Raw genomic sequence first — 109872 nt, forward strand, 5'->3', positions numbered from 1 at the left:
CCCGCCGCCCGCGCCCGAGACTCCGGCTCGCAAGCTTCGCAAGGGCGTTGCCCGGACCATGATGTCCATCGGGATCGCGCTCGGGCTCTTCGTCATCCTCTACGCCATCGACCTCCTCGTCAGCGCCGGCGATGTCCCCCGCGGGGTCACCGTGGCCGGCATCGATGTCGGGGGCCTCACCCATGCCGAAGCCGAAGCCAAGCTGCGGAAGGAACTCGAACCGCGGCTGACCAAGCCCGTCGTCATCCACGCCGGTGATGTCCAAGCCCAGCTCGTGCCCGCCCGGTCCGGGCTCGGACTCGACTGGCCGAACACCCTCGGGCTCGCCGGGCACCAGCCGCTCAGTCCGATCACGCGGATCATGTCCTTCTTCAGCAGCCGCGAGGTCGGCGTCGCCACGCGGACCGATCCGAACCAGATCAGCCAGGCCGTGCGGGCGCTCGCCGACGGCAAGCTGAACCACCCCGCCACCGAAGGCGCGGTCGGGTTCGTCGCGGTCGAGGGCAACGATGGCGGCGTCACCCCCTACCCGATCCTGCCGCGGCAAGGCCAGCAGCTGACCGACCTCGACGGTGCCGTGCACACCGTCACCGACCACTGGCTCGACCCCGGGGGCGTCAAGCTCGGCATGGCGATCCAGCCCGTGAAGGCGACCGCCGCCGGGGTGCAGGCCGCCTACCAGCAGATCGTCGTGCCCGCCGTCGCCAAGCCCGTCGTCGTGCACGGGCAGGGCAAGGACGTTCCGCTCAGGCCCGCCACCATCGCGTCGTCGTTCCAGTTCGCCGCCGTCGAGGGCGGGGCCGTCGAGGTCCGCATCGACCAGGGCAAGCTGCAGGCCGCGCTCAAGGACCCTCTCGCGAGCACCGAGACCGACGGCAAGGACGCCCAGATCGTCTTCACCGGCGACCAGCCCGCCGTCGAGCCGTCCGAGGATGCCCGGAAGGTCAACTGGGAGAAGACCTTCCTGCCGCTCATCGACGTCCTCAAGAAAACCGACGGCCGCGACCTCCCCGTCGTCTACAGCGCGTCGAGCCCCAGCGTGAACACCGAGGCCGCCGGTGCGCTCGGCATCAAGGAGGTCATCGGCGAGTTCACCACCGGCGGCCTGGCCGGCCCGGCCGCGACGAACAACCGGACGCTCGCCGCCCGCGTGTCCGGCACGATCGTCAAGCCCGGCGAGACCTTCAGCCTCGGCGCTCGTTCCGGCCCACGCACCGCCGACGCCGGCTACGTGCCCGCTCCGGCCGACGAAGACGGCACCGGCGCCGAAGTCGTCGGTGGTGGCGTCTCCCAGCTCGCGTCCACTTTGTACAACGCGGGCTACCTCGCCGGCCTGACCGACGGCGGTCACCTCGAGCACGACCACTACCTCGACCGCTACCCCGCCGGCCGCGACGCCAAGGCCGTCAACGCCGACGGCAGCGCGGTCGAGCTCAAGCTGACCAACGACTCGCCGACCGGGATCGCCGTCCAGGCCACCGTTTCCGGCGACTCCGTGACCGTCCGGATCTGGGGCACCCGCCACTACCGCGTCGAGAGCCAGACCAGCGCGCAAATCCCCGGGGACTCGCCACCCGTCCAGTTCGGCGGCACCGAACCGTGCCTGCCTTCGATCGGCACGCCCGGCTTCAGCGTCACCGACACGCGCGTGCTCTACGACCTCACGAACGGCGCCGAGGTCCGCCGGACGTCGCACACGGCGACCTACGGTCCGCGCCCGACCATCCTCTGTTGAGTTGTCAGCGAAGGACCATGCAACCCGCCTCCTCGAAGTCGCGCAGCCACGCCGGCTCCCGGAAGTGCTTGTTCCACCGCAGATCCAGTTTGTCCAATTTGGACAAGCCGGCCACCGACGCCGGAAGGGAAACCAGCAGATTCTCCCGCAGGTCGAGCTGGCGCAGCTCGCTCAGCGAGCCGATCGACGACGGCAGCGACGTCAACCGGTTGCCCCGCAGGTGCAGCTCCCGCAGGGCGCCGAGCGCACCGATTGACTCCGGCAACGCGGTCAACCCGTTGCGGTAGAGCCGGAGTTCGCGCAGCGCGGCGAAACCGGAGAGATCCGCGGGAAGCGAGGAAATCCGGTTGTCCGTGCACCCCAGGTACCGCAACCGATCCAGCCGGCACCACGCCGGCGGGAACGACGTCAGCCGGTTGTCGCTGACGTACAGGTACTCGGTGAGCCCGGCCAGGTCGCCCAGCTCGTCCGGCAGCGTGTCGAACTCGTTGTGCCCCAGATCCAGCGTGTGCAACGACTTCAGCGCCGAAATGCCCGGTGGCAGAGACGAAAGCCGGTTCGCCGCCAGGTTGAGCACCTCCAGCCGAGTGTGCGTCCACAGCGAAGAGGGCACCGCGGCAAGCGAGTTCTTGTACAGATCGAGCCGCTTCACCTCAGGAGGCAGCGAAGGCACCGAAGTGAGCCCCTGGCCGCTCAGCTCCACCGACGTCATGACGGCCTCCGGGTCCGGGGCAGCAACGCCCAGCTGCGAGCGTCGTCCGGAGTGGACACCTGGATCCGCAGCCCCGGTGCCTCGGACACCGCCAGCTCGGTCAGCCGGAGGTCCATCCGGCCGGCCTGCGGGTGGTTGATCCGCCGCAGCCGGGCCTGGGGTTCGGCGACCTCGTGCCGGGCCCACAGCTCGGCGAACTCCGGGCTCAGCGCCGAAAGCCGGCGGAGGTCCTCCTCCCAGGACGGGTCGCCGACGTGCCTGCCGTACTCGGCGCGCATCCGCGCGACCATGTAGGGGACCTCCTCGTCGTAGTTCACGAAGAACGCCCGCGCGTTCGGCTCGGTCACGCAGCACCACAGCAGGTTCTTGTGCAGGCACGGCAAGCTGTGCCACTCCCAGAACAGCTCCTCCTGGGCCGCGTTCGACGCCAGGATGTCGAACCGGCCGTTGACCAGCGTCGCGGGCAGCGGGTCGAGCGCGCGCAGCACCTCGCGCACCGGGTCCGGCACCGTTTCCACCGTCGACGGCAGCCGCGACGGCGTCAGCTCCGCCAGCCGGTACAGGTGCTCCCGCTCCGGCGGTTCCATCCGCAGCGTGCGCGCCACGGCGTCGAGCACCTGCGAGCTCGCGTTGATCGGCCGCCCCTGCTCCAGCCACGTGTACCAAGTGACGCCGACGCCCGCGAGCAGCGCCACCTCCTCGCGGCGCAACCCGCTGAGCCGGCGGCGCGGGCCGGGCGCGAGGCCGACCTGCTCCGGGCCGATCCGCGCCCGGCACGCCTTGAGGAACTGGCCGAGTTCCTCTCGGCGGCTGGTGTGGACCGGTGTCCGGGTCATGCGGACATGGTGCCCGAGGGGTACGACAATTTTGAGGGAAGCGGGTGCTGGCAGTACCAGCATCGCCAGGCTCTCTCCGGAAACAACCGCGGAACCCCAAGGTCGGAGCCATGACTCTGACCACCCCTGCCCCGGCCACCGACCGGGCCGCCCGGCCGGACCGGCGGCCGTGGTTCATGCTGGCCGTCCTGCTGCTCGGCCAGTTCATGGCGCTGCTCGACGTCACCGTCGTGAACGTCGCCATGACCGACATCCGCACCGATCTGCACGCGTCCGGCGCCGCGCTGCAGCTCGTCGTTTCCGGCTACACCGTGGGCTACGCGATGCTGCTCATCACCGGCGCCCGCCTCGGCGAGCTCTACGGCCGGCGACGGCTGTTCGTCACCGGCACGATCGCCTTCACCGTCTGCTCCGCGCTCTGCGGCCTGGCGCCGGACGACAAGTTCCTCATCGCCGCGCGGATCGCCCAGGGCGCCGGCGCCGCGCTGATGATGCCGCAGGTCATCAGCCTGATCCAGGCGCAGTTCACCGGCGCCGCGCGGGCCAAGGCGCTCAGCGCGTACACCGCGGTCATCTCGGTCGCGTTCGTGGCCGGTCAGGTGCTCGGCGGCGTGCTCGTCGGCGCGGACCTGTTCGGGACGGGCTGGCGGCCGATCTTCCTGGTCAACGTGCCGCTCGGCGTGGTCGTGGCCGTCCTCGCCGCCAAGCTGGTGCCCGGTGGCGTGGCGAAGGCCGGCCGTCGCCTCGACCTCGCCGGGCTCGCGATCGCCGTGCCGGCGGTGGTGCTCGTCGTGCTGCCGCTGGTGCTCGGGCACGAGACCGGCTGGCCCGCCTGGACGTTCGTCTCGATCGCGGTGGGCGCGCTGCTGGCCGTGCTGTTCGTGGTCGTCGAACGCCGGGTGGCCGACCCGCTCGTCGACCTCGCCGTCCTCAGGATCCGCGGGGTCACCCCGGGCCTGGCGACGCTCGCGGCCGGCGTCGCGTCCTACGGCGGGTTCCTCTTCTGCGTCTCGCTGCACCTGCAGACGGGCCTCGGCAAGACGGCGATGGCCGCCGGGCTGGCGATGGCGCCGGGTGGCGTCGTCTTCGGCCTGTGCGGGTTCTTCTGGAACCGGCTGCCGAAGCGGGTGCACGCCTGGCTGACCCCGTGCGGGTACGTGGGATCCGCTGCCGCCTACGCGCTGCTCGGGCTGGGCCGGGACGGCGGGACGCTGTTCTTCGTGGCCCTGCTGCTGTTCGGGCTGTCGATGGGACCCGCGTTCGGCTCCCTGATGGTGAACGCGCTGACGCACGTCCCGCTCGAGCGCGCGGCGGACGTCAGCGGCCTGCTGACCACCACGCTGCAGCTGGGTCAGGTCGTCGGCGTGGCCACGTTCGGCAGCCTGTTCCTGACCCTGGCCGTGACGTCGTCCGCGACCGCGTTGACCACGGCGATGACCTGCGCCGCCGCGCTGCTGCTCGTCGGCGCAGGCCTGTCGCTCAAGCGCTGGTGCGGTGGCCGCCCTTGACCCGGGCGTAGATCGCCGAAGCCGCGATGACGCCGACGACGGCGGCCACGATCTGGAAGATGTGCCGGATCCAGTCGATGCCGGAGGTGTCGCGGACGCCGAACACCCCGGCGAGCCAGTTGCCGATGAACGCGGCCACGATGCCGACGACGATCGTCAGCCAGATGGGGATCTTCTGGTCGCCGGGCGCGAACAGCCGGCCCAGCACGCCCAGGATCAGGCCCACGATGATGGTCGAGATGATGCCCCAAAGTCCGCCGAGCACAGCTGCCTCCTCGGATAGCGCAATAAGCGCCACGGTGGCACCGATCCCGCCGTCCCGCGCGCGCTGACCCCCGATGAGGTGACACGAAAAGACCCGGCCCGGTCCGCCCCCGACAGCGGACCGGACCGGGCCGGGTCTTTCGCAAGTACTACCTGGTTACGCCCCGGCGCCCGTACGCGCCGGCGGCGATGCTCACGCCGATGGCGGCGAGCACGACCTGGGTCAGGATCTCCAGCCAGTCGATGCCGTTCGTGTCGGCGTAGCCGAGGCCGCGCGCGATGGCCGTGCCGATGAAGGCGGCGATGATACCGATCACGATGGTCAGCCAGATCGGGATGCTCTGCTTGCCGGGTGCGACCAGCCGGCCCAGAACACCGATGATCAGCCCGACGATGAGTGCGCTGACGATGCCGGCGACAGTCATCACTTTCTCCTCTCAAGGATCCGCGAACCCGGCCACTCGGGTCCGTCGGACTCGGTGAGCGGAATGCCCCCGCCGCAGGACCCTGAAACACGAAACGGGCCCTCCTCACACGAGGAGAGCCCGTTTCGTGACCATCAGAACGCGGCTTCGTCGAGCTCCATCAGCGCGTTGTCGGCGGCCTCCACGATGGCGCGGCGGGCGGTCAGCTCCGGCAGCACCTGCTTCGCGAAGAACGACGCCACGGCGATCTTGCCCTCGTAGAACGGGACGTCCTTGGCGGTCGCGCCCGCGTCGAGCTTGCCGATGGCGACCTCGGCGTGCTTGAGCAGCTGCCAGCCGATGAGCAGGTCGCCGACCGACATCAGCAGGCGGACCGTGTGCTGGCCGACCTTGTTGATGTTCTGCGGGTCCTCCTGCGACGTCGTCAGGTAGCCGATCAGCGAGCCCAGCATGCCCTGGGTGTCCTCGAGGGCCTGCTTGAGCAGCCCGCGCTCGTTCTTGAGCCGGCCGTTGCCCGCCTCGGACTCGATGAACTTCGAGATCTCGCCGGCGACGAAGGCGAGGGACGCGCCCTTGTCGCGGACGATCTTGCGGAAGAAAAAGTCCAGCGACTGGATCGCCGTGGTGCCCTCGTAGAGGGAGTCGATCTTGGCGTCGCGGATGTACTGCTCGATCGGGTAGTCCTGCAGGAAGCCGGAACCGCCCAGCGTCTGCAGCGACTGCACGAGCTGCTCGGTGGCGCGCTCGGAGCCGACGCCCTTGACGATCGGCAGCAGCAGGTCGTTCACGCCGTGCGCGACCTTCTGGTCACCCTCGCCGGTCCACAGCTGGTCCTGGAAGGACGCCGTGTAGAGGTACACCGCGCGCAGGCCCTCGGCGTACGCCTTCTGGAGCATCAGCGAGCGGCGGACGTCCGGGTGGTGCGTGATGGTGACGCGCGGGGCGGCCTTGTTCAGCATGTTCGGCAGGTCGGCGCCCTGGACGCGCTCCTTGGCGTACTCGAGCGCGTTGAGGTAACCCGTCGACAGCGTCGCGATGGCCTTCGTGCCGACCATCATCCGGGCGTACTCGATGACCTGGAACATCTGCGCGATGCCGTCGTGGACCTCGCCGAGCAGCCAGCCCTTGGCCGGGGTGCCGTGCTGGCCGAAGGTCAGCTCGCACGTCGTCGAGGCCTTGATGCCCATCTTGTGCTCGACGTTCGTGACGTAGGCGCCGTTGCGCTCGCCCAGCTCGCCGGTCTTCGAGTCGAAGTGGAACTTCGGCACGAGGAACAGCGAGAGGCCCTTGGTGCCCGGCTTGGTCTCGATGCCGGGACCCTCGGGGCGCGCCAGCACGAGGTGCATGATGTTTTCGCTCATGTCGTGCTCGGCCGAGGTGATGAACCGCTTCACGCCGTCGATGTGCCAGGAGCCGTCCTCCTGCGGCACGGCCTTGGTGCGGCCCGCGCCGACGTCGGAACCGGCGTCCGGCTCGGTCAGCACCATCGTCGCGCCCCAGGCGCGGTCGATCATCAGCTGCGCCCAGTGCTTCTGCTCTTCGGTGCCGTTCTTGTCGACGATCATCGCGAAGTTCGGGCCCGCCATGTACATGAACAGCGGGGCGTTCGCGCCGAGGATCAGCTCGGAGGCGGCCCACTGCACGGTCGGGGGGAGGCCGAAGCCGCCGAGGTCGTTGGTCAGGCCGAGGCGCCACCACTCGCCCTCGATGAGCTGCTGGTAGCTCTTCTTGAACGACTCGGGGATCTTGACGCTGAAGGTCTTCGGGTCGTACACGGGCGGGTTGCGGTCGGCGTCGGCGAAGGACTCGGCGAGCGGGCCGGTCGCGAGCTTGTTCAGCTCGGCCAGCACCCCGCGGGCGGTCTCCTCGTCGGACTCGGCGAGCACACCCTTGCCCAGGCGCTCCTGCACGCCCAGGACCTCGAAGAGGTTGAACTCCAGGTCTCGGACGTTGCTCTTGTAGTGGCCCATGTCGTCACTCCAATGTGTTCGGCTCCCCGGCCGGGCACATGTTCGCCTTACTCGCCGGTAACTTCAGGATATTACCTGCGGGTAACTGGAGCAAGCAGATCCGCACTTCCGGGTAAGGAAATCCGGGTGGTATGAGGGGTCAGCGCTGGCCTGGGAGCGCCGTTGTGTCGGCAGTCACCGGCACGTGGCCGTCCTCCGCGCGGGCGACCAGTATCCCGCCGCGGAAGGCGATGGTGACGGCGTGCGTGCGGTCCCGCGCGGACAGCTTGCGCAGGATGCTCTTGACGTGGGTCCGCACCGTTTCGACGGACAGGAACAGCAGCTTCGCGATCGCCGAGTTCTCGAGACCCTCGGCGACCAGCTGGAGCACCTGGTACTCGCGCCGGGACAGCGGCATCCCGCCGCGCGGCGCGGGTGGGCTGTCGTGGGCGAGGTCGCCCTTGGGCACGGTCGACCGCTTCGGCCGGGCGGTGAGCGCGGCGAGCGCCGGATCGATGTACCGGCGCTCGGTGTGCGCGCGCCGGATCGCTTCGGCGAGCCGCCGTGAATCGATCGACCGCGGCACGATCGCGTGCGTGCCCGCGGCGATCGCGGCCGCGAGGTACTGCTGCGTGCGGTTCGCGTCCCGGATCAGCGTGACGAGGATCAGCGCCGGGTCGCCGGCGTTGAGCAGCTTCGTCAGGTGGCAGTTCGGGTCGAGCGCCGAATCGAGCACGACGACGTCCGGCTTGACCTGCTCACACAGCTGCAGCGCGGCGTGGTGGCTGGCCGCCTGGCCCGCCCAGTGCAGCCCCTGGCTGCGGTGGACGAGCGCGGCGAGGCCGTCGCGGAAGATCGGGACCGGATCGACGACCGCCACGCCGAGACTGCGCCCGCCGGGTCCGATCGGCCCGGTGGGCCTGCGGGTGGGCTCGATGCCGTGCATCGCGGGCCTCCGTCTCTGCGCCGTCGCTCCTGGGCGTCCGGTCCCCCCTGCCGGGACCGGCCAAAAGTGACTCCTCCTGCTTGATACGAGTCGCGATTGCGCAGCTCATGACGCCAATTACCCCTCATGGCCCAATCCGCCGGTCACAGCAAACTTTGAGTAGAAGACGATCTTGAAGGCGCGGTTCGGCTGGGCTGGAGCGGACCCGATGGGGCGGTTGGCGCTACTGAGGGTGGCTCGCTTCCTGGTCAACTCGTATTCAACGATTTCGACGGGTTTCGGATGCGGCCCGCAGCTCGGCGAACTCGGCGGCGAGCCCGGCCGGCGTCCAGTGCGCGTTGAGCCCGCTCGGGTTGGGCAGCACCCACACGCGGGTGTCGCCGATCCGGTGTTCTTGCCGCCCGACACCCGCCTTCGGAAAGCCGAAGGCGGTCCGGTAGGCGGTGATCCCGACGACGGCGAGCCACCGCGGCCGGTACTCCTCGACTTTGGCTTGGAGGAGCTTGCCGCCTTCGCGGAACTCGTCGGCGGTGAGCTCGTCGGCGCGGGCGGTGGTCCGCGCGACGACGTTGGTGATGCCGAGCTTGAGGTCGAGCAGCCGGTCTTGTTCTTCCGGTAGGTATCGCCTGGGCGTGAAGCCGCTTTGGTGCAGGGCGGGCCAGAAGCGGTTGCCGGGCCGGGCGAAGTGCTGCTTCAGCGCGCCGGAGTAGAGGCCGGGGTTGATGCCGCAGAAGAGGACGTCGAGACCGGGCGCGATGACGTCCGGGATGGTGGTGTTGTGCGCGGTGGCAAGCTGGTCCTTGGTGGGTCTCACGTGCCCAGTTTCCGGCATGCTCGGCGGGTGGTCCGGGGCTCGGGCACCAAGAGTTCACCGCCGATCGGACCTCCCCGGCCACCGGGGGTAGCGAATTCACCACGTACCTGCGTAACCTGTGTGATCTCCCGCACAGCGTCGTACCGAGGAGGATCCGTGCAGCTTCCGCTCATCCTCGGCCTCGTCGCGCTGGTCATCGCCATAGCCGCCCTCGTCGTCGTCCTCGAGGATCGCCGCGCCGTCAAGCGGGCCGCTCTGCAGCGGAAAGCCCGGTTAGCGCGTCTCGGCGAAGTGGACCCGCTCGCGCCGGGCCGGCTGCACGCCGATCGGTGAACGCAGGACCGTCAGCAGCAGTGCTCCGAACACCCAGCCGACCCCCGCGCCGGACGCGTTGTTCATGAGGTCGTCCACGTCGAAGATGCGGTAGGCGTACGGCGCCGTCCCGAAGTTGGCCGTGAGCTGCGTGATCTCGATCAGCAGCGAGGCCGTGAAGCCGATCAGGAGCGTCCCGATCAGGCCGCGGCGCCACAGCACCCGCGCGAACACCCCCAGCGGGACGAACAGCAGCACGTTCAGGCACGCCTGCTGGAACGTCTGCGTCGCGAACCACTGCGACCCGTGCTTGAGCATCTCCGTGTGGATGTCGGTGATCCACTGGAACGGGTGCAGCTGCACGGTCTGGCTCAGCCGGCGCGTGCCCGGCCCGGGCAGCGGCAGGAAGACGACCGCCAGGGTCATGCAGCCGTACAGCAGCACCGCGCCGGTCGTCGCGAGGCCGCGGACGCGCAGGCCGCCGTAGCGCGCGAGCTGCGTGATCAGCTGCGGCACCAGCACCACGGTCCACAGTGCCAGGAAGCCGATGAACCCGTACTGCAGGGCGGTGACCTGTGCGTTCGTCATGCCACCGACGTTATGGATCTTGCCGCGCGGGTACTTCGGTCGAAGAGCCCGATCCCATCGGCCACTCGGCCGACCGGTGCCGGGCCGATCGGTCAGTCGTCTTCGCGTTCCTCGGAGCGTTCGGATCGCCACGCGCTGAACACCGTGCCGCCGATCAGCAGCACGACGACGGCCAGCACCACGAGTACGACCTCGATGCCCATGCGTCCCCCACACGTCGTAGTGCCCGGCTCATCGCGCGCGCGTTAATGGCTGTTACCGGACCCCTCGCGCGTGCGAATCTGCGCGCATGGTCCACGTGCGACGGCTGACTCCCGACGACGCCCGCGTGCTGCGCGAGATCCGGCTCCGCGCCCTCACGGAGACGCCCGAGAACTTCGGCTCGCTCGCCGCCGTCGAACGCGCCAAGCCGGACGACGAGTGGCGAGACTGGCTTCGCGACCGAGCCTGGTTCGCGGCTTTCGACGACGAGGACGTCGCCGTCGCGCTCGTCTGCGGCTGGCCCGCCGAACGGGAGTGGCTCGTCTTCTCGATGTGGGTTGCGCCACAAGCGCGCGGCCGCGGGGTCGCCGTCCGGCTCATGGACGCCGTTCGCGAAGCGGCCGAAGAAGCCGGCGCGGAAGCGATCGGTCTGCACGTCTTCGAGGGGAACGACCGCGCGCGGCGCGTCTACGAACGACTCGGGTTCGTCCACACCGGCGAGTCCGAAGTCATAGCCGGAAAAGGCAGACGTAACCGGATGCGGCTTGCGCTCACCCGGGAATGACCACGACGCTCGGCACGTCGAAGTCTTGTGCAGGGCAACGAAAGGGAAACGCTCATGGCACCGGTCCGGGTCGGCATCGTCGGGCTCAGCGCGAACGGCGGCTGGGCCGCCACCGCGCACGTGCCCGCGCTGGCCGCGGTGGAGGGCTACGAGCTCCGCGCGCTCAGCGGGAGCAGCGCCGACTCGGCGCGGGTGGCCGGCGAGAAGTACGGCGTCCCGCTGACCTTCGGTGACGCCGCCGAGCTGGCCGCGCACCCGGAGGTCGACCTGGTCGTCGTCGCCGTGAAGGTGTCCGAGCACCGGGCGCTGATCGAACCCGCGCTGGCCGCGGGCAAGCAGGTGCTCAGCGAGTGGCCGCTCGGCGCGAGCCTCGCCGACACCGAGGCGCTGGTCGAAGCCGCTCGCGGCAAGCAGACCGCGGTGGGCCTGCAGGGCCGGTCCGCGCCCGCGCTGCGCTACCTGCGCGACCTCATCAAGGACGGCTACGTCGGCCGCGTGCTCTCGACGTCGCTGATCGGTTCGGGCGGCAACTGGGGGCCGTCGGTCCGCGCTGGGCGCGACTACCAGCTGCACCCCGAAGGCGGGGCGACCATGCTGACGATCCCCTTCGCGCACACCGTCGACGCCTTCGACATGGTGCTCGGCCGCTTCGCCGAGCTGTCGGCGACGATGGCGACCGTCCGGTCGCGCGTGCGTGACGAGGTCACCGGTGACTCGGTCCCGATGACCGCGCCGGACCAGATCGCCGTCAACGGCGTGCTGAACGGCGGAGCGGTCGCTTCCCTGCACCTGCGCGGCGGGTCGTCGCCCGCCACGGACTTCCACTGGGAGATCAACGGCACCGAGGGCACCCTGGTCGTCACCGCCGCGGACCCGCTGTTCTGGATCGCGAAGCTGACCTTGCGCGGCAGCCGGACCGGCACGCTCGAGAAGCTCACCGTGCCCGCCCGGTACGAGCTCCCGCAGCTGGCCGGGCGCAGCGCCGAGCCGTCGTACAACGTCGCGCACGCGTACGCGCGGCACCTCAAGGGTGACCTGCCGGACTTCGCGCACGCCCTGCGCGTGCACCGCGTTCTCGACGCCGTCCAGCGGTCGGCCGACACGGGGACCCGGCTTCACCCGGACGCAGAGTAACTGTTACCGGCGGTTGTAGATTTTCGCCCGGCGCGGACCTACTCTCGGGTAATGGACGACGTTGTCTTCGACCGCGCGGGCCGGGGCGAGCCGCTGGTGCTGATCCACGGCATCGGGCACCGCCGGCAAGCGTGGGCGCCGGTGTTCCCGCTGCTCACGCCGCATCGCGACGTCATCGCCGTGGACCTGCCGGGCTTCGGCGAGTCGCCCGAACCGTCGGGCGGATACGGCGTCGAGCCGGCGCTCGTGATGTTCAAGGAGCTGTTCACCGAGCTGGGTCTCGACCGGCCGCACGTCGCCGGCAACTCGCTCGGCGGCCTGCTGTCGCTCGCGCTCGGGCAGGCCGGGCTCGTCCGCAGCGTCACGGCGTTGTCGCCGGCCGGGCTGTGGAACCGCACGCAGAAGATGTACGCGATCGCCACGCTCAAAGCCCACCGCGCGCTCGCGCAACGCACGCCACCGCACGTCGTGCGCCGGATCGCCGCGACCCCGGCCGGGCGCAAGGCGCTGACCGGGATGATCGTCGGGAGGCCGGCGCTGCTGACCCCGGACGACGTCGTCGCGGACGCCCACGCGCTCGCGACCGCGCCCGGCTTCGAGCCGACGGCCGCGCAGTCACGCGGCGACTTCCGCTTCACCGGCCCGGTCACCGGCGTCCCGGTGACGATCGCGTGGGCCCAGCACGACCGGATCCTGGCCCGCCCCCGCGTCGCCGACCTGCGGAAGGTCGCTCCGAACGGGACGTTCCGGCTGTTGCCCGGCTGCGGGCACGTGCCGATGAACGACGACCCGGCGCTCGTCGCCGACGTGCTGCTCGCAGGAAGCCGTTAGGTGACATTCGCTTTACGTCCGTCTTTTGACCCTGGTAGGTGACTGCTCCGCGAGGCAGAATCCTCCGCCGTGCGCCCGTTGGGGACCTTGGGCGCGAATCGGAGGAAACACGCATGAGGCTTTCAACCCGGCTCGCGGTGCTCGCCGCGGCCGCGCTGGCGACGACCGCGGTGACCACCGCGCCCGCGTCCGCGGGCCAGCGCCCGGACCCCACCACCGACGTCCGGATCATCGGGTTCAACGACCTGCACGGAAACCTGGAGCCGCCGACCGGTTCCAGCGGCCGCGTCACGCAGTCCGACGGGACCACTGTGGACGCCGGCGGCGCCGCTTACCTGGCGACGCACGTGAAGCAGCTTCGCGCGCAGGTGCGCAACTCGTTCGTCGTCTCCGCCGGTGACAACGTCGGCGCGTCGCCGCTGACCTCGGCGCTGTTCCACGACGAGCCGACCATCGACTTCCTGAACATGCTGGGCGTCAACGGCTCCGTCGTCGGCAACCACGAGTTCGACGAGGGCTACAAGGAACTGCAGCGCATGCAGTTCGGCGGCTGCCACCCGACGGACGGTTGCCAGTTCGACAAGACGTTCAAGGGTGCGAACTTCCCGTTCCTCGGGTCCAATGTGTACTTCACCAACGGCCTGCCCGCGTTGTTGCCGTTCACCGTCAAGTTCGAGGGTGGCGTGCCGGTCGGCGTCATCGGCGCCACGCTGAAGGACCTGCCGTCGGTCGTCACGCCGGAGGCGATCAAGGGCCTCAAGTTCGGCGACGAGGTCGAAGCGATCAACCGCACCGCGAACCTGCTCGACTTCTTCGGCGTCAAGTCCCAGATCGTGCTGCTGCACCAGGGTGACAGCACCGAGCTCGAAGGCCCGAACGACTGCAAGGTGCTGCCGGGCCCGGCCACCGCGATCGCGAAGGCGGTGACCCCGAAGGTCGACGCGATCTTCACCGGGCACAGCCACCAGCAGTACAACTGCGTGATCAACGACCCGGCCGGCCAGCCGCGCACGGTGATCCAGGGCTCGTCGTTCGGCCGGCTGCTGTCGGTCGTCGACCTCAAGATCAGCCTGAAGACGCGCGACGTCGTGCGGTCGCAGACGAAGGCGTTCAACGAGATCGTGACGCGGACGGTCACGCCGGACCCGGCGGTGGCGGCGCTCGTCGCCGACGCCGTCGCGAAGTCCGGCCCGATCGCGAACAAGCAGGTCGGCACCATCACCGCGGACCTGCCGGCGGCGGGCAACGCGGCCGGCGAGTCGCCGCTCGGCGACGTCATCGCCGACGCGCAGCTCGCGGGCACGCAGTCGAACAACGCGGTCATCGCGATGACCAACCCGGGCGGCATCCGCGCCGACCTGACGTACGCGTCGTCGCCGGCCGGTGAAGGCGACGGCGTGGTCACCTACGGCGAAGCGTTCAAGGTCCAGCCGTTCTCGAACATCATGCAGACGATCACGCTGACCGGCGCGAACCTGAAGAACGTGCTGGAGCAGCAGTGGGCGCCGGGTGTGAACCCGAAGTTCCTGCAGATCTCGAGCTCGCTGCACTACAGCTACTCGGCGTCCGCGCCGCAGGGCTCGCGGGTCTCGAACATCATGGTGAACGGCACGCCGGTCGACCCGGCGGCGACGTTCCGCGTGTCGGTGAACAACTTCCTCGCCGCCGGCGGGGACGGCTTCACCGAGTTCACCAAGGGCACGAACCTGGCCGGCGGACCGGTGGACCTGGACGCGCTCGTCGCGTACCTGGGCACCCACCCGAACCAGGCCCCGCCCGCGGCGGACCGGATCACCCGCCTGCCGTAGTTCCCGTTTTTGCAAGACGCCGGGTCGACAATGGATCCATGACGACCTGGGAAGACGTCGTACGCCTGGCCTCGGGACTCCCCGAGGTCGAGGCGTCGACCTGGTACCGCACGCCCGCGCTGAAGGTGGCGGGCAAGGGGTTCGCGCGGCTGCGCACCGAGGCCGAGGGCGGCCTGGTCGTGATGTGCGGGCTCGACGAGAAGGCCGCGTTGCTGGACTCCGGCGACGCGGCCTTCTTCACGACCCCGCACTACGACGGGCACGGCTCGATCATCGTCGACCTGGCTCGCGTGGAGATCGATCAGCTGCGCGAGCTGCTCGAAGAGGCGTGGCGGCGGAAGGCGCCGCCCCGGCTCACCAGGTGAGTTCGCCCTTGAGCATGCTCATCAGGATCATGTCGTGGCGCTCGCCGTTCTCGCCGACGAAGGACTCGCGGTGCCGGCCCTCTTCCACGAACCCGATCTTGCGGTAGACGTGCCGGGCGACCTCGTTTTCGGCGACGACCCAGAGCGACACCTGGTGCAGGCGCATGTTGTTGAAGCCGTAGCGGCACATCAGGCGCAGCGCTTCGGTGCCGTAGCCGCCGCCCGCGCGATACTCGGCGTCGCCGATGTAGACGTCCAGGTAGGCCTCGCCGACCTCGGGCTCGGCGTCGCGCAGGTCGATGACGCCGATGAGCTTCCGCTCGGCTTTGGCCTCGATGCCGAGGACGACCTTTTCGTACGTGTTGACCGCTCGCTCCTCGCAGCGCTTGCGCACCTGGGCCAGCGAAAGCGGGTGGTCGTTCTCCATCCAGCGGCCGACCTCGGGGTCGGTGACGAACGCGTGGATCCGCTCGGCGTCCTCCGGTTCGAGCGCACGCAGCCGGACGAGCTCCCCCTCGAGCAGCATTTCTCCCCCTAGTCCCGCTTCAGCAGCAGGAAGTCGTGGACGTTCAGCAGGCCGAGGAACTGGCGCACGGGCGTCGGCATCGCTCGGCGTGATTCATCATGCACGAGCTCGGGCGAGTGCACGCGGTAATTTCTCCGCTGGGTGATGATGGTGCAACTCTCCGCGGCCATGACGTTCTTCACCCAGTCGGTGTCCGGGCCGTAGGTGAGCGCGACGACGAAGCCGTCTCCGGTGCGGAAGACGTTCAGCGGCGTGCGGTACTCCTTGCCGGACTTTCGTCCTTTGTGGACGAGCAGGCCGAAGCCCGGCGCCCAGTTCACGAAGTACTTGTTGATCCGGTTGGTCACCACGCGGTTGAAGCGGGCGAGTCCCTTGGGCAGCACCATGAGGCCGATAATATCAACGTGCGATGAATTTATCGAACGGGTGACCCCGGCTCGTGGGGTGTGCCGCCGCGATGGTGGGATATGGCGCATGTCGACCGAATGGCCGCTGCGCCAGGACCCGGAAGGGCCGGTCATCATCGCACTGGCCCTGGTGAACGACCCGGACGCGCTGGGCTTCGTCGTGCTGGACGACGAGGACGACTGGTTCATCAGCGACGGCACCGAGCTGTCCGACGACGTGCTGGTCAACCGCGAGAGCTTCCGGAAGATGTCGCTGCGAGAGGCGGTGGAGCTGTTGCCGCAGCTGACCGCGCTCGCCGGCTTGCCGACGGGAATGGCCGCGGACTGGGACCCCGAGCGCCGCACGTGGCTGCTGTCGTCGGTGACCGGTTCCGACGACGAGGACGAGGACATCCGCCTGCTGAACCAGCGCCGCGCGGCGTGGAAGTTCGAAGGTTCGCCGGACGACGAGGCGCAGATCAGCACGGGTCTGACGGAGATCCCGACGGGCCCTGACGCCCCGTCCCGCGCGGTCCGCCAAGTGGTCCGCGAGCAGGACGGAACGTGGCTGTTCGTCGGCTTCGAGGTCCCCGAGGCGGAGGACTTCGAGGTCGAGGGGCTGGAACTGGAGCACGTCGCGGGGCTGTACCCGGACGTCCGCACGGTGCTGAAGGCCGCACCGGGCCAGGTGTACGACCGGGCGACGCCGGACGCCGAGTGGGAGCTCGTCGAGGGTTAGACCTCGACCGGCAGGTGGAAGGAGCCCACGCGTGATCGGGCTCGGCCACCAGCGGAGTTCCCGTTCCGGTGCAGCGAGCCGAGCGGCCGGCAGCCGGCGGAGCACGGTTTCGAAGGCGACGTCGGCCTGCAACCGGGCCAGCGCGGCGCCGATGCAGAGGTGCGGCCCGGCGCCGAACGCGAGGTGCCGACGGTCGGAGCCGCGTTGCCCCGACTGTAACGCGTCGGGCTTTTCGAATGCCGCGGGATCGCGGTTGGCGGCCAGCACCGAGACCAGGATCGGGTCGCCGGGCCGCATGAGCTGCCCGCCGATTTCGACGTCTTCGGTGGGAAACCGCCAGGTCGCGTTCTGCAGTGGCGAGTGCAGCCGAAGCGTCTCCTCGATGACGGCGGCGCGGTGGGCCGGTGTGTCAGCAGCGTGAGCGTGCCGGTCGAAATCAGCCCGACCGTCGTTTCGTGGCCGCCAATCACGATCGGGAAGGCAGTCGACGTCACCTCGTCCGCGGAGAGCGAGTCAGCCGCTTCGTGGGCGACGAGGTCAGCCCCGGCGTCGCACGCTTGGTTTTGACACCTCGGTGACCAGTAGTTCCGGCACGGCGGTGGCTTCACGGACCTTCGAGCCGTCGGTGTCGTCGGCCGAGTCGATGACGAGCGACCACTCGCGGACGTTCTCGCGGTACCGCCCAGGCACACCGAGCAGATCGCAGATGATCGCGATCGACAGCGGGCAGACGAGGTCGCCGTGCCGTGTGCCTCGATTCGCGCCGACCAGCTCGTCGGTCATCCGCTGGGCGCGCTCAGGCAGGTTCTCCATCCGGCGCGGACCGAACGCGCCGGCGCACGCTCGGCGCAACCGTGAGTCGTCGGGCGGATCGGTGTTGATCGCGTTCGACGCGAGCCCATACCGAGCGCTGCCACTCCTCGTTGTCGGCAAGGGAGCTCTTGACCAGGGCAGGGTGGTTGAGCGCCACCGCGTCGGCATATCGCGTGACCGGCCAAGCCCAGGTTCCGGTCGGGAAGGCGAGCCGGTGCGGCGGTCGTTCGCTAAGCCACGCGTACCCGGTCCGGACCGAACAGCGCGGGCTCTCCCATGCGTCCCACCCTGCCCGCGAAACTTTCCCGGCGACAAGTGTCCATGCCCGCGTTCGCCCGTTCGTCCTTACAGTGAGAGCCGGCGATCGGCGCCGGTCAGGATCTGCGAGGAGCCCCTCATGCCCAAGTACGCCGCGATCATCTACGCCACCGACATCGACCCGACCGCGCCCGAGGCCGCGGACATGATGAAGGACTACGACGAGTTCGGCGCGGGCGCGGCAGCGGTCATCCGCGGCGGCGCGGCGCTGTACCCGACCGCCACCGCCACGACGGTCCGCGTCACCGGCGGCAAGGGCGGCGACCTCGTCACCAGCGACGGCCCGTACGCCGAGACGAAGGAAGCCTTGACCGGCTTCTACCTGATCGAGTGCGCCGACCTCGACGAAGCCGTCAAGGTCGCCTCGCGCATCCCGGGCGCCTGGGACGGGGCGATCGAGGTCCGGCCGGTCGTCGACTTCGGCAAGTGACCCACGCCGGGGACGCGGTCGCGCGGCTGGTCCGGGACGAGGGCACCCGGGTACTGGCCACGCTGGTCCGCGTCACCGGCAGCGTCGACCTGGCCGAGGACGCGGTCCAGGACGCCGTCGTGCGCGCGCTCGAGACGTGGCCGCGCGACGGCGTCCCGGACAACCCGCGCGGCTGGCTCCTGGTGGCGGCCCGCCGCCGCGCGGTCGACGTCGTCCGCCGCGAAGCGAAGCGGCTCGGGAAGGAGGCGGACGCGATGCCCGCCTTCGACCCGTTCCCCGACCCGGTATCCGTCCGCGACGACCTGCTGCGGCTGGTCTTCACGTGCTGTCACCCGGCGTTGTCGCTGGACGCGCAGGTGGCGTTGGCGCTCCGGACACTGGGCGGCTTGTCGACGTTGGAGGTCGCGCGGGCGCTGCTGGTCCCCGAGGCGACGATGGCGAAGCGCCTTACACGGGCGAAGCAGAAGATCGCTACCGCGCACATCCCTTATCGCGTGCCTTCTTCGGAGGAGCTGCCGTCGCGGCTGGCCGGCGTGGCATCGACGGTGTACCTGATCTTCAACGAGGGCTACACGGGCCGCGAGTCGCTGCTGGTCGAGGGCGTCCGCCTGGCCCGTTTGCTGGCGTCGCTGATGCCGGACGAGCCGACGGCGCTGGGGTTGCTGGCGCTGGTGTTGCTGCAGGACGCCCGCCGCGCGGCCCGGTTCTCGTCGGGTGAACCGGTGTTGCTGGCCGACCAGGACCGGTCGGCGTGGGACTTCGCGCTGATCAAGGAGGGCGTCGAGCTGGTGGGCACGGGGTTGCGCCGCACCCCGTCGACGCCGAACGCGTACGTGGTCCAGGCGGCGATCGCGGCCTGCCACGACCTGTCACCGTCGTATTCGGAGACGAACTGGGACGCGGTGATTTCCTGGTACGACGTGCTGTTGTCGATCCAGGACACACCGGTGGTGCGCCTCAACCGCGCGGCGGCGGTGGCGGAACGGGATGGACCCGCGGCGGGGTTGGCTTTGGTGGACGCGTTGCCCGGGTTGGACGATTACCCGTGGTGGCACGCGTCGCGGGCGGAGTTGTTGCACCGCTTGGGTTCGCCGGCGGCGTTCGAGGCTTTGGAACGGGCGGTGGAAACGGGATTGCCCGGCCCGCACGCCACGCGGTTGCGGGCGCGGGTGAACTCGCCGTCCTCGCGTTGAGCGCTAGCGTTCATCGTCTTCCGAGCCGCCCGGCTTGGTGCTGAGGGCGTTCTTGATCCCGTCCAGCATGGTCTGCTCACCGATGCGCCCGCCGGACCGGAGCACGAACAGGCCCACCACGACGATGACCAGCAGTGCGGCGCCGGCGATCGCCAGCGCGGCTGCCGTGTCGAGCAGCAAGCTGACGCCTACGTACGTGGCTGCCACCAAGATCAGTGCGACGACCAGGAAACCGCCCAGCTTCAGCGAATTCCCCAGGGTCCAGGGCGCGGCTTCGGCCGCGGGCACGGGATCGGTGCCGCCGACCGAAAGAGTTCCGGCTGACTTGCTGGAAACCAACGCTCTGTTGGCCGACTCTTCGACCCCGCTCAAGAGTACGGAAATCGAGAACTCGTCCGTCAAACCCTCCGGGATCACGCTCGCCCGCCCCGCCTCTTCCAGCCTCAGCAGGTGGTCGTAGGGCACCCACACGTCCCCGTGGCCGGGAACGGGGACCAGTTCCGAGCCGGTCAGCCCCGGGATGGTCGCCTCGATCGCCCGCAGCTCGGCGCGGATCGCCGTCAAGAGCCCGCGGCGTCCCTTGTGCGGTCCGCCGACCAAGATGGCGAGAACACTGTCCTCGCGGTCCGCTTTGAGCAACGCGCGGTTCTGGTCCATGCGAAGAACGACGCCGGTGCGCCACACGGTGCCTTTGCTGACCAGCCGGTTCATGCGGACGATCAGGCGGCTCATCACGCTGAGAGGCAGCACTTCATACCTGATCGAAAACCGGAGCGTGTCGGCCCAATCGCCGGTGTCCGGTTCTTCCTTGGTGAGGAGATCGGGAACCAGGAACCTGCCTTCCGACTCGAAGCACAACTCGAACTTCTTCATCATCTCGACGATGAAGATCCGTGAACTCGGCGGGTACTCGTCGCCGGAGAGGATCGTGTCGATGTTCCGCCACTCGAGCAGGCCTTTCAGCTGGCCGGCGAGGTTCGAGTTCAGTATCCGGTAAACGCCGCCGGTCACCCATCTCGGACTCAGGATGTTGGTGTCGCGGAGGCGGGGGTCATCGCGAAAGCACAAAACCGTTCCCAGGTCGTGCAGGAAGCCGATCAGCAGCTCGCGTGATTGAGCTGTCGTGATGCCGAAACGGCCGCATGTCGCTTCGTATTCGTTGTACGGCAGGTAGGCTGCCTCGAGCTGTTCGAGGTACTCCTTCACCCGGAAGAAAGAAACCGGAAGCAGGTCCCAGACGTGCGGGAGATCGTCGACGGTGTCCACGATCACGTCGGCGAGCTCTCTGATGCCGGCGACTTCGGCGCACGAGGTTTCGCAGATCGCGACGATGTTGGGGTATTTGATCCGGAGTCCGCGTCGGTCGATGTCGAGGTTGATCCCCTCGCACTTGTTGCCGACGATGATGACCGGGGAGCCGGCGGAGAAGCCCTGGATGATCTTCAGCCAGTACTCCACGCGGTTCTGGTCCTCGCTTTGCCGGGCGTCCAGCACGAGCAGGTAGACGCTGCGTTTCGTCAAGAAGAACTGGTGCGTGGCGTGCATGATCTCCTGGCCGCCGAAGTCCCACGCGTTGACGGTGACTGCGCTGTCCCCGGCCGTTGCCGGCTGCCAGCGGGTGATCTCGATGCCCTCGGTCTTGCGCTCGTCCGAGTCGAACTGGTCGGACACCAGCCGCCTGATCAGCGAAGTCTTCCCCACCGAGCCTTCTCCGACCACGAGCAGCTTGGCCTCGCCGAGTGGTCGTGCGTCGGAGGAGTCCTGGGAGTAGCTCCAGATCGCCGTCGGCGACAGGTACAGGTCGATGATCTCGGGTGGGACGGGGAGGGGGTTGCCGCCGAGGCACAGTGCTTTGAGGGTGGCCGGGAGGGGCGAGGTCGTCGGCAGGGTGTCGATCAGGTTCGAGGCGAGGTCGATGACCTCGATCTCGTCTAATCCGAGGAGTCCGCGCGGAAATTCGGTGAGCAAATTTCCGGTGAATACAGCGCCTTTCAGGTTGCGCAGGTTTCGAATATTCTGAGGGATGTAGTCCAGATGGTTGTCCGCCAAGTCGATCCACTGCAAGTCGGGGCAAGATTCGAACAGCCATTCCGGAATTTGGTCAATTCCCTGGATGCCTGAGCTCACGCCGATGAGGAGGGACAACGATGATGGGAAATCGGGGTTGGCGTAGGGCCATCGACTCTCGGATTTGGGACGGGCATTCTTGGCCGGCAATGTTCCCTTAGTTCCGCTTGCGCTCAGGCTGAGTACCTTCAAGTTCGCAAGCTTTTGCAGGCGTGGAGGGATTTCGGTTAGTTCATTGGCCCAGAGTAGCAGGTATTCCAGTGATGGAGGAAGTGGAAATTCGCTGGTTCGCGCTTGCTCTTGTAGGCGGTTGTTAGCCAGGTGCAAGGCTCTCAATTTTTTCAATTGTCCCAGCTCGTGAGGCAAGGAGGTCAGCCTGCATCCGGCGGTCATGAGTACTTCAAGTTTCTCGAGCTGCCCGATCGACGAGGGTAATTCGTTGATAGGGTTGTTCGACAGGCTCAGTTCTTGCAGGTTTGAGAGCTTCAAGATTCTTGGGGGAAATCCGTTGAGGCCGCAGGCGTCAAGCTCCAAGGTGCGAAGCTTCGGAAATCTTTCGCTGATCAGATTGAACGGTATGTTGATATCATTCAGGCGTCGGAGGTGAATAGAGTCCAGCTCGTCAATCGAATTGAGGGCGTAGCGGAGTTCCGCCGCGGAGACGAGAAACTCGGACAGATTCAGTTTCCCGGTCTTCTTGGCTTGCTGCAGCGCAAGGTCGAGGGCTTCCGATGAAGAAGAGACCGTCATGGCACCTCCGGGCGACGGGTCACCTGTGCGTAGACCGAGGTCGGGCGAAGGTTGCGGAACGTTACAGGTCGCGGGGTGCGCAGTGGATAACGAAGAAGGCCCGAGGAGAATCCCTCGGGCCTTCTTTGGAGCGGATGACGGGAATCGAACCCGCGTATTCAGCTTGGGAAGCTGATGTTCTACCATTGAACTACATCCGCAGTGCGTCGCAAGCATACACGGCGCCGTGATCCCCATGTCCAGGCCCCTCCCTCCTTGACTCCTCCGCCTCAAGTGACAACACTTGTTGTCGACCTCGGAGGTGAGCGCCATGGATGAGCCCGAGCTGTTCCGTGAAGGTGGGTTTCGGCTGGCTCAGCGGCTGTTCATCGATGGGGACATCCGGGGTGACGAGCGGCAGGTCGCGCGCATCCGGGAGTTCGCTCAGGTTCAGGACCAGCGGGCTGATGACGTTGTCGCCTGGATGGCGCGGCAGCCCAAAGGCGTGGGGCGGAGGCTCTTCGAAGAGGCGCTGAAGACCGGCGCCACCGGCGAAGGGCCGCTCAAGGACTTCTTCGACGACGTCGATGCCAAGCCCTACTGGGTCGACGACGAGCGGCTCGAGCGCGGTGCCAAAGCCATCACGCGGGCCGGGTTGCTCGGGCTCTTCCCGCTGGGGGACATGTCGCTGATGGGCGGCTACCTCGCGTCGCGGGCCACGAAAGCCCTGGTCGGGACCGGGGAGATCGAATACCAGGCCACGCGGCGGCTCGTCGAGACCGCCACCTGGTGGATCGACGTCACCACCCCCGGCGCCCTCAAGCACGGTGGAAAGGGCTACGCCTCCGCCCTGCGGATCCGGCTCGTGCACGCCCACGTGCGCGCCGCCATGAATCGGCGGGACGACTGGGACTACGCCGCCTGGGATCGGCCCGTCAACCAGGTTCAGACCGCCGGGACCCTCCTCCTCTTTTCGCTCGTCTACGTCTTCGGTACTCAGTTGCTCGGCCTGCGCTACTCCGCGCGCGAACGCGGCGACATCCTGCACCTCTGGCGGTACATCGGCTGGCTCATGGGTGTCGACGACGAGTTGCTCCCCACCTCCGAAGAAGACGCCTGGCGCCTGCTCTGGCTGCTCGCCGCCACCGAATTCATCCCGGACGACGACTCGAAGCGGCTCGCGAAGGCGCTGATCGAGGCCAACGCCGCCGTCGGTGAGGGGCGCGGCGCTGTCGGGAAGGTGCTTTCGCACGTCTCCGTTGCCGTGCACTCGTCGATCAGCCGGCTCGTGCTCGGGAAGACCAACGCCGACTTCCTCGGGTTGCCGAACGATCCCGTCGCGCAGGCCGCGATCGTCGCCGTCGCCGGGGTCAACTTCGCCGCCGAGACCGTGCGGCGGCTCATCCCCGGGGCCACCGCGCTGCAGGAGCGGATCGGTGAGGCCGGGCGGCGCGGGTACGTGAAGCGGCTCGAGAAGATCTTCGCGCCCGATACCTCCTACGCGCAGCACATGCGGGTCGCCTGAACCAGGCGTTCTCAGGTGTTGCGTTAACACCGGATAGGCTGCCGGGCGTGCTGCTCAGTGACCGTGACCTCCGCAAAGAGCTCGACGCCGGCCGGCTCGGCATCGACCCCTTCGATGCCGGCATGGTCCAGCCGTCGAGCATCGACGTCCGGCTCGACCGGTTCTTCCGGGTCTTCGACAACAGCAAGTACACCCACATCGACCCGCAGCTGCAGCAGGACGAGCTGACCTCGCTCGTCGAGAAGGAGGGCGACGAGCCCTTCGTGCTGCACCCGGGCGAGTTCGTCCTCGGCTCGACGTTCGAGCTCGTCACCCTGGCCGACGACCTCGCCGGCCGCCTCGAGGGCAAGTCGTCGCTCGGGCGCCTCGGGCTGCTCACGCACTCGACCGCCGGCTTCATCGACCCGGGCTTCTCCGGGCACATCACCCTGGAACTGTCGAACGTCGCCAACCTGCCGATCACGCTCTGGCCCGGCATGAAGATCGGCCAGCTCTGCATCTTCCGGCTCTCCAGCTCGGCCGAGTTCCCGTACGGCTCGAGCGAGGCCGGGTCCCGCTACCAGGGGCAGCGCGGCCCGACCCCGAGCCGGGCGTACAAGAACTTCCACCGCGTCGACACCTGGCGCTAAACCGCCGCGATCTTCTCGTCCCAGTCGATGTGGTGGCTCCACATGAACTCGTTCGGGTCCTCGTCGAACGGCTTCGAGAACACCCGCTTGATGAAGAAGTCGCGGACGACGCGTCCGACCGGGCCGATCACCTTTTGCTCGCCGTTGCGCTTCCCGGCCGCGACCACGGCCTCGACGCGCTCGCGGCGGAGGCCCTCGTAGGTGGCGAGCGCGCGCTCGACGTCCGGTACGTCGCGCAGGCATTTGCCCAGCGTGACGGCGTCTTCGATGGCCATCGACGCGCCTTGGCCCGCCGCCGGTGACGTCGCGTGCGCCGCGTCGCCGATGATCACCATGCGGCCGCGGTGCCAGACCGGGACCGACGGGAAGTCGAACGTCGGCCACGCCGGGTAGACCTCGCGGGTCGCGCGGATGATCTCCGTCGCCGGCGTCCGGTCGGGGGCGACCAGGTGCAGCAGTTCGGCGCGCAGCTTCTCGCCGGCCAGGGTCGCCAGCTCGGACGCGGTCGGCTCGGACTTGCGCGCGGGGTTCGCGAACCACCAGACGCGGCCGTCCGGGCTGACGACGCGGCAGAAGAACACCCGCTTGCCGAACACCATGTTCAGCACGCCGGGTTCGTCCGGCAGGGACAGGCCTTCGGCGAACCCGCCGGTGTTGAGCAGCGGCACGTACCGCGGCGCCGGCGCGTCCGGGTCGATGATCGTGCGGACGCGTGAACGGAGTCCGTCGGCGCCGATCAGCAGGTCGCCGGTTTCGTGCGAGCCGTCCGCGAACTCGGCTCTGACCTGGCCGGACGTCTGGCTCGCGCCGATCAGGCGCTTGCCGTACTCGGCGTGGATTCCGCGCCGGGCGGCCTCGTCGCGCAGGGCGACGTAGAGGTCGGAGCGCAGGACGGTCTGGCTCACCGTGCCGTCCGGCAGCGTGCCGCCCAGGGGGAACTCGGCCAGCCGGGTGCCGTTGCCGAGCGCGATCGACATCCGGGGCGAGTCGAAACCCGTGCTCTTGACGACGTCCCTGAGCCCCAGCGGGAGCAGCGCGTCGAGGCCGTTCACCGCCAGCGTGAGGAACGCGCCGACGCCCTCGGCGCTCCGGTCGTACGCCTCGAACAACACCGGTTCGTGCCCGGCTTCGTGCAGGGCGATGGCCGTGATCGTGCCCGCGATGCCGCCCCCGATGATCAGCGCCTTGGTCATCTCGTTCGTCCCCTCGAATCTCTTAGAAACTAATTCGTTCTGTCGAACTAAAGAGTGGGCTAGGCTGGCGGCTGTGTCAAGCGAGCGAGCTCAGCTGGTCGAAGAAGTCCTGTTCAGGTCGCGGGAGCTGTCGACCGAGACGGTCATGTTCCACACCGCGATCGCCGAGACGCGCGGACTCTCGGCGGTCGACGCCAAGGTCCTGGACTACCTCGCGCGGTTCGGGCCGCAGACGCCGAAGGACCTGGCCCGGCTGTCCGGCCTGGCGCCGGCGTCGGTGACGGCGATGATCGACCGGCTGGAGCGCAAGGGCATCGTCGGGCGACGTCCGCACCCGGACGATCGCCGCCGCGTCTTCATCGAGCTGGACGAGCAGGCCATCGCGAGCGGCGTGCACCTGTGGGACAACCTGGTCAAGCGCATGTACGAGCTGTGCGACCGCTACACCGACGACGAGCTCCGCACGGTGATCGGGTTCGTCGAGGCGGCCACGGAGATCACCCACGAGTCGACGGCGAAGCTGACCGGCGCCACGGACGGGTGAGAATCGGCCCGTAAACCGCTCTTTCGTGCCAGGCTCCGAAAGGTCGTCCCGGCCCCCGGAGGTAGCGAGGAATGCGGTTGCCGAATAGGCCGCTTCGCTTGGTTCTCGTTCTGGCAATGATCATTTCGGTCTCGGCGTTGACGCCGTCGGCCGGCGCGGCGGTCGCTCCACCGTTCGCCGTGGGCTACGACGGCGTCGTCTACGGCGACTTCCTGTACGCGGGCAACGGCGTCTTGCGCTGTCCGCTCGCCGCCGACCACGCGCCCACCTCCGGCGCGGTCAACACGCCCACGGCCTGCGCGAACACCGCGGACCGCAAGGACACCCTGGTCAACGACGACTTCTTCATGCAGTGGGCGGACGTCGACCCCGACCCGGGCACGTTCGACTCGGCGAGCGCGTCCGTCCGCGTCCCGCCCGGCGCCCGGATCGTCTTCGCCCGGCTCAACTGGGCGGGCAACACGACCGGCACGACGTGCGGCTCCCGCGAGGGCGCCCCGGCGATTCCGCCACCCGGGAACCCCGCCACGCAGGACGTCCGGCTTTCGGTGGGCAGCGCGAAGCCCGTCGACGTCGCGCCGGCCGCGTTCGCCGAAGACGGCCCGTACTACTCCGCGCACGCCGACGTGACCAGCCGGTTCGCGGGCGCGCCGACCGGCACCCCGCTCGACGTGACCGTCGGCAACGTCTGGGCCCCCAAGGGCTTCGACTGCGTCGGCGGCTGGTCGATGGCCCTGGTCTACGCGTACCCGGAACGCAACCCGGACTTCGCGCCCGACAAGCGCAAGGTCGTCGTCGACGACGGGCACGTCCGCCAAAGCGTCGGCGACCCCACCGAAACGACGATCACCGGCTTCCGCGCGGCGGCCGCCGACGCGCACATCGGCGTCACCGCCTACGACGGCGACTGGGGTGGCTCCGGCGACCAGTTCCTCGTCGACGGCACCCCGGCCGCCGAGCCCGCGACCGGCGGGACGTCGAACTTCTTCATCTCCAACGCGGACAGCGCCGCCGCGCCGGGTGTGAAGAACAACTTCAGCGTGGACGCCAAGTCGTTCGACGTCGACACCATCCCCGCCGGCGCGACGAGCGCGAAGCTCGGCTTCGTCACCAGCGGCGACACCTACCTCGCGCAGAACCTGGCGTTTTCCGTGCCGGTGCCCGAACTCCACGTCGCCGTGCGCCCGGCCCGGCCGAAGGCGCACGCCGGCGAGCCGGTGACGTTCGCCGTCGCCGTGACGAACCCGGGCAGCGTCCCGGCGACCGGCGTGCAGGCTGCCGACGAGGTGATTCCCGCCTGCGCCAAGGCGCTCGGCACGCTCGCCCCGCACCAGACCGTCACCTACGACTGCACCGGCCCGTCCCCGGCCGACGACTTCACGAACACCGTGAAGGCGACGGGCACGAGCGCCCTCGGCGACGCGCTCGACGGCGCTGCAAGCGCGGCCGTCGACGTCGTGCACCCGGCTTTGGGCATGACGAAGACAGCCGACAAGCCCGCCTACCGCGCCGGCGACACCGCGACCTTCACGATCAAGGTCACGAACACCGGCGACACCGGGCTTTCCGGCCTGCGGGTCAGCGACCCGAAGGCGCCGGCGTGCGCGCTCGCCGGTGCCCTCGCACCCGGCGAGAGCCGCACGACGACGTGCACGGCCCAGGCCCCGATCGCCGACGGCGTCAACACCGCGACGGCGACCGCCACCGACGGCGTCGGCGTCGGCAAGGACGACCTCGGCAAGCAGGTCACGGCCACCGCGGACGCACCCGCGCCGACGATCGCGCCCGCGGTCGAGGTCACCAAGACCGCGGACCCGTCGGTGATCCACGCGGGCGACGCCGTCACGTTCACCGTCGCGGTCAAGAACACCGGCGACAGCCCGCTCGCGCCGGTGCGGGTCACCGACGACACGACGGCGTCGTGCTCGCGCACGTTCGACGGCCTAGCCCCGGGCGCGACGCAGACGTCGACGTGCACGGCGAACCCGTCCACGACGCAGACGTCGCAGGTCACCGCGACCGGCACCGATCTCTCGGGGCAGCCGGTGACCGCCACCGCGGCGGCGACCGTCACGGTGATCACGCCAGCCCTGACGCTCACGAAGGACGCGTCACCGCGTGTCGTGCGCGCCGGCGACCCGGTCACGTTCACGATCACCGTCGCCAACGCCGGCGACGCGCCGCTGACCGACGTCGCCGTCACCGACGACCGCACCCCGGCGTGCGTCAAGGCGATCGGCGCGCTGCCGCCGCAGGGCAGTCAGACGTACACCTGCACGGCGCCGGCGCCAGCCGACGACTTCACCGCCACGGCGGCCGCGTCGGGGAGGGACCAGCTCGGCCGCACGGTGAAGGTGACCGACGACGCCGCGGTCGACGTGATCCACCCGGCGGTGACACTCGCCGCGCAGGCTTCGCCCGCGGCTGTCCGCGAAGGCGACCCGGTGACGTGGACGATCACCGCGTCGAACACCGGAGACGTGCCGCTGACCGGTGTGACGGTCACGGACGACCAGGTCACAGAGTGCGCGAAGCCGCTCGGAACGCTGCCGCCGCAGGGCAAGCAGACGTACACGTGCACGACGCGCGCGGGCGCTACCGGCTTCACGAACAAGCCGACGGTGACGGGTCTCGACCCGACCGCCCGTCCGGTGACGGCGAGCGCCGAAGCCGCGTTCGTGGTGCAGCACCCGGCCGTGGCGATCACCGCGCAGCTGACGAGCGGCCCGTTCCGCGAAGGCGACGCGGTCCCGCTGCGCATCACGGTGCGCAACACGGGCGACGTACCCCTGACCGGCCTGCGAGTCACGGACTCGTCGACACCGGCCGTCCAGGGAGCCACACGAGCCACCGGACCGCAAGCACGGGCCACCGGGTGCGCCCAAGTCCTCGACGGCGCCCTCGATCCGGGCGCCACCAAGACCTTCGCCTGCACCCTCACCGCCCCGGCCGACGACGTCACCGCCAAGATCCAGGTCACCGCCACCGCACCGGTCGGCCCGCCGGTCACGGCGGAAAGCACCGCCACGGTCGACGTGATCCACCCGGCCGTCGCGATCACCCGGTCCGCCGACCCGAAGACCGTGCGCCCCGGCGACACCGTCACGTCGGCGATCACCGTCACCAACACCGGCGACAGCGTGCTGCACGACGTCTCCGTGGCCGATCCCGGCGCACCGGCATGCGCCAAATCCCTGGGTTCACTCGAACCGCGAGCCACGCAGAACTACAGCTGCACGCAAACCGCCGGCGAAGCCGACTTCACCGCCGTCGCGAAAGTCACCGGTACCGACGCCACGAACCGTCCCGTGACCGCCACCGCCGGGCAACCGGTCCATGTCATCCACCCGGCGATCACCATCACGAACGACGCGACGCCCGCTCAGGTCCGGCAAGGCGACACCGTCACGTTCACCCTCGTCGTCACGAACACCGGCGACGTCCCCCTGACCGAGGTGTCCATTGCGGACAGTCGCACTCCGGCGTGCGCTCAGACCATCGGCACCCTCCCTCCCGGCGCTTCCCAGCACCACTCCTGCACGGTAAACGCCGGCACCGACAGTTTCGTGAGCTCCGCCACGGCAAAAGGCACCGATCCGACGAACCGCCAGGTCAGCGCGACCGACGACGCGGCCTACAGCGTCATCCACCCCGGGCTGGCCATCACGCAGGAGATCCACGGCGGCCCCTTCCACCAGGGCGACGCGATCACGGTCACGATCATCGTCGAGAACACCGGCGACGTCCCGCTGACCGAGGTCAAGGCCGAGCCGTGCGCGAAGGCCTTCGACCGCCTCGAAGCCAAGCAGGAGCAGAAGTACGACTGCACCACGACCGCACCGCGGGACGACGTCGTGAGCACCGCGAAGGCCACGGCCGCCGCCCCGATCGGCCCGCCCGTCCGAGCCGAGGACAGCGACGAGATCGACGTCATCCACCCGGCTGTGAAGATCACTGAAGAACCGAAGCCCGGCACGGTTCGCGTCGGCGACAGCGTCACCTTCACGATCACTGTCACGAACACCGGTGACGTCCCGCTGACCAGCGTCTCCGTCCTCGGCAAAGAGCCGTGCGCGAAGAAGATCGGCACTTTGGCGGCCGCGGAAAAACGGATCTACACCTGCACCCGGAAAGCGCCGGACGACGACTTCACGGAAACCGCCGAAGTAACTGGAATGGACCCGGTCAATCGCTCCGTGCAATCGACGGCGGAAGCAAAAGTCGACGTCGTCCACCCCGAGATCGCGTTGATGATGGACGCGACGCCGTACGAAGTCCGCGAAGGCGCGACGGTCACGTTCTCGATCCTGGTCAAGAACACCGGCGACGTGCCGCTGATCGCCGTGTCCGTCGTGGACGACCACACGCAGGCGTGCGCGCATACCGCAGAGAACCTGGCGGCGGACGCCGAAATCACCTTCACCTGCACGACGATCGCGGGGAAACAGGGCTTCACGAGCAGGGCGACGGTCACCGGCCAAGACCCGACGGGGCGGCCCGTCCAAGCGTCCGGCGACGCCACCTTCGTCGTGCGAAGCGGCTGAACGGAGTAACGCGGCAGCGTCCGATTGCCGCGAAATTCGTGTCGGTCGTCGAATGCCTCAACCGGGGAATGTGATCAACGCGTTCGTAGGGTTCTCGCTGTAATCGTTCCGTGATACGTTCTCGCGCCGTGTCCCCCCTTGGTGAACGTGCTCGCGTGGTGATGGTGTCACTCAGTGTGCTGCTCGGCGTTTTTTCCGCCGCGGCAGGCACCTGGATGGCTACCGCCGAAGGAAACACCGCCGAGCTCGGCGCCGCGGCGCTGGTGCTCCCCGACGCGCCGGGCGGCTCCGGCGGCGGCAGCGGCACCGACCTCGCGGGCGGAAAGGCCCCGGCCCCGAAGCAGGCGACGACCGAGGCGCCCGCGCCGACGACGGCGTCCAGCGAGGCGCCGGCTCCGACCGAGACCACGACGGCGCCGCCGACCACGTCCGAAGCGGCCCCGCCGCCGACCACCAAGGCCGCCGCCCGCGTCGCGCAGTCGACCACCGCACAGGTCATTTCCCTGGTCAACGACGAGCGCGCGCAGGCGGGCTGCAAGCCGCTGACCGAGGAATCGCACCTCACCACGGCCGCGCAGGACTACAGCGACGACATGTCGGCCCGGAACTTCTTCGCCCACACCAACCCCGAGGGCGTGACGTTCGACCAGCGCATCAAGACCGCCGGCTACTCGAAGCCGGGCGCGGAGAACATCGCGAAGGGGCAGACGTCCGCGGCGCAGGTCATGGACGCGTGGATGAACTCCGAGGGCCACCGCGCGAACATCCTGAACTGCTCGCTCGGCAAGATCGGGGTCGGGTTCACCAAGGCGGGCAACTACTGGGTCCAGGACTTCGGCTACTGAGCGGCTACTGGCCCTGGTTGTTCCACCGCTCGGCGATCTCGCCGTAGCGGGCCAGCACGGTCGCGCGCAGCTCCGGATCCGTCCGCGGCACGGGCTCGATGAACACCTCGGTGACGTCGTTGAACGCCGCGATCAGCTCGCCCGCGAGCCGGACGCACGTGCGCTCGAGGTCACCGGCGGTCAGGGAGTCGTCGAAGTCGACGCGGGTGCAGACGAGGACCTGGTCGGTGCCCATCAGCATCGTCTGCAGGTCGACGACGGCTTCGATCTCCGGCGCCGACGAGAGGTGGTCGCGGACGCCGCGGACGATCTCCGGGTTGGCCTGGCGGCCGATGAGCAGGCCGCGGTTCGTCCGCCCGAGCAGGTAGGCGACGCAGGCGAGCAGCACGCCGATGACGATCGACGCGACGCCGTCCCACACCTCCGAGCCGGTGATCTGGTGCAGCCCGATGCCGGCGAACGCCACGAGCAGGCCGATCAGCGCGGCGGAGTCCTCGAACAGGACGGTCTTCGGCGTCGGGTCGTCGATCAGCCGCAGGTACTGCGAGAACGACCGGTTTTCGGCCTTGGACTCCCGCACGGTCTGGCGCACCGCCTGCACCCACGACGTGCCCTCGAGCAGGAACGCCACCGCCAACACGATGTAGCTGAGGATCGACGTGCTCTGCGGCTCACCGTGGCCGAACAGCGTCGACACGCCTTCGTAGAGCGCGAACATCGAGCCCGACGCGAAGATCGACACGGCCGCCAGCAGCGACCAGAAGTAGCGCTCCTTGCCGTAGCCGAAGGGGTGCACGCGGTCGGCGGGCCGGTCGGAACGTTTCAACGCGGTCAGCAGCAGGACTTCGGTGAACGTGTCGGCCACCGAGTGCGCCGCTTCGGACAGCATCGCGCCGGAGCCGGTGATGATGCCCGCGATCAGCTTCATGATGGCGATCGCCAGGTTCACGCCGCCCGCCAGCAGGACGGTCAGCGTGCTTTCGCCGCCGGACTTTTCGGGTTCCTCGCTCACCTTGGTGAGCGTAATGGTCAGAGGCGGCGCAGGCCGTGCAGCACGCGTTCCATGAGAGCGACCGCCGGTCGGCCTTCGGTGTTCACGCGCGTGTCGTGGATGGTGATCAGGCCCTGCTCGGCCATGTCGTCGAGCAGCACGCGGGCGACGCCGAGCGGCACGCTGAGCCGGGCCGCGACCTCGGCGACCGAGCGCGGGTGCAGGCACAGCGAGCGCACCGAGCGGAACTCGCCGGTCAGCCTGGCGCCGCTCCAGGGCGCGCCGGCCCGGGTCGAGACGAGGGCTTCGATCGCCAGGTGCCGCCGCGACTGCGTGCGGCCGCGCGTCAGGACGTAGGGACGGACGAGCGTCCGCTGCATGGGGAGCCGGCCGGACGGCTCCATGCGGTACTCGCCGACGGGCGGGATATCGCGGAGGGCGTGCCGGCCGGTGGTTTCCCCGAACCCGGTACCCGTGGTCCGCAGGTCCTCGCGCATCCGCGCTGCCCCCTGATTCCTTGATCGTCGAAGTGGCCTCGCTGGCAGCGGTGGCGGCGAGGAAAGCCCAGCTTACGCCGGGTGGAGGGGCTTTTGGCCAAGGTTTGTTTCTGGCCTGATGGGCCATTGCGGTGAATATTGTGAACGTTATTCGTGTAATCGATTGCCGTGTTTCACGCAATGAGAAACGGCCCCGGTCAGGAAGTCCTGACCGGGGCCGTGCGTTTTTGCCGCGACTGTCACTCCTCCACGAGTGACGGCGCTCCGAGGGCGATCGGCTTCGGTTCCGGCTTGCGCTTGACCGATTCGAGCAGCATCTGCGCGACGTCGACGATCTCGACCTTCTCGCTCGCGCCGCCGTCGGCCTGGCGGGCCGTGAGGCCGTCGTTCAGCATCACCTTGCAGAACGGGCAGCCGGTCGCGATCTTCGACGGCGCGGTGCCGAGCGCCTCGTCGACGCGCTCGACGTTGATCCGCTTGCCGATCTTCTCTTCCATCCACATCCGCGCGCCGCCGGCGCCGCAGCACATCGACTTGTCGCCGTGCCGCGGCATCTCGCGCAGCTGCGCGCCGGTCGCGCCGACCAGCTCGCGCGGCGCCTCGTAGACCTTGTTGTGCCGGCCGAGGTAGCACGGGTCGTGGTAGGTGACGTCCTCGGCGACCGGCGCCACCGGCACCAGCTGCTTCTCGCGGACCAGGCGGTTCAGCAGCTGCGTGTGGTGCACGACGTCGAACTGGCCGCCCAGCTCCGGGTACTCGTTCGCGAGGGTGTTGAAGCAGTGCGCGCAGGTCACGACGACCTTGCGGGCCTTGCGCTCGCGTCCCTCGAACACCGAGTTCAGGATCTCGACGTTCTGCTGCGCCAGCATCTGGAACAGGAACTCGTTGCCCGCGCGGCGGGCCGGGTCACCGGTGCAGGACTCCTCCGAGCCGAGCACGGTGTACTTGACGCCCGCCATGTGCAGCAGCTCCGCGACCGCGCGCGTCGTCTTCTTCGCGCGGTCCTCGAACGCGCCGGCGCAGCCGACCCAGAACAGGTACTCGGTGTCGCCGAGGTCGCCGTCGAACACCGGCACCTCGAAGTCCAGATCCTCGGTCCAGGCGAGCCGGTCCTTGGCGTTCTGGCCCCACGGGTTGCCCTTGTTCTCCAGGTTCTTGAACATGCCGTTCAGCTCGCTGGGGAACGAAGACTCGATCATCACCTGGTAGCGGCGCATGTCCACGATGTGGTCGACGTGCTCGATGTCGACCGGGCACTGCTCGACGCAGGCGCCGCAGCTGGTGCAGGACCAGAGGACGTCGGGGTCGATGACGCCGCCGTCGTCGCCGATCAGGGCCTTCTGCGACTCGGCGATCGCGAGGACGTCGATGCCCGCGTACATGTTCTCGCCGGAGAGGCCGACCTCGTCGCCGGCCATGTCCCGCTTGCCGCCGGCCATCAGGTACGGCGCCTTCGCGTAGGCGTGGTCACGCAGCTGCGTGATGACCAGCTTCGGCGACAGCGGCTTGCCCGTGTTCCACGCGGGGCACTGCTCCTGGCAGCGGCCGCACTCGGTGCACGTCGAGAAGTCCAGCCAGCCCTTCCAGCTGAAGTCCTCGATCTTGCCGACGCCGAAGGTGTCCTCGTCCGGGTCGGCTTCCTCGAGGTCGAGGACCTTGCCGCCGCTCATCATCGGCTTGAGCGCGCCCAGCGCGACGCCGCCGTCGGCCTCACGCTTGAAGTAGATGTTGAAGAACGCGCTGAACCGGTGCCACGCGATGCCCATGGTCATCGTGCGGGCGACGACGATCAGCCAGACCGTGGCGCTCATCAGCTTGACGAACGCGAACACTGTGACCAGGTTCGGGCTGGCCGGCAGCAGCTGGCCGATCGGGTTCGAGACGAAGGACGCCCACAGCGGCCCCTCGTGCGTGTTCAGCGCGGACTTCGCGGCGCGGACGCCGATGATGCCGATGCCCTCGATCAGGACGACGGCTTCGATGAAGTACGCCCACTTGAAGTTGGAGCCGGCGAAGCGGCTCTGGCGGTCGGCGCGGCGCGGGTGGTTGCGCTGGCGGATCGCCATCAGCACCAGGATGCCGACGATCGTGCCGAGCCCGAGCAGCTCCATGAGCAGCTGGAACGGCGGGAAGTCGTCGAGAATCGGCCAGCCCCAGGTCGGGACGAAGACCTCGCCGTAGGCCTCGAACAGGGCGAGCGAGCCGAGCAGGAAGCCCCACATGACGAGCCAGTGGGCCGGGCCGACGCTCTTCTTGCGGTTCATCCGCGTGTGCGCGGCGAACTCCTTGATCAGCGTCTTCATGCGCGGCATGAGGGGCCCGTTGCGCGTCGAGTCGGGCTGCCCGAGGCGGATCACCCGCACGAAACGGGCGATCGTCGCGGCGAACATGCCCCACGCGACGAGGCCGAGCACGACGGAGAGCCCGCCGAGCGTCAGTTGCAGAGCGCCCATCGTTCGGGTGCCTTTCGTCCGGGAGAAACTGTGGTGGTGCCGGGAGACTAACCGTCCTTACTGATGAGTAACCCGTTGAGTGGCCCTAAGTCCCACCGATGTGGTGTACGTCGCTCTTTGTTTCGGGACGATCGTTCAGGTAGTTTTCACCCTATGGGTGCGTACCTTCTGCTCGCGCTGGCGATCGCCGCCGAGGTCTCCGCGACGGTCTCGCTGAAGCTCTCCGAGGGCTTCTCCAAGCTCGGGCCGTCGATCGTCGTGGTGGCCGGGTACGCCGTCGCGTTCGTCGCGCTGTCGTACGTGCTGAAGATGGGGTTGCCGATCGGTGTCGCGTACGCGATCTGGGCCGCGGCTGGCGTCGCGCTGGTGGCGATCGTCGGGGTGGTGTTCCTGAAGGAGCCGGTCAACGCGGCGATGATCGCCGGGCTGGCCCTGGTCATCGGTGGGGTCGTGCTGATCGAGATCGGGAGTGCATCGACGTGAAACTGCAGGTCGACGGCCGCAAAGCCCGCGGCGACAAGCGGCGCGCGGAGATCATCGAGGCGACGCTCCGGGTGATCGAACGCGACGGCGTCGCGGGTGTCACCCACCGGACGGTCGCCGCCGAGGCCGGCGTGCCGACGACGTCCACCACGTACCACTTCTCGTCCCTGGACGATCTGCTCGTGGCGACGCTCATCTCGTGCGCCCGCGACATGGCGACCGAGGTCTACTGGATGATCGACCGGGCCCGGTCGCGCGGCTCACGCGGCGCTTCGGAGGTCGCCGGCCTGCTCGCGGAGGCCCTGGGGCCGCGGCGCGGGCGGACGATGGCCGAGTACGAGCTGTACCTCCTGGCGGCGCGCAAGCCGGAGCTGCGGCCGGCCGCGCGGCGCTGGCTCGACGTCCTGACGTCGATGGTCCGCCACGACGACGAAGTGGCCTTCCGGGTCTTCCTGGCGGGCATCGACGGGTTGCTGATCCAGGGCCTGATCGACGACGAGCCGCCGTCCGCGGAGGAGCTGCGTCCCGTGGTGGACTACCTGCTGAAACCGCGTTGACGCCGGGCTTAGTTTCGGATCATGCGGACCTTCGGTGAGTACGAGCTGGACGACGATCGCGCGCGGCTGGATCTCGATGTCGTGTGGAAGTTCTTGTCGACGGAGGCGTACTGGGGGCGATGGCGGACGCGTGCGCAGGTCGAGGCCGCCATCGACGGGTCTTGGCGGGTCGTCGGTGCCTACCGCGGTTCAGAGCTGGTCGGCTTCGCGCGGGCGTTCTCGGATGGGGTGTCTTCGGCGTACCTGGCTGACGTGTTCGTCGTCGACTCCGCGCGTGGGAGCGGGCTCGGCAAGGAGATCGTGCGGGAGATGATCGAGAACGGCCTCGGGGCGGGGTTCCGGTGGATGCTCCACACCGCCGACGCGCACGGGCTGTACCGGCAGTTCGGGTTCGCCGAGCACACCGAGGGGCACTACCTGGAGCGCGAGAGCGTCAACGCGGGGTACGTGAGCTGAGGAGGCCGAGCCGTCGGTAAAGGCGGACGGCGTGGTGGTTGTCCTCGGCGACCTGCAGCGTTACGGGTTTCGGCTCGGCCCACGTCATGATCGCGCGCACGAGGGATTCGCCGATCCCGCGGCCGCGGGCGTGTGGAGCGACCCACAGGGTCCCGAGTTCGACGGCGTCGGCGCGCGGGAAGCCGGTCGCCATCCCGGCGGCGCGGCCGTCGAGGTCGGCGAACACGTTGAACGTGCCGTCGAGGCGATCTCGCCAGCGCTGTTCGGGGGCGTCGAGCCAGTCGGTGAGGGTCGCGCTGAAGGCGTCGGGGGCGTCGCGGAGCGCGGCCAGGCGGAGGTCGCGCCACTCGGCCCAGTCGTCCGGGACGGCCTCTCGAATCACCGGGCCAGGTCGGCGAGGAACGCGTCCCACGATCGGGTGGAGATTTCGAGGGTTCCGGCGGGGCGGTCCTTGGTGTCGCGGATCCGCACCACCTGGTCGAGCGCAACCTCGACACAGTTTTCGTTCGCGCCGCTGTAAGTCGACTTCTGCCAGCGCATGTCAGGCCTCCAGTTCGGCGATCACCTCCCGGAGGTACCGCGCCGAGTCGGGCTCGCTCAACGCGAGGGAGGCGAGGGTTTTGGCGGCCGCCCGGTATGCCGCGATCTGATCGTCATCGTAGAGGTAGGCGCTGGCCCGGTACTGCTCCAAGAAGACGATCGGTGGCAGGCCGATGAACTCCAGAACGGTGAAGGACCCGTGCAGGCCGGGGTGGCCGAGCTCGGTCGCGGGCACGATCCGCAGGCCGATGTTCGGGCGGTCCAGTTCGAAGAGCAACCGCCGCAGCTGCTCGGCCATCACCGTCGGGCCGCCGAGCCCCTGGCGGATCGCGGATTCCCCGATGAGCACCGAGTACTGCAGCGGATCGCGCCCACGGAGGCGCTTCTGCCGGGCGAGCCGGATCTCGGTCCGCCGGTCGACCTCGTCCGGGCCGCGGCCGGGCTCGGCCACGATCCGGCGCACGTATTCGCGGGTCTGCAGCAGGCCGGGCACCAGGTTCGGCTCCCAGCTGAGCATCGCGCTCGCCGTGCGCTCGTACTCGACGTAAGCCGACACATCGGCCGGTGCGCCCGGCATCGTCGACTCCAGCCAGTTGGGCTCGCGGGCGTGCTCGGCCAGTTCGAGCAACCGGTTCCGCTCGGCCAACCCCACCCTCAGTTGCCCGAGCAGGAGCGCGACCTCTTCGAGCTTGGGCACCCGCAACCCAAGCTCCCAATTGGACAGTTCCGCCGGATACACGTCAGTGGCCCGCGCCAGCTCGCGCAGGCCGCACCCGCGTGCCAGGCGTGCCTTCCGCAATCCGAACCCCAGCGCTCTCGACCGGGGTGTCGCTATCGGTGGTGACATGACCGCAGTGTGTCATCGACCACCGACAAAAACGGGCCCGGCACCGTTGCCGATCCGCAACAGCGCCGGGCCCGGGAAACCTCAGCCCTTGTTCTCGTACACCGGCGTGATCACCGCGCGGGCGAGCGTGTGGCCGAACATGTTGAAGCCCAGGAACGCCGGGGTCGCGTCCTCCGGGACGTCCAGCTTGTCGACGTCCAGCGCATGCACCGCGAAGTAGTAACGGTGCGGGCCGTGCCCGGGCGGGGGCGCCGCGCCGAGGAACTGCTTGACTCCGCCGTCGCCCTTCAACGTCACCGCGCCTTCCGGGAGGCCCGAGCCGTCGCCCGCGCCGGAGGCCAGCTCCGTCACCGATGCCGGGACGTTGAACACGGCCCAGTGCCAGAAGCCGCTGCCGGTCGGGGCGTCCGGGTCGTAGCACGTCACCGCGAAGCTCTTCGTCTCCGCCGGGAAGCCCGCCCAGGCCAGGTGGGGCGACCGGTCCTCGCCGCCGGCGCCGAAGATGCCGGAGAGGTGGGGCGTGGCCAGGGTTTCGCCGTCGGCGACATCGGCACTGCGGAGGGTGAAGGACGGCACGTCGGGAAGGGATTCGTACGGGCCGGGTGCTTGCGGCATGGATCCTCCTGATCAGGGAACTTCGAGCCTGTCGCCAGGCTAGGCCCCTCGACCCGCTCCCGCGTGTCAGGGACGGATCTCAGGGTTCTTTCGGGGGGTTACCCCCATGTGCGCGCACCTCACCCGGCCATAACGTTTCTCACGCAGAGGAAACAACTGAGGGGAACGACCATGGCGCGCCCGTTACTGGCTCTGGGTGGCATCGTCCTGATCGGCGTCGGCCTGGCGACCGCGTTCGGCTGGGGCTGGGGATCGGACTTCGACAACAGCAAGACCCTTTCGGAGACCATCCGCAGCGTGAAGCTGGAAGGCGACTCGGGGTCGGTGAAGATCCGCACCGGGACGGGACCGTCGACGGTGCACGAAAAAGTCAAGTACCACTGGCGCAGCAAGCCGGGCGACACCTTCTTCCGCGTTGACGGCGACCAGCTCGTGCTGACCGACTGCGGGAACAACTGCTCGGTCGACTTCGAGGTCGTCGTGCCCGCGGGGGTGCCCGTGAGCGGCATGGCCGATTCCGGGGACATCGACATCGCCGGGGTGGCGAGCGTCGACCTCCAGGCCGACTCCGGGCACGCCCGGATCGAGGACGTGCCCGGTCTGGTGAAACTGCGGATGGAAAGCGGCGGGACCGACCTGCAGAACGTCGGCGAAGTTCAGCTGCGCAGCGAATCCGGCGGCATCAAGGGGGCCGGCATCCGCGGTCCGGTCGACGTGACGTCGTCGAGCGGGGGCGTCGACTTTTCGCTGGCGCAGGCGAACAACGTGAAAATCAACGTGGACAGCGGGAACATCGAGGTCGAGGTGCCGGGCGGGCCGTACCGCGTCGTCGGCGGCAGCGACAGCGGGCACCGCAGCATCGACGTCCCGACCGACGGCTCCGCGCCGAACACGCTCGACCTCACCACCGACAGCGGCAGCGTCACGGTCCGCGCGGCCTGACTTTCCTTACTACGGGGGCACTTTCACCATGGGCAAGAGCGAACGACGCGTGCTGGCGGCCGCGTTGCTGGGGGCCGTCGCGATGTTCGGCGTCGTGGGGTTCACGCGTGGGGAGGAGCCCGCGGCGCCGGCGCAGGGGGTGCCGGTCGCCGCGGATTCCCACTATCGAGTGACTTCTTGGGTCGGCACTCCAGCGGAAGTCGTTGTGCGGCAAGGAAATCCGGATTTCTTCCTTTCTTCCTGGACCGGCCGCCGCTCCTGAACTGTCGGGGGTCGCTGTTAGGAATGGGGTGCGCCGAAGGACGGCGTGCAGGGGGAGGAAACAGATCATGGACGTGCGCCGGGTCGTCGCGGTCATCGCGGCGGTCGTGGTCATGGGGGTCGTACCGGCTGTCGCTTCGGCGTCTTCGCTGACTTGGCGGCCGTGCGCGACGCCGCAGGAACCGACAGCGGAGTGTGCGGCGGTCGACGTGCCGATCGACCGTTCGCGGCCGGAACTGGGGTCGGCGCGGCTCGCGCTGGCGCGGTTGCCGGCGGCCGATCCGGCCCATCGGATCGGCTCGCTGCTGGTGAACCCGGGCGGGCCGGGTGGCTCCGGCGTCGGGTTCGTGCAGTTCGGCGGGCTGGCGTCGCCGGACCTCGCGCGGCTGCGGCAGCGGTTCGACGTCGTGGGCTTCGACCCGCGCGGCGACTGGTTCAGCACGCCGCGCATCACGTGCGACCCCGGGACGTTGTTCGACCCGGTACTGAACCGGTTCCCCACGTCCCGTCAGGGCTTCGACGCGCTGGTCGCGCACAACCGTGCGGCGGGCGAGGACTGCCTGGCGCGCACCGGGCCGTTGCTGGCGAACGCGGACACGCAGAGCGCGGCCGAGGACATCGAGACCATCCGTGCGGCGCTCGGCGAGGCCAAGATCTCGTGGCTCGGCCTGTCGTACGGCACCGAGCTGGGCGCGGTCTACGCGTCGAAGCACCCCGACCGGGTGCGCGCGATGGTGCTCGACGGCGCCGTCGACCACGCCCGGCCGCTGCGTCAGGCGATCCTCGAGGAGGCCGCGGCGACCGAGGACGCGCTGGTCCGGTTCGCGGACTGGTGCCGTGGCTCGGCCGATTGCGCCCTGCGCGGCCAGGACGTCCTCCGCTTCTACGACGACGTCGTGGCCCGGGCGGCGCACGGCGCGGTGTGGGCGAGCGACCTGGGCCGTCCGGCGACGGCCGACGAGATCTCGGCGGGCGTCTACAACCACCTCTACATCCGCGAGGAGTGGCCGGCGCTGGGCAAGGCGCTGGCCGCGGCCGGCGGCGAGTTCCCGGACGCTCGCGGGCTGACCGAGCGGAACCAGTTCCTGTCCCCGATCTACGGGGCGTACCGCGCGATCGGGTGCCACGACTTCCCGTCGCCGTTCACCGGGCCGGCGGACATGGGGTTGACGGCCGGGCTGCTCCGCGCGGTGGCGCCGCACAGCTGGCGGTACTCGGAGTTCTGGGACTTCACCAGCGGCTGCACGGGCTGGCCGGTCCCGGCGAAGAACCCGCCGCGGCCGCACCCGGTCAACGGGGCGCCACCGATCCTGGTGGTGGGTGGCGCCCACGACCCGGCGACGCCGCTGTCCTGGGCTCGGGGTCTGGCGGCGAGCATCGACGGCGCGGCCCTGCTCACTCGCACCGACGACGGTCACACGGGGCTGTTCAACTCCGCGTGCGCCCGAGAAGCCGAGGTGAAATACCTGGTGAGCGGGCTCACACCCGGTTTCCGTGAACTCTGCCGGTGAACCCGGGAACAAGAACCCGAACCGCCTCGTTAGGCTGGGTACGAAGGTTGAGCGCAGTCGACTCAAGTCCAGCTTGACGAAGTGTGCGAAGGCCGGATAGAACTTGCCAGGGCCCCGCTCAAGGTGGGGACGAACGTGCAGGTCACGAACATAGCAGGCTTACACAGGAGGAAAGCACCATGGCGCGAGCGGTCGGCATCGACCTCGGCACGACCAACTCGGTCGTAGCCGTCCTTGAGGGCGGCGAGCCGACGGTCATCGCCAACTCGGAAGGCTCCCGGACCACCCCCTCGATCGTCGCCTTCGCCAAGAACGGTGAAGTGCTGACCGGTCAGCCGGCGAAGAACCAGGCCGTGACGAACGTCGACCGGACGATCCGGTCCGTGAAGCGGCACATCGGCACCGACTGGAAGACCGAGATCGACGGCAAGAACTACACGTCGCAGGAGATCAGCGCCCGGGTGCTGATGAAGCTCAAGCGCGACGCCGAGGCGTACCTGGGCGAGACCATCACCGACGCGGTGATCACCGTCCCGGCGTACTTCGAGGACGCGCAGCGGCAGGCCACGAAGGAGGCCGGGCAGATCGCCGGCCTGAACGTGCTCCGCATCGTCAACGAGCCGACCGCCGCCGCGCTGGCGTACGGCCTGGACAAGGGCGAGAAGGAACAGACCATCCTGGTCTTCGACCTCGGTGGCGGCACGTTCGACGTCTCGCTGCTGGAGATCGGCGAGGGCGTCGTCGAGGTCCGCGCGACCTCCGGTGACAACCACCTCGGTGGTGACGACTGGGACGAGCGCATCGTCAAGTGGCTGGTCGACAAGTTCAAGGCCACGAACGGCATCGACCTGACCAAGGACAAGATGGCGCTGCAGCGCATCCGCGAGGCGGCGGAGAAGGCGAAGATCGAGCTGTCCAGCTCGAACTCGGCCGGCATCAACCTGCCCTACATCACGGTCGACGCCGACAAGAACCCGCTGTTCCTCGACGAGCAGCTCTCGCGCGCCGAGTTCCAGAAGATCACCTCGGACCTGCTCGAGCGCACCCGGAACCCGTTCAACAACGTGATCCGCGACGCGGGCATCGCCGTCGGCGACATCGACCACGTCGTGCTCGTCGGTGGTTCCACCCGCATGCCGGCCGTGTCGGACCTGGTCAAGGAGCTGACCGGCGGCCGCGAGCCGAACAAGGGCGTGAACCCGGACGAGGTCGTCGCGGTCGGCGCGGCGCTGCAGGCCGGTGTCCTGAAGGGCGAGGTCAAGGACGTCCTGCTGCTGGACGTCACCCCGCTGTCGCTCGGCATCGAGACCAAGGGTGGCGTGTTCACCAAGCTCATCGAGCGCAACACCACGATCCCGACCAAGCGCTCGGAGATCTTCTCCACCGCGGACGACAACCAGCCGTCGGTGCAGATCCAGGTGTTCCAGGGTGAGCGCGAGATCGCCGCGCACAACAAGAAGCTCGGCATGTTCGAGCTGACCGGCCTGCCGCCCGCCCCGCGTGGCGTGCCGCAGATCGAGGTCACCTTCGACATCGACGCGAACGGCATCGTGCACGTCCTGGCCAAGGACCTGGGCACGAACAAGGAGCAGTCGATGACGATCACCGGTGGCTCCGCGCTGCCGAAGGACGACATCGAGCGGATGGTCAAGGACGCCGAGGCGCACGCCGAGGAAGACAAGACCCGGCGCGAAGAGGCCGAGACGCGCAACCAGGCCGAGACCCTGGTCTACCAGACCGAGAAGTTCCTCAAGGACAACGACGACAAGCTGCCCGAGGACCTCAAGGGCAAGGTCAAGTCCGCGATCGACGAGTCGAACGAGGCGCTCAAGGGCACCGACTCGGCGAAGATCCGTGAGTCGATCGAGAAGCTGAACACCGCTTCGCAGGAGCTGGGCACCGCCCTGTACGCCAACGCGAACGCCGCTCAGCCGGGTGCCGAGGGCGCCGCGGGCGCGGGTGCGGCCGGCGACGCCGGTGCGGCCGGCGGTCAGGCCAAGGCCGATGACGTGGTGGACGCCGAGATCGTCGAAGAGGACGAAAAGAAGTGACCCACAGCTACGACGAAACCGAGAACCAGGGCCGCGGCCCCGAGGAGCCGGTGGTCGTGCGGGACCGTCGTCGGGTGGACCCCCAGACCGGGCAGGTCCGCCCGCCCGGTCCGGCCCACGCCGCGCCGGAGCCGGAGGACGCGCCCGTGGAGCACGCGGGCCCCTCGCTCGGCGAGTCCATTGTGGACGAGTCGGTGTCGGTCGTGTCCGACGTCGAGAAGGAGCTGGCCGAGCGCACCGCCGACCTCCAGCGCCTGCAGGCGGAGTACGCCAACTACCGCAAGCGGGTGGAGCGCGACCGCGAGGCCGTCGTCCTCGGCGCGAAGGCGACCGTGGTCAACGACCTGCTGCCGCTGCTCGACGACCTCGAGCGGGCCGAGCAGCACGGTGACCTCACCGGCGCGTTCAAGGCGGTCGGCGACAAGCTGATCAGCGGCCTGCAGCGCGCGGGGCTCGAGTCGTTCGGCACCGAGGGCGAGGCCTTCGACCCGAGCGTGCACGAGGCCGTGCAGCACAACACCTCGCCGGACGTGGCGGGCCCGACGGTCACCGTGGTCATGCGCCGCGGCTACCGCTTCGGAGACCGCGTTCTGCGGGCGGCGCTGGTCGGCGTGACCGACCACGAGCCCGGCGCGGCCCCGGTGGACCCGTCCGTCGGTGGCGAGCTGCCACTCGGCGGCGGACTCGATGACCAGCAGCACTAGGAGAACCCAAGTGGGAGGAGGAGACGCCCGATGAGCGCGCGGGAATGGATCGGTAAGGACTTCTACCGTGAGCTGGGCGTCTCCTCCGACGCCACGGCGGACGAGATCAAGAAGGCCTACCGCAAGCTGGCCAAGGAGAACCACCCGGACGCGAACGCCGGCAACGCGCAGGCGGAGCAGAAGTTCAAGGCGGTCTCCGAGGCCTACGGCGTGCTCTCCGACGCGAGCAAGCGCAAGGAGTACGACGAGGCGCGGCGCCTGTTCGGCGGCGGGGGCGGGTTCAACTTCCCCGGCGGTGGCGGCGGGGCCGGCGGCTTCGACGTGGGCGACATCTTCGGCCAGGCCGGGGCCGGTCAGCAGGGCGGCTTCGGCGGGCTCGGCGACATCCTCGGCGGGCTGTTCGGCCGCGGCCGGACGACGGCGGGCGCGACGGCCAACCGGCCGCAGCGCGGCGCCGACGTCGAGACGGACGTGCGGATCGACTTCGTCGAGGCGGTCAAGGGCGCGACCCTGCCGTTGCGGCTGTCGAGCCCGGCGACCTGTTCGACGTGCGGCGGCAACGGCGCGAAGCCGGGCACGTCGCCGCGGACCTGCCCGACCTGTTCCGGGTCGGGGCTGGTCAGCCGCAGCCAGGGCGCGTTCGCCTTCTCCGAGCCGTGCCGCGACTGCCGTGGCCGCGGGACGATCATCGACGACCCGTGCCCGGAGTGCGGTGGCGAGGGCGTCAGCACGCGGACTCGCACGCTGACCGTCCGGATCCCGCCGGGCGTCGACGACGACCAGCGGATCCGGCTGGCGGGCCAGGGCGAGCCGGGCCGGGGTGGCGCGCAGGCGGGCGACCTCTACGTCCGGGTGCACGTGGCTCCGCACGCGTTGTTCGGCCGCAAGCCGAAGTCGCTCGACCTGACGCTCACCGTGCCGGTGGACTTCACCGAGCTGACGCTGGGCACCACGATCACGGTGCCGACGCTGGACGCCAAGGTCTCGCTCAAGGTGCCGCCGGGCACCGCGAGCGGGCGGGTGCTGCGCGTGCGCGGCAAGGGCATCGCCAAGCGAGACGGTTCGCAAGGTGACCTCCTCGTCACCCTCCAGGCGGCGATTCCCGCCAAACTGGACGACAAGGCGCGCGAGGCACTGGAGGCGTACGCCGAGTCGATGGCCGGGCACGACCCCCGGCCCGAGATCACTGAGCTGCTCGAAGGCAGGTGAGTGTGATGTTCGGCGGGATTCCGCAGGAGGGCGACGAAGAGACGCCGGTGTTCGTCATCTCGGTGGCGGCGCAGCTTGCCGGGATGCACGCGCAGACGTTGCGCACCTACGACCGGCAGGGCCTGGTGTCGCCGGGCCGCACCTCCGGTGGTGGCCGGCGCTACTCGATGCGGGACATCGCGTTGCTGCGCGAGGTGCAACGTCTGTCGCAAGAGGACGGTGTCAACCTGGCCGGCATCAAGCGCATCATCGAGCTGGAGAACCAGGTCGACGCGCTGCGGCTCCGGCTCGCGGAGATCACCGAAGAACTGGCGGCGGCGTATGCGGCGGCGGAACAAGCGGCCGCGGCGGCGCACGCGTCCTACCGGCGGGACCTGGTCCCGCTCAACCAGCAGACGGCGATGGTGGTCTGGCGGCCGAAGCGCCGCTGACCGCTGGAGCGAAGAGGGCCTCCCCGGGCGACCGGGGAGGCCCTCTCGCGTCACAGCTCCAATCGGCGCCACTCTGCCAAGTCCGCCAGCATCCGGCGGTCGTGCGTCGCGACCACCACCGCGGCCGGCGTTGTCAGCAATGCCTCCGTCAGCTCCTCGACGAGCGTCGCCGACAGGTGGTTGGTCGGCTCGTCGAACACCAGCAAGTCCGGCCGTCCCGCGAGGCGCAACGCCAAATCCAGCCGGCGCTGCTGGCCCTGGGACATCCGGCCCACCGGCGTCCGCAACGCCTCCGCGTCGAGCAGGCCCATCGCCGAGAACGGGACGCCCTCGCGCTCGAACAGCCGGCGAGCCATCGACTCCGCCGGCCACGCCGGTGTTTCCTGGCCCACCAACGCGATCCGTGCGTCGGGCGCCCGGCGGACCGTCCCGCTCGTCGGGGCCAGCTCGCCGGTCAGGGCCGACAGGAACGTCGACTTGCCGGCCCCGTTGCCGCCCGTCACGAGCAGCCGGTCGCCGCGGGCGATCGTCACCGTGACCGGCCCGCGGAGGCGGCCGGCCACCGCGACTTCGTGCACGTCGACCAGTGATTGGCGAGATCCGGTGCCGAAATCGGGCCAGCGCAACGACAACGGCGGTTCCGGCACCGTCACGCGGTGGGCCTCCAGCGCGGCCCGCTCGCGGTTCAGCGCCTGGACCACGCCGGGTGCGCGCGACTGGCGCTGGTGACGTCCGGTGCCCTTGTCCGGCCGCCAGCCCGTGCTGAGCCGGTCGCGGGCCTGCGTCACCGCGAGCGTCAGCTGCCGGTGGGTGTCCTGCTGTTCCTCGAACTCCTGCAGCCAGCGCTCGCGGTCGCGGTGGCGACCGTCCCGCCAGGCCTGGTACCCGCCCGCGTACACCCGCGGGCGGCCGTCCTGGCTGGGGTCGAGGTCGAGGAACTCGGAAGCGACGTCGGCGAGCAGCGCGCGGTCGTGGCTGACCAGGGCGACGCCGCCGTCGTGCCCGCGCAGGCGGGCCGTCAGGAAGGCGAGGCCGTCGGCGTCGAGGTGGTTGCCGGGCTCGTCGAGCAGCAGGAAGTCGTGCCGCGCGCCGAGCAGGCAGGCCAGGCGCACGCGGTAGCGCTGCCCGACCGAGAGCGTGCTCAGCTCGCGGGTTCGGTCGGTGCAGGCGGAGAGGGCTTCGAGGGCGACGTCGATGCGGCGCTCGGCGTCCCACGCGTCGAGGCGCGTGGCCGCTTCGAGCGCGGCGGTGTAGCTGTCTTCCTCGAAGTCCGAAGCCGCCGCGTCGAGTGCGCGCAATGCTTCGTGGGAGTCGCGCAGGGCTTCGGTGGTCAGCGTGCCGACGGTTTCGCCGGACCGGAACGGCAGCGCCTGCCGGGCGACGCCGACGGTGCCCGTCCGATGAACGGTGCCGTGGTCGGGTGTCCGCAGCCCGGCGAGGACGTGCAGCAGGGTGGTCTTGCCGCGCCCGTTTTCGCCGACGATCGCCAGCCGGGACCGGGCCGACACGGTGATGGTGACGTCGTGCAGGACGCGGCGGGAACCGAGCGTGACGCCGACGCCTTCCGCGCGCAGGTGGGCGTGTTCGGTCGCAAGGGGGTTCAAGGGTTGCTCCGCAGCTCTGGAGGGAGCCGGGCAGCACAGGAGGGGCCGCCCGGCGATGGCCGGAGCGGCGGGCAGGGAAAGTGTTCGGTGCGCCGCCGCTAGCGGCGGTTGCGCAACCTCGCGAAGACGGCGAAGGAGAACATCATGATCGCGAGGTTAGTGCGGCACGGGAAGGCGGCCAAGCGAATTTCGGCGCAGGCAGAGCCGCGGCCGGGTTGGCGCGCCGGCGAGCCCGGAACCGCGCCGGCCGCGAGCAGCCGGGCAGGGGGCTGCTCGCGGCCGGCACCCCGGGGCCGCGGGGACGTCACACCTTGAAGTTCAACAACTGCTTCACTTCGGCGCTCCGCGACTCGATCACCCGCCGGGCCAAGTCCCGCACCTGCGCGTTGACTCCGCCGCTCGCCGAGTTCTCCGTCTGGGCCAGCTCGACCGCCCCCTGTTGCTGGCCGGTCAGCACGTCCAGGAACTTGCGGGGGAACTCCGCCGCCGGGGCCGTGCGCAGCGCTCCCACCACGTCCGGCGACGTCATCTTCATGCCGCCGTGGCCCGCGTGCGCCTGGGGGTTCATGTCCATCGTCTCGGGCTGGCTCCACGCGCGGAGCCAGTTGCGCATGTCGGTGATCTCGGTCTGCTGGGTCGACTCGATCGCCGCCGCCAGTTCCTTCAACTGCGGTGGCAACGGGTGGTCCGCGGCCAGCCGGACGACCTCGATGCCCTGCTGGTTCTGGGGGATCAGCATCTGCAGGAACATCACGTCGGCCGCGTTGTACGCGGGTGGAGCCGCCGTCGCGCTGCAACCCGTCAGCAGCAGCGCGACAGCGGCGAGCCATACCCTCACTGGCGCTGCCAGAGCGCCGGGGTGTTGGGCGGCTCCCAGCCCGCGATCGCCGTGTGCGGCTGGATGCAGCGGTAGCTCACCCCGTTGTAGGTGACCGTGTCGCCGACCTTGTACGCCGTCCCGGCTGCCCACGTCCCGCTCGAAGGCGGGGTCGTCGGGGTCGTGGTCGGCGGGCGGGTCGTCGTCGGGGGCGGGGTCGTCGTGGTCGGCGGCGGAGTGGTCGTGCCGCCACCGCCGATCTGGAGGTCGACGCAGCTGTAGAACGCGTTGGCCGTGTCGGAGATGTTCCAGATCGCCAGCACCTTGACCCGGCCCGAGTAGCCGGCCAGGTTCACCGTGTGCGAGACGGTCGCCGGGGGCTGCTGGTTGTTGCCCGGGATGTTCGCGACGCGGGTGCCGCCGATGTAGTACTCGTAGCTCGAGGTGGCGTGCCGGGCGGTGAACACCCAGTTGAACGTCACCGTCGTGCCGACCGACTTGGCCGGCCAGGGCTTCGACTCGTCGGCCAGTTCGGCGAACTGCGACAGCCCGGCGTTGCAGCTGCGCAGGCCCTTCGGACCTTCGACGCTCTGGGGTTCGTAGACGATCTGGCCGCAGTTCGGGACCTTCCCGGCCGCGCAGTTGGCCTGCCGGCTGGGCGGGTCGGAGATGTATCCGTGCGCGCTCGCGGTGGTGGCGGGGAGGACGACGACCAGCACCGGGGCGAGCAGGACACCGGCAGCGGCCGCGAAAAGCTTTCTGTTCCAGGTCATTTCGGCTCCTCGAGGGGGAACGCCGTCGTTCCGAGGGGAGGACGAACGAGCACATCCGGGGAAGATGTGGTCTAGACCATAAGTCGATTCGGGCACAACGGTCAACGAACTACCGCCGTTCGGAGAGATCGCTAGCCCGCTCGGCTCAGTGCGAAGGTCGCGCCGGTTGCTGCAGGTGTTCGCCGAAGAACGCCGTCACCCGGCTCCACGCGTCTTCGGACGCCTCGTGGTGGTAGGTGAACCCCACGACCTTGAGCAGCAGGTTCAGCGGCGGCGCGACGTTGACCTTGTTCGCGAACCCGTGGCTCGCACCGTCGTACTCCTTGACGTCGTGCGGGATTTCACGCTCGGTGAGCGCTGTCTCCAGCTTCGCCGCCGCGCCGCGCAGCGAGAAGTCCTTCTTGCCGAAGCTCGCGACGATCGGGCACGCGTCGTCGAGGACCGACAGGTTCTTCGGTAGTTGCCCGTAGTAGGGCGCCGACGCCTCGAAGCCGCGTGACGCCGCGACGAGCGCGAAGCCGCCGCCCATGCAGAAGCCGGCGATGCCGATCCGGCCCGACGAGTCCGGCCGGGCGGCCAGGAGCGCGCGGGACGCCTCGATGTCGTCGAACGTCCGGCCCCGGTTCGCGAACATGTCCGAGAACACGCGACGCACGCAGCGGCGCATCCCGCCGCGCGAGTACAGGTCGGGGCTGAGCGCGAGGTAACCCTCGGCGGCGAAGCGGTCGGTGATGTTCTTCGTGTCCTGGCTCAGCCCGAACGCGTCGTGGATGAGCACCACGCCCGGGTGCGGTCCCCCGCCGGCGGGCTCCGCCAGGTAGCCGCCGATGGTGCCGTCCGAAACCGGAATAGTCATCTCCATATCGGCGACGATAGCGAGAATCGACGCCGGCCGCGTGTCCCTCAGTCCATGGTGAACGGGTCGAAGCGGATGCGTTCGAGCTCGACGCCGGCGGTCAGCAGCTTCGCGATCGTCGCCCGGATCATCTCGGGCGAGCCGGAGACGAGGACGTCGTGGTCCTTCCACGCGCCGCGCTGGGTCACCGCGTGGGCGAGCGTGCCGCGGTCGCCGCCCGGCACCGCGCCCTCCTCGGTGACCGGGGTGACCGTCAGCCACTTCGACACCGCGGTCAGCCGCCGGAGGTCGTCCAGCGCGTAGAGGTCCTCCGGTCTTCGGCCGCCGAAGAACAGGTGCACCGGCGGGTTGCGCTTCCAGTGCGCGAGGTCGTCGAGGATCGAGACGAACGGGGTGACCCCGGTGCCGCCGGCGATCATCAGCAGCCGCTTGCGCGTCGCGGTCGGGCGCACGTTGAGCGCGCCCATCGCCGGCCCGAGCCGCCAGACGTCCCCCGGCTTGGTGTGGTTGACGATGGAGCCGCTGACCCAGCCGCCGGGCACCGCGCGCACGTGGAACGTCATCTGGCCGTCGCCACGCGGCGCGCTCGCCGGGGAGAGGTAACGCCACATCCGCGGCCGCTGCGGCACCTCCACGCTCACGTAGCTGCCGGCCCGGTAGGGCAGCAGCCCTTCGGTCTGCACCCGCACCATCGCGACGTCCCGGGACAGCCGGCGGTGGTCGAGCACCCGCGCCGCCCACGACGCCGGCCCGGTCTCGGCCTGCGCGGCCTCGCGCATGGTCTTGGCGATGAGCCCGTACGCGGTCGTCCACGCGCACTCGACCTCGTGCGTCCACTTCTGCTTGAGGAACCGTTTCAACGCGGCCAGCAGCGCGACCCCGACGGCGTCGTAGTGGCGGGAGACGACGGCGAACTTGCGGTGGTCGCGGCCGAGCTGCCCGAGGAACGTGACCAGGTCGTCGGGCCGGTCGACCATCTGCACGACGTACACCAGCGCGCGCAGCAACCGGCTCCGCTGGTTCGCCATGGTGACCGGGAACAGGTCGCGGCAATCCGGGGCGATCACGAACAACGCGCCGTAGAAGTACTGCGCGAGTTCGTCGGCTTTCGGTTCGATCTCCGCAAAACTTTCACGAATAAGCCGGGCCAGTTCGCGGCCCTCCACCGCCGAAACGGGAACGGCCGGGGGCAACGGGGAGACCTTCAGTGATTCAGCGTTCATCGGGAACGGTTTTCTCCAGTCCTGCAAAGGCTTTTTTCGTGCCGTGTGTGCGGCGTCGCCGTGCGGTGCCGCCCCCGAGGGTTCCCGACTGTAGGCGAATTCCCGTGCAGATGCGCGTGATTCCGCGCGGTCCCGCTCGAACGGAGCAATTTCGCCACACGCGGTCAACCCCGTCTGGCGCAGCGTAAAAACGATCACCCGAAGGTTTTACGCGAAGCGCGTAACAATTCCCGCTGTTCGTTCGATTTGTGCACCGGACGAGTGTGTCCGGCAATTTTTCGCTAGTCGATCGTGAACGGGTCGTACTGGATCTGGCCCAGTGCGCTGCCCGCGACCAGCATGCGCGACACCGTCGCGCGGATCATCGCCGGCGAGCCGGAGACGAGGACGTCGTGGTCCGGCCAGGAGCCGTACCGCGTGATCGCCTCGGCGAGCGTGCCCTGCTCGAAGCCGGGGACGTCACCGCCGCGTTCGACCACCGGCGTCACGGTCAGCCAGGGGTTGACCGACGCGAGCGCGCGCAGCTCCTCGAGGTCGTAGAGGTCCTCGCGGGCCTGCCCGCCGTAGAAGAGGTGCGTCTTCGGGTTCTCGCCCCACAGCGCGAGGTGGTCGAGGATCGACCGCAGCGGCGCGACGCCCGTCCCGCCCGCGACCATCAGGACGCCTCGTGACGCTTCGCGGTCGACCGTCATCCTGCCGAGTGGCGGGCCGAGCCGCCAGACGTCGCCGGGCTGCGTGTGGCTGACGATCGCCCGGGACACCCAGCCGCCGTCGATCGCGCGGACGTGGAACTCGATGCCGCCGTCCTCACGCGGCGCGTTCGCCGGCGAGAGGTAGCGCCACAGCCGCGGCCGCTGCGGGACTTCGACGCTCACGTACTGGCCCGGGTGGTAGGGCACCGGCTGGTCGGGCACCAGCCGGACCAGCGCGAGGTCCCAGGTCAGCCGCCGGTGCTCGACGACGGTGGCCGACCACGACGGCGGGTTCGTGTCGGACGCGGCGGCGTCCTGCATGGCGCGCGCGGCGATGGTGAACGCCTCGGCCCACGCGCGCTCGACCTCGGGCGTCCACTCCCGGCCGAGGTGGTTCTTCAGCGACGCGAGCAGCGCCGTTCCGACGGCCTCGTAATGACGCGGGACCACGCCGAACTTGCGGTGGTCGCGCCCCAGCTGCCGCAGGAACGGCGCGAGGTCGTCGGGCCGGTCGACCATCTGCACGATGTGCACCAGCGCGCGCACCAGCCGGCCGCGCTGGATCTCCATGTTGATCGGGAAGAAGTCGCGCGTGGTCGGCGCGAGGGTGAACAGCATCCCGTAGAAGAACTGGGAGATTTCGGCGATGTAGGGCTCCGACTTGGCCCAGCTGTCCCGGATGAGCCGGACCATCGCGGTGACGGCCGCGGGGGCCTCACGCGGGGCCGAAGACCTGGGGAACGGGCTGACCGAGTCGGCGGTCATGGGTTGCGGCCGCCTCCTGGATCTCTAGCCACTGCTGCACCTCAATCACTCGACCGCGCCGCGCGCGCGGTCCGTCCGCAGGGTAGCCGCCGGGCGCCCTTTTGCCCGCATTGTTGCTCCGACCGGGTGTATTGCGGCCGGTGACGGCGTGGGCGACCTCACCGGGCCGATCCTTGCTCGCGCAAGCGATGCGCAATAAACTTGTATGGCACAAGTAATGGCGGGAGGGCCAGATGGGCTTCGACGACACCGACGACGACGTCCGGGTCGAGCTCATGCGTGAGCTGAAGACCGCGTCGCAGCTCCAGCACGCCTGGATCATGCAGGCCTGGCAGGACCAGCCGGGGCTGCACCCCGCGGCCGCGATGCTGCTGTCGGACCTGGCGAAGAACGGCGAAGCCAGGCCGTCCGAGCTGGCCAAGCGCCGGTTCGTCGACCTCTCGGTGGTCAGCAGGCAGATCACGCAGCTGTCCGCCGCCGGGCTGGTGGACCGCCGGCCCGCACCCGAAGACGGCCGCGCGTCCCTGGTGAGCGTGTCCGAGAAGGGGCGCGCCGAGCTCGCCCGCTGGCGGGTCAACTACCTCGAGTTCATGGAGAAGGCCCTCGGCGGCTGGGACGACGAGCGCGTCACCGACCTCACCGGGCGGCTCGCCGAGATGAACGCCGACCTCCGGCGGGCCCTCGGCAGTGCGGCCTGCCTGGCCGACACGAACAAGTGACGTAGTGCTCGCGCAGGCGCACCGGCAGTTGCATTTCGCACGCCGGAATGTCTCCGTTCGGTCCTGACCCGGCGGCGGGCCCCGGGGTTAACGTCGGAAGGTGACGCGTAGCCGGGTCGCACTGCTGTGCGCGCTGGGGATCGACAACTTCGGCTCAGGTCTGTTCCTCCCGTTGGCGCTGGTCTACGTGACGCAAGTGGTCGGTGTGCCGCTCGCGGTGGCGGGCACGGCCGTCACGCTCGGCACGATCGGCGGGCTGGTCGTGCCGCCGCTGGCCGGCCGGCTCGTCGACCGCGTCGGACCACGGACCGTGGTCATCGGCGCGCAACTGCTGCAGGCCGCCGGAGCGGGCGCGTACCTGCTCGCCGACGCCGCCGGGCCGGTCGTGGCCGCCGCGGTGCTGCTCGCCACCGGGCAGCAGCTCTTCTACAGCTGCCTGTTCGTGTTCATCGCCGACGTCGCGGGTGACGTCCCGAAGGATCGGCCGTTCGCCGAGGTGGGGATGGTGCGGGCCGGCTGCTTCGGCCTCGGTGGGCTCGTCGCGGGCGCGCTGCTGACCTGGCTCGGGGCGGTCGGGTACCGGATCGCGCTCGTCCTCGACGTCGTGACGTTCTTCGTGGCCGCTTCGATCCTCGCTCTGTTCGTCCGGCTCGCGCGGCCGCACAAGCCGCAAAGCGAACGATCGGTCAAGGTCCTGCGCGACCGGCCGTACCTCGCGTTGATCCTCTTCAGCGGGCTCTTCGGGCTCTCGCTCGACTTCTTCCTCATCGGGACGCCGGTGTTCGTGCTCGACCGGCTGCACGGCCCGGCCTGGCTGCCCGGCGCGATCCTCGCCCTGCTGACCGTGCTGACCAGCGTCGGTGGCACGCTCGCGCTGCGGCTCACCGCCCGGCTGACCCGGATCGCGGCGATGCGCGCGGGCTCGGCGCTGTTCGCCGCGTGGTGCCTGGTCAGCCTCGGCGTGCTGCTCGTGCCGGACGGCTGGCAGGTGGCGTACCTGCTGGTCGCGACGCTCATCTTCGCCGCCGGCGACCTGGTCTTCGGCCCGCGTTCGGGGGCGCTCGCCGAAGCCGCGGCACCTCCGGTGGCCCGCGGCCGTTATCTGGCTGCGTACCAGTACGCGTTCACCATGGCGCAGGTCCTCGCGCCCGTCGTGGTGGCGTTGTTCTCGGTCGCCGACTGGTTACCCTGGGTGCTGGTCGGGGCGTGCGCCGGTCTCGCCGTCGCCGGGCTCGGGATGCTCGGCTCGCGGTTGCCGGCGGGTGCCGTCGCACCCGGTCAGAGTTGAGCGGAACAGACTCAAGTTTTCGTGCGTTAAGGATAGTGTCAGGTCTCGGTCAGGCCTGTCACCTGGACTTTTGATGTATCGAGCATGAGGTGAGGGATGGACGCTTTCAACCCGACCACGAAGACCCAGCAGGCGATCTCGTCCGCGGCGCAGGCGGCCACCATGGCCGGCAACCCGCACGTGTCGGCCGCCCACCTGCTGGGCGCCCTGCTGGCGCAGGGTGAGGGGCTGACCGCACCGCTGCTGACCGCGGTCGGGGCCGACCCGGGGGTGGTGCACAAGGAGCTCGAACCGCTGATCGCGGCGCTGCCGTCGGCGACCGGCGCGACGGTGTCGAGCCCGCAGTTCGACACCTTCGCCGTCAAGTCGCTGACGCGTGCGCAGAAGCTGGCCACCGAGCTGGGCGACGAGTACGTCTCGACCGAGCACCTGCTCGTCGGGCTCGCGACCGAAGGCGGCCAGGTGGCCGACCTGCTCAAGCGCCACGGCGCGACGCCGGACGCGCTGCAGGAGGCGTTCGTCAAGGTCCGCGGCTCCGCCCGGATCACCAGCGAGGACCCGGAGAGCACGTTCAAGGCGCTGGAGAAGTACGGCGTCGACCTGACCGACCGTGCCCGCGCCGGCGAGCTCGACCCGGTCATCGGGCGCGACACCGAGATCCGCCGCGTCGTGCAGGTGCTGTCGCGGCGCACGAAGAACAACCCGGTCCTGATCGGCGAGCCGGGCGTAGGCAAGACGGCCATCGTCGAAGGCCTGGCCCAGCGCATCGTCGCCGGGGACGTGCCCGAGTCGCTGCGCGGCAAGCGCGTCGTCGCCCTCGACCTCGGGTCGATGGTGGCCGGCGCGAAGTTCCGCGGCGAGTTCGAGGAGCGGTTGAAGGCCGTGCTCAAGGAGATCACCGACTCCGCGGGCGAGGTCGTCACGTTCATCGACGAGCTGCACACGATCGTCGGCGCCGGCGCGACCGGCGAGGGTGCGATGGACGCGGGCAACATGATCAAGCCGATGCTCGCCCGTGGCGAGCTGCGGATGGTCGGCGCGACCACGCTCGACGAGTACCGCCAGCACATCGAGAAGGACGCCGCCCTGGAGCGGCGCTTCCAGCAGGTGCTCGTCGGCGAGCCGTCGCCGGAGGACACCATCGCGATCCTGCGCGGGCTGAAGGAGCGTTACGAGGTCCACCACGGTGTCCGGATCACGGACGCCGCGCTGGTCGCCGCCGCGACGCTGTCCGACCGCTACATCACCGCGCGCTTCCTGCCGGACAAGGCCATCGACCTCGTCGACGAGGCCGCGTCCAAGCTGCGCATGGAGATCGACTCGCGGCCGGTGGAGATCGACGAGGTCGAGCGCGCGGTGCGTCGCCTCGAGATCGAGGAGATGGCGCTCGCGAAGGAGAGCGACGCCGCTTCTCGCGACCGGCTGGCCGCGTTGCGCGCGGAGCTGGCGGAGAAGCGCGAGACGCTGACCGCGTTGACCGCGCGCTGGCAGAACGAGAAGGGCTCGATCGAGAAGGTCCGCGAGCTCAAGGAGCAGCTGGAGCAGCTGCGCGGCGAGTCCGAACGCGCCGAGCGCGACGGCGACCTCGGCAAGGCCGCCGAGCTGCGCTACGGCCGGATCCCGGCGCTGGAGAAGGAGTTCGAAGCGGCCACCGCGGCGAGCGAGGTCAGCCAGCAGAACGTGATGCTCAAGGAAGAGGTCGGCGCGGACGACGTCGCCGACGTCGTGAGCGCGTGGACCGGCATTCCGGCCGGCCGGCTGCTCGAGGGTGAGACCGGCAAGCTGCTCCGGATGGAGGAGGAGCTGGGCCGGCGCGTCATCGGACAGGCCGAAGCCGTGCAGGTCGTCGCGGACGCGGTGCGCCGCAGCCGGGCCGGCGTCGCCGACCCCGACCGCCCGACCGGCTCGTTCCTGTTCCTCGGCCCGACCGGTGTCGGCAAGACCGAGCTGGCCAAGGCGCTGGCGGAGTTCCTGTTCGACGACGAGCGCGCGATGCAGCGCATCGACATGAGCGAGTACGCCGAGAAGCACTCGGTGGCGCGCCTGGTCGGGGCCCCGCCGGGCTACGTCGGGTACGACCAGGGCGGCCAGCTGACCGAGGCCGTCCGGCGGCGCCCGTACTCGGTGGTCCTGCTCGACGAGGTGGAGAAGGCGCACCCGGACGTCTTCGACGTGCTGCTGCAGGTCCTCGACGACGGGCGGCTGACCGACGGCCAGGGCCGGACGGTGGACTTCCGCAACACCATCCTGATCCTGACCTCGAACCTCGGTTCGCAGGCCATCGCCGACCCGTCGCTCGACGAGCGGCAGCGGCGGGACGCGGTGCTGAACGTGGTCCAGCGGCAGTTCAAGCCGGAGTTCCTCAACCGGCTCGACGACATCGTCGTGTTCCACTCGCTCGGCACCGAGCAGCTGACGTCCATTGTGGACATCCAGGTGGCCCGGCTGGCCGCGCGGCTGGCCCAGCGCCGGCTGAACCTGGACGTGACGGACGGCGCCCGCGAGTGGCTGGCGCTGAACGGCTTCGACCCGATCTACGGCGCCCGCCCGCTGCGGCGGCTGGTCCAGTCGGCGATCGGCGACAAGCTGGCGAAGGAGCTGCTGTCCGGCGAAATCCGGGACGGCGACACCGTGCGCGTCGACATCCCGGAGCTGGAGGCGGGCGACTCGCTGACCGTCGAGCGCGTCTGACCCGGGTCCGTGGAGGCCATCACGAGTTCCTCGTGGTGGCCTTCACGGCGTTCCTGGGCGTCCACAGTAGAGATTTGTCGACAGGGTCGCGGAGAAATGGTCCGAACGGGCCCGGCGACACGGGTACCGGCGATCATCTCTTCGGCCTAGCAGGCGATACCCTGCACGTCGTGGGTATTCCGGCGTGGATCTGGTTCGTCATCGCGGCCGTCGCCCTGGTGGCGGGCCTCGGGCTGCTCGCTGCCGATCGGGCGAAGGAGGGCTCGCGCAACCGCGAGCGCATGCGCTGGGCCCAGTTGCGCGGCTGGCAGTTCGTCGAAGAGGACGAACGGCTGCCGCAGCAGTGGTCCAACGGTGCGATCGGTTACTTCGGCGCGGACGCCGCCGTGAACGTCGTCGCGGGCTCGACCTTCACCTCCGACGGCCGCCGCCCGGTGTTCATCTTCGACATCGAGTCCGAGGGGCAGATCCCGGCCGTCGTCGTCGCCGTGCGCTGCAACAAGAAGCACCGGATCCCGATCGAGATGTGGCTGTCCAGCGTGCCGTTCCAGCGCGCCGACATGCCCGAGATGCTCGGCCCGATCGGCTCGCGCTACGCCTTCGCGGACGACGCCGACGGCGCCCGCGCGGTCATCACCCAGGAGCTCGTCGACGCCGCGGACCAGCTCGGCGGGGACGTCGGCGTGGCGTGGCTCGAGGCCGAGTGGGTGCTCGCCAGCGTCGTCCCGACCGCCGGGCCGTCCCGGCTCGAGCGGCTGCTGCGCGACCTCGGCGAGATCGCGGACATCGTCGACCCGTTCGACGAGGACTACGACGCGGGCCGCCACCAGGCGAGCGCACCGATCCCGACCATCGGCGGCAACCCGCCGACCCCCGCCGCCGGGACGCCGATCCCGCTGCCGGCCGAGCCGCCGGCGCCGCAGGACTAGAGCACTCGCTGGTCGAGCACGCTGGCCGTCAGCGTGCCGCGCAACGACGTCGTCCCGCCCTGGACGTGGACGACGTGGTCGACCCCGAGGTCGCCGCTGAAGGACCCCGCCGTCGTCTTGACCAGCCCGGACGCCGGGCCGAGCTGACCGCCGAGCTCGTGCGTCTGGCCGGCTTCGAGGTCGCCCGCGAAGCTGCCGATCGCGTGCACCTCCGACGTCGTGCCGACCGCGCCCAGGCGGCCGAGGTCCACGGCCTGCCCCGACGACCGCCGCAGGGCGGCCCCGCCCGTGAGGTCGCCGGTGAACAGCCCCGCGTCGAGCTGCTCGGCGTTCTCGCTCAGGACGTCGACCCCGTTGCCCAGCCAGACGCCGTGGCGCGCGCGCTCGACGGCACCCGCGCGGTCGCCCCGGGTGGCGACGGCCTCCGTGCGGTCGGCCGCGAGCCGGACGTCGCCGAGCTGCTTGCCGACGAAGTCGCGGCGGCTCGCCGAGAGCGTGTCGCCGTCGTTGTCGAGCGTGGTGGAGTGCCGGTGCTCGAGGGGCAGGGCCAGGTCGGCCGGGGCCGCGAACGCCGTCGCGGGGGCCGCGAACAGGAGGGCCACGGGCGCGGCGACCTTGGGCAGGTAGCCGCTCTTGCGCCTGCTGTGCTTACCCATGCGCGGGACGATAACCCGGGCTCGAAACGGCTGCACCCGGAGCCCCTGACCTGTGGGTATCGTTCACTCACATGACCACCACCGCTCTCATCACCGGCGCCACCGCGGGCATCGGCGCGCAGTTCGCGCGCACGCTCGCCGCCGAGAAGTACGACCTCGTGCTCGTCGCGCGCGACACCGCGCGGCTGGAGGCCTACGCCGCTGAGCTGCGGGAACAGCACGGGGTCGCCGTCGAGGTGCTGCCCGCCGACCTGTCCGAAGTGGACGGTCGGACGGCCGTCGAGGAGCGGCTCGCCGCCGGGCCGGTCGACCTGCTGGTGAACAACGCCGGGTTCGGGCTGAACGGCGACTTCTGGACCATCCCGCCGGACGCGCTGCAGCGCCAGCTCGACGTCAACGTCACGGCCGTGCTGCGGCTGACCCGGGCCGTGCTGCCCGGCATGATCGAGCGCGGCCACGGCGAGATCATCCAGGTCAGCAGCGTGGCGGGGTTCTTCAGCGGCCGCGGTTCGACCTACACGGCCAGCAAGAACTGGGTCACGTCGTTCACCGAAGGCATCGCCGCGTCGTTGCCCGCCGGTGTCCGGATGATGGCGCTCTGCCCCGGTTTCACCGCGACGGAGTTCCACCAGCGGGCCGGGATTGGGAAACCAGGTCCGAAAATCGCCTGGCTGGGTGTCGAACAGGTGGTCGGCGAGGCGCTCGCGGACCTGCGCCGCGGCAAGGTGATCTCGGTGCCGAGCCTGCAGTACAAGGCCGTCGTCGCGATCGGCGGGCTCCTGCCGCGCGCGGTGCTGCGCCGGATCAGCGGCGGCTTCGGCGGCAAAGGCCGTACCTGAGGCGTAGCTTTCACGTGAAAGCGGCGACCTGGGCGCGTAGCTTTCACGTGAAAGCTCCGGAGTAGGGCTGTCCCTACCCCGAAGACGCGCGTGCGCACCAGGGTGATCCGGGGGCTGCCTCAATAGCGTTTTCCGCATGACGAATGAGGCGGTTCGGCTCGAGGCCGTGCGCAAGGAATACGGCGGCGTGGTCGCGCTGGACGGGGTCTCGATCTCGTTCCCGCGTGGCGGGTTCACGGCGGTGATGGGCCCGTCCGGGTCGGGCAAGAGCACCTTCCTGCACTGCGCGGCCGGGCTCGACCGGCCGACGTCGGGCCGGGTCGTGCTCGACGGCCAGGACCTCGACGGCAAGAACGAGACGTACCTGACGAAGCTGCGGCGCGATCGCGTCGGCTTCGTCTTCCAGGCGTTCAACCTGCTCCCGGCGCTGACGGTCGAGCAGAACGTCGTGCTGCCGCTGCAGCTGGCCGGCAAGCGCCCGGACAAGCGGCTCGTGGCGCGGATCCTCGCGCACGTCGGCCTCGACGGGCGCCGCAAGCACCTGCCCGGCCAGCTCTCCGGCGGCCAGGCGCAGCGCGTCGCGATCGCGCGGGCGCTGGTCACCGACCCGGCCGTGCTCTTCGCGGACGAGCCGACCGGCGCGCTCGACACCCGCACGGCCGCGGACGTCCTCGCCCTGCTGCGCGACTCGGTTCGGTCGTCCGGCCAGACGGTGATCATGGTGACGCACGACCCGGTCGCCGCGTCCTACGCCGACCAGGTCGTGTTCCTGGCCGACGGCCGGATCGCCGGCCGGCTGGACCGGCCGACCGCGGAAGCCGTCGCCGAGCGGATGACCCACCTGGGCGCGTGGGACCGGGTGGCGGCCTGATGTTCACGCTCGCGATGCGGACGCTGCGCCTGCGCAAGGGCGGCTTCCTGGCGACGTTCGTCGCCGTGTTCTTCGGCGCGCTGATCGTCTCGGCGTGCGGTGGCCTGATGGAAACCGGCATCCGGTCCGACACGCCGGTGCAGCGGCTGGCCGCGGCGCCGATCGTCGTCGGCGGACAGCAAACGCTTGCGGTGCCCGAAGACGACCCGGCGACGCTCGACCCCGAGGACAAGCACAAGTACAAGAACGCGACGCTGCCCGAGCGCGTCCGGGTGGACGCGGCGCTGGCCGACCGCCTGCGCGCGGTCCCCGGCGTCACGAGCGTCGTCGGCGAAGTCAGCTTCCCGGCGCAGCTCGGCGCGGCGAGCGCGCTCGGGCACGCGTGGGACTCCGCCGCGCTGACGCCGTACGCGTTGACCGGCGAAGCGCCGAAGCCGGGTGAAGTGGTCGTTGACGCCGACATGGGGATCGCCGTCGGGACCACTCTGCCCGTCGCGGCGCACGGGACCGTCGGCCAGTACCGCGTGTCCGGCGTCGCGAAGGCGCCCCAGTCCATGCGGGACCCGGCGCTGTTCTTCGCGGCTTCCGACGCGGAGAGGCTGTCGGGGCACCCCGGGCAGTTCGACGCGATCGGCGTCTTCGGCGGGGACGCGGCCGCGGTGTCGGCGGTCGTCGGCGACGCCGGGGTCGTGACGACCGGCGCCGACCGCGGTGCCCTGGAGTTCCCGGAGGTGGCCAAGAGCGGCGAGAACCTGATCGTGCTCGCCGCCGTCTCGGGCGGGTTGTCGGCGATGGTCATGGTGTTCGTCGTCGCCGGCACGCTCACGCTGTCGACCCAGCAGCGCCAGCGCGAACTCGCGCTGCTGCGCGCGATCGGCACGACCCCGCGGCAGTTGCGGCGGCTGGTGCTCGGGGAGGCGCTCGTCGTCGGGCTGCTCGCGGTCGCCGTCGCGATCGTGCTCGGGCCGGTGCTCGGGAACTGGCTGTTCGACCAGCTCGCGGCCAACCACGTCGTGCCGGACGTGCTGCGGTTCGGGCAGGGCTGGATCCCGGCGATCGTCGCCGCGGGCGCGTCGCTGCTGGCCGTCTTCGCCGCGTCCTTCGTGGCCGGACGGCGGGCTTCGAAGGTCCGTCCGACCGAGGCACTCGCCGAAGCCGCCGTCGAACGGCGCTGGCTGACGCCGATCCGGCTGATCACCGCGATCCTGTGCTTCGCGGGCGGGACGGCGCTGGCGATCGTCACGGTCGCCGTCATGACCGGTCCGGTCGCGGCCAGCACGGCCGGCCCGGCGGTGATGCTGTGGGCGTTCGGCCTGGCGGCGCTCAGCCCGGGCGTCACCAAGGTGATGGCGGTGCTGCTGCGCTGGCCGGTGCAGGCGTTGAGCGGCGTCACCGGCCGGGTCGCGCTGCGCAACACCCGCGTCGGCGCGGTGCGGACGGCGGGCGCGGTCACCCCGATCATGCTCGCGGTCGGCATCGCGACCGCCAACATCTACCTGCAGACGACCCAGGAAGCCGTGTCGAACCAGGCGTACACCGAAGACCTGCGCGCGGACGCCGTCGTGGCCGGCCCCGGTGGCCTGGACCCGTCGGTGCTGGGCCGGGTGCGTGCGACGCCGGGGGTCGCGAGTGCCTCGGAGTACGTCTCGAGCACGGTGTTCATCGAGAAGCCGTTCGACTCGAACCACGACGAAGACGGCTGGACCGCGCAGGGTGTCAGCGAGCTGACCGGGAACGCGATCGAGGTGCCGGACACGCTCGGCCACCACGTCGGCGACACGCTGTCGCTGCGGCTCGGCGACGGCTCGCCGGTGGACGTGCGGGTGTCCGCCGTCGTGAAGCAGCGGGCCGGGTTCGAGAAGCTCGTGCTGCCGGCCGGGCTGCTCGCCCCGCACACGACGGCCGGCCTCGCGCCGCAGCTGCTGGTGCGCGCGGCCGACGGCGTCGACAGTGCGACGCTGACTGCGCGGCTTCGCGAGGCGACCGCGGGATTACCGGTCTCCATCGGTGATCGGGACGCGCTGATCGCGGCGCACGCGAAGGGCAACGAGGTCGGCGCGTGGGTCAACTACCTGCTCGTCGGGATGATCATCGCGTACACGGTGATCTCGGTGGTGAACACGCTGGTGATGGCGACATCGCGGCGGCGGCGCGAGTTCGGGCTGCAGCGGCTGAGCGGGTTCACCCGCGGCCAGGTGCTGCGGATGGCCGGCGTCGAAGGCGGGCTGATCGCGACCATCGCGGTGCTGCTCGGGACGCTCGTCGCGGCGGGTTCGATCGTGCCCTTCTGCCTGGTGGTCAGCGGATCACCGCTCCCGTCCGGGCCGCTCGCGATCTACCTGGTGGTGCTCGCGATCGCCGTGGTGCTCTCGCTCGTCGCGATCCTGGTCCCGGCCTGGGCGGCGACGCGCGGGCGTGCGGTCGACGCCACATCCATCGGGGAGTGAGGCGGCGCGTGTGTAAGACTCTCGGCCGTGGCGAACCCCGGGTTGGATCAAGCGGCGAAACTCGAACTGGCCAGGCTGGTCACCGATCTTTCCGTGGTGCACGGAAAAGTGACCCTGGCCTCGGGCAAGGAAGCCGACTACTACATCGATCTCCGGCGCGCGACGCTGCACCACGCGGCCGCGCCGCTGATCGGCAAGCTGCTGCGCCAGCTGACGGCGGACTGGGACTACGTGGCGGCCGGCGGCCTGACCCTCGGCGCCGACCCGGTCGCGCTGGCGATGCTCCACTCCGCGGCGACGGACGGGGTCGTGCTGGACGCGTTCGTCGTCCGCAAGTCCGTCAAGGAACACGGCATGCAGCGCCGCATCGAGGGCATGGAGGTCCGCGGCCAGCGCGTGCTGGCGGTGGAGGACACCTCGACGACGGGCGGCAGCGTGCTGGAGGCGGTCGCGGCCCTGCGTGAAGCGGGCGCGAACGTGATCGGCGTGGTGACGGTGGTCGACCGCGACACCGGGGCGCGGGAGGCCATCGAGAAGGAAGGCCTGGAGTACCGGTACGTCCTGGGCAAGGACGACCTCGGCCTGGACTGACGCTCCGGGCCGGGGACCCGCGCGTCCCCGGCCCGCGCGGCTCAGTTCTTGAACAGGTCCTTCGCGGCGTCCTTCACGTTCTCGACCGCGCCCTTCAGGCCGGCCTTCGCCTGGTCAGCCTGGCCTTCCGCCTTCAGCTGCTCGTCGCCGGTGGCGGCCCCTGCCGTCTCCTTCGCCTTGCCGCCCAGCTCCCCGGCCTTGTTGCTGATCTTGTCGCCCAGCGACATCGCGCACCTCCCGTTCCGGCGGCGCCCCCGGCGGGCACCCTGGTACCGGAAGGACCACCGGGGCGCGTGATCGTCACGGAGTCGCCGCGGTGACCCGGGTCACCGACAATCACCCCGTGACGTTTTCCGCCCGCCGGTGTCCTCCTCCCGAGGAGGTGCCGTGACGACCACCGCAACGCCGCTCGACGATGCGACTCTCGTCGGGCGCGCCAAGGACGGCGATGTCCGGGCCTACGAACAGCTCGTGCTGCGCTACCAGGGCCCGATGTTCCGGCTCGCCGTGAAGATGCTCGCGCACCGCGGCGACGCCGAGGACGTCGTGCAGGAGGTGTTCCTCAACGCCTGGCGCAAGCTCGGCCAGCTCGGGGACGACGCCGCGTTCGTCGGGTGGCTCTACCGGGCCACCACGAACCGCTGCCTCAACACGATCCGCGCGCGCAAGCCGCAGGCCGACGTCGACCTCGACACCGCCGAGTCGCCGCGGGCGGACCTGCAGCCGGAGCGGGCGGCGCAGGTGAGCGGGCAGCTCGCGGCGTTGAACGCCGCACTGGAACAGCTGACGCCCGAACAACGCGCGTGCTGGCTGCTCCGGGAAGTGCACGGCCGGTCCTACGAAGAGATCGGCGAAGTCGTCGGCGCGAACGCGACCGCGGTGCGCGGCCGGATCGCGCGGGCCCGAGCCCAGCTGGCGGAGGTGATGAAGCCATGGCGATGACGGACTACGAACTGCCCTGCGAACGCGATGTCGAGCAGGTGTGGGAGCGGCTCGACGCGGTCGGCGCCGGGCTGGCCGACGAGCACGAGCTGACCTGCCCGCACTGCCGGGCCGCGCGGGAAAGCCTGCTGGCGCTGCGGGAAGCGACGTCGGAACTGGTGGCCGAGGACGACGTGCCGCCCGCCCTGTTCGGCCGGATCATGTCCGCCGTGCGGGCCGAGGTGCGGCGCGGCTCGATGGTGGCGCTGCCGACCCCGGAACCGGGGTTCGTCGAGATCAGCGAGCAGGCCGTCGCGGCCGTGTTGCGGTACGCGGCGGACACGGTCGACGGCGTCCGGGCGCGGCGCTGCCGGATCCGCCCGCTCGACGAGGGCGGGGTCGAAGTCGAACTCACCCTCGCGGTGAGTCTCCGGAACGCTACCGGTGGTGCAGCGTTGGCGCTGGTGCGGGAGCGGGTGAGCGCGGCGGCCGCGGCCCGGGTCGGGCTGACGCTGGCGAAGCTCGACCTGCTGGTTGATGACATTTTTGAAGAGGACGCTGTTGAGGGGCCAGGGGAATGAACGTCGAGTACGTGATCGCCGATCCGGTGATCGCCAGCGTGGCGGCGAAGGCGGCGATCACGACACCCGGCGTCGTGCGGCTCGAACCGGGCCTGCGCGGCCTGGTGACGGCGTGGACGCGCGCCGCCCGCCAGCGCTGGAAGGGGCTCGACCCCGCGCCGGCCGACGGCGTCCGGGTCCGCACCGCCGACGGCCGGCTGACCGTCGAGGTCGACCTGGTGACGGCGGCGGCCGACCAGGCCGCGGCGGTGGGCCGGGCGGTGCAGCGCTCGGTCGGCCGGTTCGTGGCCGAGCAGACCGGCCTGGCCGTCGACGGCGTTTCGGTGTCCATCCTGGACATCGAGCCCCGGTGACCGGCGCCGAAGCCGTCGAGAAGATCGTCGGCGCCCTCGAAACCGTGGCCGGCCTCCGTCCGGCGACCTCGATCGCCCCCGAGACGACGTGGCTGCCGGTCGACTGGGCCGGACAGGCCGTCGACCTCTCGGCCGACGTCGTCCAGATCCGGCTCATCGCCACGCGGCTGCCGATCCCGCCGCTGCTGGAGCAGGCCGCGGCGGCGGTGCGTCCGGTGCTGGCCGGCACGGAGTGGGAAGGCGCGCGGCTGCGCCTGGTCGTCACCGACCTCGACGGCGCGGCCTTCGGGAGACCCACGTCACAGTGATCACCTCCCGCCCCCGGGGTCCTTGCCTACGAAGGATCGAGGACGTTTCAGGGAGGATCACGATGACCGCGACGGCCGAGAAAACCGAGACCACTGCCCTCGTCACCAAGCAGGGCACCACGACCATCGCCGACACCGTCGTGCAGAAGATCGCCGGGCTCGCCGCGCGCGAGGTCAGCGGCGTGCACGACCTCGGCGGCGGCGCCGCGCGGGCGTTCGGCGCTCTGCGCGACCGCATCCCGGGCGCGTCGGCCAGTGCCGGCCAGGGCGTCTCGGTCGAGGTCGGCGAGAAGCAGGCCGCGGTCGACCTGCAGATCCTCGTCGAATACGGCGTCGCCATCGCCGACCTCGCGCGGTCGGTGCGCCGCAACGTCGTCACCTCGATCGAGCAGATGACCGGGCTGCAGGTCGTCGAGGTGAACATCAACGTCAACGACGTCCACCTGCCCGGCGACGACGAGCCCGCGCCGGCCGACCGGGTCAGCTGATCCGGCGTACCGTCGAAGTGTGGAAGAGCCGTCGAAGCCCGACGAGCCGCCGGACCGGCCCGGGCACCAGCCGCCATGGAAGAAGCCGCATCCCTACCCCCGCGAGGAGCCGACGCAGTACCCCGCGAAGCGCCCGCCGGAGTTCCCACCGGGTGTAACGCCTCCGTCACCGCCCAGGTGAATGGGTTGCTCCGCTGGGTTAAACATCACACAGCCGGGCACTCTCAGGGGCGGCCGAACTCGATCAGCGGAGTAAAGTCGCTGGTAGGGGGTTCGGTGAAGGGGGCGTGTGGTGGCGAAGTTCCTGGCGGACGTGACGGTCGCGGTACACATCCTGGCCCTGCTGCTCATCGGTTTCGGCGGTTTCGTCGCCTGGCGCTGGCCCAAGCTGATCTTCGTGCACCTGCTGGGCGTGGCCTGGGGCGTGCTGGTCAACGTGGCGCCGGTGCCGTGCCCGTTCACCGCGCTGGAGAACTACTTCCGCCACCAGCAGGGCCTCGGTGACCTGCCCGGCGGGTTCAACGCCTACTACCTCTACGACACGGTGTTCCCGCGGGCGTGGCTGCCGGTGATCGGGGTCGTCGCGATCGCGGTGGTCGTCTACTCCTACGTCGGCGTCTACCACCGCTGGCGCCACCGCGACCACAGCGAGGACGCCCGGACGCACCGGGTCCGGCTGGGCTAGGCGACAATCGGGAGGTGAGCACCTCCCCGGACGCCGGACCCACCGAGTGGGTGAGCCGCGAAGAGGTCGGCGTCGGCCCGTGGCCCGGTGACTGGCCGTCGGACGAGCGGTACGACCCGGACCTGCTGCGCGACGGCGACCGCCGCAACGTCGTGGACGCCTACCGCTACTGGCGCCGCGAGGCGATCGTGTCCGATGTGGACGCTCGTCGGCACCCGTTCCACGTCGCCATCGAGAACTTCCAGCACGACCACAACATCGGCACGGTCGTCCGCACGGCGAACGCCTTCGCGGCGGCGGAGGTCCACATCGTCGGCCGCCGCCGCTGGAACCGCCGCGGCGCGATGGTGACCGACCGCTACCAGCACCTGCGTCACCACGACGACGTCTCCGGGCTGGTGTCCTTCGCCGCGGAAAACGGCCTCGCCGTTGTGGCGGTGGACAACACCCCCGGTTCGCAGCCGGTCGAGACGGCGGAAATCCCGCGCGAGTGCGTCCTGGTGTTCGGCCAGGAGGGTCCGGGGTTGTCCGAGGCGACGCGGGAAGCGGCGGTGCTCGCGGTGTCGATCGCCCAGTTCGGGACGACCCGGTCGATCAACGCGGGCGTCGCGGCCGGGATCGTCATGCACGCCTGGGTCCGGCAGCACGCCGACTTGTCGGCCGCCTGGTAGTCACAACCCCCAGCCCCACCGCAGCTGCACCACGCCGGACGCGTTGTTCGTGGCCAGGCCGCTGCCGCTCTGCCGCGTGATCGAGTACGTGTCGCCGGACCGCAGGCCGGGCCAGTACACGACACCCAGCTGCCGCGACCGCGCGAGATCGGTGGTGGCGGCGAAGTACGCGGTGAAGTTGTTGCCGTCCTGGTGGCCCGCGGAGTAGTCGAGCCCGGTCGTCATCGGGGCGCCGGCTTCGTCGATGATCGTGCGCGAGGAGTACGAACCGAGCCGGCTGCTCAGGTTCGCCGTCCACGCCGCGCGCGTGGTGTCCGAGGCCCAGAAGCCGTAGAAGTGCAGTGACAGCAGCGTTCCGCTCAACGCGCTCGCCGCGCCGACACCGGTGACGTTGTCGTTGTAGCCGGTGCCGCTGATCAGGACCCGGCCGCGGGGGATGGCCGAGTGCCGCGACAGCCAGGTCGAGCAGAGTGACACCCACGCGTTCAGGCTGTAGCCGAACGGCTCGTTCATCGGCTCGAAGTAGACGTTGCCGTTGCCGCCGTAGTCGGCGGTGACCTTGTCCCACATGGTGTTCCACGCGGTGGCGTCGTCGACGAACCCGTCCTTGTTCGCTTCCCAGTACCCGAAGACGACCTTCATCCCGTGGGCCAGCGCCGAATCGGCGGCGCCCTTGTACCGCGCCCACCAGTCCGAGTTCACGCTTTGCGGGTTGATCGGCAGCCGCACGGTGTTCGCGCCGAGCTGTTGCTGGAAGCCGGTGATGATGCCGTCGGCCTTGGTGCGGACGACGTCGTAGCTGTCGCCCGCGGTGAGACCGGTCGGGATGACCCAGCCGTCGACGTAGTTGTCGCGGGCGTCGGCCCAGTTCACGCCGCGGAACGCGCTCGTCGCGGCAGCCGCCGGCGAGACGGTGAGCAGGGGCGCGATGAGCACGACGGGCAGGAGGACACGCAGGCAGCGACGAAGAAAGGTCATGCGAACTCCGATGTCCGATGATCGATGTTCACGTCAACATGCCTGGCCGAGAATCCTCTCGGACCGGGTCCCGTGTCAAGCGTCAGGCGGGGGCGACCTCGACCGGGATGCCGTTCAGCACCGACGTCCCCGACGGCACGTCGAGCAGCGTCTCGTCCGCGACGAGGTTCGAGTTGACCCCCGGGTTCGCGCTCGCGACGCGGGTCCGCGCGCCGGCGGCGTCGTGGCCCCAGCCGTGCGGGATGCTGACCACACCCGGCCGGACCTCGTCCGTCACCTCGACCGGCACCTCCAGCTTGCCCGCGCGGGAGGTCACCGACGCCAGCCCGCCGTCGGTGAGGCCCAGGCGCGTCGCGTCGGTGGGGTGGACCAGGACCGTGCAGCGGTTCCCGCCGCGGACCAGCGGCGCGAGGTTGTGCATCCAGGAGTTGTTCGAGCTCAGGTGGCGCCGGCCGATCAGCAGCAGGCCGTCGTCCTGCTTCCCCAGTTCCTCGCGCAGCCGCGGGACGTCCGCGACGATCGTCTCCGGCGCCAGCTCGATCCGGCCGGACGCCGTGCACAGCACGTCCGGGATCCGCGGCTTCAGCGGCCCGAAGTCCATCCCGTGCGGCGCGGCTTCGAGGTCGGCGAGCGTGACGTCATACGGCCCGGCGCGCAGCATCAGGTCGACCAGCCGCGCGGGGCCGGTGCGGTCGCGGGTCACTTCGAGCTTGGCGCGGCGGGCGACGTCTGCCGCGACGAAGTCGTCCAGGGCCTCGACGTCCGCTTCGGGGCCCTGACCGGTGACGATGCCGGTGAGCCGCAGCATCGTCTCCCACTCCGGCGGCAGGTCCGACGGCAGCGTCGCCGGCGTCCAGTTCGCGACGTTGCGCACCGAGAGCTGGTAGAACGCCAGGTCGAAGTGCGGCCGTTCGAGCGGTGACGGGCCGGGCAGGATGACGTCGGCCCGGCGGGACGTCTCGTTGAGGTAGACGTCGACCGAGATCATGAAGTCGAGATTGTCGAGCGCCGCGGCGAGCCGGCCCGCGTTCGGCGTGCTCAGGCAGGGGTTGCCGCTGACCGTGATCAGCGCGCGGACCTGGCCCTCGCCCGGGGTTTCGATCTCGTCGGCGAGCGTCGCGACCGGCAGCTCGCCGACGACCTCGGGGTAGCCGCGCACGCGGCTGCGCCAGCGTCCGACGGCGAACGGCCGCCGGTTGCCGGTCGGCTGGCACGCGGCCAGCGGGAACATCGCGCCGCCGGGTGCGTCGAGGTTGCCGGTGAGCACGTTGAGGACGTCGACGAGCCAGCTCGCGACCGTGCCGAACGCCTGCGTCGTGGTGCCGATCCGGCCGTAGACGACGGCGTTTTCGGTAGCGAGTTCGAGGGCCATCCGGCGGATCTCGGCCGCGTCGATGCCGGTGCGTGGCGCGACGGCTTCGGGGGTGAACGGCTGGGCCAGCTCGCGGACGTCGTCGAGGCCGTTGAGGTGCTCTCCGAGCCTCTTCGGCTGGACGCGGTTCTCCGCGAACAGGACGTTGACCAGCGCGAACAGCAGCAGCGCGTCGGTGCCGGGCCGGATGGCGTGGTGCTCGTCGGCGAACGCGGCGGTGCGCGTGCGACGCGGGTCGACCACGACGATCTTGCCGCCGCGCTCGCGGATCCCACGCAGCCGGCCGCGGATGTCCGGCGCGGTCATCAGGCTGCCGTTCGAGACGAGCGGGTTCGCGCCGAGGATCAGCAGGTGGCGCGTGCGGTCGAGGTCGGGGACGGGGATGGCGAGCGGGTCGCCGAACATAGTGCCGGCCGAGTAGTGCTTCGGCATCTGGTCGACCGAGGTCGCGCTGTAGAAGTTCTTGGTGCCCAAGGCTTTGTAGAGCACGCGGCCGTAGAGCGTGAGCGCGATGTTGTGCACGCCGGGGTTGCCCGCGTACACGGCGACGGCGTCCCGGCCGTGCTCCTCGAGGATCGGCGGGAGGCGGCGGTCGATCTCGTCGTAGGCCTCCTGCCAGCTGACCTCGACGAACTCGCCGTCGCGCTTGAGCAGCGGCGCGGTCAGCCGGTCTGGGTCGTGGTGCAGCGCCCCGAGCGACGCGCCCTTCGGGCAGATGTAACCCTGGGAGAAGACGTCGTTCCGGTCGCCCGTCACCCGGGTGACCTGCTGGTTCGCATCGAGTGTCACGTCGAGGCCACAGGTGGCTTCGCAGAGCGGGCAGGTCACGTGGGCCGTCGTCATGACAGCCCAACATACCGAGCGGTATGTCGATGGGCAAGGCACGATTGCGACATGGACGTCTCGGCCGCCGAACGCGCGGTGACCTCACGGCACCTCCGGCGGGTGTGGGCGCTGCCCGGCACGGTCCTGGGCCGCAGCGGCTGGCCTCCGTCGCCCGGCCAGCGGCTGCACTGGCACTGGAACTACTGGTGGCAGGCGCACCTGCTCGACACGCTGGTCGACGCCCAGTTGCGGGCTGCTTCGCCCGAGCGCCTGGCGTTGATCCGGTCGTTCGTGCGTTCGGTGCGGTTGCGCAACTTCGGCCGCTGGACCAACGACTACTACGACGACATCGCGTGGCTCGGCCTTGCGCTGCAACGGGTTCAGTCCCTCGGCATCGACGTCGGCCCGGCGCTGGCGGCGATCGACACGCAGCTGTTGTCGGGCTGGACGGCCGCGGCGGGCGGCGGGATCTGGTGGCGCCGCGGCGACGACTTCAAGAACGCCCCGGCCAACGGCCCGGCGGCGATCTTCCACGCCCGGTCGGGAAATCTCTCCCGCGCTCGTGAGATGACGGACTGGCTGACGTCCACTTTGGTCGATCCGGCTTCCGGCTTGGTGTGGGACGGGATCCGCACGGACACGGGCGAGCTGGTGAAGCACATTTACACGTACTGCCAAGGTGTTTACCTCGGCGCGTGTCTCGAATTGTCCTCAATGGACAACGCGGCCCGGACGGTCCGCGCGGTGGCCACGCACTGCGCCCCGGACGGAGTGATCCGCGGCCAGGGCGGCGGCGACGGCGGCCTGTTCGGCGCGATCCTGGCGCGGTACCTGGCGTTGGCGGCCCAGGCGTTGCCCGGCCCGGAGGCTTCGGTGGCCCGTTCGCTGGTCCTCGACTCGGCGCAGGCGTGCTGGTCGGGAGCGGCGGAGGGGCCGGTGTTCAGCGCGTACTGGGACCGCTCGACGCCGTGGCCGCTGCCGGCGGACGCCCCGGAGCGGGACATGTCGGTGCAGGTGGGGGGCTGGATGCTCCTGGAAGCCGCGGCGACGCTGTCACCAGACGTCGCCGGCCCGCCAGTCGGCGGTTAGCTCCCCTCGAGGTCCAGCGACACCCGGCCGGGGAAGACGTACACGCCGCCGTCGTCGTCCTCGGTGCGCTGGACCCCGTCCGGCGTCAAGGCGAAGGTGGGTCCACGCCACTGCTGCCAGCCGCGTCCGGCATACAGCGGCGCACCCGCCTTGGTCGCGCTCAGCGCGCCCACCTCGTACCCCGGCAGCAGCTCCTCCATCGCCGCCATCAACGCGCTCGCGACCCCGCGCCGCCGGTGGTCCGGGTGCACCGCGACGCCCTCGACGTAGCCCGTGTTCACCACGCGCTCGCCGTGCAGCAGGCGGCGTTGCACGAGCGAGGCGTGGCCGATCAGCTGGTCGCCGTCGAACGTCAGCGCGTGCAGGCCGCCGAGGGTGTTCTCCCAGCCCGGTGGATCGAAGTCGGTGAACGCGCCTTCGAGCAGAGCCCGGACGGCGAGCAGGTCGGCGGCCGGCAGCTGGGCGGTGTGCGCGATTCTGACCACCTCGCCATTCTCCCGGGCCGGAGGGGTCAGCAGCCGCAGGAGGCGCCGTGCAGGAAACGCGGGGTCAGCGACACCGACTCCGGTGGCCGGTCCGGGTCCGACATCCGGGACAGCACCATCTGCACCGCCCGGCGGCCGAGGTCCGCGACCGGCTGGGCCAGGGTCGTCACCGCCGGGCTCACCCGGCGGGCCCACTCCATGTCGCCGTAGCCGACCACCGCCAGCTCCGAGCCGATCCGGATCCCGCGGCGGTGGGCCTCGTACTGGACGCCCACCAGCATCGACTCGTCCGCCACGACCAGCGCCGTCGGGGAGGGCCAGCCGTCCAGGAGCTTGGCCGTCGCGCGGGCCGCTCCGCCCGACGTCGACAAGCCGCACTCCACCAGTTCGCGGTTGAACCGCAGCCCCGCCTGCTCCAGGCCCAGCCGGTACCCGCGGACGCGTTCGCGGCTGGTCTCCAGGCTCTCGTCGCCCGAGATGAACCCGATCTTCCGGTGCCGCCGCTCGGTGAGGTGGCGGACCAGCGACGCCACCGCGTGCACGTTCTCCGTGCCCACCTGGTCGACGTCGTTGCGGGCCGCCACCCGGTCGACCAGGACCGTCGGGACGCCCATCCGGACCAGGCCGTTGATCACCGCTTCGGCGCCCGCCGAGGGCACCAGCAGCACGCCGTCCACGAGGTCGGCCCGCAGCGCGCGGACCACCGCCGCTTCTTCGCTGACCGTGTCGCCGGTGTCGGCCAGGGTGACGTCGCAGCCGGCCTGGGCGGCGGCTGCCCTGATCGAGCGCAGCAGCTCACCCGAGTAGGGGTTCGCGGTGACACCCATCGCGACGCCGATCCGGTAGGTGACCGGGGGGTCCCACAACCGGAGCTCCGGCGATAGTGCGGTCATAAGCCCTCGCAGACGCTCAGCCGAAACGTATCCGCTGAACGCCCGCGAGATGACGTCAAAACTCCAGAATCACTGATGTGAGTGAACCGACGGGCAGCCGCAGGACTCGCGGTGACGCAGAGTGGGTGGCAGCCGGACCGTCTCGGCCTTGCGCGCCGGGTCGTTGATCCGGGCCAGCAGCAGCCGGACCGCCTGCCGGCCGATCTCCTCGATCGGCTGCGCCATCGTCGTCAGCGGCGGGTCGACCAGGTCCGCCCACTCGACGTCGTCGTAGACGACCACCGGCAGGTCACGGCCGATCCGGAGCCCGCGCCGCCGGGCTTCGTGCAGCACGCCGACCATCATGCTGTCGTTCCCGACGACCAGCGCCGTCGGCGGCTCGGGCAGCGCCAGTAGCGTGCTCAACGCCAGCGAGCCGCCCTCGTGCGACGAGTTCCCGCAGGCCACCAGGTCGGACGACCAGGTCAAACCGGACCGGCCGAGCCCGAGCCGGTAGCCCAGCACGCGCTCCTCGCTCGTCGACAGCCCGGGCGCGCCGCTGATCATCCCGATCCGCCGGTGCCCGAGCGTCCCGAGGTGCGCGGTCAGCGCCGAGGTCGCCTGGATGTTCTCCGTGCCCACCTGGTCGACGTCGGTCCGGGTGGTCAGCCGGTCGATGAGCACCGTCGGCACGTCCAGCGAGACCAGCTCGCCGATCACCGGCCCGTCGCCGGGGGCCGGGGTGATCAGCAGGCCGTCGACGCGACGGGAGCGCAGCGCCCGCACGGTGTCACGCTCCGTGTCCGCGGTGTCGTGCGTGTCGGCCAGCAGGACGGTGTACCCGTGCGCCGACGCCTCCCGTTCGATCGCCTGCATCAGCGTCGCGAAGTACGGGTTGGCGACCAGGGAGATCGCCATCCCGATCGACCGCGTCCCACCGGTCACCAGGGAACGCGCGATCGCGTCACCCGTGTAGCCGGTCGTCTCGATCGCCCGGAGAACGGCCGTTTTGGTGTCCTCGGCGACCGCCCGCGTCCCGTTGACGACGTGCGAGACGGTCGTGATCGAGACGCCGGCGAGCTCGGCGATGTCCCGCTGGGTCGGCCGCGATGATCTCGGCTGGGGCATGCCAATCCTTTCCGGCAAGCGTTTGCGCAAACGCTTGCGTCAAGAGTGCAGTCTGTCTACCTTCCGGTCCATCGGCAAGCTTCGACACGAACCAAGGGTGGGAACCCATGAGACAGCGAAGTCTCACCGCGGTCGTGCTGGCCGCCGTCCTCGCCGCGACGACCGGCTGCACGGTCGAACGCCACTGGGGCGGCAACACCAACACCGGCGGGAGCGGCAAGGCCAAGGTCGGCCTGGTCACCAAGACCGACACGAACCCCTACTTCGTCGAACTGCGCAACGCCGCGAGAGCGACCGCGCAGGCCAACGGCGCCGACTTCAGCGCGCTCGCCGGCCAGTTCGACGGTGACAACGACGGCCAGGTCCGCGCCATCGAGAACCTCCGGCAGCAGGGCGCGAACACCATCCTGATCACGCCCAGCTCGTCGACCGGCGTGCTCAAGGCCATTAAGGACGCCCGGAACGCCGGCGTCCTGGTGATCGCCCTCGACACGGCCACCGAACCGGCCGACGCCGTCGACGCCACCTTCGCCACCGACAACTTCGCCGCGGGCGAGCAGCAGGGCGCCTACGTCAAGGCCGCGCTCAAGGGCGTCCCGCCGAAGCTGCTGATGGTCGACGGGACCGCCGGCAGCTCGGTCGACACCCAGCGCCACGGCGGTTTCCTCAAGGGCATCGGGCTGACCGACGGCTCGCCGGAGATCAAGGGCCACACCGCGGCCAACGGCGACCAGAGCCTCGCCCAGCAGGGCATGGAGAACCTGCTCCAGCGCAGCACCGACATCAACGCGGTCTACTCGATGAACGAGCCGATGGGCCGCGGCGCGTACGCGGCGCTCAACGCCCGCGGGCTCACGAACCAGATCGTGATGGGCTCGATCGACGGCGGCTGCGAAGGCGTCCAGAACGTCAAGAACGGGCAGTTCGCCGCCACCGTCATGCAGTTCCCGAAGAAGATGGCCGAGCAGGGTGTGCTCGCCGCCGTCGAATACGCCAAGACCGGCAAGAAGCCGACCGGGTTCGTGAACACCGGGTCCGCCGTGATCACCGACAAGCCCCTGCCCGGCATCGAGAGCCACGATTCCGCCTGGGGCCTGCAGAACTGCTGGGGAGGCTCGAAGTGACGACGGCAGTGGCTACGAAGGAACGTGAATCCCTCGGTGACTTCCTGCTCCGCGCCCCAGCGGTCGGCCCGGCGCTCGCGCTGGTCGTCGCGATCGTGGTGTTCTCGCTGGCCACGGACACGTTCTTCGACCTCGACAACCTGTCCACCGTGGTCCAGCAGTCGCTCGTCGTCGGGACGCTCGCGCTGGGCCAGACGCTCGTCATCCTCATCGCGGGCATCGACCTGTCCAACGCGGCCTCGATGGTCGTCGCGACGCTGATCATGGCGAAGCTCGCCGCGGCCGGGACGAACGGCTTCGTCGCGCTGCTCGCCGGCGTCGTGCTGACGATCATCGTCGGCATCTTCATCGGTGGCCTCGCCACGCGGATCAAGCTGCCGGCGTTCATCATCACGCTCGGCACGTTCACCATGCTGACCGCGGTGTCGAAGCTGATCGCCGGCGGCCAGGCCGTCCCGGTGACCGACGGGCTGCTGCAGTGGCTCGGCACCAAGCGCTACCTCTTCGGCGGCATCCCGATCACCTACGGCATGACGCTGGCGCTGCTGATGTACCTCGGCGTCTGGTACGCGCTGACGAAAACCGCGTGGGGCAAGCACGTCTACGCCGTCGGCAACGCGCCGGAGTCCGCGCGGCTGTCCGGGATCAAGGTCAACCGCACGGTCCTGTCGGTGTACATCGTGGCCGGGCTGACCTTCGGCATCGCGGCCTGGCAGGCGCTCGGCCGGACGCCGAACGCCGACCCGAACCAGTTCCAGCTCGGCAACCTCGACTCGATCACCGCCGTCGTCCTCGGCGGGACGAGCCTCTTCGGCGGCCGCGGCTCGGTGCTCGGGACGCTGATGGGCGCGCTGGTCGTGGCGGTGCTGCGGTCGGGCCTCACGCAGATGAACGTCGACGGCAACTACCAGGACCTCGCCACCGGCGCCCTGCTCATCGCCGCCGTCGTGGTGGACCGGATCGCGAGGAGGCAGCAGCAGTCATGACCGAACCGATCCTCCAGGCCCGCGGGCTGGTGAAGCGCTACGGCCGGGTGACGGCCATCGACGGCGCCGACTTCGACCTGCTGCCCGGCGAGGTGCTCGCCGTGGTCGGCGACAACGGCGCCGGGAAGTCGTCGCTCATCAAAGCCCTGTCCGGCGCGGTGATCCCGGACGAGGGCGAGATCAAAGTGGACGGTCGCACTGTCCACTTCAAGTCCCCTTTGGACGCTCGGCACTACGGCATCGAGACGGTGTACCAGGACCTCGCCGTCGCGCCCGCGCTCGACATCGCGTCGAACATGTTCCTGGGCCGGGAAAAGCGGCTCAAGGGGCCGCTCGGGCTGGTCCGGAAGCTCGACACCGCGACCATGCGGTCGGAGGCGCAGCGGATCCTCGACGAGCTGGGCATCAACATCAAGTCCATCAGCCAGCCCGTCGAGACGCTCTCGGGTGGTCAGCGCCAGGGGGTCGCCGTCGCGCGGGCCGCGGCGTTCGGCACCAAGGCCGTGATCATGGACGAGCCGACCGCCGCTTTGGGTGTCGCCGAGTCCGGCAAGGTGCTCGACCTCATCGGCCGGATCCGCGACCGCGGCCTGCCGGTGGTGCTGATCAGCCACAACATGCCGCACGTCTTCGACATCGCCGACCGCATCCACGTGCACCGCCTCGGCAAGCGCGTCGCGGTCGTCTCGCCGAAGACGCACTCGATGAACCAGGTCGTCGGCCTGCTCACGGGTGCGTTGCGGCTCGGCGAGAACGGCGAAGTCGAAGAAGCCGGGGCGACCCACGTGGCCGGCTTGAAGTGAAGGTGCTGCTGGCGGGTTTGTGCACCGTGGACGTCGTCCAGCGGGTCGACGAGCTCCCGGCGCCGGGCGAGAAGGTCCAGTCGCTGCGGGTGGACGTCGCGGCCGGGGGGCCCGCGACGAACGCCGCGGTGACGGCCGCCGCGCTCGGCGCCGAGGCGACCCTGCTGACCGTCCTCGGGGCACACCCGCTGGCGGCGCTCGCCCGCGCCGACCTCGAAGCGCACGGCGTCCACCTGATCGACCTGGCCCCAACGCTCGCCGACCCACCCCCGGTCAGCGCGGTGGCGGTCCGCGACCGCGACGGCGAGCGCACCGTCATCTCCCGCAACGCCGCCGAGCGGCACTTTCACGTGAAAGTGCCGCTTCCGGAAGCCGATGTCGTTTTGCTCGACGGGCACTATCCGGAACTTGCGCTGGCCGTCGCGCGGGGAACCCGAGCGCCGGTCGTGCTCGACGCCGGGAGCTGGAAGCCCGTGCTCGACGAGCTCCTGCCGCTGGTCGACGTCGCCGCCTGCTCCGCGCACTTCACCGCGCCGGAGCCGGGGCTGCACGCGCGCGGCGTCCCCACCGTCATCACCACCGCGGGCCCCGGGCCGGTGCGGTGGTCCACTGCGGACGGCGGCTCGGGTGAGGTGCCTGTCGCCGACGTGGAAGCGCGGGACACACTGGGTGCGGGCGACGTCTGGCACGGCGCCTTCGCCGTCGCCGTGGCCCGCGAACCGACGGTGACGGACCGGATCCGCTTCGCCAACGAGGTGGCCGCCGAACGGGTGCGGCAGGTGGGACCGCGGTCGTGGACGACCGCGATCGCAGGAAGGAACAGGACATGACGGCGTTCGACGACTTGCTGGCCAGGGCCGAGGGCCTGACCGTGCGCGGGCAGCGCAACGTGCTGGGCATCATCGGCGCACCCGCGTCCGGCAAGACCACGCTCGCGTGGGCGCTGGCCAACGCGCTCGGCTCGCGTGCCGCGGTGGTCGGCATGGACGGCTTCCACCTCGCGCAGGTCGAGCTGCGCCGGCTGGAGCGCACCGAGCGGAAGGGCGCGCCGGACACGTTCGACGCGGCCGGCTACTTCCACATGATCAAGCGGCTCGCCGAAGGCCGCGAGACGGTCTACGCGCCGGAGTTCCGCCGCGAGATCGAGGAGCCGATCGCCGGCGCGGTGGCCGTGCCGCCGGAGGTCCAGCTGGTGATCACCGAAGGCAACTACCTGCTGCTGCCGGACGACCCGTGGAGCGCCATCCGGCCGCTGCTGACCGAGGCGTGGTTCCTCGCGCCGGACGAGCCGGAGCGGATCGAGCGGCTGGTGTCGCGTCACCGCCGCTACGGCCGTTCCCTGGTCGAGGCCCGCCGGCGCGCGCTCGGCTCGGACCAGCGCAACGCCGACCTCATCTCGCAGACGCGGGACCGCGCGGACCTGGTGCTGGAGAACCTGCCGCTGGCGAACTTCGCGATTTGACGCTCATCGTCACGGGCGGCAGCCGGGGGATCGGTGCCGCCATCTGCGTGCTCGCGGCCCAGCGTGGCTACGACGTCGTCGTGAACTACTCCGGTGATCCGGTCCCCGCTCGCGAAGTGGCCGAGGAGGTACGCGCGCTCGGCCGCCGGGCGCTGGCGGTCCGCGCGGACGTCTCGGTCGAGGACGACGTCGTCGCGCTGTTCGACGCGGCCGCCGAGCTGGGGCCGGTGACCGCGCTGGTCAACAACGCGGCGATCGTCGGCAACACGCCCGGGCGGCTCGACTCCTACGACGTCGAGGTCGTCCGGCGCACCCTCGACGTCAACGTGACCGGGGTGTTCCTGTGCTGCCGCGAGGCGGTCCGCCGCATGTCGACGCGCTACGGCGGCGCGGGCGGCGCGATCGTCAACATCTCCTCGACGGCCGCGCGCACGGGCTCGGCCGGGGAGTGGGTGCACTACGCGGCGTCGAAAGCCGCCGTCGACACCCTGACGTTCGGGCTGGCCCAGGAGGTCGCGGGCGAGGACGTGCGGGTCAACGCCGTCGCGCCCGGGATGGTCCACACGGGCTTGCACGCGGCCGCCGGGCTGCCCGACCGGATGGCGAAGTACGCGCCGCAGATCCCGATGGGCCGCGCCGGCCGGCCGGCCGAGATCGCCGAAGCGGTGATGTTCCTGCTGTCGCCGGCGTCGTCGTTCACCACGGGTGCGGTGCTCGACGTCGGTGGCGGCCGGTGACCGTCCGGGCACGCTCTGATAATTACGAATGACCTTCGGTCACCGGTGTCCGCCTGCTGAGACGCCCGGAGACGGCGAGATCACGATCGGACGCGGACTTGGTCACCTCGGTTTCGGCCGGCGAACGCTGTGCAACTCTGGGGAGCCGCCACGCGAAAGGACGGCTTCGGAAGCCATGGCAAAACTCATGTCCGTGCACCACCTCGCGCTCACCGTGACCGACGTGGACCGCAGCGTGCCGTGGTACGCGCGGGTCCTGGACCTCGAGGAGGTCACCCGGCGCGAAGAGCCGGACACGGGGCTGCGCAAGGTCGTGCTCCGGTCCGCCGGGGACGAGTTCTCCGTGGTGCTGGTCCAGCACGCGGACACCGGCAGACGCGGGTTCGACGAACGCAGAACCGGGCTCGACCACGTCGCTTTCCGGGTGCAGTCGGCCGCCGAACTGGCCGAATGGGAGTGCCGCCTCGCGGAGTTCGGGGTGTCGTACCTGCCGGCCGCGCCCTCGCGGACGTTCGAGGGCTCGAAGGTCGTGGTGTTCCGCGATCCGGACGGCATCCAGCTCGAGATCTGGACCGACCCGGACCTGTAGGCCTCAGGCGCGGGCGTCGTCGCGTTCTTCGACCGGGCGGCGCATCTCCTGGCGGTAGCGCAGCACGCCGTAGCCCGTGCCCACCACGAAGAACGCGATGCTGGCCCACAGCGCCGCCGTCTTCAGCCACGGCAGGGCGTCCAGCAGCCCCGCGCCGTAGTAGCCGAGCAGCACCAGCGTCGGCACCCACAGGAGCCCGCCCAGCGCCGTCGCCGCCATGAAGCGGCGCGGGTCCATCCGGGCCGCGCCCGCGATCAGCGGGGCAAGCGTGCGGATCCACGGGATCCAGCGGGCCGCCACGATCGCGAAGAACCCCTTGCGGTCCAGGAACCGCTGCGCGCGTTCCAGGGCCTGGCGGTTCAGCACCTTGCCGTCGCGCCTCGCGATCAGCTTGGTCCCGCTCGTGCGGCCGATGTAGTAACCGATCTGGTTGCCGAGCACGGCGACGATCAGCGCGGCCCCCGAGAGGAACCACGCGTTCGCGTCCGAACCGTGCTGCGCCAGCACCACGCCGGCCCCGAACAGCAGCGAATCACCGGGCAGGAACAACCCGATGATCAGCGCGCATTCGACCAGCACGAAGCTCAGCACGATCACCCAGACGAGCAGCGGCCCGGCGGTGTCCAGCCAGCTCACGCCGACGCCCGCGGCCTCGATGCTCACGACGTTCACACCGCGAGCCTACGTGGCCCAGGTGAACACCCCACGGCGAACGGTCGAATCGAGCTGTCCGAAATATTCAGGTTCTACGAACGGTGAAGGCCCCCTCACCAGCGGTGAGAGGGCCTTCCCGGGACAAGACCTCAGAACTGCGGCAGTGACTCGCCCTGCACCGCTTCGACGTCCAGCTCGACCTTCACGACCGTGCCGACCGCCGCGACGCCGGCCCGGACCATCGCGCTGTAGTTGATCGCGAAGTCGTTCCGGTGCAGCGTCGTCTCGGCGTGGAACGCCACGCGCACGCCGCCCCACGGGTCCGGGCCCCAGCCGCCGTAGGTCAGCTCGAGCTCGATCTCGCGGCGCTCGCCGTGCAGCGTCAGGTCGCCGACCAGCGTCCACGAATCGACACCGCGCTGGCGCATCCCCGTGCTCGTGAACGTGATCACCGGGTGGACGTCGACGTCGAGGAAGTCCGGCGACCGTAGGTGGTCGTCGCGCATCTTGATGTTCGTGTCGATGCTCGCCGCCTTGATCTCCGCGTGCACCGACGACCGTTCGGCCGGGCGGCCGATCTCGATCCGGCCGGACACGTCCGGGAACCGCGCCTTGATGCTCGCGATGCCCAGGTGCCGGGCGGTCGCGACCACCGACGAGTGCATCGGGTCGATGACCCACGGCCCGGCGGGCGGCAGGTCGATCGCCTCCGCGACCGGGGCCAGCACGACGTCGCCGAGCGAGCCGGAGCCGTCCGAGGCGACCTGCGTCATCCGGGCGACCGGGGTGTACCCGGCCGCCGTGACGACGGCGGTGTAGGTGCCCGCCGGGAGGCCGTCGGTGACGACCTCCCCGCGGACGTCGGCCGCCTGCCGGGCGACCTGCCGGCCGGCCGGGTCGGTCACGGTGAGCACCGCGTGCTCCACCGCCCAGCCCTCGGCCGTCCGGAACGTCGCGCGCAGACCGCTCATGACCGGTCGACCAGCTCGTCGAGGGCCTGGTCGTAGCTCAGCCGGACGTCGTGGCCCGACTCGCCGCCGGTCAGCTCCACCTGGCTGGTCGCCGGCGGGTAACCGCTCGCGACCACGGTGTACGCGCCCGCGGGCAGGTCGCTGACCAGGTACCGGCCTTCGGCGTCGGTCCGCGCCACGGCCGCCACGTTGCCCTCGGCGTCGAGCACGGTGATCCGCGCGTCCGGGACGACCCGGTCGCCCTCGGTCCGCGCGACGCCGGACAGCTGCACCGAGCTGGACAGCTCGACGTCGTGGCGCAGCACGCCGCTGTCGGGCACGGTCAGCGTCACCGCGACCGGCCGGTAGCCCGCGCCGCTCGCGACCAGGGTGTAGGCCCCGGCGCCGACCCCGACGAAAGCGTAGGTGCCGTCCGTGGTGGTGATGAACGCGCCGTTCACCTCGCCGCGGCCGTCGGTCAGCGTCACGGTCACGTTCGCCAGCGGCGAGCCGGTCGCCGCGGCCTTCACGGTGCCCGTCAGCTCGCCGGACCCGGTGAGCGTGACGTCGACCGTCGCCGGCCCGTTGCTGATCACGACGCTGGAGGCCTGCGGCTGGTGGCCGTGGGCCGACACGATGAGGACGTACGCGCCCGGGCCCTGGCTGGGCACCGAGTAGCTGCCGTCCGCGGCGCCGGTGGCCCGCGCGACCTGACGGCCGCGCTGGTCGATCAGGGTCAGCGCCGCGCCGGAGACGTGGCTGCCGTCCTGACGGCGGACGTGGCCGGTCACCGGCACGCCACCCGCGCCGACCGGGGTGTCCAGCTCGGCGTCCGCGAGGGAGTTCGTCATCGGCAGCGCACCCGAAACGGCCTGGTAGTCACCGTGCCCGTTCGTGCTCAGCGCGTGCCGCCCGCCGCCGACCAGGGCCGGTTCGCGGTCGACCGGCTTGACCGGCTCGACGATCTCGGTCGGCTCGTCCGCGTGGTCGTCCGCCTCGAGCAGCGCCTCGCCGCCCTCCATGGCCGCCGCGGCCGGGGCCGCGTTGGTCAGCGGGATCTCCTTCATGAACAGCAGCACGACCGTGGCCAGCAGCGCCACCGCGCCCGCGATGTAGAACACCGTGGTGATCGACTCGGTGAAGCCGATCAGCACCGGCGTCTTGATCGCCTCGGGCAGGTTCTGGATGCCGCTGGTGTCCCCGGACAGGCTGCCGATGCCCGCGCCGGCGCCCTCGGGCAGCTTGCCGCCGAACGCCTTCGTGATGTTGGGCAGCAGGGTGTTGAACAGGACCGTCAGGAAGATCGCGACACCGGCGGTACCACCGATCTGGCGGAAGAACGTCGCCGACGCGGTCGAGACGCCCATGTCGCTGCGCGGACCCGCGTTCTGCACCGCGATGATCAGCGTCTGCATGCACTGGCCGAGGCCGAGGCCGATGATGGCGGCCGCGACGAGCGGGTGCCACAGCGGCGAGTCGTACTTGACCTGCGCGAAGAAGAACGCGCCACCGGCGATCAGGATGGTGCCGACGATCGGGAAGATCTTGTAGCGCCCGGTCCGCCCGGTGAGCCGGCCCGAAACGATCGAGCTGGTCATGATGCCCGCCATCAGCGGCAGCATCAGCAAGCCGGACTCGGTCGGCGTGTAGCCCTGCACGACCTGCATGAACTGCGGGATCATCGTGATCGCGCCGAACATCGCGACACCGACGATGATGCCGCCGATGATCGCCACGGTGAACGTCGAGTTCTTGAACAGCCGGAGCGGGATCAGCGCGGCGTCCTTCATCAGCTTCTCGACCAGGATGAACGAGATCACGCCGACGCCGCCCACGACGTAGCAGAGGATCGCCTTGCCGTCGCCCCAGCCCCACTTCTGGCCCTGCTCGGCGACGATCAGGAACGGCACGACCGCGACGACCAGCGTCAGCGCGCCCCACCAGTCGATCTTGTGCTCGTGGCGCTGGTGCGGCACGTTCAGGACCTTGGCCACGACGAACAGCGCGATGATGCCGATCGGGACGTTGATCAGGAAGACCCAGCGCCAGCCGTGCAGGCCGGCCAGGTTGTCGATGCCGGCGAAGAAGCCACCGAGCACCGGGCCCAGCACGGTCGACAGACCGAACACGGCCAGGATGTAGCCCTGGTACTTCGCGCGCTCACGCGGCGGCACGATGTCGCCGAGGATGGTCATGGCCAGCGACATCAGACCGCCGGCGCCGAGGCCCTGCACCGCGCGGAACGCGGCCAGTTCGTACATCGACGTCGAGAAGGTCGACGCGGCGGAACCGGCGACGAAGATGCCGATCGCGGCCAGGTAGAACGGCTTGCGGCCGTAGATGTCGGAGAGCTTGCCGTAGATCGGCGTGACGATCGTCGAGGTGATCAGGTACGCCGTGGTCGCCCACGCCTGCAGGTCGAACCCGTGCAGGTCGTTGGCGATCTTGACGATCGACGTACCGACGATCGTCTGGTCCAGCGCGGCGAGGAACATGCCGCACATCAGGCCGCTCAGGATCGTGACGATCTGGCGGTGGCTCAAGCGAGGTGGTTCCTTCACCTCGACCGGAGCCGTCTGGGTGGTGGTGCTCATGCGTTGGCCCCCTTGGCCGGTGCACCGGCGGACGCACTCGCGTCGGCCAGCTGTGGAGAGTGGTTCTCGATACCTGTGTTGAGCCGGCCGAACAGCGTGTTCAAGGTCTGGATCTCCCCTTCGGTCCAGTCCCCGAGCACTTCGGCCAGCCACTGGTTGCGCTGCTTGCGGTTCTCTTCGAACACCCGCATGCCCTCGGAGGTCGGGGCGAGCAGGCAGGCCCGGCCGTCTTCGGGGTCGGCCTGGCGCTCGACCAGGCCGTGCTGGACGAGCGAGCTCGACTGCCTGCTGATCGTGGAGATCTCGGAGTGGAGCGACTCGGCGAGCCGGCTGGTGCGCTGCGGGCCCTCGTGGATGAGGGTGAAGAGGATCGCGTAGGCCGCCCGCTCGATGCCGTCGGGCCCCTGCTTGGACACCTGGGACTTCGCCTTGTTGATCAGGCGGACCAGGCGCACGAGCTCGTGCCCGAGCTGGTCGGCGAGGTCCAGTTCGGCGTTGGGCCGGGTGGCGGAGCTGTTCGGTGCCATGGATGGGGTTCCTTCACGGCGTTGGTTGGCGGCTGCAACTAGTTGCCTCAGGCAAGGATGTGCCTTCACCACCGGTTATGCAAGCGGGAGCCGGGTCGATGTGTCGGAACCCACTTTAGTTGTCACACGCAAGCAGTTTCCCGGCGGCCCGCGGAACAAACGCGGCGGCACCCGGTTGGTACAGCTATGACGGACGACACAGCGCTGAAGGACTTCCTCGCCGCGCGCCGCAACGGCGTGCTGGCCACGATCCGCCGCGACGGGCGGCCCCAGCTGTCCACGATCACGCACCTCTACGACGCGGCGACGGACACGATCACCGCGTCGATCACCGAGACCCGGGCGAAGACGAAGAACATGCGCCGCGACCCGCGGGTGACCTACCACGTGGGCAGCGAAGACGGCTGGAGTTACGTCGTCGCGGAGGGGACGGCGACGCTCACGGCACCGGCGGCCTCACCGGACGACGAGACCGTCGAGGCGCTCGTCGACTACTACCGCCGGGCAGCCGGCGAGCACCCCGACTGGGACGAGTACCGCGCCGCGATGGTCAGCGACCAGCGAGTGCTGCTCCGCGTGCACGTGGACAAGCTGCTGGGACTGGTCCGGTAGGGGCGGTTTTGAAATAGAAGTTCCGCAGTGCGGAGTATCCGGGCTTACCATTGAAGCCATGAGCGACGAAGCTTTGGTCACCCGGCTGCGCGACCTGCTCGGCAAGAGCGCGGTGCTCACCGACACCGACGTCACGGCGTCGTACGCGCGCGACATGATGCCGCTGGCGCCCTCCGGGCAGCCCCTGGCGGTGGTGCTGCCCGCGAACGTCGAGGAGGTGCAGGCCGTCGTCAAGGCGTGCGCGGAGGCGGGGGTGCCGATCGTGCCGCGCGGGGCGGGCAGCGGCCTGTCCGGCGCGGCGAACGCGATCGACGGCTGCGTAACGCTGTCGCTGACCAAGCTGAACGAGATCGTCGAGATCGACCCGGGCAACCGGCTGGCGGTCGTCCAGCCGGGCGTCGTCAACCTGGACTTCCGCAACGCGGTCGAGAAGCACGGGCTCTTTTATCCGCCGGACCCGTCGAGCTACGACTGGTGCACGATCGGCGGCAACCTGTCGACCAACGCGGGCGGCCTGTGCTGCGTGAAGTACGGCGTCACGACGGACTCGGTGCTGGGCTTGGAGGTCGTCCTGGCGGACGGGTCCCTGCTGAAGACGGGCCGCCGGACGGTGAAGGGCGTGGCGGGCTACGACCTGGCCCGGCTGTTCGTCGGCAGCGAGGGCACGCTCGGCGTGATCACGCAGGCGACGGTCCAGCTGAAGCCGCTGCCCCAGGCGCCGGCGACGCTGGTCGCGGGTTTCTCGACGACCGAGGCGGCCGGCGAGGCCGTGGCGCGGGTCGTGCGGGAGGGACTGGTGCCGTCGCTGCTGGAGATCATGGACGCGTCGTCGATCAAGGCGTCCGAGACGTACTTGAAGACGGACCTGGGTGCCGGATCGGACTGCCAGGCGTTGCTGCTGGGGCAGTCGGACGCGGGTGGCGAGGTCGCGCGCCGCGAGCTGGCGGCGCTGGAGCAGATCTGCGTCGACTGCGGGGCGGACCTGGCCTACACGACCGAAGACCTCGAAGAGGGGCGGATGCTGCTGCAGGCTCGCCGGGTCGTGCTGACGGCGCTGGAAACCTACGGACAGTGGCTGACCGATGACGTCTGCGTGCCGCGGACGCGGATCGCGGAGTTGATCCGCGGGTGCGAGAAGATCAGTTCCGAGGTGGGGCTGCGGATCGCGGTGGTCGGGCACGCGGGCGACGGCAACATGCACCCGACGATCGTTTACCAGCCCGATGACGCCGACGAGTTCGCTCGGGCGCAGAAGGCGTTCGACGAGATCCTCGAGGTCGGGCTGTCGCTTGGTGGGACGGTGACCGGGGAGCACGGGGTCGGGAAGATCAAGCGGGAGTGGCTGGAGCGGGAGATCGGGCCGGTCGGGATGCGGGTGCACCGGCAGATCAAGGCGGCGCTGGACCCGGGGAACCTGTTCAACCCGGGATCGATGTTCTCGATGACCTGAGCCGGCCACCCAAGCTGCGGCGGCTGCGCTCGCGCGTCGCGAATGTCGCATTCGCGGCGCCGGAGGTCCCCAATGGGCCATTCGCGACCTCGCCCAGGGCCCTGCGCGACCGGGCGTTGTCCTGGTGTCGTCCGAGCGGTTCGCGTTGGCCTGTGTGGCCTGCCCGACCCGGCTGCCCACCATCTGAACTGCCACAGGGGTCCCCGCCCGGGGGACCCCTGTTTTCACGTTACCGCGGGGGTCCGACAAAAAAGGGCCCCACCGCCGACCGGTGGGGCCCTCCAAGTCCGAGCGTCAGTCCTTGATCCGCGGGATCCGCTGCGTCACCTCGGGGTCCGCCGAAGACAGCGCCGCCTTCTTCTCGCGCCGCGACTTCAAGTACTCGATCACGATCGGGACCACCGAAATCAGGACGATCAGCACGAAGATCGCGTCGATGTTCTTGCCGATGAACGGGATGTCGCCCAGCAGGTAGCCGAGCACGGTGATGCCCGCCGCCCAGAGGATGCCGCCGATGATCGTGTACGTGAAGTAGCGCTTCGGATCCATGCGGCCGATGCCGGCGATCCACGTGATGAACGTCCGGACGAACGGCACGAACCGGGCCAGAACGACGGCCTTGGGTCCGTGCTTCTCCAGGAATGCGTGCGTCTGGTCGATGTGTTCCCGCTTGAAGAACTTGGAGTCCGGCCTGCTGAACAGCTTGGGACCGACGAAGTAGCCGAGGTAGTAACCCACGACGTTGCCGAGCAGCGCGGCCACGGTCACCAGGACGCAAACCAGCCAGAGCGGCAGGAGCTTGCCGTTCGCTATGAGCAGGCCGGCGGTGAACAGCAGCGAGTCACCGGGCAGCACCGGGAAGATGCTGCTTTCGATGAAGATGATGAGACACAGGACGGCGACAGCCGGGCCGGCCACACCGTCGAGGAGGACGTTCGGGTCCAGCCATGACGGCAGCAGCGACATCGTGTTGACCGTGCTCTGGGCGAGAATCACCCCAAAAACGGTACAGGGTCACCCTGAGTCGTTACTGAGACCCGGTCAGACCAGCGTGAGCAGGCCCACCACGGACCCCGCGGCGAGGCCCAGCAGCACCGCCAGCAACAGGATCCAGTACGCGGGCAGCTGCGCCGACTGCCGTGGCGGCGGCGGCGGAGGTGGCGCGGTGTAGGCCGTCGGGGCCTCGGCGACCGGGTCCAGCGCCGCCCGCTCGCGCTCCAGCGAGTCCGCGCTCGCGCCGGACAGCAGCCCGTATGCCGACGGCAGCTCGTTGATCGCGCTGGTCGGGACGGCGTCCGTCGCCGGCTCCCGCGACGGCGGCGACGCCGGCGTCGGCGACGCCGAAGGGGCGAAGACGGCTTGCGCGCGAAGGGCGTCCGCCAGCAACTGCTCGGGGTCCTTCGGCTCGCTCATCTCCGCCCGTCCTCGTTCCGGAAACTCAGGTACTCAAGGTAGCCGTACCCACCTCGGCGACCCATTCACCCCGGCGCAGCACCTTCGCGGGCCGCAGGTCCTGGTCGAGGACGACGATGTCGGCCACGTACCCCGGGCACAGCATCCCCGTGCGGTCGGCGATGCCGAGCAGCTCGGCGGGCCGTTGCGACGTCGCGTGCACCGCGTCGAGGATGCCGAGTTTCGCACCCCCGACCAGATTGCGGAAGGCGGTGTCCATCGTCAGGGTGCTGCCGGCCAGCGAGCCGTTGTCGGCGAGGGTGGCGACGCCGTCGTGGACGTCGACCTCCAGCCGGCCCAGCGTGTAGCGGCCGTCCGCGGCGTCGGTGGCCGACATCGCGTCCGTGATGAGCACCGTCCGGTTGCGGCCCGCGTGCTTCGCGGCCAGCCGCACGACGGTCGGGTGCAGGTGGACGAGGTCGCAGATGAGCTCGATCGTGATGCGCTCGTCATCGAGCAGTGCCCCGACCGGGCCCGGTTCGCGGTGGTGCAGCGGCCGCATGCCGTTGAACAGGTGGGTCGCGACCGTCGCGCCCGCGTCGATGGCCGGCAGCAGCTGCTCCTCGACGCCGTCGGTGTGCCCGATGGCGGCGATGACACCCGACTCCGCGAGCTGCCGGACGGCCTTGATGCCGCCGTGCAGCTCGGGGGCGATGGTGACCATCCGGATCGCGCCCTGGCCGGCGCGCAGGAGCTTGTCCACCGTGCCGGTGTCCGGCTCCAGCAGCGTCTCCGGGTCGTGCGCCCCGCAGCGGGCCTTCGAGATGAACGGCCCCTCCAGGTGGATGCCCGCGACCTCGCCGTCCTGGACGAGCTCGCGCAGCGCCGCGACCTGGTCACGCAGGATGTCCACCGGGTCGGACACCAGGCTGGCGAGCATGGTCGTGGTGCCGTGACGGCGGTGCGCTCGCACCGCCGTCAGGAGTTCCTCGGGATCGAGGGAGGTGAACGAAGCACCTCCCCCGCCGTGGCAGTGGGTGTCGATGAACCCGGGCACGACCAGTGCCCCACCGACGTCGACGTGTTCGCCCGACGGCGGGGTCCCGGAACCCACGCCGGCGATCCGCCCGTCGGAGACGGCTACCCAGCCGTCGTCGAGTACACGGTCCGGGGCAGCGACCCGGCCGCCCATGATCACGAAATCTCCGGCGCCTCTCACGCACCCCAGCATATATTGGTCTGGACCAAGCATGGTGATACGACTCAGTGATCGGAATGGTCCACCCGGGTCACTGTGGGGCCTGCATGGCCTTCTGGAGTGCCTCGAGCGCCCGGCTGGCGGTCGACTTAACGGTACCCTTGGAAATGCCTGCGGCCTCAGAGATTTCGGCCTCGCTCAGCCCACCGTAGTAACGCAGCACCAGCACTTCGCGCTGGCGGGGCGGCAGTTTGGACAATGCGGACACGACGGCCTGGTGCTCGCTGGAGAGCATCGCGAGGCTCTCCGCGGACCGCGCGTTGACCGCGTGCGGCGGCACGTACTCCCGCGCGGTCTTGCGCCGGCGCAGCACGCTGCGCGACCCGTTGACCACGGCCGTGCGCAGATAGCCGACCGCGGCCGCGGCGTCCCGGAGGCGCCCCCAGTTGCGGTGCAGGCCGGTGAAGGCCTCCTGGACTACGTCTTCCGCGGTCGCGGGCTCGTCGACCAGCAGAATCGCCAGCCGGACCAGCCGCATGCGGTGCTGGCGGTAGAGGTCTTCGAGGGTCAGCGGTGTCGGCGTCTGCGCCGGGGCCGGACCGTCCATGACCCGCAGGTGGCCGAGGGTCGCCTCGACGCTGCGTTCCGCATTGCCCTCGAGCATGAACCCCTGCCTGTCCTCGACCCCGGTTTGCACGGTGTGTCGCGTCAGCAGGTTCACGGTATTCACAGCGCTCACACAGGTACTGACGCACGCCCAGCCTATCGGGTTGGCTTGCCGTCGCCACAGATCGCCCGTCACGAGACGGGTAGGTTCGGACGCGTACCGCCCGCCCGACCCCGGAGAGCCCCCATGGCCTGGTTCCTCGTCGAAATCACCTACGTCCAGGAGAAGATGCCGGACGTCCGGCCGCGGCACCGCGAGTTCCTCTCGAAGCTCGCCGCGGAAGGCCGGGTGGCGGTCGCCGGCCCGCTCGGCGACGGCACCGGCGGCCTCACGCTCTACCAGGCCGACGACGAGGCGCACCTCAAGGAGACGATCGACCAGGACCCGTACTTCCTGGAGGGGGTCGTCGCCGAGCGGTCGATCCGCGAGTTCAAGCCGGTCATCGGCGCCTGGATCCCGCAGGAGTCATAGGTCGAGCACGGTGGTGCCGCGGTCGACGCAGATCCGCATCGACGAGCCGTCGGCCGCCGGCACCGCGCACGTCCCGCAGAAGCCCTGGCGGCACGAATACGGCGTCGCGGGCCGCGCTTCGAGGAGGACGTCGAGGGCGCTCCGGTCGCCCGGGACCTGGAGTACTTGCCCTGACCTGCGCAAAGTCAGCTGGAACGGCTCGCCGGCGACGATCGGCGGCGGGGCGAACCGCTCGAAGTGCACGGCTTTCGCGCCGGTCAGCGCCAGGTCGACGCGGACACCGGTGATCATCGGCACCGGGCCGCAGCAGTACACCGCTGCCCCTTCGGGCAGATCTGCCAGCAGTTCCGCGCCCGACGCCGGGATGCCGTACTCGGTGTCGGGGCGGATCCGGACGCGGTCGTCGTCCGGCAGTCCGTCGAGGAACGGCATCGATGCGCGGCTGCGACCGGTGTAGACCAGCCGCCAGTCGGCGCCCATCGCGGCGGCTCGGCGGACCATCGGCAGGATCGGCGTGATCCCGATGCCGCCGGCGATGAACAGGAACGGCCCGCCGCCGACGAAGGGGAACGCGGTCCGCGGGCCCCGGACGGTCACCCGCGTGCCCGGCGAGAGCGCGTGGACCTCGGCGGACGCGACGCCGATCTTCCGCACGGCGATGCGGTAATGATCCGTTTCGGCCGGATCGCCGCAGAGGGAGTACTGCCGGACCAGGCCCGATGGCAGCACGAGGTCGACGTGCGCCCCCGGTCGCCAGCCCGGCAGCGGGCCGCCGTTCGCCAGCCGCAGGCTCACGACGCCCTCGGCTTCGGACCGCACCTCTTCGACCACCAGAGACAGGTTCCGGTCGATCGCGCGCACGGGTGGTCGCCGTCGCCCGCTTAATTGCGACATCCGGCGATAAGCGCCCACAACACCGACCAAAGTGGACATCAGATGGTCGGTCCGGCCACTCCCATCCAGCCGGGTCGGCCACCCCGGAGCGGAGCTTTCACGTGAAAGCTCCGCGCCCAGGTCGCAGCTTTCACGTGAAAGCTTCATCCGGCGGCCCGGGCAGCCGGGGAACTCGCGAGGTAGGTCACCGCCTGCTCGGTGCTCCCCGTCTCCGTCGGGTGGTACGACTTCCGGAAGTACGGCCGGATTTCGCGCAGCAGCTGACGTCCGCTGGGCAGCAATCCCCGCTTCGCCGCGCGGCGGTAACCCCGCAGCGAAGCACGTCCCGGGCGCGTCGGATCGTTATGCATCAGATATCGCGTGCCGCGCGCGAACACCCACGCCAGCACCGGCGTCACCGCCGCCATGCTGCGCACGCGTCGCGTGTACCGGCCGTCGAGGTGCATGAAGAGGTCGAACGCGACCGACCGGTGTTCGACCTCTTCGGCGCCGTGCCAGCGCAGCAGGTCGAGCATCACCGGGTCGGCGCCGGCGTCCTCCAGGGGCGCGTCGAGCACCCACTGGCCGAGGAACGCCGTGTAGTGCTCGATCGCGGCGACGATCCCGAGCCGTTCGACCAGCCACTCCTCGGCCGCGCGCCCGGTCAGGTCGCGGTCGCCGAGCAGCTTCCGGAACAGCCACTCCATCTGCGCGATGAACGGCCGCATCGGAACGCCCGCGGCCTCGAGGTGCGTCGCCGCGCCGTCGTGGGCCTCGGCGTGCACCGCCTCCTGGCCGATGAACCCGAGGACGTCGGCCTTGAGCCGCTCGTCCCGGATCAGCGGCACCGCCTGCTTGAACACCTCGACGAACCAGCGCTCACCTTCGGGCAGCGCCAGGTGCAGGACGTTGATGGTGTGCGTGACCTGCGGTTCGCCGGGGACCCAGTGCATCGGCAGCGCCGCCCAGTCGAACTTCACGTCCCGCGCGTGCAGGACGAGCTGCTCGTCCTCGGCGGTCATGACGAGCGGCCGGACAGTTCGTAGTCCGCGGGGTCGACCTTGCGCGTCTCCAGCCAGTAGCGCCAGGTGAAGCCGGGCCAGATCGTCCGGTTGACGCCCTTGGCGTCGAGGTACCAGCTCTTGCAGCCACCCTGCGTCCAGACGCCCTTGACCAGCTTGTCCTGGATCTCCCGCTGGAACTTGTCCTGCACACTGGGCCGGACGTCGAGCGCGGCGGCGTCGCGGGAGTCGGCGAGCTTGATCGCGTCGACGACGTACCGCGACTGCGACTCGATCATGAACACGACGGAGTTGTGGCCCAGCGCGGTGTTCGGGCCGAGCAGGAAGAACAGGTTCGGGAAGCCGGACACGGAGATGCCCTTGTGCGTTTGCATCCCTTCGGCGGCCCATTCCTTGGCGAGGTCGCGGCCGTCGACACCGGTGATGTCCAGGTACTCGAGCGCGTCGGTGACCTTGAACCCGGTGCCGTAGATGATCGCGTCGACCTCGTGCTCGACGCCGGCGGAATCGACGATCGAGTGCGCCTTGACCTCCTTGACGCCGGAGGTGTTGACGTCGACGTTCGGCCGGCCCAGCGCCGGGTAGTAGTCGTTGGAGATCAGGACGCGCTTGCAGCCCATGGTGTAGTCCGGCGTGACCTTCTTGCGCAGCGCGCGGTCCTGGATGCCCTTCGCGATGTTGCGCTTCGCGATCAGCTCGCCGGCCTTCATGATCGCCGGGTGGCCGTTGAAGCCGATGGCGCGCGCTTCGAGCAGCCAGTACAGCGCGTTGCGGTAGAGGCGCTGGGCGCCGGGCACGCGCTTGAACAGCGTCTGCGCCCAGCCCGGCATCGCGTGGTCGGGCTTCGGCATGATCCACGGCGGCGTGCGCTGGAAGAGCGTCAGCTCGGCGACGTCGGGGGCGATCTTCGGGACGAACTGGACGGCGCTGGCACCGGTTCCGACGACGGCGACCTTCTTGCCGCGCAGGTCGTATTCGTGGTTCCACTGCGCGGAGTGCCAGGTCTGGCCCTTGAACTCCTTGATCCCGGGCAGCTCGGGGACCTGCGGGATGTGCAGCCCGCCGACCCCGGAGACGAGGAACTGCGCGACGAACTCGCGGCCGTCCTTCGTGGTCGCCGTCCAGCGGCGTTCGCGCTCGTCCCAGTGGGCGCCGGTGAGCTCGACGCCGAACCGGATCTTCTCGCGCAGCCGGTACTTGTCCGCGACACCCTTGAGGTAGTCGAAGATCTCCGGCTGCGGCGAGAACGACCGCGACCAGTCCGGGTTCTGCTCGTACGAGAACGAGTACATGTGCGACTGCACGTCGCACGCGCACCCGGGGTAGGAGTTGTCGCGCCAGGTGCCACCCACCTCGGTGGCCTTCTCCAGGATCACGTAGTCCCGGATGCCGGCCTTTTCGAGCTGGATCGCCTGGCCGAGCCCGGAAAACCCGGTGCCCACTATCACGACCTTGAACCGCTCGGTCATCTGTCGGCCTCCGCTGCCTCGAGGAAACTGCCCAGATGACGTTACCTCAGGTAACAGTTACTTGGAAGTACTACCTACCGATCAGTACGTCCCGCCGAGCTTCGTGTGGTCCCAGCTGACGACCTTCGTCGGCCGGAAGACCAGTCCGATGCGTTTCGGCGCCTGACCTGCGATGAAGCCCTTGAGTTCGTCGGGAACCGGGTCGCCCGGCTTCGCGCCCGCGTACCGCTGCATGAGCGTGATGCCCATCCGGGTGACTTCTTCGGTGTCCTCGATGATCTCGACGTCGGCCTCGAGCGAGACGCCGCGGAGCTTCTCGTAGCTGTCGCCGTCCTCGATGAGCACCGTCGCCTCCGGCAGGCGGCGGAGGTTCTTCGCCTTCTGCGAGGTGCCGTACGTCCAGGTCGCGACGCCGCCGTCCTCGTGCGGGTAGTACCAGAGCGGCGCGAGGTGCGGGCGGCCGTTGGGGCCGACGCTGGCGACGTTGATGACCTTCTGCTCGGCGAAGTACGCGCGCACTTCGTCGTCGGTCATCCGGATCTGGTCACGACGGGACATCTTCACCCCTTGGTGGCGGCCCGGCCGCCGTGGCCGGTGACCGCCGACTCGAACGCGCCGCGCGCCTCGATGTCGGCCAGCGCGGCCTTGTCCGCCGAAGGTACCCGGCTGCGGGAGCCGATTTCGATGATCGGCGGGAGGAACGCGCGGAGCAGCTTGAGGCCGCCGACCCAGCGCGGCACGTGGATGGTCCGGGCGCGCTTGAGGATGCCGGCTTCGAGGTCGTCGAGGGCGACTTCCAGGGGGTAGGTCTTGCCGATCAGGCCCGGCATGGACGCGCGGAGCTTGCCGAACACGGGGTGGGCGTCGGCGCTTTCGACGAGGTCGGTGCGGATCCACGTCGGGTGCGCGACGCCGACCTTGACGCCCAGGTGGGCGACCTCGGCGCGGAGGCTGTTGGAGAAGGCTTCGACGCCGGCCTTCGCGGCGGAGTAGTTCGCCATGCCCGGCGCGTGCGTGATCGCGGCGAGGCTGGAGATGGCGAGCAGGTAGCCCTTGCGCTCGATGACGTGCGGGAGCGTGACGCGGAACGTGCGCCAGACGCCGAGCAGGTCGACCTCGATCACCTTCTCGAACGCGGCGCGGTCGACCGAGCGGACGAAGCCCGCGGTCGCGATGCCGGCGTTCGCGATGACGATGTCGATGCCGCCGAAGTGCTCGACGACGCCCTTGGTGGCCTTCTCCAGGGCGTCCCAGCTAGTGACGTCGGCTTCCCAGGCGTGCGCGTTGGGTCCGATGCGGTCGGCGACCTTCTTCTGCTCGTCGGCTTCGAGGCCGACGAGGGCGACCTTCGCGCCGCGCGCGGCGAGCCGCTCGGCCAGGCCGGCGCCGATGCCGCGGGCCGCGCCGGTGATCAGCACGACCTTGCCGTCGACCTTCTTGGTGCCGCTCAGCAGCGAAAACGGGTTGGCCACGGTGCCCTCCTAGACGTCACTTGAGGGCACCGTACCCCAACTTACCCGCAGTAAGCTACCCAAGAGTAGGCGCCACTTTCCCTACAAAAGTGACGCTACTTCGTCCGGGGTCAGCGTCAGGGTGACCGAGGCGATCAGGTCGGTGAGCTGCTCGGTCGTGCGGGCGCTGGCGATCGGCGCGGCGACCGTGGGCTGCTGCCGGAGCCACGCGAGCGACACCGCGGCTACCGAGGTTCCGTGCGCTGCCGCCACTTCGTCGAGTTTCGCGAGCACGCGCTCGCCGTGTCCGTCCAAATAGGACTCCGCGCGGGCGGCGCGCGGGCTGTCGACGTTGTGGTCCTTCGTGCGGTACTTGCCGGTCAGGAAGCCCTTCGCGAGCGCGAAGAAGGGCAGGGTGACCAGGCCTTCGCGCTCGACGAGCGGGGCGAGGTCGCGTTCGTAGTCCCGCTCGACGAGGTTGTAGTGCGGCTGCAGCACGGCGTAGCGCGCGAGGCCGTTCTTGTCCGAAATGGACAGTGCGTCGGCGAGCCGCTCGGCGCTGTAGTTGGACGCGCCGAGGTGGCGGACCTTGCCCGCGCGGACCAGCGCGTCGAACGCGGTCAGTGTCTCTTCGAGCGGGGTGTCCGGGTCGTCCCGGTGCGCGTAGTAGAGGTCGATGTGGTCGGTCTTGAGGCGGCGCAGCGAGTCCTCGGCCGCGGCCTGGATGTTCTTCGCGGACAGGCCCGGCCGGCCGTCCCACATGCCGACCTTGGTCGCGACGACGACGTCGTCCCGGTTGCCGCGGGCGGCCAGCCAGTTGCCGAGGATCTCCTCGGAGCCGCCCCCGCCGCCGTAGAGGTCGGCGGTGTCCACGAAATTGCCACCGGCCGCGGTGTAGGCGTCGAGCACGGCGAACGACTGCGGCTCGTCCGCCGTCCAGCCGAAGACGTTGCCGCCGAGGTTGAGCCCGTACACGTCGAGGTCGGTGTTTCCCAGCTTGGTCATGTCTTCGACAGTAATTCGCCGGGAGCGGGAGGAAAATCGCCGTCCCACGCGTTGGAGTGTTCCATGGCTATCGAACTGGGCAAGCTCGGAATCTGGCGGTACCACGCCAACGTGGACGCGAAGTTCGCGGCGGAGGCGGAGAAGCTCGGCTACGGGGCGATTTGGCTGGGCGGCTCGCCCGGCGCCGACGACCTGGCGTCGGTGGACGGCATCCTGGAGGCGACGGACTCCCTGGTCATAGCGACCGGCATCGTGAACATCTGGCAGGACGAGCCGGCGGACATCGCCCGCGTCTACGAGCGCATCGCGGCGAAGCACCCGGACCGCTTCCTGCTGGGCGTCGGCGCGGGCCACCGCGAAGCGACGAAGGAGTACAAGAAGCCGTACGCGGCTCTGGTCGACTACCTGGACGGCCTGGACGCGGCGGGCGTGCCGGTCGCCGGGCGCGCGTTGGCGGCGTTGGGCCCGAAGGTGGTGGCGCTGTCGGGTGAGCGTACGGCGGGGGCGCACCCGTACCTGACGACGCCGAAGCACACTCGCTCGACGCGCGAAATCCTCGGCGAGGGCCCGCTGCTGGCGCCGGAGCACAAGGTCGTTTTGTCGACCGACGCGGCGGAGGCGCGGGCGATCGGCCGCAACACCGTCAAGTACTACCTGGGGCTGTCGAACTACGTCGCCAACCTGCGGAAACTCGGCTTCACGGACTCCGATTTGGAGGGCGAGGGCAGCGACCGGCTGGTCGACGCGCTGGCCCTGCACGGCGACGCGGCGACGATCGCGCGTGGCCTGTCGGCCCACCTGGACGCGGGGGCGGACCAGGTCGTCGTCCAGGTGCTGAACGAGGACCCGTGGCCGGGCTACCGCGCGCTGGCCGCCGAGCTGCTGTGATCTCCGTCCGGCCGCCGGTGCGCCCGGCGGCCGGACGCACCCCCTTCTGAACCGATCCGACGTGCGGAAAAGTTTCTGCGCGGGGACCGGTGTGCGGCGGCGGTACACCTCGTACGATGCGGTCGGGACCCATCCCTGCCAAGGAGGAATACCGATGCCCATCGCGACCCCCGAGGTCTACGCGGAGATGCTGGACCGGGCGAAGGCGAACGAGTTCGCTTACCCGGCCATCAACGTGACCTCGTCCGAGACCGTGAACGCCGCCATCCGCGGGTTCGCCGAGGCGGAGAGCGACGGGATCATCCAGTTCTCCACCGGCGGCGCGGAGTTCGCCTCCGGCCAGAAGGTCAAGGACATGGTCGTCGGCGCGACCGCGCTGGCCGAGTTCGCGCAGGTCGTCGCGGCGAAGTACGACGTCAACGTCGCGCTGCACACCGACCACTGCCCGAAGGACAAGCTGGACGGCTTCGTCCGCCCGCTGATCGAGATCTCGGCCGAGCGCGTCAAGAACGGCCAGAACCCGCTGTTCCAGTCCCACATGTGGGACGGTTCGGCGATCGACCTCGACGAGAACCTCGAGATCGCCGCGGAGCTGCTCGCCAAGACGGCGGCCGCGAAGATCATCCTCGAGGTCGAGATCGGCGTCGTCGGCGGCGAGGAAGACGGCGTCGAGGCGGAGATCAACGAGAAGCTGTACACCGCCGAGGGCGACTTCCTGAAGACGATCGACGCGCTCGGTTCGGGCGACCGCGGCCGCTACCTGCTGGCGGCGACGTTCGGCAACGTCCACGGCGTGTACAAGCCGGGCAACGTGAAGCTCCGCCCGGACGTGCTGAAGGGCGGCCAGGAGGCGGCGTCGAAGAAGCTCGGCCTGGACGCGGGTTCGAAGCCGTTCGAGCTGGTCTTCCACGGCGGCTCGGGCTCCCTCCCGGAGGAGATCCGCGAGGCGGTGTCGTACGGCGTGGTGAAGATGAACGTCGACACGGACACGCAGTACGCGTTCACGCGCCCGATCGTGGACCACTTCTTCAAGAACTACGACGGCGTGCTGAAGATCGACGGCGAGGTCGGCAACAAGAAGGTCTACGACCCGCGGTCGTACCTGAAGGCCGCTGAGGCCGGGATGGCTCAGCGGGTCGTCGAAGCTTGCCAGGCGCTGGGCTCGGCGGGCACGAAGGTCAAGTAGTCACGCGCGAAGGGGGCGGCACTTTCACGTGAAAGTGCCGCCCCTTCGTCGTGTTCAGACTTCGACGACTTCCAGCAGGCTCTCGAGACCGCGGAAGTCCTTCGCGTTGCGGGTGTACAACGGCAGGCCGTGCACGGAGGCGATCGCGGCGATCATCAGGTCCATCCGGCGCGGTCGAGGTGACCGGCCCGCGGCCACCGTCAGCGCGACCAGCGTGCCGTAACGAGCGGCGGCCTCGCCATCGAACGGCAACGGGGTGAATTCGACGATGGCCGCGCCTAGTTGCTCGTTCCGCATCGCTTTCGTGGCCGGGTCCACCGTCATGACGACGCCTTGGTAGAGCTCGGCCATGGTCACCGCGGTGATCTCCGGGAAGTCCGGAAGGGACTGCGGGTCCAGGGTGTCGAGCTCGATGTAGGTGCAGGTGTCGAGCACTCCGGCGACGTGACGTTCAGCCACGCTTGCGTTCCCAGGGGTTGTCGTCATCGCTGAGGCGATCGTCGCCGAAGAACTCGTCGGCATCTCGCCGCAGCTCGGCGGCGTCGACCCGCGGCAGTCGCTTGTGGCGCTCGACCAGCTCGGCCGCGGTGAACCGCTTCCGGCGGGACACCGGTCGCAGTTCGGCGATCTCCACGCCGTTGCGGGTGACGTGGTACGTCTCGCCGGCTTCGACCGCGTCCATGATCGCGGCCGAGTTGTTCCGGAACTCCCGCTGGCTGATGACGTTCACCAAGCGAGTGTAGCACTGTGTGCTACGCGGTTACCCGCCTTGCGGACCACCGCCGGGAAGCCGGACCGGCCGCTGCCCAGAGGGCGAACACCCCGCCCAGCACCACCAAAGCCGTCCAGTACGCCACCGGCGGGGCCGACTCCGTGTGCGCGTCGCCCAAGACCCACGGCCGGAACTGCGACTGCACCCAAAACGCCCCGTACCCGAACGCCGTCACCAGCAGCGCACCCGCGCCGGCCCGCAGCACTCCGGAAGACATCGCGAACGCCAAGTCCACCGCCAACCCCACGAACAGCAGGTAGAACGGCACCGTCGACACCGGGAACCCCAGCCCGAGCAGCAGCGGCCACATCACCGACCGATAGGCCACATACGCCAGCGCCACCGCAGAAGCAGCCCAGCGGAAACCCAGTGTGCGGCGGGCCAACACCAAGATCAACGCCATCACCCCGATGCCCCACAGCGGGTACACCCACTCCGGGATCGGCATCGTGAAGTGCAGGATCGCCGTCCGGTCGACCGGGTGGCCGATCTGGTTGGCCGCGAACGAAAGCAGCGACGGCTCGGCCTCCGGCGCACCGCGCTCCCACGCGCGCAGCCCCAGGATCCCGTACTCCTGCTGGCCGTTCGGGAAGAACGTGTTCTCCAGGAAGAACGCCCACAGCGCGAGCAGCACGCCCGTCCGGAAGCGGCCCGGCGGGGACAGCCGGAGCCAGCCCAGCAGGACGCCCGCCTGCATGATGCCCGTGCCCAGGTACAACATCATGTGGGACGGGCTCCACGCCGTCAGGTCGAGACCGTTGACGCGGTGGTTGATGACGTCCAGCGGGGCCGCCACCAGGAACGTCAAGAGCCCGATCTGCATCAGGCGCAGCGACGTCTTGTCCGCGCCCAGGCCCGTGTAGCTGTGGATCGCCACCAGCACGACGATGATCACCGTGCCGACCGTGTTGATCAGGTGCGGCGGCGCCAGGTCGTCGCGCAGCCACATGAAGTGCCACGACATGTCCCACGACGAGCCCAGCAGCTTGAACGCGAACGCCGCCAGCCACATCCCGTAGCAGAACCGGAGCACCCAGTCCGGCGTCGGCTGCCCGGGGGCGCCGCGGTGCCAGTGCCGCGTGAAGAACAGCCGCGTCTTGCCGATCGGACTGCGCGGGATCACGTCCACCGGGACGTCGACTGCCTTGGCCATGCGGGACATCATGGCCGGTCATGGTCACGAGCGGGTCAGGACCGTGGCGAAAGACGCGAAAATGGGGATTCCCCCTACCTTCTTCCCCGCCACCACCCTCAACGGAGGCGCTTCGCGCCCGGGTTCACCCTTAGGGGTGGCGGATTTGCCTCCGGCGTGCCTCGGTTGGCATGGTGTGCCGCCATGATGCCGAAACGAGTTGTGGCCGCCGTCCTGGTCGGCGCTCTGATCCTGGCCGGCGGCGGGGTTCTCGCGGGCCTGTTCTTCTGACTCGCGGGGGTGGGCAGAATGGGCGGCATGACGCACAACCTGCTCGGCCCCGAGCCGACGCTGCTGCCCGAGCACACCGCCGCCCAGGCCGCGCTGGACGCCGGGACCGACCCGGCCGCCGTCGCCGCCGAACACCCCGACTACAGCGAGGCGTGGGCTTCGCTCGCCGAGAAGGCCTTCGACGCGGGTGAGACGGTCGCCGCGTACGCGTACGCCCGCACCGGCTACCACCGGGGTCTCGACCAGCTGCGCCGCGCCGGCTGGAAGGGCTTCGGCCCGGTGCCGTGGTCCCACCGCCCCAACCAGGGGTTCCTGCGCGCTCTCGCCGTGCTCGGCAAGGCCGCCGGGAAGATCGGCGAGACCGAGGAGTACGACCGCTGCCGCACGTTCCTCGCCGACTCCGACCCCGCCGCCGCGGAAGCCACCGGCCTCAAGTGACCCAAGTCCGTGAATGGCACATTCACGGACACTTAGTCCCTCAATGTGCCATTCACGGCCTACGGCAGACCTCAGAACAGGCCGCAGTTACTCAACGCGGGCAGGCCGGCGAAGCGCGCCTCCAGCCATGCGAACGCTTCCGGGAACGCGCGTACCGCCGTCAGCACGTGGGTCGGCACCAGTGACGTGCTGAACTGCACCTTCACGCCCTTGCCGCACCACGTCCGGCCCAGGTCGCGGTCCTGCGCGTAGGGCACGATGTCGTCGAGCGCGCTGTGGACGATCAGCACCGGCGCCGACGGCTTCAGCCGCCCGATCTTCTGCTCCGCCACCCGTGACGCATACGGCTCCTCGCCGAGGTACGCGGTGAGCGAGCGGCCATCGGTCGTCAACGTCGACGACTGCGTGAACGCGTGCGCGGCGATCGCCTCCACCGTGCACTCGGTCCGGACCTGCTCGAACAGCTGCTTGCCCCGCGCGTTGAGCAGCGCCGGGATGTTCAGCTCCGGGTACGCGTAGTTCATGCTCACCAGCGCGAACCCCAGGAACCCGACCGCGTAGTGGCCGTCGAGGTTCTTGGCCACCGAAGCCAGGTCCGCCGGCACCGCGCCCGCGTACGCGCCCTTCAGCTTCAGCTCGGGCGCGTAGCTCGGCTGCAGCTCCGCCGCCGCGGCCGACGCGCCGCCGCCCTGGGAGTAGCCCGCGATCGCGACCGGGCCGTCGTCCGGCAGGCCCGCCTCCGGCAGCCGCTGCGCCGCGCGGATCGCGTCGAGCACCGCGTGTCCCTCGGCGGCCCGGTTGACGTACGTGTGGTCGCCCGGTGTGCCGAGCCCTTCGTAGTCGGTGACGACGACGCCGTAGCCCCGCGTCAGCAGCCCGGCGATGAACGGGCCCTCGTACTCGAACCCGGCGGCAAGCGCTTTCGACGGAGCGCAGTCGTCGCCTTCGCCCTGCGTGCCGACGGCGTAGGAGACGATCGGACGGACGCCGGCGCCGTGCCACGCCGAGCGCGGGGTCAGCACCGTGCCGGTGACGGCGATCGGCGAACCGTGCGTATCGGTGCTGCGGTACATGATCCGCTGCACGTCCGCGTCGGCCTTGATCAGCTTGACCGGATCGATGTAGAACGTCGACGTCTCGTGCCGGATGACGTCACCGTCGCTGCCGGCCGGGAGCGGGGACGGGGGATCGTAGAAGGACGCGGCGGAGGCGCCGGGTGCCACCAGGGCCAGACAGGAAACCGTGGCGATCGCCGCGGAGAGGGCGCGGCGAGAGAAGATACGCATGCTTGCTCCTCGTTGAGCAGGTCGAGTGCGCGGGGAACACCTTTTCAGACAGAGGTGTCGAAAAAAGAGTCACGTGAGGTGGACCACATGTCAAGCCCGGCTCCGCGCGGGCGGCCGCGCAAGCTCCCGGTCGGGGAGCAGCGCGCCCGCGTGCTGCACGCGACGGCGAAGGTCGTCGCGCAGCACGGGATGCAGGGCGCGACGATCGAGCAGATCGCGCGTGAAGCCGGCGTTTCCCGCCAGGCCGTCTACGAGCAGTTCGGTGACCGCGCGACGCTGTTTTCCGAGGTCGTGGCCGTGACGGAGGAGCAGGCGTTCGCCGCGATCGCGAGCCCGGCGGTGACCGACCCGCAGCCCGGCCTGCGGGCCTGGGCGCGGGCCAACTACGCCAACATGGTCACCTTCGTCGCCGACAGCCCGGAGGCCTACGGCGTGCTCCGCGCGGCCGAGCGCGCGGGCGACCCCGCTCTCACCCGGTTGAGGGAGAGGCTGGCGGTCGTCTACGCCGGCGCCGCCCGCAAGAGGTGGGCGGCGCACGGCATCGACTCCGGCCGCGCCGACCGCGCGCTCGTCACGCTCTTCTTCGCGATGACGGAGTCACTGGTGCAGGCGACCTGGGACGGCGAGCCGCCGGACCAGGAGGCCCTGATCGACCTGCTCACCGAATTCACGGTCGGCGGCGTCGCCCGCCTCCAGACGAAGGCGAGCGACGTCATCGACCGGCTGCGCTAAGCCGCGGCGAGGGCCGCTTCGGCGGAGCCCACCACGCGGTTTCGCCCGCCGTGCTTCGCCGCGTACACGGCCGCGTCGGCGGACGCCATCACTTCCTCGATCGACGACCCGTCGAGCGGGTAGGACGCGACGCCGATCGACGCTGTCTGGCGTTCGATGTCCACGAAGGCGCCTTCGTTGGTCTTCGTGCTGATGATCAGCTCGCTGACCCGTTGCCGGATCCGTTCCGCCGTCACGATGGCGTCCTCCTTGGACGTCGACGGCAGCAGCGCCACGAACTCCTCGCCGCCGAACCGGCCGACCAGGTCGTGCGCCCGCGTCTCCTGCTTGACCACGGCCGCGACCGCCTTGAGCACGTCGTCCCCCGCGAGGTGCCCGTAGGTGTCGTTGATCCGCTTGAAGTGGTCGAGGTCGATCATCATGGCGCCGAAGCTGCCCTTGTCGCGCTCCGCGCGGGAAATCTCGCGCTGGGCGCCGTCCTGCCAGGTCGTGGCGTTGAGCAGCTGCGTCTTCTGGTCGGTCGTGGCCAGCTCTTCCAGCCGCTTGACCAGCACGGACCGCTGCAGCACGTACAGCGGCAGGATGACCAGCACCGACAGCAGCGGCTCCTGGCCGAGCACCATCACCAGCAGCCCGCCGACGCACAGCGTGGACAGTTCGAGCAGGTTGTCGTCCATGCCGCCGAGGCAGCTCTCGACCGTGGCCTCCTCCGGGTTGGCCAGGTAGAGGCCGAGCCCGGTGAGGGCCGCGTTGACGACGAAGTACACCGCCACCGCGAGCGAGACGGCGGCGACGCTCAGCCCGGTCGAGAAGTGCGTGACCAGCCCGGCCGAGCAGGCCGACAGCGTCGCGCTGGTGGCGTTCGCGGCGACCCGGTGCGGCTGGCCGGGACGCGTGCCCGACCAGCTGCGCAGCGCCAGGCCGACGTACAGCGTCACCCCGAGCAAGGTGACCAGCTGCGTCGGCAGCAGGAGCGCGGCGGGCAGCAGCCACACCGACGTCATGTTCATGTGCGGGCCGTCGCTCAGGATGCGCCGCTGGCGCTCGATGCGACGGCTGACCTCGGCCTGGGCCAGGGCGAGCGCGCCCAGCAGACCGAGGATGCCCAGGTGCTTCAGCGTGATCGTGGTGGTGACCGTGGCGACGGCCGTCCAGCCCACCAGTACTGCGATCGCCGCGAGCGTGACAGCGATCCAGCGGGGCGGCCGCCGCCACAGCGCCCAGCCCGCAACACCAGAAATCACGCCTTGTCCAGACCGTTCCCCCAATGTGACCATTTTTCCCCCAGACCCTTGCGCTCGGTGGTGGTGATGAACCACTCACGGACAGTTTCAGCCCGTTTGCCGTCTGTCCACAAGGGCCTTAGGTGTGTACATTTTCCGGGACGCCGGATCGAAGGGTGGCCAGCGATGCGTTCCAGAGATCAGTGAGCCGGAGCCGCGCCGCAAGGTCGCGATGACGAAACCAGCGTGTCGAGCGTGCTCAGGCGTGTTCGGCGCGCTGGGTCTCATAGTCATGCCCGCCTTCGCCCGCCCCCGAAAGCCGTGAGCGCCGCCAGGCGAGCGCGAGCGGAACCGTAAGTATCAATCCGGCAACGCCGAAGATGCCGACGGTCGTCTGCGCCCCGACGAGGTCCGTCAGCACGCCGCCGATGAGCGGGCTCACGCCCAGCATCGTCGTCAGTCCCGTGTTCGACAGGCCCATCGTCTGGGCGCGGTTCTCGTCCGGTACCGCGAGCGTCAACGACGCGGTCGCCTGCAGCAGCGCGACCGAGCCGAACGCGCCGGAAAGGACGAAGAGGACGATCGACACGTACGGGTTCGGCTGCGCGAAGCCGGCCAGCATGGGCACGGCGCCCAGCGCCGACAGCGGCCCGATCAGCTTCGGCCGTGCCTCGGCGGGCACCCACCGCGTGAAGACGAACGTGCCGATGACGCTGCCCACCGGGTCGGCCGCGAGCAGGAGCCCGACGAGCTCGGGGCCGCCGCCCGCCGACGAGACGTACGGCGCGGCGATCCCCTCGTAGACCGGCAGCAGGCCCATCAGCCAGGTGAACAGGACGAGCGCCCGCAGCGCGGGGCTGGCGAACGCCACCCGGCCCCCGGTGCCGATCATGGCGAAGAAGGGCTTGCGCTTCTCGGCGTTCGCGGCCGGCGGCCGCGAACGCACGCCGAACCGGACGAAGGCGGCCGACAGCAGGAACGTGGCGGCGTCGAGCACGAGGGCTACGTGCGGGTCGAGCGCCAGCAGCAGCGCACCGCCGCCGGCGAACCCGAGCAGCTGCGCGGTCTGCACGGTCATGCTCCGCACACCCATGCCGACGACGAACCGGTCGCCCTCGAGGATCTGCGGCAGCAGCGCGAGCTGCGCGGCCTTGAACGGCGGGTTCAGCAGCGAGACACCGGCGACGAGGACGCAGACCACCCAGAACGGCAGCGCGGGGATGGCGACGAGCAGGATCAGCCCGGCCCGCACGAGGTCGACGGCGACCATCACGGTCCGTCGCGGGAACCGGTCGGCGAGCCCGGTGAGGAAGATGCCGCCGAGCAGCGACGGCGCGAACGTCAGCGCGTAGGTGAGGCCGGTCAGCGTGGCGGAGCCGGTGGCGGTGAAGACGAGGATGGACAGCGCGACCCTGGCCAGCTGGTCGCCGGCGATGGACAGCAGTTCACCGAACCACAGCGACCGGAACTCGGCGATCCCGAACACCTCGCGGAACGTGACGCGATCCCGCGGAGCTGCCATGCGCTTTCTCCCGACCTCTTGTGCAGACCGTGCGCCTCGCATGACCGATGGTGATGAGAGGACCGGTCGGTCATGAGGCAGTCACGGTACGTGAGTTACCTCAGCCAGTGTCCCGTGACTGTTGGTAAATCTCTAGGTTCTTTCGCCGGTATCCAAGGTGTCACGGAGCTTTCCTGGACGAGTCAGACGATAGCCCGCAGTGTCTGGCTGGTCGCCCAGGAGTCACCAATGGATCATTCCGTACCCGATGGGCGGAGGACCAGAGGCAAAAGTAGCCACCTCGCGTTCGCGAGGTGGCTACTTGGTCCGGGCAGGGAGCCGGGAGTCTCGGCTGCGGCTTTGACCAGGGGGCTTCCGGCTGTGGCTCCGCCTGCCGCGGGGCTCGGCCCCGGCCGTGGGCCGTCGGTCCGGCGGCCGTCGGGAAAGCGGCTCGGCCCGGTGCGGGCCCGGGGCGGTGGGCTGGGAGCCGGGCGTCGCCGGAAAAGCGCCCGGCCGGGTGCGGCAGCGGCCTCCGCCGCCGAGGCCGGGCCACTCGGGAAAGCGTGGTCAGCCGTCGACGGCCAGGGCGTCCTCCGCCGGGGTCCTCGTGGCCTGCGCCGCTCGTGAGGCGTCCCTCTTCGCCACCTCTTCCCGGACGATCGGGATCACGTACCGGCCGAAGTCGATCGTGTCGCCGAGCATGTCGTAGCCCCGCGCCGACAGGATCTCCACGCCCAGGTCGTAGTAGTCCAGCAGTGCCTGCGCCACCGTCTCCGGGGTCCCGACCAGCGCGTTCGAGTTGCCCGCGCCGCCCGTTGCGGCCGCCGTCGGGGTCCACAGCGCGCGGTCGAAGCGCTCGCCCTGGGCCGCCAGCGCCAGCAGGCGCTGGGAGCCCGTGTTCTCCGGCTCGGTCAGCTTGTGCCGCCTGGTCAGCGGCTGCCCGCCCTGCGTCCGGTCCTTGATCGCCCCCACCGTCGCGTACGCCTTCTCCCAGGCCAGCTCCTCGGTCGGCGCGATGATCGGGCGGAACGCCACCTGGATCCGCGGCACGTCCGTGCGGCCCGCCGCCAGCGCCGCGGCCTGCACGGACTCGATCTGCTCCGCGGTCTGCGCGAGCGGCTCGCCCCATAGGCAGTAGATGTCCGCTTCGGCGCTCCCGGCGGCGTACGCGGCCGGCGACGAGCCGCCGAACGACACTCCCGGCCGCGGGTTCTGCACCGGCCGCACGTCGGAGACGTAGTCGGCGAAGCGGTAGTACTCGCCGTCGAAGCCGAACGGCTCGTCCGACGTCCACGCCTTCTTGATGATCTGGATGGCTTCGCGCGTCCGGGCGTAGCGCTGGTCCTTCGTCAGGTAGTCGCCTTCGCGCTGCTGCTCGTGGTCGTTGCCGCCGGTGATGAAGTGGACCGTCAGGCGGCCGTCGGAAATCCGGTCGAGCGTCGCGAACGTCTTCGCCGCGAACGTCGGGTACGAGACGTTCGGGCGGTGCGCCAGCAGGATCTGCAGCTTGTCGAGCTTCGTGGCGACGTACGCGGCCGCCTGCGCGGGGTCCGGCGAGCCGGAGCCGTAGGCGAACAGCACGCGGTCCCAGCCGAAGTCCTCGTGCGCGCGGGCCAGGCGCAGCGTGTACTCCTTGTCGAACACCCCGCCCGAGCGGGCGTGCGTCTCCGACCCGTCGTGCGTGCCTCCGATGCCCAGGAACTCGACCGGCATACCGTCCTCCATCCACGTCGGTACGGCCAGAGCTACGCCTCGCGAAAGAGAGCGGCAACGAAGTCCGCAGGGTGGAACCAGCGCCGGTTCGCCTCGATCACCTCGATCGACGCGCGGACCTGCTCGAAGGTGGGCGGCGCCGCCCGGTTGAACACGACGGTCAGGGACCGGCGCGGGATGACCACGAATTCGACGTCGACCCCGGCCGCCTCCGACGCGGCCTCCACGACGTCCCGCCAGTGCTCCGGGTCTGTTTCAGCGGCCAAGTCTTCGCAGTCGGAGGCATGCTTCGAAGGCCGCGGCGCCTGGGTGGACTACGGACAAATCCGCTCCTCTCGCCAACCTGCTCCGGGGATTCGGCGCCGCTCGCCGGAGTGTTTGGTTTTATTCCCGGAATTCCGGAGTATGGGAAGGACGCCCGGCGCCGGATCCCGCGCGTAGCTTCGGTCTCGTGGCCGATCGCGCGCCGTTCACCCTCGCCGTCGTGGGCGCCGGACCCCGGGGGGTCGGCGTCCTCGAGCGGCTCGGCGCGAACGCGGAGCTACTGCGCGACCGGCGGCTCGAGGTGCACCTGATCGACCCGTTCCCGCCCGGCCCCGGCCGCGTGTGGCGCTACGACCAGTCGCCGCTGCTGCGGATGAACTCCATGCCCGAGGACGTCACGATGTTCACCGACGAGTCGGTGACGATGACCGGCCCGGTCCGGCCGGGGCCGACGCTGCTGGAGTGGGCGCGAAAGGTGCGTGACGGCGCGCTCGACGCGGAGGTCCCACTTGACGTCGTCGCCGAGCTGACCGCCCTCGACAGCTTCGACTTCCCGACCCGGCGGCTGCAGAGCGCCTACCTGACCTGGTTCTACCGCAAGGTGCTCGGCGATCTCCCCGACGGCATCGACGTCGTCGAGCACGCGGCGCGCGCGGTGGGGGTCGACGGCCACACCGTCAGCCTGTCCGACGGCACGACCGTGCGCGCGGACGCCGTCGTCTTCACCGTCGGGCACCTCGACGCCGAACCGGACGACCGCGAGCGCGAGCTCGTGACGTTCGCCGCGCGGCACGGGCTCGCCTACTACCCGGCCGGCTACACCGCCGACGTCGACTACTCCGGCATCGCGCCGGGCGAAACCGTGCTGGTGCGCGGGTTCGGGCTGGCGTTCGTCGACCTGATGCTGCTGCTCACCGAGGGCCGCGGCGGCCGCTTCGAGGAGCTCGAGACCGGCGGGCTGCGCTACCACCCGAGCGGCGCCGAGCCGGTGCTGCACGTCGGCTCGCGGCGCGGAGTGCCCTACCACGCGAAGATCGGCTACCGGCTGCGCGGGAAACCGTTGCGGCTGCCCAGGTTCTTCGACGCCTACGCCATGGACGGCCTCGCCGGCGAGGCGCTCGACTTCCGCGCGGACGTCTGGCCGCTGATCGCGAAGGAACTGGCCTGGGGCTACTACAGCGAGCTGTTCACCGGGCACCCGGACCGCGTGTGCCTCGACTTCGCGGTGTTCGCCGACGCTTTCGCCGACCTGCCGTGGGATTCGCCGGGGATGCGCGACCTCGTGGCGCGGGCGGTGCCCGCCGAGGCCGACCGCCTCGACCTCGACCACCTGGACCGGCCTCTGCGCGGCCGCGAGTTCGGCACGGCGGAGGAGTTCGGCAAGGAGCTGCGGGAGTACGTCGAGGCCGACCTCGCGCGCCGGGCGGACCAGGAGTTCAGCGCCGACCTCGGCGCGTTCATGGCGTTGCTGTCGGTGTACAGCCAGCTGCCGGTGCTGGTCCAAAAAGGACGGCTGGATGCGTCGTCCCAAGTGTCCGATATGGACGGATGGTTCCACGGCTTCTTCTCGTACTACGCCAGCGGGCCGCCGCCACGCCGGCTGGAGGAGCTGCTGGCGCTGCACGAAGCCGGCGTGGTCTCGTTCGCGGGCGCGGAAATGCGGGTGACGACGGACGGCGGCGCGTTCGTCTCGACGAGCGCCAGCTACCCGGGGACGGTGCCGGCACGCACACTCGTCGAGGCGCGGCTCCCGGGCCCCAGCGTGACCCGCGCGGCCGACGGCCTGCTCCGGCAGCTGCGCGACGCGGGCGAGCTGGCCGAGGAGACGGTCGCGGACCCGGTGACCGGCGCGTTGCTGCCGTCGGGCCGGA

At 70.0% G+C, this 109872-nt stretch carries 112 protein-coding genes, 1 tRNA gene and 1 pseudogene (2 of these 114 only partly in view); 57 read left to right on the forward strand and 57 right to left on the reverse strand.

Annotated features, from left to right (window positions below; all coding sequences use genetic code 11):
- A protein-coding gene (locus BLV96_RS18250) for a VanW family protein (RefSeq protein WP_091389335.1) crosses the window boundary here: on the forward strand, positions 1 to 1735 show its 3' portion. The gene continues 326 nt to the left of window position 1, outside the view; the window shows 1735 of its 2061 coding nt (coding positions 327-2061); its start codon lies beyond the left edge, outside the window; the stop codon is at positions 1733 to 1735.
- A gap of 4 nt (positions 1736 to 1739) precedes the next feature.
- Here BLV96_RS18250 and BLV96_RS18255 read toward each other — a convergent pair whose 3' ends face one another.
- Together BLV96_RS18255 and BLV96_RS18260 are read right to left on the reverse strand one after the other, a co-directional pair.
- Complete coding sequence (locus BLV96_RS18255) at positions 1740 to 2447, reverse strand: leucine-rich repeat domain-containing protein (RefSeq protein ID WP_086671046.1); 708 nt, start codon at positions 2445 to 2447, stop codon at positions 1740 to 1742.
- The gene (locus tag BLV96_RS18260; protein ID WP_086671048.1) at positions 2444 to 3283 is read right to left on the reverse strand and encodes a helix-turn-helix transcriptional regulator; all 840 of its coding nucleotides are present in this window, start codon (positions 3281 to 3283) and stop codon (positions 2444 to 2446) included. The genes BLV96_RS18255 and BLV96_RS18260 overlap by 4 nt, the downstream gene beginning before the upstream one ends.
- 110 nt (positions 3284 to 3393) lie before the next feature.
- Between BLV96_RS18260 and BLV96_RS18265 the strand changes: the two genes are divergently transcribed.
- Entirely contained in the window at positions 3394 to 4791 is a 1398-nt protein-coding gene (locus BLV96_RS18265; protein ID WP_086671050.1) for an MFS transporter, read from the forward strand.
- On the opposite strand, the gene BLV96_RS18270 is transcribed toward BLV96_RS18265, so the two are convergent.
- The 5 genes from BLV96_RS18270 to mug form a co-directional block, all read right to left on the reverse strand.
- On the reverse strand, positions 4763 to 5056 hold the full coding sequence (locus tag BLV96_RS18270; protein WP_086671051.1) for a GlsB/YeaQ/YmgE family stress response membrane protein: 294 nt from the start codon (positions 5054 to 5056) through the stop codon (positions 4763 to 4765). The two genes, BLV96_RS18265 and BLV96_RS18270, sit on opposite strands and share 29 nt — an antisense overlap.
- A gap of 148 nt (positions 5057 to 5204) precedes the next feature.
- On the reverse strand, positions 5205 to 5480 hold the full coding sequence (locus tag BLV96_RS18275) for a GlsB/YeaQ/YmgE family stress response membrane protein (RefSeq protein ID WP_086671054.1): 276 nt from the start codon (positions 5478 to 5480) through the stop codon (positions 5205 to 5207).
- 134 nt (positions 5481 to 5614) lie between these two features.
- Complete coding sequence (locus BLV96_RS18280; RefSeq protein WP_086671056.1) at positions 5615 to 7450, reverse strand: acyl-CoA dehydrogenase; 1836 nt, start codon at positions 7448 to 7450, stop codon at positions 5615 to 5617.
- A gap of 139 nt (positions 7451 to 7589) precedes the next feature.
- Positions 7590 to 8375, reverse strand: coding sequence for a response regulator transcription factor (locus BLV96_RS18285; protein ID WP_086671059.1), 786 nt, complete (start codon positions 8373 to 8375; stop codon positions 7590 to 7592).
- A gap of 259 nt (positions 8376 to 8634) precedes the next feature.
- A complete protein-coding gene (gene mug / locus BLV96_RS18290) occupies positions 8635 to 9189 on the reverse strand; it encodes a G/U mismatch-specific DNA glycosylase (RefSeq protein WP_425266183.1) in 555 nt (184 codons plus the stop codon).
- A gap of 156 nt (positions 9190 to 9345) precedes the next feature.
- Here mug and BLV96_RS49895 point away from each other — a divergent pair, with 156 nt between their 5' ends.
- Positions 9346 to 9522 (forward strand): hypothetical protein, encoded by a 177-nt coding sequence (locus tag BLV96_RS49895; protein WP_167379644.1) that lies wholly within the window; start codon positions 9346 to 9348, stop codon positions 9520 to 9522.
- On the opposite strand, the gene BLV96_RS18295 is transcribed toward BLV96_RS49895, so the two are convergent.
- Complete coding sequence (locus BLV96_RS18295; RefSeq protein ID WP_086671063.1) at positions 9463 to 10089, reverse strand: VanZ family protein; 627 nt, start codon at positions 10087 to 10089, stop codon at positions 9463 to 9465. The two genes, BLV96_RS49895 and BLV96_RS18295, sit on opposite strands and share 60 nt — an antisense overlap.
- A gap of 289 nt (positions 10090 to 10378) precedes the next feature.
- Between BLV96_RS18295 and BLV96_RS18300 the strand changes: the two genes are divergently transcribed.
- From BLV96_RS18300 to BLV96_RS18320, 5 genes are all read left to right on the forward strand, one after another.
- A complete protein-coding gene (locus BLV96_RS18300) occupies positions 10379 to 10855 on the forward strand; it encodes a GNAT family N-acetyltransferase (protein WP_086671065.1) in 477 nt (158 codons plus the stop codon).
- 54 nt (positions 10856 to 10909) lie between these two features.
- On the forward strand, positions 10910 to 11989 hold the full coding sequence (locus BLV96_RS18305; protein WP_086671067.1) for a Gfo/Idh/MocA family protein: 1080 nt from the start codon (positions 10910 to 10912) through the stop codon (positions 11987 to 11989).
- A 51-nt stretch (positions 11990 to 12040) separates the two neighbouring features.
- Positions 12041 to 12820: an alpha/beta fold hydrolase gene (locus BLV96_RS18310; protein WP_086671069.1), complete on the forward strand. Its 780-nt coding sequence runs from the start codon at positions 12041 to 12043 to the stop codon at positions 12818 to 12820.
- Positions 12821 to 12933: 113 nt separating this feature from the next.
- Positions 12934 to 14628, forward strand: coding sequence for a bifunctional metallophosphatase/5'-nucleotidase (locus BLV96_RS18315; protein WP_086671071.1), 1695 nt, complete (start codon positions 12934 to 12936; stop codon positions 14626 to 14628).
- A gap of 38 nt (positions 14629 to 14666) precedes the next feature.
- Entirely contained in the window at positions 14667 to 14993 is a 327-nt protein-coding gene (locus tag BLV96_RS18320) for an MmcQ/YjbR family DNA-binding protein (protein WP_086671073.1), read from the forward strand.
- Here BLV96_RS18320 and BLV96_RS18325 read toward each other — a convergent pair.
- Together BLV96_RS18325 and BLV96_RS18330 are read right to left on the reverse strand one after the other, a co-directional pair.
- On the reverse strand, positions 14983 to 15519 hold the full coding sequence (locus BLV96_RS18325) for a GNAT family N-acetyltransferase (protein WP_086671074.1): 537 nt from the start codon (positions 15517 to 15519) through the stop codon (positions 14983 to 14985). The genes BLV96_RS18320 and BLV96_RS18325 overlap by 11 nt on opposite strands.
- A gap of 8 nt (positions 15520 to 15527) precedes the next feature.
- Entirely contained in the window at positions 15528 to 15905 is a 378-nt protein-coding gene (locus BLV96_RS18330; protein WP_167379645.1) for a nitroreductase family deazaflavin-dependent oxidoreductase, read from the reverse strand.
- 88 nt (positions 15906 to 15993) lie between these two features.
- Between BLV96_RS18330 and BLV96_RS18335 the strand changes: the two genes are divergently transcribed.
- On the forward strand, positions 15994 to 16644 hold the full coding sequence (locus tag BLV96_RS18335; RefSeq protein WP_086671076.1) for a hypothetical protein: 651 nt from the start codon (positions 15994 to 15996) through the stop codon (positions 16642 to 16644).
- Positions 16645 to 16797: 153 nt separating this feature from the next.
- Here BLV96_RS18335 and BLV96_RS50725 read toward each other — a convergent pair.
- Together BLV96_RS50725 and BLV96_RS50730 are read right to left on the reverse strand one after the other, a co-directional pair.
- Positions 16798 to 17028: pseudogene (locus BLV96_RS50725) on the reverse strand (cytochrome P450); the annotation flags it as partial.
- Between the two features lie 153 nt (positions 17029 to 17181).
- Positions 17182 to 17457, reverse strand: coding sequence for a cytochrome P450 (locus BLV96_RS50730; protein WP_244180302.1), 276 nt, complete (start codon positions 17455 to 17457; stop codon positions 17182 to 17184).
- Positions 17458 to 17854: 397 nt separating this feature from the next.
- On the opposite strand from BLV96_RS50730, the gene BLV96_RS18345 reads away from it, so the two are divergent.
- Positions 17855 to 18205, forward strand: a complete 351-nt coding sequence (locus BLV96_RS18345) for a YciI family protein (RefSeq protein ID WP_086671078.1) — start codon at positions 17855 to 17857, stop codon at positions 18203 to 18205.
- On the forward strand, positions 18202 to 19398 hold the full coding sequence (locus tag BLV96_RS18350; RefSeq protein WP_086671079.1) for an RNA polymerase sigma factor: 1197 nt from the start codon (positions 18202 to 18204) through the stop codon (positions 19396 to 19398). Before BLV96_RS18345 ends, BLV96_RS18350 begins: the two co-directional genes overlap by 4 nt.
- A 3-nt stretch (positions 19399 to 19401) precedes the next feature.
- On the opposite strand, the gene BLV96_RS18355 is transcribed toward BLV96_RS18350, so the two are convergent.
- Both BLV96_RS18355 and BLV96_RS18360 read right to left on the reverse strand, forming a co-directional pair.
- Positions 19402 to 22215 carry a COR domain-containing protein gene (locus tag BLV96_RS18355; protein WP_086671081.1) on the reverse strand — a complete coding sequence of 938 codons (2814 nt, stop codon included), beginning with the start codon at positions 22213 to 22215 and terminating at the stop codon, positions 19402 to 19404.
- Between the two features lie 126 nt (positions 22216 to 22341).
- Positions 22342 to 22415: transfer RNA gene (locus BLV96_RS18360), tRNA-Gly, on the reverse strand.
- A gap of 110 nt (positions 22416 to 22525) precedes the next feature.
- Here BLV96_RS18360 and BLV96_RS18365 point away from each other — a divergent pair.
- Both BLV96_RS18365 and dcd read left to right on the forward strand, forming a co-directional pair.
- Complete coding sequence (locus BLV96_RS18365; protein WP_086671084.1) at positions 22526 to 23719, forward strand: oxygenase MpaB family protein; 1194 nt, start codon at positions 22526 to 22528, stop codon at positions 23717 to 23719.
- 47 nt (positions 23720 to 23766) lie between these two features.
- Positions 23767 to 24348, forward strand: coding sequence for a dCTP deaminase (gene dcd, locus BLV96_RS18370; RefSeq protein ID WP_086671086.1), 582 nt, complete (start codon positions 23767 to 23769; stop codon positions 24346 to 24348).
- Here the strand turns inward: dcd and BLV96_RS18375 are convergent.
- On the reverse strand, positions 24345 to 25541 hold the full coding sequence (locus tag BLV96_RS18375; protein ID WP_086671088.1) for an FAD-dependent oxidoreductase: 1197 nt from the start codon (positions 25539 to 25541) through the stop codon (positions 24345 to 24347). The two genes, dcd and BLV96_RS18375, sit on opposite strands and share 4 nt — an antisense overlap.
- 73 nt (positions 25542 to 25614) lie before the next feature.
- Between BLV96_RS18375 and BLV96_RS18380 the strand changes: the two genes are divergently transcribed.
- From BLV96_RS18380 to BLV96_RS18390, 3 genes are all read left to right on the forward strand, one after another.
- Positions 25615 to 26085: a MarR family winged helix-turn-helix transcriptional regulator gene (locus BLV96_RS18380; protein WP_086671090.1), complete on the forward strand. Its 471-nt coding sequence runs from the start codon at positions 25615 to 25617 to the stop codon at positions 26083 to 26085.
- Between the two features lie 116 nt (positions 26086 to 26201).
- Positions 26202 to 30629, forward strand: coding sequence for a DUF7507 domain-containing protein (locus BLV96_RS18385; protein WP_086671091.1), 4428 nt, complete (start codon positions 26202 to 26204; stop codon positions 30627 to 30629).
- Positions 30630 to 30784: 155 nt separating this feature from the next.
- Entirely contained in the window at positions 30785 to 31474 is a 690-nt protein-coding gene (locus BLV96_RS18390; RefSeq protein ID WP_086671093.1) for a CAP domain-containing protein, read from the forward strand.
- A gap of 4 nt (positions 31475 to 31478) precedes the next feature.
- Here BLV96_RS18390 and BLV96_RS18395 read toward each other — a convergent pair whose 3' ends face one another.
- From BLV96_RS18395 to BLV96_RS18405, 3 genes are all read right to left on the reverse strand, one after another.
- Entirely contained in the window at positions 31479 to 32486 is a 1008-nt protein-coding gene (locus BLV96_RS18395) for a cation diffusion facilitator family transporter (RefSeq protein WP_086671095.1), read from the reverse strand.
- 17 nt (positions 32487 to 32503) lie between these two features.
- Complete coding sequence (locus BLV96_RS18400; RefSeq protein WP_086671097.1) at positions 32504 to 32962, reverse strand: DUF742 domain-containing protein; 459 nt, start codon at positions 32960 to 32962, stop codon at positions 32504 to 32506.
- A 239-nt stretch (positions 32963 to 33201) separates the two neighbouring features.
- Positions 33202 to 35415 carry a (Fe-S)-binding protein gene (locus tag BLV96_RS18405; RefSeq protein WP_086671099.1) on the reverse strand — a complete coding sequence of 738 codons (2214 nt, stop codon included), beginning with the start codon at positions 35413 to 35415 and terminating at the stop codon, positions 33202 to 33204.
- A gap of 153 nt (positions 35416 to 35568) precedes the next feature.
- Here BLV96_RS18405 and BLV96_RS18410 point away from each other — a divergent pair, with 153 nt between their 5' ends.
- The 3 genes from BLV96_RS18410 to BLV96_RS18420 are packed head-to-tail and all read left to right on the forward strand — an operon-like array spanning position 35569 to position 36911.
- The gene (locus BLV96_RS18410; protein ID WP_086671101.1) at positions 35569 to 35898 is read left to right on the forward strand and encodes a DMT family transporter; all 330 of its coding nucleotides are present in this window, start codon (positions 35569 to 35571) and stop codon (positions 35896 to 35898) included.
- Positions 35895 to 36455 carry a TetR/AcrR family transcriptional regulator gene (locus tag BLV96_RS18415; protein ID WP_086671102.1) on the forward strand — a complete coding sequence of 187 codons (561 nt, stop codon included), beginning with the start codon at positions 35895 to 35897 and terminating at the stop codon, positions 36453 to 36455. Before BLV96_RS18410 ends, BLV96_RS18415 begins: the two co-directional genes overlap by 4 nt.
- Positions 36456 to 36476: 21 nt before the next feature.
- Positions 36477 to 36911: a GNAT family N-acetyltransferase gene (locus BLV96_RS18420; RefSeq protein WP_086671104.1), complete on the forward strand. Its 435-nt coding sequence runs from the start codon at positions 36477 to 36479 to the stop codon at positions 36909 to 36911.
- Here the strand turns inward: BLV96_RS18420 and BLV96_RS18425 are convergent.
- From BLV96_RS18425 to BLV96_RS18440, 4 genes are all read right to left on the reverse strand, one after another.
- Positions 36889 to 37293 (reverse strand): GNAT family N-acetyltransferase, encoded by a 405-nt coding sequence (locus BLV96_RS18425; protein ID WP_086671106.1) that lies wholly within the window; start codon positions 37291 to 37293, stop codon positions 36889 to 36891. The two genes, BLV96_RS18420 and BLV96_RS18425, sit on opposite strands and share 23 nt — an antisense overlap.
- Positions 37290 to 37451, reverse strand: coding sequence for a DUF397 domain-containing protein (locus BLV96_RS18430; protein ID WP_086671108.1), 162 nt, complete (start codon positions 37449 to 37451; stop codon positions 37290 to 37292). Before BLV96_RS18430 ends, BLV96_RS18425 begins: the two co-directional genes overlap by 4 nt.
- Before the next feature lies 1 nt (position 37452).
- Complete coding sequence (locus BLV96_RS18435; RefSeq protein ID WP_086671109.1) at positions 37453 to 38298, reverse strand: helix-turn-helix domain-containing protein; 846 nt, start codon at positions 38296 to 38298, stop codon at positions 37453 to 37455.
- Between the two features lie 81 nt (positions 38299 to 38379).
- On the reverse strand, positions 38380 to 38913 hold the full coding sequence (locus BLV96_RS18440; protein ID WP_086671111.1) for a YbhB/YbcL family Raf kinase inhibitor-like protein: 534 nt from the start codon (positions 38911 to 38913) through the stop codon (positions 38380 to 38382).
- Between the two features lie 171 nt (positions 38914 to 39084).
- Here BLV96_RS18440 and BLV96_RS18445 point away from each other — a divergent pair, with 171 nt between their 5' ends.
- The 7 genes from BLV96_RS18445 to BLV96_RS18470 all read left to right on the forward strand — a co-directional run bounded on the left by BLV96_RS18445 (position 39085) and on the right by BLV96_RS18470 (position 46022).
- Entirely contained in the window at positions 39085 to 39855 is a 771-nt protein-coding gene (locus tag BLV96_RS18445) for a DUF4097 family beta strand repeat-containing protein (RefSeq protein WP_086671113.1), read from the forward strand.
- 28 nt (positions 39856 to 39883) lie between these two features.
- Positions 39884 to 40117 carry a hypothetical protein gene (locus tag BLV96_RS49225; protein ID WP_143050994.1) on the forward strand — a complete coding sequence of 78 codons (234 nt, stop codon included), beginning with the start codon at positions 39884 to 39886 and terminating at the stop codon, positions 40115 to 40117.
- 67 nt (positions 40118 to 40184) lie between these two features.
- Positions 40185 to 41627 carry an alpha/beta hydrolase gene (locus BLV96_RS18450; protein ID WP_086671115.1) on the forward strand — a complete coding sequence of 481 codons (1443 nt, stop codon included), beginning with the start codon at positions 40185 to 40187 and terminating at the stop codon, positions 41625 to 41627.
- Between the two features lie 179 nt (positions 41628 to 41806).
- Positions 41807 to 43678: a molecular chaperone DnaK gene (gene dnaK / locus BLV96_RS18455; protein WP_086671117.1), complete on the forward strand. Its 1872-nt coding sequence runs from the start codon at positions 41807 to 41809 to the stop codon at positions 43676 to 43678.
- A complete protein-coding gene (gene grpE, locus BLV96_RS18460; protein ID WP_086671119.1) occupies positions 43675 to 44382 on the forward strand; it encodes a nucleotide exchange factor GrpE in 708 nt (235 codons plus the stop codon). Before dnaK ends, grpE begins: the two co-directional genes overlap by 4 nt.
- A gap of 30 nt (positions 44383 to 44412) precedes the next feature.
- The gene (dnaJ, locus tag BLV96_RS18465) at positions 44413 to 45591 is read left to right on the forward strand and encodes a molecular chaperone DnaJ (RefSeq protein WP_086671121.1); all 1179 of its coding nucleotides are present in this window, start codon (positions 44413 to 44415) and stop codon (positions 45589 to 45591) included.
- A gap of 5 nt (positions 45592 to 45596) precedes the next feature.
- On the forward strand, positions 45597 to 46022 hold the full coding sequence (locus BLV96_RS18470; protein WP_167379646.1) for a heat shock protein transcriptional repressor HspR: 426 nt from the start codon (positions 45597 to 45599) through the stop codon (positions 46020 to 46022).
- A 50-nt stretch (positions 46023 to 46072) separates the two neighbouring features.
- On the opposite strand, the gene BLV96_RS18475 is transcribed toward BLV96_RS18470, so the two are convergent.
- The 6 genes from BLV96_RS18475 to BLV96_RS18505 form a co-directional block, all read right to left on the reverse strand.
- Positions 46073 to 47626, reverse strand: a complete 1554-nt coding sequence (locus tag BLV96_RS18475; protein WP_244180303.1) for an ATP-binding cassette domain-containing protein — start codon at positions 47624 to 47626, stop codon at positions 46073 to 46075.
- A 304-nt stretch (positions 47627 to 47930) separates the two neighbouring features.
- Positions 47931 to 48464: a DUF305 domain-containing protein gene (locus BLV96_RS18485; protein WP_244180304.1), complete on the reverse strand. Its 534-nt coding sequence runs from the start codon at positions 48462 to 48464 to the stop codon at positions 47931 to 47933.
- Positions 48461 to 49216, reverse strand: coding sequence for a lytic polysaccharide monooxygenase (locus BLV96_RS18490; RefSeq protein WP_091389337.1), 756 nt, complete (start codon positions 49214 to 49216; stop codon positions 48461 to 48463). Before BLV96_RS18490 ends, BLV96_RS18485 begins: the two co-directional genes overlap by 4 nt.
- Before the next feature lie 145 nt (positions 49217 to 49361).
- Positions 49362 to 50078, reverse strand: a complete 717-nt coding sequence (locus tag BLV96_RS18495) for a dienelactone hydrolase family protein (protein ID WP_086671731.1) — start codon at positions 50076 to 50078, stop codon at positions 49362 to 49364.
- Positions 50079 to 50119: 41 nt separating this feature from the next.
- Entirely contained in the window at positions 50120 to 51223 is a 1104-nt protein-coding gene (locus tag BLV96_RS18500; RefSeq protein WP_086671849.1) for a globin domain-containing protein, read from the reverse strand.
- A gap of 353 nt (positions 51224 to 51576) precedes the next feature.
- On the reverse strand, positions 51577 to 52752 hold the full coding sequence (locus BLV96_RS18505; protein WP_208608260.1) for a globin domain-containing protein: 1176 nt from the start codon (positions 52750 to 52752) through the stop codon (positions 51577 to 51579).
- A gap of 233 nt (positions 52753 to 52985) precedes the next feature.
- Here BLV96_RS18505 and BLV96_RS18510 point away from each other — a divergent pair, with 233 nt between their 5' ends.
- From BLV96_RS18510 to BLV96_RS18525, 4 genes are all read left to right on the forward strand, one after another.
- Positions 52986 to 53471, forward strand: coding sequence for a MarR family winged helix-turn-helix transcriptional regulator (locus BLV96_RS18510; protein WP_086671733.1), 486 nt, complete (start codon positions 52986 to 52988; stop codon positions 53469 to 53471).
- Positions 53472 to 53571: 100 nt separating this feature from the next.
- The gene (locus BLV96_RS18515) at positions 53572 to 54759 is read left to right on the forward strand and encodes an MFS transporter (protein ID WP_086671737.1); all 1188 of its coding nucleotides are present in this window, start codon (positions 53572 to 53574) and stop codon (positions 54757 to 54759) included.
- Between the two features lie 96 nt (positions 54760 to 54855).
- A complete protein-coding gene (gene clpB, locus BLV96_RS18520; RefSeq protein WP_086671739.1) occupies positions 54856 to 57450 on the forward strand; it encodes an ATP-dependent chaperone ClpB in 2595 nt (864 codons plus the stop codon).
- A gap of 170 nt (positions 57451 to 57620) precedes the next feature.
- The gene (locus BLV96_RS18525) at positions 57621 to 58379 is read left to right on the forward strand and encodes a type III secretion system chaperone family protein (protein ID WP_244180305.1); all 759 of its coding nucleotides are present in this window, start codon (positions 57621 to 57623) and stop codon (positions 58377 to 58379) included.
- On the opposite strand, the gene BLV96_RS18530 is transcribed toward BLV96_RS18525, so the two are convergent.
- Complete coding sequence (locus tag BLV96_RS18530; RefSeq protein ID WP_086671741.1) at positions 58376 to 59035, reverse strand: hypothetical protein; 660 nt, start codon at positions 59033 to 59035, stop codon at positions 58376 to 58378. The genes BLV96_RS18525 and BLV96_RS18530 overlap by 4 nt on opposite strands.
- Before the next feature lie 71 nt (positions 59036 to 59106).
- Here BLV96_RS18530 and BLV96_RS18535 point away from each other — a divergent pair, with 71 nt between their 5' ends.
- The 4 genes from BLV96_RS18535 to pyrE all read left to right on the forward strand — a co-directional run bounded on the left by BLV96_RS18535 (position 59107) and on the right by pyrE (position 63783).
- Positions 59107 to 59874 carry an SDR family NAD(P)-dependent oxidoreductase gene (locus tag BLV96_RS18535; protein ID WP_086671743.1) on the forward strand — a complete coding sequence of 256 codons (768 nt, stop codon included), beginning with the start codon at positions 59107 to 59109 and terminating at the stop codon, positions 59872 to 59874.
- Positions 59875 to 60010: 136 nt separating this feature from the next.
- Positions 60011 to 60745: an ABC transporter ATP-binding protein gene (locus tag BLV96_RS18540; protein WP_167379647.1), complete on the forward strand. Its 735-nt coding sequence runs from the start codon at positions 60011 to 60013 to the stop codon at positions 60743 to 60745.
- A complete protein-coding gene (locus tag BLV96_RS18545; RefSeq protein WP_086671856.1) occupies positions 60745 to 63192 on the forward strand; it encodes an FtsX-like permease family protein in 2448 nt (815 codons plus the stop codon). Before BLV96_RS18540 ends, BLV96_RS18545 begins: the two co-directional genes overlap by 1 nt.
- 27 nt (positions 63193 to 63219) lie before the next feature.
- Positions 63220 to 63783, forward strand: a complete 564-nt coding sequence (gene pyrE / locus BLV96_RS18550; RefSeq protein WP_086671745.1) for an orotate phosphoribosyltransferase — start codon at positions 63220 to 63222, stop codon at positions 63781 to 63783.
- A gap of 41 nt (positions 63784 to 63824) precedes the next feature.
- Here pyrE and BLV96_RS18555 read toward each other — a convergent pair whose 3' ends face one another.
- Positions 63825 to 64010 (reverse strand): CsbD family protein, encoded by a 186-nt coding sequence (locus BLV96_RS18555; RefSeq protein WP_086671748.1) that lies wholly within the window; start codon positions 64008 to 64010, stop codon positions 63825 to 63827.
- A gap of 160 nt (positions 64011 to 64170) precedes the next feature.
- On the opposite strand from BLV96_RS18555, the gene BLV96_RS18560 reads away from it, so the two are divergent.
- The 7 genes from BLV96_RS18560 (at position 64171) to BLV96_RS18590 (ending at position 67790) form a co-directional block, all read left to right on the forward strand.
- On the forward strand, positions 64171 to 64725 hold the full coding sequence (locus tag BLV96_RS18560) for an RNA polymerase sigma factor (protein ID WP_086671750.1): 555 nt from the start codon (positions 64171 to 64173) through the stop codon (positions 64723 to 64725).
- On the forward strand, positions 64716 to 65285 hold the full coding sequence (locus BLV96_RS18565; RefSeq protein WP_086671752.1) for a hypothetical protein: 570 nt from the start codon (positions 64716 to 64718) through the stop codon (positions 65283 to 65285). The genes BLV96_RS18560 and BLV96_RS18565 overlap by 10 nt, the downstream gene beginning before the upstream one ends.
- Positions 65282 to 65638, forward strand: coding sequence for an Asp23/Gls24 family envelope stress response protein (locus BLV96_RS18570; protein WP_086671754.1), 357 nt, complete (start codon positions 65282 to 65284; stop codon positions 65636 to 65638). The genes BLV96_RS18565 and BLV96_RS18570 overlap by 4 nt, the downstream gene beginning before the upstream one ends.
- Entirely contained in the window at positions 65635 to 65946 is a 312-nt protein-coding gene (locus tag BLV96_RS18575) for a hypothetical protein (protein ID WP_086671755.1), read from the forward strand. The genes BLV96_RS18570 and BLV96_RS18575 overlap by 4 nt, the downstream gene beginning before the upstream one ends.
- Positions 65947 to 66008: 62 nt before the next feature.
- Positions 66009 to 66434: an Asp23/Gls24 family envelope stress response protein gene (locus tag BLV96_RS18580; protein ID WP_086671757.1), complete on the forward strand. Its 426-nt coding sequence runs from the start codon at positions 66009 to 66011 to the stop codon at positions 66432 to 66434.
- Positions 66435 to 66726: 292 nt separating this feature from the next.
- Positions 66727 to 67119, forward strand: a complete 393-nt coding sequence (locus BLV96_RS18585) for a DUF2784 domain-containing protein (protein WP_086671858.1) — start codon at positions 66727 to 66729, stop codon at positions 67117 to 67119.
- A 14-nt stretch (positions 67120 to 67133) separates the two neighbouring features.
- Positions 67134 to 67790: a TrmH family RNA methyltransferase gene (locus BLV96_RS18590; protein ID WP_086671758.1), complete on the forward strand. Its 657-nt coding sequence runs from the start codon at positions 67134 to 67136 to the stop codon at positions 67788 to 67790.
- On the opposite strand, the gene BLV96_RS18595 is transcribed toward BLV96_RS18590, so the two are convergent.
- On the reverse strand, positions 67791 to 68768 hold the full coding sequence (locus tag BLV96_RS18595; RefSeq protein WP_091389340.1) for a cellulase family glycosylhydrolase: 978 nt from the start codon (positions 68766 to 68768) through the stop codon (positions 67791 to 67793).
- An 82-nt stretch (positions 68769 to 68850) separates the two neighbouring features.
- Entirely contained in the window at positions 68851 to 70983 is a 2133-nt protein-coding gene (locus BLV96_RS18600; protein ID WP_086671759.1) for a molybdopterin-dependent oxidoreductase, read from the reverse strand.
- 51 nt (positions 70984 to 71034) lie between these two features.
- Between BLV96_RS18600 and BLV96_RS18605 the strand changes: the two genes are divergently transcribed.
- The gene (locus BLV96_RS18605) at positions 71035 to 72054 is read left to right on the forward strand and encodes a glycoside hydrolase family 76 protein (protein ID WP_086671760.1); all 1020 of its coding nucleotides are present in this window, start codon (positions 71035 to 71037) and stop codon (positions 72052 to 72054) included.
- Here BLV96_RS18605 and BLV96_RS18610 read toward each other — a convergent pair.
- The 3 genes from BLV96_RS18610 to BLV96_RS18620 all read right to left on the reverse strand — a co-directional run bounded on the left by BLV96_RS18610 (position 72051) and on the right by BLV96_RS18620 (position 74539).
- Positions 72051 to 72539 carry a GNAT family N-acetyltransferase gene (locus tag BLV96_RS18610; protein ID WP_244180306.1) on the reverse strand — a complete coding sequence of 163 codons (489 nt, stop codon included), beginning with the start codon at positions 72537 to 72539 and terminating at the stop codon, positions 72051 to 72053. The genes BLV96_RS18605 and BLV96_RS18610 overlap by 4 nt on opposite strands.
- A gap of 26 nt (positions 72540 to 72565) precedes the next feature.
- The gene (locus BLV96_RS18615) at positions 72566 to 73432 is read right to left on the reverse strand and encodes a LacI family DNA-binding transcriptional regulator (protein WP_086671762.1); all 867 of its coding nucleotides are present in this window, start codon (positions 73430 to 73432) and stop codon (positions 72566 to 72568) included.
- A 69-nt stretch (positions 73433 to 73501) separates the two neighbouring features.
- On the reverse strand, positions 73502 to 74539 hold the full coding sequence (locus tag BLV96_RS18620; RefSeq protein ID WP_086671764.1) for a LacI family DNA-binding transcriptional regulator: 1038 nt from the start codon (positions 74537 to 74539) through the stop codon (positions 73502 to 73504).
- A 107-nt stretch (positions 74540 to 74646) separates the two neighbouring features.
- Here BLV96_RS18620 and BLV96_RS18625 point away from each other — a divergent pair, with 107 nt between their 5' ends.
- From BLV96_RS18625 to BLV96_RS18655, 7 genes are all read left to right on the forward strand, one after another.
- The gene (locus BLV96_RS18625; protein WP_086671767.1) at positions 74647 to 75663 is read left to right on the forward strand and encodes a substrate-binding domain-containing protein; all 1017 of its coding nucleotides are present in this window, start codon (positions 74647 to 74649) and stop codon (positions 75661 to 75663) included.
- Between the two features lie 8 nt (positions 75664 to 75671).
- A complete protein-coding gene (locus BLV96_RS18630; protein WP_086671769.1) occupies positions 75672 to 76649 on the forward strand; it encodes an ABC transporter permease in 978 nt (325 codons plus the stop codon).
- Positions 76646 to 77452: an ATP-binding cassette domain-containing protein gene (locus BLV96_RS18635; protein WP_086671771.1), complete on the forward strand. Its 807-nt coding sequence runs from the start codon at positions 76646 to 76648 to the stop codon at positions 77450 to 77452. The genes BLV96_RS18630 and BLV96_RS18635 overlap by 4 nt, the downstream gene beginning before the upstream one ends.
- Positions 77453 to 77454: 2 nt before the next feature.
- Positions 77455 to 78282, forward strand: a complete 828-nt coding sequence (locus BLV96_RS18640) for a PfkB family carbohydrate kinase (RefSeq protein ID WP_086671862.1) — start codon at positions 77455 to 77457, stop codon at positions 78280 to 78282.
- Positions 78279 to 78914 (forward strand): nucleoside/nucleotide kinase family protein, encoded by a 636-nt coding sequence (locus BLV96_RS18645; RefSeq protein ID WP_086671773.1) that lies wholly within the window; start codon positions 78279 to 78281, stop codon positions 78912 to 78914. Before BLV96_RS18640 ends, BLV96_RS18645 begins: the two co-directional genes overlap by 4 nt.
- Positions 78911 to 79651, forward strand: a complete 741-nt coding sequence (locus BLV96_RS18650) for an SDR family oxidoreductase (protein ID WP_086671775.1) — start codon at positions 78911 to 78913, stop codon at positions 79649 to 79651. Before BLV96_RS18645 ends, BLV96_RS18650 begins: the two co-directional genes overlap by 4 nt.
- Before the next feature lie 175 nt (positions 79652 to 79826).
- On the forward strand, positions 79827 to 80240 hold the full coding sequence (locus BLV96_RS18655; protein WP_086671778.1) for a VOC family protein: 414 nt from the start codon (positions 79827 to 79829) through the stop codon (positions 80238 to 80240).
- A gap of 3 nt (positions 80241 to 80243) precedes the next feature.
- On the opposite strand, the gene BLV96_RS18660 is transcribed toward BLV96_RS18655, so the two are convergent.
- The 4 genes from BLV96_RS18660 to BLV96_RS18675 all read right to left on the reverse strand — a co-directional run bounded on the left by BLV96_RS18660 (position 80244) and on the right by BLV96_RS18675 (position 84965).
- Positions 80244 to 80912, reverse strand: a complete 669-nt coding sequence (locus tag BLV96_RS18660) for a DedA family protein (RefSeq protein WP_086671780.1) — start codon at positions 80910 to 80912, stop codon at positions 80244 to 80246.
- 131 nt (positions 80913 to 81043) lie between these two features.
- Complete coding sequence (locus BLV96_RS18665) at positions 81044 to 81865, reverse strand: YceI family protein (protein WP_086671783.1); 822 nt, start codon at positions 81863 to 81865, stop codon at positions 81044 to 81046.
- Complete coding sequence (locus tag BLV96_RS18670; RefSeq protein WP_086671785.1) at positions 81862 to 84438, reverse strand: MFS transporter; 2577 nt, start codon at positions 84436 to 84438, stop codon at positions 81862 to 81864. The genes BLV96_RS18665 and BLV96_RS18670 overlap by 4 nt, the downstream gene beginning before the upstream one ends.
- Positions 84435 to 84965, reverse strand: coding sequence for a MarR family winged helix-turn-helix transcriptional regulator (locus BLV96_RS18675; RefSeq protein ID WP_086671787.1), 531 nt, complete (start codon positions 84963 to 84965; stop codon positions 84435 to 84437). Before BLV96_RS18675 ends, BLV96_RS18670 begins: the two co-directional genes overlap by 4 nt.
- Positions 84966 to 85151: 186 nt before the next feature.
- Here BLV96_RS18675 and BLV96_RS18680 point away from each other — a divergent pair, with 186 nt between their 5' ends.
- A complete protein-coding gene (locus tag BLV96_RS18680; RefSeq protein WP_086671789.1) occupies positions 85152 to 85577 on the forward strand; it encodes a PPOX class F420-dependent oxidoreductase in 426 nt (141 codons plus the stop codon).
- A gap of 58 nt (positions 85578 to 85635) precedes the next feature.
- On the forward strand, positions 85636 to 87027 hold the full coding sequence (locus BLV96_RS18685) for an FAD-binding oxidoreductase (protein ID WP_086671791.1): 1392 nt from the start codon (positions 85636 to 85638) through the stop codon (positions 87025 to 87027).
- A 294-nt stretch (positions 87028 to 87321) separates the two neighbouring features.
- On the opposite strand, the gene BLV96_RS18690 is transcribed toward BLV96_RS18685, so the two are convergent.
- The 4 genes from BLV96_RS18690 to BLV96_RS18705 all read right to left on the reverse strand — a co-directional run bounded on the left by BLV96_RS18690 (position 87322) and on the right by BLV96_RS18705 (position 90281).
- Positions 87322 to 88023 (reverse strand): DedA family protein, encoded by a 702-nt coding sequence (locus tag BLV96_RS18690; RefSeq protein WP_086671795.1) that lies wholly within the window; start codon positions 88021 to 88023, stop codon positions 87322 to 87324.
- A gap of 45 nt (positions 88024 to 88068) precedes the next feature.
- Positions 88069 to 88440, reverse strand: coding sequence for a hypothetical protein (locus BLV96_RS18695; protein ID WP_086671797.1), 372 nt, complete (start codon positions 88438 to 88440; stop codon positions 88069 to 88071).
- A gap of 25 nt (positions 88441 to 88465) precedes the next feature.
- Positions 88466 to 89617, reverse strand: a complete 1152-nt coding sequence (gene nagA / locus BLV96_RS18700) for an N-acetylglucosamine-6-phosphate deacetylase (RefSeq protein ID WP_086671800.1) — start codon at positions 89615 to 89617, stop codon at positions 88466 to 88468.
- A 91-nt stretch (positions 89618 to 89708) separates the two neighbouring features.
- Positions 89709 to 90281: an RNA polymerase sigma factor gene (locus BLV96_RS18705; RefSeq protein WP_167379675.1), complete on the reverse strand. Its 573-nt coding sequence runs from the start codon at positions 90279 to 90281 to the stop codon at positions 89709 to 89711.
- A gap of 189 nt (positions 90282 to 90470) precedes the next feature.
- Here BLV96_RS18705 and BLV96_RS18710 point away from each other — a divergent pair, with 189 nt between their 5' ends.
- Positions 90471 to 90755: a YciI family protein gene (locus BLV96_RS18710; RefSeq protein ID WP_086671804.1), complete on the forward strand. Its 285-nt coding sequence runs from the start codon at positions 90471 to 90473 to the stop codon at positions 90753 to 90755.
- On the opposite strand, the gene BLV96_RS49900 is transcribed toward BLV96_RS18710, so the two are convergent.
- The 6 genes from BLV96_RS49900 to BLV96_RS18745 all read right to left on the reverse strand — a co-directional run bounded on the left by BLV96_RS49900 (position 90750) and on the right by BLV96_RS18745 (position 96575).
- The gene (locus tag BLV96_RS49900; RefSeq protein ID WP_244180308.1) at positions 90750 to 91688 is read right to left on the reverse strand and encodes a PDR/VanB family oxidoreductase; all 939 of its coding nucleotides are present in this window, start codon (positions 91686 to 91688) and stop codon (positions 90750 to 90752) included. The genes BLV96_RS18710 and BLV96_RS49900 overlap by 6 nt on opposite strands.
- Positions 91689 to 91792: 104 nt before the next feature.
- On the reverse strand, positions 91793 to 92650 hold the full coding sequence (locus BLV96_RS18725; protein WP_086671806.1) for a metal-dependent hydrolase: 858 nt from the start codon (positions 92648 to 92650) through the stop codon (positions 91793 to 91795).
- Complete coding sequence (locus tag BLV96_RS18730) at positions 92647 to 94119, reverse strand: flavin-containing monooxygenase (RefSeq protein WP_086671808.1); 1473 nt, start codon at positions 94117 to 94119, stop codon at positions 92647 to 92649. Before BLV96_RS18730 ends, BLV96_RS18725 begins: the two co-directional genes overlap by 4 nt.
- Before the next feature lie 81 nt (positions 94120 to 94200).
- Positions 94201 to 94677: a pyridoxamine 5'-phosphate oxidase family protein gene (locus BLV96_RS18735; protein ID WP_086671810.1), complete on the reverse strand. Its 477-nt coding sequence runs from the start codon at positions 94675 to 94677 to the stop codon at positions 94201 to 94203.
- A gap of 2 nt (positions 94678 to 94679) precedes the next feature.
- Positions 94680 to 95591, reverse strand: a complete 912-nt coding sequence (locus tag BLV96_RS18740; protein ID WP_086671812.1) for an SDR family oxidoreductase — start codon at positions 95589 to 95591, stop codon at positions 94680 to 94682.
- A gap of 81 nt (positions 95592 to 95672) precedes the next feature.
- Positions 95673 to 96575: an aldo/keto reductase gene (locus BLV96_RS18745; protein ID WP_086671814.1), complete on the reverse strand. Its 903-nt coding sequence runs from the start codon at positions 96573 to 96575 to the stop codon at positions 95673 to 95675.
- A 63-nt stretch (positions 96576 to 96638) separates the two neighbouring features.
- Between BLV96_RS18745 and BLV96_RS18750 the strand changes: the two genes are divergently transcribed.
- Positions 96639 to 97463 (forward strand): LLM class F420-dependent oxidoreductase, encoded by an 825-nt coding sequence (locus BLV96_RS18750; RefSeq protein ID WP_086671816.1) that lies wholly within the window; start codon positions 96639 to 96641, stop codon positions 97461 to 97463.
- 154 nt (positions 97464 to 97617) lie between these two features.
- Positions 97618 to 98649, forward strand: a complete 1032-nt coding sequence (gene fbaA, locus BLV96_RS18755) for a class II fructose-bisphosphate aldolase (protein ID WP_086671818.1) — start codon at positions 97618 to 97620, stop codon at positions 98647 to 98649.
- 54 nt (positions 98650 to 98703) lie between these two features.
- Here fbaA and BLV96_RS18760 read toward each other — a convergent pair whose 3' ends face one another.
- From BLV96_RS18760 to BLV96_RS18770, 3 genes are read right to left on the reverse strand one after another with little or no spacing between them, the layout of a single operon-like run.
- Positions 98704 to 99108 carry a type II toxin-antitoxin system VapC family toxin gene (locus BLV96_RS18760; protein WP_086671820.1) on the reverse strand — a complete coding sequence of 135 codons (405 nt, stop codon included), beginning with the start codon at positions 99106 to 99108 and terminating at the stop codon, positions 98704 to 98706.
- Positions 99101 to 99379 (reverse strand): type II toxin-antitoxin system Phd/YefM family antitoxin, encoded by a 279-nt coding sequence (locus BLV96_RS18765; protein ID WP_086671822.1) that lies wholly within the window; start codon positions 99377 to 99379, stop codon positions 99101 to 99103. The genes BLV96_RS18760 and BLV96_RS18765 overlap by 8 nt, the downstream gene beginning before the upstream one ends.
- 22 nt (positions 99380 to 99401) lie before the next feature.
- Positions 99402 to 100574, reverse strand: coding sequence for a hypothetical protein (locus tag BLV96_RS18770; RefSeq protein ID WP_208608261.1), 1173 nt, complete (start codon positions 100572 to 100574; stop codon positions 99402 to 99404).
- Between the two features lie 297 nt (positions 100575 to 100871).
- Here BLV96_RS18770 and BLV96_RS18775 point away from each other — a divergent pair, with 297 nt between their 5' ends.
- The gene (locus BLV96_RS18775; RefSeq protein ID WP_086671867.1) at positions 100872 to 101282 is read left to right on the forward strand and encodes a DUF3151 domain-containing protein; all 411 of its coding nucleotides are present in this window, start codon (positions 100872 to 100874) and stop codon (positions 101280 to 101282) included.
- A gap of 71 nt (positions 101283 to 101353) precedes the next feature.
- On the opposite strand, the gene BLV96_RS18780 is transcribed toward BLV96_RS18775, so the two are convergent.
- Positions 101354 to 102568 (reverse strand): lipase family protein, encoded by a 1215-nt coding sequence (locus BLV96_RS18780; protein WP_086671826.1) that lies wholly within the window; start codon positions 102566 to 102568, stop codon positions 101354 to 101356.
- 87 nt (positions 102569 to 102655) lie between these two features.
- Here BLV96_RS18780 and BLV96_RS18785 point away from each other — a divergent pair, with 87 nt between their 5' ends.
- Positions 102656 to 103300, forward strand: a complete 645-nt coding sequence (locus tag BLV96_RS18785) for a TetR/AcrR family transcriptional regulator (protein WP_086671830.1) — start codon at positions 102656 to 102658, stop codon at positions 103298 to 103300.
- Here BLV96_RS18785 and BLV96_RS18790 read toward each other — a convergent pair.
- From BLV96_RS18790 to BLV96_RS18805, 4 genes are all read right to left on the reverse strand, one after another.
- Positions 103297 to 104460 (reverse strand): GGDEF domain-containing protein, encoded by a 1164-nt coding sequence (locus tag BLV96_RS18790; protein WP_086671832.1) that lies wholly within the window; start codon positions 104458 to 104460, stop codon positions 103297 to 103299. The genes BLV96_RS18785 and BLV96_RS18790 overlap by 4 nt on opposite strands.
- Positions 104461 to 104782: 322 nt before the next feature.
- Complete coding sequence (locus BLV96_RS18795) at positions 104783 to 106045, reverse strand: MFS transporter (protein WP_086671834.1); 1263 nt, start codon at positions 106043 to 106045, stop codon at positions 104783 to 104785.
- A 546-nt stretch (positions 106046 to 106591) separates the two neighbouring features.
- Positions 106592 to 107737, reverse strand: a complete 1146-nt coding sequence (locus BLV96_RS18800; RefSeq protein ID WP_086671837.1) for an LLM class flavin-dependent oxidoreductase — start codon at positions 107735 to 107737, stop codon at positions 106592 to 106594.
- Positions 107738 to 107769: 32 nt separating this feature from the next.
- The gene (locus BLV96_RS18805; protein ID WP_244180309.1) at positions 107770 to 108003 is read right to left on the reverse strand and encodes a hypothetical protein; all 234 of its coding nucleotides are present in this window, start codon (positions 108001 to 108003) and stop codon (positions 107770 to 107772) included.
- Between the two features lie 185 nt (positions 108004 to 108188).
- Between BLV96_RS18805 and BLV96_RS18810 the strand changes: the two genes are divergently transcribed.
- Positions 108189 to 109872 carry the 5' portion of an FAD/NAD(P)-binding protein gene (locus tag BLV96_RS18810; protein WP_086671839.1) on the forward strand. 194 nt of this gene lie beyond the right edge of the window, so 1684 of the gene's 1878 nt are visible here — the first part of the coding sequence; the start codon lies at positions 108189 to 108191; the stop codon falls past the right edge of the window.

This window comes from Amycolatopsis pretoriensis (assembly GCF_900107925.1).
GTDB classification, from domain to species: domain Bacteria; phylum Actinomycetota; class Actinomycetes; order Mycobacteriales; family Pseudonocardiaceae; genus Amycolatopsis; species Amycolatopsis pretoriensis.

Excerpts from the sequence above, each read along its gene's own strand:
- BLV96_RS18275 (WP_086671054.1), bottom strand. The coding sequence starts at position 5,480 with ATGACTGTCGCCGGCATCGTCAGCGCACTCATCGTCGGGCTGATCATC.
- BLV96_RS18780 (WP_086671826.1), bottom strand. The coding sequence starts at position 102,568 with ATGCGTATCTTCTCTCGCCGCGCCCTCTCCGCGGCGATCGCCACGGTT.
- BLV96_RS18335 (WP_086671076.1), top strand. The coding sequence starts at position 15,994 with ATGTCGACCGAATGGCCGCTGCGCCAGGACCCGGAAGGGCCGGTCATC.
- BLV96_RS18440 (WP_086671111.1), bottom strand. The coding sequence starts at position 38,913 with ATGCCGCAAGCACCCGGCCCGTACGAATCCCTTCCCGACGTGCCGTCC.
- BLV96_RS18310 (WP_086671069.1), top strand. The coding sequence starts at position 12,041 with ATGGACGACGTTGTCTTCGACCGCGCGGGCCGGGGCGAGCCGCTGGTG.
- dnaJ (WP_086671121.1), top strand. The coding sequence starts at position 44,413 with ATGAGCGCGCGGGAATGGATCGGTAAGGACTTCTACCGTGAGCTGGGC.
- BLV96_RS18365 (WP_086671084.1), top strand. The coding sequence starts at position 22,526 with ATGGATGAGCCCGAGCTGTTCCGTGAAGGTGGGTTTCGGCTGGCTCAG.
- BLV96_RS18505 (WP_208608260.1), bottom strand. The coding sequence starts at position 52,752 with ATGACCGCCGACTCGGTCAGCCCGTTCCCCAGGTCTTCGGCCCCGCGT.
- BLV96_RS18325 (WP_086671074.1), bottom strand. The coding sequence starts at position 15,519 with ATGCTGCTCGAGGGGGAGCTCGTCCGGCTGCGTGCGCTCGAACCGGAG.
- BLV96_RS18745 (WP_086671814.1), bottom strand. The coding sequence starts at position 96,575 with ATGACCAAGCTGGGAAACACCGACCTCGACGTGTACGGGCTCAACCTC.
- BLV96_RS18605 (WP_086671760.1), top strand. The coding sequence starts at position 71,035 with ATGGACGTCTCGGCCGCCGAACGCGCGGTGACCTCACGGCACCTCCGG.
- BLV96_RS18285 (WP_086671059.1), bottom strand. The coding sequence starts at position 8,375 with ATGCACGGCATCGAGCCCACCCGCAGGCCCACCGGGCCGATCGGACCC.
- BLV96_RS18410 (WP_086671101.1), top strand. The coding sequence starts at position 35,569 with ATGGGTGCGTACCTTCTGCTCGCGCTGGCGATCGCCGCCGAGGTCTCC.
- BLV96_RS18795 (WP_086671834.1), bottom strand. The coding sequence starts at position 106,045 with ATGGCAGCTCCGCGGGATCGCGTCACGTTCCGCGAGGTGTTCGGGATC.
- BLV96_RS18635 (WP_086671771.1), top strand. The coding sequence starts at position 76,646 with ATGACCGAACCGATCCTCCAGGCCCGCGGGCTGGTGAAGCGCTACGGC.
- BLV96_RS18295 (WP_086671063.1), bottom strand. The coding sequence starts at position 10,089 with ATGACGAACGCACAGGTCACCGCCCTGCAGTACGGGTTCATCGGCTTC.
- BLV96_RS18510 (WP_086671733.1), top strand. The coding sequence starts at position 52,986 with ATGGGCTTCGACGACACCGACGACGACGTCCGGGTCGAGCTCATGCGT.
- clpB (WP_086671739.1), top strand. The coding sequence starts at position 54,856 with ATGGACGCTTTCAACCCGACCACGAAGACCCAGCAGGCGATCTCGTCC.
- BLV96_RS18595 (WP_091389340.1), bottom strand. The coding sequence starts at position 68,768 with ATGACCTTTCTTCGTCGCTGCCTGCGTGTCCTCCTGCCCGTCGTGCTC.
- BLV96_RS18260 (WP_086671048.1), bottom strand. The coding sequence starts at position 3,283 with ATGACCCGGACACCGGTCCACACCAGCCGCCGAGAGGAACTCGGCCAG.
- BLV96_RS18420 (WP_086671104.1), top strand. The coding sequence starts at position 36,477 with ATGCGGACCTTCGGTGAGTACGAGCTGGACGACGATCGCGCGCGGCTG.
- BLV96_RS49900 (WP_244180308.1), bottom strand. The coding sequence starts at position 91,688 with ATGTCCACTTTGGTCGGTGTTGTGGGCGCTTATCGCCGGATGTCGCAA.
- BLV96_RS18735 (WP_086671810.1), bottom strand. The coding sequence starts at position 94,677 with ATGTCCCGTCGTGACCAGATCCGGATGACCGACGACGAAGTGCGCGCG.
- BLV96_RS18625 (WP_086671767.1), top strand. The coding sequence starts at position 74,647 with ATGAGACAGCGAAGTCTCACCGCGGTCGTGCTGGCCGCCGTCCTCGCC.
- BLV96_RS49225 (WP_143050994.1), top strand. The coding sequence starts at position 39,884 with ATGGGCAAGAGCGAACGACGCGTGCTGGCGGCCGCGTTGCTGGGGGCC.
- BLV96_RS18405 (WP_086671099.1), bottom strand. The coding sequence starts at position 35,415 with ATGGGCGCTCTGCAACTGACGCTCGGCGGGCTCTCCGTCGTGCTCGGC.
- BLV96_RS18345 (WP_086671078.1), top strand. The coding sequence starts at position 17,855 with ATGCCCAAGTACGCCGCGATCATCTACGCCACCGACATCGACCCGACC.
- BLV96_RS18725 (WP_086671806.1), bottom strand. The coding sequence starts at position 92,650 with ATGACCGCCGAGGACGAGCAGCTCGTCCTGCACGCGCGGGACGTGAAG.
- BLV96_RS50730 (WP_244180302.1), bottom strand. The coding sequence starts at position 17,457 with ATGGAGAACCTGCCTGAGCGCGCCCAGCGGATGACCGACGAGCTGGTC.
- BLV96_RS18400 (WP_086671097.1), bottom strand. The coding sequence starts at position 32,962 with ATGCGCGAGGACCTGCGGACCACGGGTACCGGGTTCGGGGAAACCACC.
- BLV96_RS18330 (WP_167379645.1), bottom strand. The coding sequence starts at position 15,905 with ATGGTGCTGCCCAAGGGACTCGCCCGCTTCAACCGCGTGGTGACCAAC.
- BLV96_RS18315 (WP_086671071.1), top strand. The coding sequence starts at position 12,934 with ATGAGGCTTTCAACCCGGCTCGCGGTGCTCGCCGCGGCCGCGCTGGCG.
- BLV96_RS18680 (WP_086671789.1), top strand. The coding sequence starts at position 85,152 with ATGACGGACGACACAGCGCTGAAGGACTTCCTCGCCGCGCGCCGCAAC.
- BLV96_RS18495 (WP_086671731.1), bottom strand. The coding sequence starts at position 50,078 with ATGGAGATGACTATTCCGGTTTCGGACGGCACCATCGGCGGCTACCTG.
- BLV96_RS18800 (WP_086671837.1), bottom strand. The coding sequence starts at position 107,737 with ATGCCGGTCGAGTTCCTGGGCATCGGAGGCACGCACGACGGGTCGGAG.
- BLV96_RS18775 (WP_086671867.1), top strand. The coding sequence starts at position 100,872 with ATGACGCACAACCTGCTCGGCCCCGAGCCGACGCTGCTGCCCGAGCAC.
- BLV96_RS18770 (WP_208608261.1), bottom strand. The coding sequence starts at position 100,574 with ATGGCCAAGGCAGTCGACGTCCCGGTGGACGTGATCCCGCGCAGTCCG.
- BLV96_RS18385 (WP_086671091.1), top strand. The coding sequence starts at position 26,202 with ATGATCATTTCGGTCTCGGCGTTGACGCCGTCGGCCGGCGCGGCGGTC.
- BLV96_RS18535 (WP_086671743.1), top strand. The coding sequence starts at position 59,107 with ATGACCACCACCGCTCTCATCACCGGCGCCACCGCGGGCATCGGCGCG.
- BLV96_RS18785 (WP_086671830.1), top strand. The coding sequence starts at position 102,656 with ATGTCAAGCCCGGCTCCGCGCGGGCGGCCGCGCAAGCTCCCGGTCGGG.
- BLV96_RS18255 (WP_086671046.1), bottom strand. The coding sequence starts at position 2,447 with ATGACGTCGGTGGAGCTGAGCGGCCAGGGGCTCACTTCGGTGCCTTCG.
- BLV96_RS18540 (WP_167379647.1), top strand. The coding sequence starts at position 60,011 with ATGACGAATGAGGCGGTTCGGCTCGAGGCCGTGCGCAAGGAATACGGC.
- BLV96_RS18695 (WP_086671797.1), bottom strand. The coding sequence starts at position 88,440 with ATGAGCGAGCCGAAGGACCCCGAGCAGTTGCTGGCGGACGCCCTTCGC.
- BLV96_RS18685 (WP_086671791.1), top strand. The coding sequence starts at position 85,636 with ATGAGCGACGAAGCTTTGGTCACCCGGCTGCGCGACCTGCTCGGCAAG.
- BLV96_RS18430 (WP_086671108.1), bottom strand. The coding sequence starts at position 37,451 with ATGCGCTGGCAGAAGTCGACTTACAGCGGCGCGAACGAAAACTGTGTC.
- BLV96_RS18320 (WP_086671073.1), top strand. The coding sequence starts at position 14,667 with ATGACGACCTGGGAAGACGTCGTACGCCTGGCCTCGGGACTCCCCGAG.
- BLV96_RS18470 (WP_167379646.1), top strand. The coding sequence starts at position 45,597 with ATGTTCGGCGGGATTCCGCAGGAGGGCGACGAAGAGACGCCGGTGTTC.
- BLV96_RS18565 (WP_086671752.1), top strand. The coding sequence starts at position 64,716 with ATGGCGATGACGGACTACGAACTGCCCTGCGAACGCGATGTCGAGCAG.
- BLV96_RS18655 (WP_086671778.1), top strand. The coding sequence starts at position 79,827 with ATGGCAAAACTCATGTCCGTGCACCACCTCGCGCTCACCGTGACCGAC.
- BLV96_RS18375 (WP_086671088.1), bottom strand. The coding sequence starts at position 25,541 with ATGACCAAGGCGCTGATCATCGGGGGCGGCATCGCGGGCACGATCACG.
- BLV96_RS18620 (WP_086671764.1), bottom strand. The coding sequence starts at position 74,539 with ATGCCCCAGCCGAGATCATCGCGGCCGACCCAGCGGGACATCGCCGAG.
- BLV96_RS18675 (WP_086671787.1), bottom strand. The coding sequence starts at position 84,965 with ATGGCACCGAACAGCTCCGCCACCCGGCCCAACGCCGAACTGGACCTC.
- BLV96_RS18265 (WP_086671050.1), top strand. The coding sequence starts at position 3,394 with ATGACTCTGACCACCCCTGCCCCGGCCACCGACCGGGCCGCCCGGCCG.
- dnaK (WP_086671117.1), top strand. The coding sequence starts at position 41,807 with ATGGCGCGAGCGGTCGGCATCGACCTCGGCACGACCAACTCGGTCGTA.
- BLV96_RS18450 (WP_086671115.1), top strand. The coding sequence starts at position 40,185 with ATGGACGTGCGCCGGGTCGTCGCGGTCATCGCGGCGGTCGTGGTCATG.
- BLV96_RS18710 (WP_086671804.1), top strand. The coding sequence starts at position 90,471 with ATGGCCTGGTTCCTCGTCGAAATCACCTACGTCCAGGAGAAGATGCCG.
- BLV96_RS18750 (WP_086671816.1), top strand. The coding sequence starts at position 96,639 with ATGGCTATCGAACTGGGCAAGCTCGGAATCTGGCGGTACCACGCCAAC.
- BLV96_RS18490 (WP_091389337.1), bottom strand. The coding sequence starts at position 49,216 with ATGACCTGGAACAGAAAGCTTTTCGCGGCCGCTGCCGGTGTCCTGCTC.
- BLV96_RS18530 (WP_086671741.1), bottom strand. The coding sequence starts at position 59,035 with ATGGGTAAGCACAGCAGGCGCAAGAGCGGCTACCTGCCCAAGGTCGCC.
- BLV96_RS18435 (WP_086671109.1), bottom strand. The coding sequence starts at position 38,298 with ATGTCACCACCGATAGCGACACCCCGGTCGAGAGCGCTGGGGTTCGGA.
- BLV96_RS18665 (WP_086671783.1), bottom strand. The coding sequence starts at position 81,865 with ATGAGCGGTCTGCGCGCGACGTTCCGGACGGCCGAGGGCTGGGCGGTG.
- BLV96_RS18570 (WP_086671754.1), top strand. The coding sequence starts at position 65,282 with ATGAACGTCGAGTACGTGATCGCCGATCCGGTGATCGCCAGCGTGGCG.
- BLV96_RS18730 (WP_086671808.1), bottom strand. The coding sequence starts at position 94,119 with ATGACCGAGCGGTTCAAGGTCGTGATAGTGGGCACCGGGTTTTCCGGG.
- BLV96_RS18300 (WP_086671065.1), top strand. The coding sequence starts at position 10,379 with ATGGTCCACGTGCGACGGCTGACTCCCGACGACGCCCGCGTGCTGCGC.
- BLV96_RS18670 (WP_086671785.1), bottom strand. The coding sequence starts at position 84,438 with ATGAGCACCACCACCCAGACGGCTCCGGTCGAGGTGAAGGAACCACCT.
- BLV96_RS18705 (WP_167379675.1), bottom strand. The coding sequence starts at position 90,281 with ATGCTCGAGGGCAATGCGGAACGCAGCGTCGAGGCGACCCTCGGCCAC.
- BLV96_RS18445 (WP_086671113.1), top strand. The coding sequence starts at position 39,085 with ATGGCGCGCCCGTTACTGGCTCTGGGTGGCATCGTCCTGATCGGCGTC.
- BLV96_RS18280 (WP_086671056.1), bottom strand. The coding sequence starts at position 7,450 with ATGGGCCACTACAAGAGCAACGTCCGAGACCTGGAGTTCAACCTCTTC.
- BLV96_RS18355 (WP_086671081.1), bottom strand. The coding sequence starts at position 22,215 with ATGACGGTCTCTTCTTCATCGGAAGCCCTCGACCTTGCGCTGCAGCAA.
- BLV96_RS18580 (WP_086671757.1), top strand. The coding sequence starts at position 66,009 with ATGACCGCGACGGCCGAGAAAACCGAGACCACTGCCCTCGTCACCAAG.
- BLV96_RS18555 (WP_086671748.1), bottom strand. The coding sequence starts at position 64,010 with ATGTCGCTGGGCGACAAGATCAGCAACAAGGCCGGGGAGCTGGGCGGC.
- BLV96_RS18615 (WP_086671762.1), bottom strand. The coding sequence starts at position 73,432 with ATGACCGCACTATCGCCGGAGCTCCGGTTGTGGGACCCCCCGGTCACC.
- BLV96_RS18645 (WP_086671773.1), top strand. The coding sequence starts at position 78,279 with ATGACGGCGTTCGACGACTTGCTGGCCAGGGCCGAGGGCCTGACCGTG.
- BLV96_RS18545 (WP_086671856.1), top strand. The coding sequence starts at position 60,745 with ATGTTCACGCTCGCGATGCGGACGCTGCGCCTGCGCAAGGGCGGCTTC.
- fbaA (WP_086671818.1), top strand. The coding sequence starts at position 97,618 with ATGCCCATCGCGACCCCCGAGGTCTACGCGGAGATGCTGGACCGGGCG.
- BLV96_RS18305 (WP_086671067.1), top strand. The coding sequence starts at position 10,910 with ATGGCACCGGTCCGGGTCGGCATCGTCGGGCTCAGCGCGAACGGCGGC.
- BLV96_RS18600 (WP_086671759.1), bottom strand. The coding sequence starts at position 70,983 with ATGACGACGGCCCACGTGACCTGCCCGCTCTGCGAAGCCACCTGTGGC.